Source organism: Paenibacillus sp. FSL R10-2736 (assembly GCF_038000245.1).
Classification (GTDB): Bacteria; Bacillota; Bacilli; order Paenibacillales; family Paenibacillaceae; genus Paenibacillus_AQ; species Paenibacillus_AQ phytohabitans.
This window is the reverse complement of record NZ_JBBOBN010000002.1, coordinates 173,014-288,356: the sequence shown is the minus strand read 5'-3', so window position 1 is coordinate 288,356 and position 115,343 is coordinate 173,014. Positions and strand designations below refer to the sequence as shown.

The window sequence follows — 115,343 nt, the reverse complement described above, 5'->3', positions numbered from 1 at the left end:
GCGGGGCTGAAGCAGGTGAACGTATAATGCCGGCAGCGGGATTAACAAGGAACCCTTATCTTTAGAGATAGTCAGTAAATGAGCCTCTTCCGGTAAGGGAGAGGCTCATTTACTGGGAATATAAGATGGGTATGCTTGTCGCAACCCTCAAGGCAACTGCACATAGAACGTTGTTGACTCTCCTATCGCACTCTTCGCGTAAATCTTCCCTCTATGCTGATCCACAATCGACCTCGCGATAGCAAGACCCAGGCCATAGCCGCCCTGCTTGCGCGCTCTGGAAGTGTCCGTACGGTAAAAGCGGTCAAAGATCCGCGTCAGATGCTCGGCAGCGATGCCTTCCCCGGTATTCGAGACGGAGAGAAGGACATCGTTATTTTGCTTTTTGAGTAAGATGGTTACAGCGCCCTTAGGATTCGTATATTTCACTGCGTTGTCCAGCAGAATCATCACCACTTGCTTAATCTGTTCGCTGTTCCCCAGTACGGTAAGCTCCGGTTCGATGTTGTAGTCGAAGGAGATGTTCTTCTCGAAGATAACAGCCTCCATGGTCAGAATAATATTCTCTACCGCATCGCTCATATTGAACTTGCTGTGGATCATTCCTGTCCGGGAATCGTCCATCTCTGTTAGGTACAGCAGGTCGTTGGTCAGCCGGGTCATGCGCTCCGTCTCTGACTTAATATACTGCAGCCACTTCGCCTGATTGCGGATCGTATCGTCACTGTTGGAGAGCAGCACATCCGCGTTGGTGTTGATGATCGTCAGCGGCGTCTTCAGCTCATGCGAGGCATCGGCGATGAACTGCTTCTGCTTGTCGAAGGCCTCCCGGACCGGCGCGATCGAGCGGTTCGCGAAGAACCGGCTGGTGAAATAGAGAATGATCAGCATCAGCAGGCCGACAGCTGTGAAGGTGTAGATCAGATTGGTCAGGATCTTCTGCTGGGAAGAGATGTCCATGAAGACGATCTGCTCCTTATCCCCCGTATGCTTAACCATGAAGATCCAGCGGCTGCCGTCCAGCGTGAAGCGGCCGATGTCCTTGCCTGAGCTAAGGGCTTCCTTAAGTGCAGCGGTATAGAAGTCATCATCCATCGTGAATTTGGAGTCCTTGCTGATCAGCGTGCCGCTTGCATCGGTCTGTATGGTGAACGAGACGGAACGGTCAGGCTGGTAAGCATCAATTGGCCCTTTATCCATGGGCATGCCGCCGTCTGCTGCACCGCGGGGCCCTCCTTGTGCGCCGCCGGGTCCCTTCTGCTCATTGTCCGCAATCCGGTGCAGCGCCATATTAATATCGCTCTGCACATTGACGTACATGATGATATAGATCGTGGCGAAGGCGAGCAGCATCATGATGGAGATGGTAGCGAGATTGACAATCAGGAACCGGTTTCTGAGTTTCTTGAACATTAAGCACTCACCTCTAATACATAACCCACGCCTCTAATCGTGCTGATGCGTACCTCTGAATTCAGGAAGGTAAGCTTTTTGCGCAAAAAAGAGATGTAGACCTCCACGTTATTATGCTCCGCTTCGGAATCGAAGCCCCACAGCTTCTCAATGATCTGCTCCTTCGAGGTTACGGCCTGCTTCCTTAAGATCAGCAGCTCCAGCAGCTCGGTTTCCTTAAGGTTGAGCTTGATTTCCTTGCCCTTCACGGTCAGCTTCGGATTCGCAGTGTTCAGTTCAATATCTCCGAACTTCAGGCCATCCTCAGGAATCACTTCCCCTTTGCGCCGCAGGGCGGCCCGGATTCTGGCTAGCAGCTCCTCCGAGGAGAACGGCTTGGCGATATAATCGTCCGCTCCGTGATCGAGTCCCGTCACCATATCGGTAATCTCGCCTTTGGCGGTCAGCATGATCACCGGTGTGGAGATTCCGTCCTTCCGCAGCTCCTTCAGCACGCTGATTCCATCCATCTCCGGCATCATAATGTCGAGCAGCAGCAGGTCATAGATCCCGCTCTGCGCATAATCGAGACCTGATCTGCCGTCATGGACGGCGTCCACCGAATAATTGTGCTTCTTCAATATTTGGGTCAGGGCTTCCGCCAGATGAATCTCGTCTTCTACAATTAATATTCTCATGGGATGGCTCATCCTCTTCATAAGTAATGTACTTGCTGCTGAAGCCATTATAGCAAGATTACCTTTAATCAACCTTAACTGTACTGCTGAACAGGTGCTGCCGGAGATATTCAGACGAGCGAAATCATCGGATGAAATTCCAAGCGTTCCAGGGCATTTATATAGAAGATAAATTCAGAAGTGTTATCCCTGTGTTAAAAAGTCAGCGCAGTGTAAAACCATTTAAGATTCATTAAAGGTTCGGGGGCTAAGATACATTCATAAGCAAGCGAGGCACATACGAAACAACAGATAAAGGCAGTCTCCATTACACAACCCGAAAGGATCTGAACCCATATGGCGATCGAAGTGTTCAACCGTTACGAGAACAAATACCTGTTTGACACCGAATCCTACATGAAGCTCTATAACGAACTGCTCGAATATATGGAGCCCGATGAGTACAACAAGCAGCATGAGTATTACTCCATCACCAACCTGTATTATGACACACCGCATGATTCCCTGATCCGCAGCAGCCTGGCCAAGCCGAAATACAAGGAGAAGCTTCGCATCCGGGCCTACGGCATTCCTACCGGCGACACCAAGGTCTATCTGGAAATTAAGAAAAAGGTGTTCGGCCTGGTGAACAAGAGAAGAACCCCGCTCAAGCTGAATGAAGCCTATGATTTCGTTGCCAGCGGGATCGAGCCTGAATTCAAGAGCTACATGAACAAGCAGGTGATTGAAGAAATCAAGTACATGCTGACCAGATATGATCTGCAGCCGAAGCTGTACCTGTCCTATGACCGCAAAGCGATGTTCTGCAAAAATAACCGCGACCTGCGCATCACCTTCGATACGAATATCCGCTGCCGGCGGTACGATCTGAAGATGGAGCACGGCGTATACGGCGAAGAGCTGCTGGAGCCGGGCCAATGGCTGATGGAAGTGAAGGCCGAGAAGACGATTCCGGTCTGGCTGGCCAAAATGCTCTCGGAGCACCAGATGTACCGCACCAGCTTCTCCAAATACGGCAACGAATATAAAAAAATGCTGAAGAACAGCAAAGCAGAAAGAGAGAGTGTCCTATATGCTTGATTCGATTTTTAGCGCAGCCCTGACCACTACGGAGCTAACCTTCACGAATGCAATTCTAACCATATTGATCTCGATTGTACTTGGCGGACTCATCAGCTTCACCTACATGAAGACGAACCCTGCCGGATATTCGCAGAGCTTCACGCTTACGATGGTCCTGCTGCCGGTCATTGTGGCCATCATTATCCTGCTCATCGGCAGCAACGTTGCCCGGGCCTTCAGCCTTGCCGGCGCCTTCTCCATCATCCGGTTCAGAAGTGCCCCCGGCGATCCCAAGGATATCACCTTCGTCCTGTTCACTATGGCCTCCGGCCTGGCTTGCGGGGTTGGATCATTCGGATATGCGGTACTCTTCACCATTATTCTCTGTATCCTGATGGTCGTGCTGAACCGCACAGGCTTTGGCCTCAGAAAGTCGATGCAAAAGACACTGAAAGTGACCATTCCCGAGAATCTGGGGTATGAGGAAGCTTTCGCGGAAGTTTTCAATAAATTCAATGTGGCTTACGAGCTTAAGAAAATCAGAACCACCGAACTAGGCAGCCTGTATGAACTGGTCTATGCCGTAACGATTGATGAGCACACGAGCCAGAAGGAACTGCTAGATGCTATCCGCACACGCAACGGTAACCTTGACCTATCACTGACCATGGCTCCAGTCATGAATGATTATTAATGCTAAACCAGAAGGGAAAGGTGACAGATGAAGAACTTAATCTTAGGCAGTAAAATAGGACTGGTACTGTTATGCGCCGCAGTCATGTCGGCTTGCAGCGCAAACGCCGCTACGCAAAATACTGCAAGTAACAACGCAGCTACAGCAGTGACGGCAGAGCAGAGCAGTACTTCTGCCGCAGTACAGCTGGCAAGTGTGAAGCTGGCGGATCTGGTAGCTTTTGATGAAGACGATGCTGGGACGGCCTGGACGGAGGCGGATTCGACCGCGATTACCCTAACCGGAACGGGCGCTACTGTCAACGGCGCCGGTGCCGCAGCTGCGGGCGGAACAGTAACGATTACGGAAGCAGGGACTTATGTACTCAGCGGCACGCTCAGTGACGGGCAGATTATTGTAGACGAGCAGGCGAAGGGAACCGTACGGCTGGTAATGAACGGTGCACAGCTGACGGACAGCGACAGTGCACCTATCTACATTAAGGAAGCGGGTAAAGTAGTGATTACCCTGCAGGAAGGCACAGAGAATAGCGTGACTGACGGAGCGGCTTATGTGTTCGCAGATGCGGCTACCGATGAACCGAGCGCCGCCATTTTCAGCAAAGCCGATCTGACCATTAACGGCACCGGCAAGCTGACGGTAACCGGCAACTACAAGGATGGTATTTCAAGCAAAGACGATCTGAAGATCATGTCCGGCACAATTGAAGTCAAGGCAGCAGATGATGGTATCGTCGGCAAAGACCTGATCGCCGTACAAGACGGTACGATTACGATCAACGCAGAGGGCGATGGCATTAAATCGACCAACGACGAAGAAGCGGACAAAGGCTTCATCGCGATTGCAGCAGGAACCTTTGATATTACCGCAGGCAATGACGGCATTCAGGCCGAGACGGCGGCTGTAATTGACGGCGGAACCTACACCCTGGTAACCGGCGGCGGCAGTGTAAATGCGGAAGTGAAGGCTGGCGAAGGCGGAATGGGCATGGGCGGCGGCTTCGGCGGCCAACGTCCGGGAGCAGAGACTGCCGGGGATCAGGCAGCAGCAGGAGGAACTCCGCCTGCGATGGATGCAGCGGCAACAACAGACCAGGCTGCAGCTGCCAGCACAGATGCCGCTACCACCACGGAGACTGAATCGACCAGCGCCAAGGGGCTGAAAGCAGGCGGAGATCTCACCGTGAACGGAGGAAGCTTCAAGATTGATTCCGCAGATGATGCGGTGCACAGCAACAGCAATGTCTCCATCACGGACGGACAATTCGAAATTGCCGCAGGCGACGACGGAATCCATGCGGATTCCCTGACCTCCCTGTCCGGCGGAACGATCAACATTACGAAGAGCTATGAAGGGATTGAAGGAGGAAACATTACCATATCCGGCGGTGAGATTCATGTAGTCGCGACGGATGACGGCGTGAATGTGGCCGGCGGCAACGATGATAATGCGGCTGCTGGGGGAACCAAGGCACAAGATCAATTCACTGCCGGCACCGGAAGCAACCTGCTGACCATCAGCGGCGGAACCCTGACCGTGGATGCAGCAGGCGACGGTCTGGATTCGAACGGATCCATCACGATGACAGGCGGAACCGCAATTGTGAATGGCCCTGAGAACTCGGGCAACGGCGCACTGGATTATGACGGAACCTTCAACATGACGGGCGGATATCTGGTAGCAGCAGGTGCTTCCGGTATGGCACAGGCTCCTGGTGAAGACTCCAGCCAGTATTCGGTGGGCATGACCTTCTCGGAAACCCAGCAAGCTGGTACAATGGTTCACCTGGAAGACGCTGACGGCAATACAATCCTGACCTTTACTCCATCGAAGAGCTTCCAGACGGTAGTTGTGAGCTCCCCTGAGCTGAAAGAAGGCTCATACACTGTCTATACCGGAGGCAGCTCTACCGGAGCAGCCGTAGACGGATTGTATACGGATGGCGAGTACAGCGGAGGCACCGAATTCGTGACCTTTGATCTTACCGGCAGTGTAACCTGGGTCAATGAATCCGGTATAACCACTGCCCCAAGCGGCATGGGCGGCCCTGGCGGCGGAGGCGGATTCGGTGGTGGAGGCGGCAGAGGCAACGGTCAAGGCGGCCAAGGCGGCACACCGCCAGCTGACGCCGGCACCACCAAGCCAGCAGACGCAGGGACAACGAAACCAGCGGATGCAGGCACTACAGCTCCTGCGGATGCAGGCACCACGAAGCCAGCGGATGCAGCAGCAAGCACTGAATAAGCAGGCTGAGCATTTGTAGCCTGACAGCACAACAGAGACTATCCATTAGCGGATAGTCTCTGTTTTTGTGTTTAAGGGCGGCTACATGAAGTCGAAGAAGTACCGGATGACATGGAAGAACACGGGTGCTGTATAGGTCAGGCTGTCGATGCGGCTGAGGTAGCTTTTCTTCAGCGCAGCGAATTTATCATCATCGCCGATCAGCAGATCGCGCTTGAGCACAGATACGGTCAGGCTGCCGAAGAAGCCGCTGAGGCTGATCAGCATGCCGGAGAGATACCCGAAGGCCGGATTCAGCGGTGTGAGGTGCGGATAGATCAGATAGGAGACCGCTGTAGTCACAACGAACGCGCAGGCGAATCCTTCCCAGGTCAGGTAGGGGTTGGAGGTAGGAACGATTTTGTGTTTGCCGAAATAGATCGAGGCCAGATAGTGAACGGCATCATTAAGCTGGGTCAGCACGACCAGAAACAGGACAAGACCAGCCCCATATTCCGGCGACGCAAACTGGAAGTAGGCCAGGTGGCTTAGCCCGAAGACCATCAGCATTAGCCCCCACTGGGTGGCGCTGACACTGCGCAGGAAGCCCAGCGTTCCTTTGTTAATTAGCCTGGGCAACGGCAGCAGCAGGAATACATAGACCGGAATGAAGACAATGAACATCCCGTACCACTCGATATAGACCCAGTAGAACTGCAGTGGAATGGACAGGTACGCCCAGAGGAACAGCCTGCGGTCCGCCTTTCTTGTCCGGATCATGGAGAAATATTCTTTGAGCGCGAAGAAGGCCAGTACCATCAGGGACAGCAGGGAAACGACGGAATTGGACAGGGTAGCCAGGCAGAAGATGAACAGCATGCCCCACCAGGTTTTGATCCGGAAGCCGATTCCGGTATAGTCCTTGTCCTTCTGCAGTCTGCTGACAGCAAGATACAATAAGTGTATAACCGATAAAGCTGCGAAAATAAGTACGAGCGTAAATAACGAGCGGTTCATCAGCAATCACCAACTTATCTATGGGTGGAATTTCAATAAAGGAATTTTATGTTAGAATAAACAGAGTGTCCAGCTTATTTTGAAGCTTACACTTGATCTGATTCGTTTCCGGCAGTCTGTAGCCTTCCCGCTAAGCCGCTTGGAAGAGGCGAAATGCTGCCTTTTGTACAACAATTTTGAATTTGAGCCGATTTAATGAGGGAAATGTTGTATTATGTGCAGGATTCTGGCGAGTTACCGGATCACTGCCACATAAGGCCTATATACCAGACTATAAGGGGAAAATTGTAATGTCAGCTGATTCTTCGGTCTATATTCTGCTCACCAATACAGGTACGCTTTTTACGAAGCTGATCCAGGGCTACACCAAGGCTCCGTATAATCATGCCTCCATCTCGTTTAACCGGGAGCTGTCAGAGCTGTACAGCTTCGGGCGGAAGCATCCGGCCAATCCGCTGAACGGCGGGTTCGTGAAGGAGGATATCCGTACAGGTACATACAGCAAGTATCCGGGTACAACATGCGTCATCTACAGGCTTCAGGTTACAGACCGTGAGGTGGAAAAAATGAAGCGGGTTCTGCATGTCTTCATCCGCAGCCGCCAGAAGTATCTCTATAATATTCTCGGCGTCATCGGCATAGCGCTGAAGGAGCCGGTTGAATTCAGCAACTCCTACTTCTGCTCGCAGTTTGTTGCCGAGATTCTGGAGCGCTCAGGGATTAAGCTGTGGAATAAGCTGCCTGCACTCGTGACCCCGGATGATTTCCGGCAGAGCGACCGGCTGGAGCTGGTTTATTACGGTAAGTTAAGCGATTATCATCCTTCTGGGATGTAGAGAAAGTCCTCGTTCCCGTTAAGGGAAGAGGACTTTAATTATAGTTGAACCCTGCCTGGCTTAGGATGTCCGGTTTGTGGTATTTTCAGTAAGAAAAGGAGAGTGGAAGTATGGTTCATGCCAAGGATGTGCTTGCCAATCAATTATTGGCGAATGCCAATGACCCCAGCTGGCATCTTCCGTTCATTCAGGCGGTAGAGGCGGTTACAGAGGAAGAAGCTTTCTGGAAGCCCGGAGCGGGCTTGAACAGTATTGCTGAGCTTACCCGGCATTTGCTGTACTGGAATGAGACCTGGCAGAGCAGGTACCGGGCGGGGCGGGTGGATGCTGTCCCTCCGGTTGGTGATAACAACCGCAGCTTTGTGGTCCCGGAGGGCACTGCATTCAGCGAGCTGCGGGGAAGCCTGCTGCAGGTCTTGCTGCAATGGCAGACCCTGTTGTCCGAAGAGGGACTGGAGGAACAGGTGGAAGGATTCCCTGAACCGGTTGCCTGGTGGGAAATCATCAGCAATGCGGCTACGCATAATGCCTACCATATCGGCCAAATGGTTGTGTTACACAAGCTATACGTCACGCTTCGGAAGTAACCTATCTACGTAAATACTGCCGGAACGATAAGAAGCATCCCGAACAGACCCCTAAAGTTACTTGCGGGTCTGTTTATGCTGCAAATATAAGAATGTATATGTTGCACACAATTTCCCTGAAGCTTGATACCTGAAGTTGACCGCCGGGCTGCTTGTGCAGAAAGCCTTAATCTGTAATAAACTGGAGCATGTGATATTCTTGGATTATTGTCTACTGAAGGAAAAAGAGAGGGATTTCATATCATGAATGCTAATATCATCAGAGCGCTGGAAATAAGATATGCCTGCCGGTTGGAGCGGCTTACAGGAGGGTATACAAATTTCGCCTATCTGATGGCGGGGGCGGAGCCTCCGCTTGTAGCCAAAGTAACGAATCTGTCCAACGAAGACACGCTCAATGAGATCCAGGCTATGAAGCTGGTGCAGGGAAGCTGTGATACACCCGCCATACATGAGGTGTCAGAGATGGACGGGATGCGGATACTCGTGATGGACTGCATGCCGGGCGTAAGTGCACAATCCGTCCTTGATGCAGGAGACTGGGCAAGAGCGGAACAAATATACAGCAGAATGGGCCAGCTGCTGGCTTCCCAGATTCATTCGCAGCCGTATCAACTGCTAGAGCAAGGTCTGCGCCTCAGCAACAGATCCGCACTTAGTCAGATGATTAAGAGGTTAGAATTCGTACCGGGTCCCCTGAGCAGGGATTCGCTCCAGCTCCTGTCGGCTGCCGATGCCCAGGACCAGCCTTGGGTTCTGACGCATGGGGATTACGGGGTACATAATATACTTTGTGAACCGGAAGGTACACTTCATGTGCTGGACTGGGAATGGGCAGAATGGGGCGGTCCGCTTAATGACGTGGCCTGGGTCTGCTGGTTCACGAAGCTGCATTACCCCGGGCAAGCCCAGAAGCTGAATGCAGCCTTCATCCGGGGCTACCTGTCCGGGAATCCGCTGTCGTTCACGCCGCAGCAGTTGAAGGCATCCAGCCTATATAAAGTATGGAATGTGCTGCACCGGCTGCGGATTGCTCCCAAAGAGGTGCAGCGTGAGTGGGTTCGGCGTCTGGAGTGGACGCTGAATGAGGATTTCAGCGATCTGCACGGGAGTAGCCATTCATAACCGGCTGGACAGTCACTGCTCCGGAACAATAACCCGGATGTGACGCGGAATCGTGCTTAGCCGGATTGGGAGCGGCGGGCCTTCTTCACCATCGACATTGGTCTTCACCGGCTCTGGAGAGTGCAACGCGACTTCTCTGGCCGTGAAGTAGATAACATCTTTATGATTTCTCAGGTTGCCGAGCAGCAAAGAGATGCTGACTGTAACGGTGTTCAGCAGATTAAGATCCTTGACGATGAAGCAGTGAAGCAGCCCGTCATCTACTGCAGCACCGGGCGCAAGCTTCTCGAAGCCGCCTACTGAATTCGTAAGCGCCGCGATAAACAGCGGCGAAGAGCCTTCCCAGATCTCCCCGTCATGCGTAATGGTCAGGGTGTGTGCGCTGTTGCTGGCCAGCTCCTTAATGCCTTCTTTCAGATAAGCCAGGAAACCCAGCCGGGTCTTGTCTTCGGTGGTGACAGAAGAGAGTGAGCCGGCCAGTGAGCCCGCAGCAACCACATTTACGAACAGCCGGTCGTTCAGCCGGCCCATATCGACTCTTTGCGTGCGGGTGGAAGAGAGCGTCCGGATGGCATCCATAGGACTTAGCGGAATCTGCAGGGCACGGGCGAAGTCATTCACCGTTCCCATGGGTACGATCCCCAGCGTAGGGCGGTGCTCTTGATCGGCAAGCCCGTTCATGGTCTCGTGAAGGGTGCCGTCTCCGCCGATGGCCACCACCAGATCATAGCCCCCGCTGCATGCCTGCACGCAGAACGCAGTTGCATCCCCCTCCCCGGAGGTTTCATGGATGGTAACCTGATACCCTGCGCTTTGCAGAATCTCTTCCGCACTGCGGATATAGTCCCGCGCGTCTGCTTTGCCGGACGCGGGGTTAATGATAATCATAGCCTGCTGCATACTGCACTCCTCTCTGTGTGTCTGGATTATTATCCATTACCCAACCAGGCCTAGCGATTGAATCAAAAGCGCCAAAGGGCAGCAAAAAGTCCCTTTGGCGCTTAATTTGTATCCGGACAGCCTTCACCGCAGCTCCGGCCGGGATTATCTTCCTTCACTCCGTCTATGATGAGAATCGGCATAGGCTGCACTGCGGAAGTTAAGAATCGGATCGTCCGACAGCTGTATCCCGGACGTGATTGCGGTGGGGTCCATTACAAGCCCCTCCGGTTCCGGAATGATCTCCGAGATATGCAGCCGGCCGAGATCGATTCTCCGGCGGTCCTCAGGCCAGGCACGGGTAGGGTCATTCGTCGGGTCCCCTTCTTCACCGAGAACAGCCACAAGCTGGAAGATAGCCGACTCATCTTTGAAGCGAAGCTCAAGTTCATCCTCCAGATAATGCTCCGGCTGCTGAGCCGCATCCTCAGCCGATAAGGTACGCACTCCCGTCTCGGGAATCCACTCGAACCGCACGGGCTGCTGCCTTCCCGCTGAATTCACCATATAATAAGCATGAATGCAGTGATAATGACTCTCCGCATAGCTGGCAGGCGGCTTCAGCCGTTTCACGGCCAGCAGACTCGTCTTGCTCTCACTGAAGTGGACCGTGATCTCCTTGATCAGCTCCAGGGTCCCGAGTGTGCCGGCCTGTGCGCGGTGGGCCGTACGGACAATATCTATGAATGACTCAGGGGTACGGGCAAAAAAGACAGGTATCGTCACTCCGACCAGATTGGTAATCCCTCCATCCGGCAGGCTGAACTGGACTGCCATACCCTTGGCGGGCGAGAGAAGGTCCGCCAGCGCCGGATCGGTGGAGCTGCCCGAGAAACGGACCACTGCGTCCACCTGCTGCTCCTGAAGATGTGCTGCGGTAGTGAATTCCATGCCCAGGCCGCTTGGCCGGAAGAAAGCGCGGCAGCAGATTCCCTTGGCATGCGCGCGGCGGTATCCGGGATGCACCCCGGACAGCTCCTCGATCGCGTCTACGGCCTCAGCGGCCAGGCTGGAATATTCCTCCCCGCTTGCGGGAAGATGGCTGATCCGATCAGATGTATCCATGCCATACTCACTCCTCGTAAGATTATTTGTACCGGGACAAGCTGCATCAGTTGGATCATAGTTATTACCACACCGGCTTTTTACTTAAACTGCTTCTCGTAGACATCCACTTCATTATTGTGGTTATCCATGGCACTTCTGATCCGGACATAGCCGTTTGCAGTCCAGAATGCTTCCCCGGCCTTATTCTCCAGCTGAACCGCCAGCCTGGCCGCATGTAAGCCCTGCTGCTTAAATATCTGCTCCAGCTCAAGGACCGCAGTCTTCCCGATACCCTGCCGGCTATACTGCTGGTGAACAACCAGAAGCCCGATCCATGGATGATGATCCTGTCCGTAATCGGGAAGGTAGGTAATTAGCCCGGCGTACCCGCTATGGGCCTTGATGTACAGCATCTTTTCTCCCATTTCGAGGTTCTTCCTGTTGTCTTCGCGGATCTCCAGCGGATCGAGGTAAGCTTTATGCTCCACCATGAGGTTGAAGGCAGGTTGTGAGTTAAGGATTGAGGCTTGAATCTGAAGGCTCTCCGGAGACAAGGGGTCGGAAACTTCTTCTAATTGGATGATGATAACCACCAGCTTTCTATTAGATAAATATCTAATTAGATGATAATATAATTGTCGCTGGCTAGCAAGCTATATGCTAAAATTAAGCAGAATTATCCCCAAAAAAAGTGCTTAAGCAGAAATGGAGAAAAGAAATAATGAATGAATTACCAAACTGCCCGCAGTGCAGTTCCGTGTACACCTATGAGGACGGAGCGCTTCTGGTATGCCCGGAATGCGGACATGAGTGGTCTTTGAACACAGAGAATGCAAGCAACGTGGACCAGAAGGTGGTTAAGGATTCGAACGGCAATGTTCTGGCTGACGGGGACACCGTAACGGTGATTAAGGACCTCAAGGTAAAAGGCAGCTCATCCGTTCTGAAGATAGGCACTAAGGTGAAGAACATCCGGCTGGTGGAAGGCGACCATGATATCGACTGCAAAATCGACGGATTTGGTGCGATGAAGCTGAAGTCGGAGTTTGTCCGCAAAGCATAAAACAGAAGGACCGGTATCTGAACCCCAGCGGCCAGCAGATTCCGGTCCTTCTATTTCTTGCTGCTAAAGAATCATCGCCCCGTATTTCTTCCGTTTCCATTGCTGTTTCCGCTCCGGGCAGCCCTGCGGCGGCTGGAATAGAGGGCATATCCGAATAAAACAGTCATGAGCAGGAAGAACAGCAGGTGATAATTCAGGCTTTTCTCAGGCTTACCGATATAATTCAGCACATTGGCGGCGATGAAGCAGAGGATAAGAAATACAGTATTAAGCTTGTAGCTCTTGCTGTTGCGCCGGGAGATCTTATCGGTAAAGGAGCGGTATTCGCCGTCTTCCCCGGTCCTCTCCCAGTCGGAGCGGGCGGTATTTTTTTCACTGTGTTTGAAGAGAAGGGAATGCAGCAGCGAGTTATTATCATAGATTGAAGGGATAACCTTCTGGGACTGTTCAGGGGTATAGAGCACAAAGGTGTTATTCATAATTTCCACATAAATCCGGCTAAGGTCGATTTCCTTCACCTTGCGGTAATCCCGGTAGCGCATATGGTCCTTGGTCAGTTCAATAAAGGTGCCTTTGATTGTGAATAAGTACCATAGACTGCCTGCCAGCATCAAAAGGCCGAAGCCTGCAAAGATCCACACGGCAGCCCGGGCCTCCCAAGTGAAATAAAAACCGGCAGCAATAAACAGGCTGGATATAACTGCCCCGGCACCTGCCAGTACATAATGCCATGCGGGCAGCCGGAACATGAGCGGGTACGGCTGCTGGTCCAGGTCAACGGGAACAATCACAGGCTTTTTTGCATAACTTGGCATCCTAATCCCTCCCAAATTATTAATAATAATGGTTATTTACCCACGTTCAGCATATAACCAGCAGTTCGGGATTCATTCCTCTATTGAAAGGGGAAGGATGTAGTACAGACGTCCGGAGCAGGCGGGCCCCCATTGTCCAAAAGCTGATGCGCACAAACTTTGTAGGAGGGAACTTGCCCAATGAAAAGGTACATCGGATGCGCTGCCTTTATGGCAGCTATGTTATGGCTTACCGCCTGCAGCGGGACACCGGAGGGAGCAGCAGCGCCTTCGCAGGAGCCGCAGCACACACAGGAAGCACCGCAGTCCACTCCCGGTACAGCCCCCGTAGACCCACCGCAGCAGACTCCGCTACAGACACCCAATCCAACAACGGTCCAATCGCCAGCATCATCAACCCCATCAGCCCCATCAACCGAAGAAGGACAGCCGCCCGATATTCTGGAGGCAGCAGCAGCCGTAATTACCGCACTTAAAGAGAAGGATATGGATCAGCTTGCCGCCTGGGTGCATCCTGAGCGGGGAATCCGTTTTTCACCCTTCGCCTATGTCGATACTGACAATGATCTCGTATTCACCAAAGATGAGGTGGACACATTGTTGGAGGATCCTGCAAAACGCGTGTGGCGGTTGTTCGAAGGTACGGGTGAGGTAATTGAGCTGAATTTTGCGGATTATTATAAGTGGTATATCTATGATGCTGACTTTGAGCAGGATGCCGGGATTGCAGTGAATAAGGAACTGCGTAAGGAGCAGACCTCCGGAAATCTCAATGAAGTCTATCCGGAAGCGAACCATGATTTCGTCGAATATTACATCGGCGGGCTGGATTTGGCTGAGGAAGGGATGGACTGGCGCAGCCTCTATCTTGTTTTTGAGACAAACGGTGATGATCATGCGCTGGTTGGTATTATTCACGATCAATGGACACCATGAGACGCGCAGACACATGCAGACACATAATGATTGCTTGATCTTTGCATAGGTGCGCCCCAGAATGGAGGGAACGTGATGAATAAAGGGAGCAAGTGAGCATGAGCAGTGTTATGGCACGCAACAAGGTAAGAGTTATTGGAGAAGGGGAGCAGACCCTCGTTTTTGCCCATGGATTTGGCTGTGACCAGAGTATGTGGCAATTTATTACGCCTGCCTTTGAGAAGAAGTACCGGATGGTGCTTTTTGATTATGTCGGCTCAGGCAATTCGGATCATTCAGCCTACAGCGGAGAGAAGTACAGCAGCTTCGGCGGCTATGTGCAGGACGTGCTTGATGTTATAGATTCGCTGCAGCTGACCGGTGTTATATTTGTCGGCCACTCTGTCAGCTCGATGATCGGAATGCTTGCTGCCATTGAGCGGCCGGAATATTTCCGCAAAATGATTATGATCGGCCCGTCCCCGTGTTATCTGAACGATGGTGAAGGCTACATCGGCGGATTTGAGCGGAGTGATATCGCTGAGCTGCTGGAAATGATGGAGATGAATTTCTCCGGCTGGGCCGGATTTATGGCGCCGCTGGCGATGAAGAATCCAGAACTTCCTGAGCTCACGAAGGAGCTGGAGCGGACCTTCATTTCCGGGGACCCGGTCATTGCCAGAGAATTCGCCGAGGTTACCTTCCTGTCTGATCACCGGGCGGAGCGGGCCAAGTCAACCGTTCCCACACTGATTCTACAGTGCTCCGATGACAGTATCGTGCCGATAGAGGCCGGGGAATATCTGCATAGACACTTAAGCAACAGTACCTTCCGGCTGCTGGAAGCCAAAGGGCATTATCCGCATATCAGCCACCCGGAAGAGACGATTATGCTGATTAACGAATATCTGCAATGCGATTGAAGCCATTAAGAGGTATGGAGAGGGTACAGGAACATGGATAAACGGCTGGAATATGCCCCTTGCGGGTATATTTCCATTACACACGAAGGTATGATCACGGAGATGAACCAGACCTTCCTCGATATGACGGGCTATAAGCGGGAAGGGCTGGAGCACAAGCATTTGGAATCGATTATGTCAAAAGCGAACCAGCTTGTTTTCCATTCGTACTTTTATCCTAATATCAATTTGCACGGGCAGGTGGATGAGCTGTTCATCAGCTTGAAGGACAGCGGCGGCCAGTCCATTCCGTACATCCTGAACGGCAGGCGGTACGAGCATGAGGGCGTAGAGGTTATTGATTGTGCCTTGGTTCAGATGAGCAAGCGCATGGATTATGAGCGGGAGCTGCGGTCTGCCAAGAAGCAGATAGAGGAAGCTTACTGGGAGAAGGAGCAGACGCTCGCCGAGCTGAAGCAGCTCCATGCCGAGATTGAGCAGAAGCAGGCAGAGCTGCTGGAGCTGAATGCTATTCTGGTTGAACGCTCCACTACGGACAAGCTTACAGGACTGAAGAATAGACGGTATTTTCAGGAAGCACTGGAGGAGCATATCGCACGGTATAGGGAGCAGGGACGTTTATTCTCGCTGCTGATCCTTGATATAGACCACTTCAAACAAGTAAATGATACGCTGGGGCATCAGGCAGGTGACTATGTGCTGGAGCAGATGGGGAGCATCCTCCGCTATCATTGCCGGGAGCAGGATATGGCGGCCAGATATGGCGGCGAAGAGTTCGTGCTTATTCTTCCGGACATCAATGCCCAGGAGTCGATACTAATTGCCGATAACCTGCGTCATGAAATTGCCCGGGCGGCATGGGGATCAAGTATCCCCGGCGGCATTACAGCGAGCGCGGGTATTGCTACATTTGCAGGCACGGGTAATGAGACAACCCTGCTGCGGCAAGCGGATCAGGCGCTCTACACCTCCAAAGAGCAGGGCCGGAACCGTGTCACGCATTGCATGGATTCCAGCGCCCTGCCTTGGTAGAGGAGTAAGAATGTACTTGATGTTATAAAATTCTGCGTGCGGTAACGAAACGTTTCTTCCACTGGCTGCCGAAAGCCTCGATATGTACACCGAGCTCTTTGGAATAGGTATGCAGCATTTGATTATTTCCGGCATAGATAGCGACATGTCCAATATCCAGCCCCCGGGCGCTGAAGAAGAGCAGATCTCCCGTGCGCAGCTCGTCCACTCCAACCTCAGTGCCTTCCAGCGCCTGGTCATAAGACACCCGGGGAAGCTCAACCGACAGCGTGTCCGCAAATACCCGTTTCACAAAAGACGAGCAGTCGAACGTATCGGTCTGATCGGGCGAAGCCCCGAATACATAAGGTGCATTCAGATATTTCTTCCCGTAGGCAATCAGTGCGTCCCCTTGCTTCTGCAGCAGAGAGGCACTTCTGTAATCCGTATATTTCGGCTTGGAGGACAGATATCCGGTCACATGATCTTCCGTCCGCACCTCCAGCCAGAGGGCATTCACTTCGCGGATGACCTTGATTTTGCTGCCTGCGGGTAGCAGGGCAAGCGTGTTGGCTTCGCTGTCCGAGTCCGGGGAGCTGCGCAGATTAACCCCCCATGTAACCGAGGTGTTATAGGCTGCGGCTGAGGAGATTAAGACGGAACCTGTGGATGCTTGCCAGGTGACGGTGCTGCCCAGGGCTTCACTGACGAAGCGCAGGGGGATCATGCTGTAGCCCTGCGACAGCTGCCCCGGTACGCTCAGGGCGAGCGGTTGCCCGTTCAGCCGGGCAGTGGCTGAGCCAATGGTGTAGGTCAGCGTTGTGCCGCCTTTGGTGGCCGTCACAGTCTTGCTCGTATTATTCCAGGAGAGCCCGGCACCCTGGGCTTCAAACAGGTTACGCATGGGTACGAGCACAGTACCGCTGATATTCAGCGGCCGGGCTTCGGGCTGAAGCTGCTGCCCGTCCAGATAGATGGAGATAGGCTTAATCGTAGTGGCTGCTTCTGCATGGACAGAGGCTGGAGCTAACAGGGTCAGCCCGAGCAGGGAGAGCAGCGCAGTTCTTCTTGCTGTCATGGATTCATCACCTTATGGATAGATTTAACTCTATACATTGGACGTTGCCGGGAAGAAATGGTTCTGTGCCAATTGTTGGAAGGGGAGGCCGACCCAAGAGGAATGGGCCAGGCCCGATTGAGCTGCACTTGACTTCTGCAGGAATTCATCATAAAATCTAACCAGTTAGTTATAAACGGAGGTGGCAAGTATATCATCCGCAGAAAGTAAACGAAGCCCCAAAATTTACGATGCTGCCCGAACCAGAGGGATTATTCTTGATGCAGCCGAGAAGATCTTTGCAGAGCTTGGCTATTCAGCGGCACGGATTGATGTCATTGCGAAGGCGTCCGGGTACAATAAAAGCCTGATTTATCAGTATTTTGGCGACAAACTGGGTCTATATACAGAAGTGGTCAAGCGCGCAGACCAGATTGGCGAACAGATTACGGGCGCGTTCATTAAAGGATTACTGAAGAATGAAAAGCTTGTATCGGACCCTGAGGCGTTCAGGAGCTTCCTGGAATCTATGACCCGGGAGACGGTGTCCTTCCTCCTGGAGCACCGGAGTTACCTGAGAATTCTATTCTGGGAGGCCGCTGAAGACTGGAAGACCTGGAATCAGATCACCTATCGTCCGGACGATGCTACACAAATGCATGAATTGGCCTTAGCTGCACAGAAGAACGGAATACTCCGCCAGGATCTGGACCCGGCATTGTTTCCGATTATGATTATGAATGTGACTACAGCTACCCTGCAGTCGTCTTCACGGTTTGAACATTTGCTGGGCACACTGGATTCCCCGCAGATGAGAGAAGAGACCACCCGGCAGATCGTCCAGTTTATTATTCATGGCGTTATGGAGCCGTCTTTGCTGTAAGAGACGGCTGTTCTTTTGGACAAAATATAAACAACTAGTTAGTTTTAAACGAAAGGCAGGAGTGATGTTATGACCGCAATGATTCAGACGGAACGATTAACGAAGCATTTTGGCAGCAATCATGCTGTGAACGGATTGTCGCTGGAGGTGAACCAGGGCGAAATCTACGGCTTCCTGGGACTGAACGGTGCCGGTAAAACAACAACCATCCGCATGCTGCTGGGCATGATCCGCCCCGACTCCGGGTCCTCCTATGTATTCGGACAGCGTGTGGATGCGGGCAGCCATAAGCTGTGGGCGAATGTAGGGTACATGGTCGAGACGCCCTACTCCTATCCTGAGCTGACCGTCCGTGAGAATCTGGAGATTATCCGCAGGCTGCGGAGTATTTCTGACCGCAAGGCCATTGACCGCATCATTGATAAGCTTCAGCTTAAAGCTTACCGGGACCGCAAGGCAGGGACGCTCTCCCTCGGCAACGGGCAGCGGCTGGGACTCGCCAAGGCCATGCTGCATCATCCGCAGGTGCTGATACTGGATGAGCCGACGAACGGGCTTGATCCGGCCGGGATTGTAGAGGTGCGGGAGCTGCTCCGGGAGCTTGCCCTTCAGCACGGCGTAACGATTTTTATCTCCAGCCATATTCTTGGTGAGGTCTCCAGGCTGACGACGCGGATTGGCATCGTGCATCAGGGCCGGCTGCTGCAGGAGGCGGATGTGAAGGAGCTGCAGCATCTGCTCCGCAAGCGCCTGCTTGTGCAGACCCGGGACACGGCCAGTGCCCGGAAGAGGCTGATTCAGGCCGGGTATGCTGTGCAGGAAGCCGGAGAGGGAACGCTGCGGCTTGCGGATGAACGTGCTATCGCGAACCCGGACCACATCTCCAAGCTGCTTGTGTATGCGGATATGCCGCCCACGCTGATTCAGGTGGAGGAAGAGGATTTGGAGGCTTATTTTCTAAGAATGATTGAGGCTGAAGGAGGAAAGAAAGGATGAGTCAATGGATATCGGCCTTGGGGGTAGAGGTGCTGAAGCTTCGCCGTTCCAGGCTGTTCTGGATCTCGCTTGCAGCCAGTATGATGGTGCCGGTCATGATCGGGCTGGTCTTCTCGGGAACGATCGGCTCCCAGAGCAGCTTCGAGGGTGAGATCAATATGGAGGGGCTCCTGAAGGAGCTTGGTATTGTGATCTCTATGGGGGGCCTCATCGGATTCGGGTTTGTGTTCAGCTGGATCTTCGGCCGGGAATATTCCGACCGTACGCTCAAGGATCTGCTGGCCCTGCCGCTGTCCAGATACGGGGTGGCCGCCGCCAAGCTGCTCGTTGCCGCTGTCCTCAGCATGGGGCTGGCGCTGCTGGTGTTCATCGTCGGCTGCTTAACAGCGGGGCTTGTCGGCCTGGACGGATGGAGCCTGGAGATCATTCTTCATGGCTTCGGCCGTTACGCGGAGGTCAGTCTAATGGTGATCTGCCTGAGCATACCTGTGGCATGGATGGCTTGTATCGGCCGTGGTTATATGACTCCGCTCGGCGTGGTTCTGCTGACCATAGTAGTTGCCCAGTTCGGCGGGGCGCTCGGTATTGTGGAATATATTCCATGGGCCGTTCCCGGATTGTTCAGCGGCGCTTCGGGGGAGGAGAGCTCCCATCTGGAGGCGATTAGCCGTATGCTTCCGTATCTCACCGGCGGCATTGGCGTAATAGGTACTCTTGCCTGGTGGCGTTATGCTGACCAGAAATAGATCAGGCGGACTTTTAGAAGGTTATCAATACGTATCAATGGAGGGGAATTAATATGGAGAAAATACCAAAGGGAACCGTGCTAATCATGGCTATTCTAATTATCGGGACTATGCTCGGGCTGCTGAATCAATCTTCACTGAATACAGCACTGCCGAACATTATGGGCGATTTCCAGGTGTCCACGAGTACTGCCCAATGGCTGACAACGGCTTTTGCACTGGTTACAGGCATTGTGGTTCCAATTACGGCTTTTCTGATTCAGAGGTTTACAACCAAGCAGGTCTTCGTCTTTGCCATGGGTATGCTGACTGCGGGAACGCTCCTGTGTGCGGTCTCGCCGAATTTCGGACTGCTGCTCACCGGAAGAATCGTGCAGGCCGTCGGAGTGGGCATCATGCTGCCCCTGGTGCAGACGTTAACGTTCATCCTGATCCCGGTTGCCAAGCGGGGGTTCACGATGGGGATGATCGGGCTTGCAGTTAATTTCGCCCCGGCCATCGGACCTGTATTGAACGGCTGGCTGGTAGAGGATCATTCCTGGCGTTTGCTGTTCTATATTCTGGCTCCATACTCGCTGCTGATCACCGTCATTGGAGTCTTTCTCGTTAAGAATGTTACCCCGCAGGTGAAAAGCAAGGTGGATGCGTTATCCATGACGTTATCCTCGCTTGGCTTCGGCGGCGTATTATACGGATTCAGCGTCTCCGGCAGCAGAGGGTGGGGAAGCACGGAGGTGCTGATCTCCCTGGCGGCCGGGTTCATTGCGCTGGGCCTGTTCGTCTGGCGGCAATTGACCATGGAGAATCCTCTGCTGGAGCTGCGGGTATTCACCAGTCCTGCTTTTACTATGGCTACAGTGATCAGTATGATTCTGATGATTATCATGCTGAGTGCCCAGCTACTGCTGCCTATTTACATGCAGACCATGCTTGGTTATACCGCGCTCAAGTCAGGTCTCATGCTGCTTCCCGGTGCGATTCTCATCTGTATAATGTCGCCCATAGCGGGCAGGCTATTCGATAAAATTGGTGCCCGGACGATGGTTATCACCGGACTCGGCTTGACGGTCCTCTCTGCCTTGCTGTTCTCGAATCTGACAGAGCATACGACCTATACGTTCCTGATGGTCGGCTACTCTCTGCGGATGGTCGGCGTCAGCCTGACCTTGCTGCCGGTCATCACCAGCGGGATGAATTCCCTGCCGCCTGCCCTGATCCGGCATGGGATTCCCGTGAACACCACGCTGCGGACCGTCGCCGGTTCCATCGGAACAGCGCTGCTGGTCACCATAATGACTCATAGCGGCGGCGGCCAGAAACCAACGGGAGATGTCCACAGCTTAATTCACGGGATGAATGTGGCTTCAATGGTAACGACAGGAGCCGCAGTAGCTGCGCTGATCCTGGCTTTCTTCATCAAACGCAAGGAAGCCCCTGCTGAGATTCCGGCGAAGGGCGTTGCTGTGAAATAACCAATGGTGAAATGGAGATAGGCTTTGTAACGGCTTAATAAAATACTTTGTGCTGCAAGAGATCGAGCGCCTGCTCGATCTCTTTGCGTTCTGCAGCCGTTATACCCGCAATACGCTGCTCGAACCGGACGGCGATCTGCTGAAAGGCTTCGTTCATCAGCGCTTCGCCTGCGGCAGAGAGCGTAATACCCTGCTTGCGGCGGTCATCCGGGTCGGTGATCCGGGTACAGACGCCCTTTTCGCTGAGCTTTTTCACTTCACGGCTCGTATTGGGCATCGACATCTGCATACAGTCACTGACCTCGCTGAGTGTTACCGGCTGGCTGACGGCGATGTATTCGAGAATTTTATATTGCAGCGGCGTTAAGGCCTCTGATTTCACATCTTTGGTTATATCGTTTGTTATTTGATGGACGGCAGCACTGAAGGCTACGAATTTCTGGAACAGCTGGTTGTTGTCCATAAGATCACCTCAGAGGAAAACATACCAAATTAATTATCAAAAAACAATTATCATTTGACAACTAAATTAAAGCTATGCTATGTTTTTGTTATCAAATGATAACTAAAGGGGAATACACTGATGAACACACTCGTTATTTATACACATCCGAACCACCGCAGTCTCAGCTATGCCTTTCTGCAGGAAGTGCTGCGCGGCAGCAAGGAGAATACGAAGATTAACGAAGTCAAAGTGCTTGATTTGTATGAGGCCGGATTTGATCCGGTGCTGGTGTTTAATGAGAATAAGCGCAGACGCGATATGTACCGTGATCCGGAGCTTGAGGAATACAGGGAACAGCTGCTGTGGGCCGATCAGATTGTGCTGGTCTATCCGATCTGGTGGGGAAGACCGCCGGCGATGCTGATGGGGTACATTGACCGCATGTTCGCTTCAGGCTTCGCGTACCGCGATAAGGGAGGACTATTGCCGGAAGGGCTGCTCAAGGGGAAGCGCGTTATCTGCATCTCCAGCATGAAGGGGCCGGCCCACTATCCGCTGCTGTGGCTGAATAACTCCCACAAGGCGCTGATGCGCAAAGCCTTGTTCAATTTCGTAGGAATCCGCAAGGTGAAGTTCTTCGAGTTCGGCAGCATGGAGAGTCCGAAGGGCAAGCAGAGCCGTAAGCTGGAGCAGATTTACCGCTATTTCAAGACGGTAGGCTGAATGGGGTCCTGTCTATAATTCCTTGTCCGCAGCTGCGCCTGACTCAGATTGCTGCTCTACGACCCAGTCGATGATTTTGCGGGCGATGCTGACCGGCGGCGGAATAACGGGTAATTGATCTGTAGGGAACCATGCGGCATGATCAAGCTCTTCGCCGTCGACCGTTATTTCTCCGCTCTCATACTCTGCAAGGAAGCCGACCATCAGGGAATTGGGAAAAGGCCACTGCTGGCTGCCGAAATAGGTTATATTCTTGACCTTCAGGCCGACCTCTTCCATAGTCTCACGCCGCACACAATCCTCCAGGGTCTCACCCGGCTCGACAAAGCCGGCAATCAGCCCGTACATCCCGTTCTGGAAATGCGGAGCATGGGCGAGCAGAAGCTGATTATCTTTCAGAATTGCTGTAATGACGGCAGGCGCAAGCTGCGGGTAACTAACCAGCCCGCACTGCGGGCAGATCCGGGACCGTTCCGTCAGAGAGTGGGCGGTCTCGGTTCCGCAACGTCCGCAGAACCGGTGATTGCCGTCCCAGACCAGCAGCTGCAGCGCTTTGCCGGCAAGATGGAACAGGTCTTCCTCCAGCACCTCATATAAGGAGCGCAGCGGACGGAAAGCGAGGCCCGGCGGCTCGGGAGCTTCCGCGCTTACTTCTGAGGCATAGCAGGGGAGACCCGCGAAGGTGCCTAGGTAGAGTATGCGCAGCGGTGTAACCGCCAGCTGTTCAAGGGAGCGGGCCATGGGGATGCCGGGAGGGGAGGAAGCCTCCGTAACAAGCAGCTTGCCGGATTGGAAGATGAGCTGGCAGGCCTCGCCGGTGAATTCAGATTCCGGAGTCAATCCCGGAACATAGCGTGTATAGATGCTTTCTCTCTGTTTCTCCATTATGCAGAACCTTTCTGAAAGGGAATTTGTCTATTAAGAATAGCATGATAAGGGAATGCTAACCATTCAGCGTTATGCACATTCCATACCTGTCATCAGCTGATGAAACATTCCATTTGACATTCCGTCAACATGTAACTACAATGGTTACAGGAGAGCGAATCACCTATGTTTACGGGAAATAACAACTGCTATTCAAATAAAAGATACTCATAATGGAGGAATTGAAATGAAAATCGCATTAACAGGAGCAACGGGTCAATTTGGTTCCATCGCAGCAGAGACATTACTCAAGACCGTACCGGCTGAGAATATTGTAGCCAGTGTCAGAAACCCGGAGAAGGCAGCCGAGCTGCAAGCACGCGGAGTCGATGTCCGTCATGGCGATTTTGATCAGCCGGAGACGCTGGATGCAGCCTTTGCCGGAGTAGAGCGTCTGCTGATTGTCTCGGCAGACGGTGACAATGATACACGTATCCGCCAGCATAAGGCCGCTGTGGATGCCGCTGTCCGTGCGGGTGTAGGCTTCATTGTCTATACCAGCGTAGGCGATGCCGATAACAGCTCCCTGTTCCTGGCACCGGTACACCGTGCTACCGAAGAGTTCATCCGTGAATCCGGCATTCCTTATGCCTTCCTGCGCAATAACTGGTATCTGGAGAATGAAGCCGGCTCCATTCAGGCCGTGCAAGCCGGCGCACCTTGGCTGACCTCCGCGGAAGACGGCAAGGTGGGCTGGGCCACACGCAGCGATTATGCCCAGGCGGCTGCTGCGGTTCTGGCCGGTGAAGGCCGTGAGAATGTCATTTACGAATTGTCCGGCAAGCCGCTCACCCAGGCAGAGCTGGCAGCCGTGGTTGGTGAGGTGCTCGGGCAAGAGGTTAACGTACAGCAAGTAGATGACGCTACTTATGCGAAGATCATGGCCGGTGCAGGTGTACCGGAAGCTGCACTGCCGATTGTAGTTGCCATCCAAGGCGCGATCCGCGACGGTGCACTGAATATCGAGAGCGGTGACCTGGAGAAGCTGCTGAACCGTCCCCTTACACCGCTTAGTGAAGGTGTACGCGGGCTGCTGGCGTAACAGACAGAGACCCATCAGCGACTCTATTATGAACGACAATAGGCTGTCCATTATCGGATAATTGATAATGGACAGCCTATTTGCTTGTTTGTGTGGTGGGGATTATTATATTGCCAAATTTGTTATATTTAGAATGTTAAAATGACCACTAAATAAAATTTTACTTAGAATGAAAAACCTCATTGGAAAACCAGAATGCTTCAGATATAATATTCCCAAATATAAACAAATATCGACTTTATATGGAGGGGTTTTCTATATGAGAATAATACATTTATCAGATTTTCATATTGCAAGTAATAGCATTAAAGATACTTTTAATTTCATTGTTGAAGCCCTCGTTAAAGATTTAGCTCAATATAATAATGACAAGAAAATAGATCTTATTATTTTTTCTGGAGATCTTATTGACAAAGGAGGACAGAGATTTGAAAGTATTGAGCATGCATTTTCTGAATTCGAAACATATGTTGCGAGCCCACTTCTAGAAGCGCTTAACCTTTCAAAAGAACATTTTATTTTTGTTCCAGGAAATCATGATATTGATAGAAATGCCGATAGCCACAATACTGAAATTGGACTTAGATCCACACTATGTAACGAAACTGCCGTCTCTCAATTTATAGAAGATAACAAAAAGAATCCTGACGAGATAAAAAGGATTATTCCTTTTAAAAATTTTGAAAGAAAATATCATTTACACACACCTAACAGTGAAATAACTAATTTTCACTCAACATATCATTATAAATATAATAATAAAGAAGTTGGGATCTCCGCATTTAATACTGCTTGGCGTTGCTATGATAGCGACCATGATAACAATAATATTTTGCTTGGAATTAAGCAGGCAAAAGAAGCTAAAAAACAAATAGAGAAAACTGATTTTAAAATAGCGGTGATTCATCATCAATTAGATTTATTAAAAGATTTTGATATGGAGATAGTTCAACCTTTTATGCAAAGAGAATATGATTTGGTACTTTGTGGGCATGTCCATAAAGGAAGTAGTCATAAAGAAACATCAACTTACGGAGACTTATTAGTATCGATAGCTCCGTCAAACACTTTTAATGGAGTATTTGCTCATGATCAGAGGTTCTTCAATGGATACTCCATTATAGATTTTTCTTTTGAGAATAATAACTTTCTCGTTCATCATAGAATGTATTCACAAAACCATGATAGATATATAGCAAATATAGAGCTAGGGCCAGACGATAATGGTAAAGTGACTTATAATAAGGAGACTGGAAATAAATCCAGTAATATTCAAAAAAAAAGAATGAAATAGAAATAATAGAAGTAGACAACACAAATTTATCTTCGGACGATAAAAGAAACAATACAAGCTATACTCCAGATTATTTGGCAGAGAATATTTTTCTTAATAATGATTCAACCTACTATTACTTTTATAAACATATGCGGTTTATCAAAAGGTTTGTTGAAAATATAATAGATAAAAATAATATTATGCTCGCATTTTTGGATATTACAGTTGTAACAATGGATCGAATAATCTGTAATTTTAATGAAGAGGATAAAGATGGAATAATTAATGAATTACAAAGATTAGGGAGAGTTTTTGATGATTCAAATTATTTTGAGAATCAAGATATCATTGACCTCTCTTGCTTAGTGAAAAAATGGATACTATGTTTACAAACGACATTTAATACTACAAGTGAAACTCTTGACGTTTTCGAATATTACTCATTTCTTATAACCCAGGGTTCAGAAGATGAAAATATAAAGTTGCTACTCCAATCTGCCAAAGAGACTCTTGAGAATATAGAAAAATGCAGATATGAGAGGCTTCACTTGAAAAGTAAATATGGATTAGTTGGTGAAGTTCTTTTTAGCCTTATGTTCTCCGTATATATTAATTTGGACTTTTATAAATCAGCAACTTCAGGAATTATAATTAAAAAGTATTTTTCTAATGACATAACAAATCTAATAGAGTCTATAAGTAATGAATATTTGCTTCTTTCTAGTAATTCTAGAGGTAGAAAAATGGAAATTGATGATCTGGAAGCCAGTCTATTGGAACATAGATTAACTTTAATACAGGGATTAAGGAATGTTGGGAAATCAACAATAATTTCAAAATTTGTTAGTTTAAATAAGAACAGTTCTAGCAGAAATGTATTATTGATATTTTCTTTCAAGTACTCTAGTAGTATTGTTGACTTTTTCAAATCCGTCATTGAACAAATTAACTCTTATATTATCAATGGAATTGATGTTTCAATTTTTAATGATTATGGCGTGGAAGATACAGAGCAAAGAGAAAGAACTGTTGATCTTTATTTTAATCAAAGAAATATTCAAAAAATTAATTACTACTTTAGAGAAGCGATTAAAAGGTTAATTCAGGAATGTGGACGATTTATTCTGATTATTGATTCATTTGAGGTTATTTCTTCAATGGGAAAAGAGATGGCAGAATTAATTACAAACCTGCCCGAGGAATGCCGGATACTCGTAGCCACAAATAATCTTGAAGACAGTTCATTTTTCCCGACCGAAGGAACAAAATTAATTTCAATTAAGAACTTTAATGAATCGGACATGAAATACTTTACAGGCCTGGATGTAGACAATGAACAAAGCGCTGTAATTAATTTAGCACTTTTTAAAAAAACAAATGGTGAGGCTGCTAGATTAAATAAATTATTACAATTAGTTGATGAGAACCATGTTTCAATTACCAGTGAATTAATTGATAGTTTAGATAACTCTGAAGTGATTCATTTTGAAACAGAACTACAACAGTACAATGGCGATGAAGTTTTTGAAGAAATCTTATTATTACTAGCTGTTTTTGAGCCTATTCAATCTATTTCTTTAGAGTATATTCAACAATTTCTTCATTACAGGAAAATAAATTGTAGATTGCCTAGAGTTCGAAATGAATTGAAAAAAATTAAAAGTAGAATTAATGATACTAGATTTACTCGTATAAAATTAATTGATAGTGATTTTGCTATCTTTTTAAAAAATAAATATTTTAGCACAAAGGATATTAGGGAATCTATTCGTTATATTCTAGATTGGCTATCAAAGGATGCATCTCTTAAGTTGGATTTTATTATTGAATCCTTAAAAGCAATAGAAAAAGAGAATATTTGGCTTTCTCGAATGATTGATATTAATTTATTTTTAGAAAACATGTCTGAAAATAGAGATGGAAGAAGGATTTTTAAAATTGGATATTCATTTTTTAATGACCCTAACATTGATATTGATATAGCCATGAAGTTTCTAGAGAAGTCCTATGAACTAGGAGATAAAGATTCTTATTCATTTTTGGGATATATTCATATAAAAGGAAAGAGAGTGGAGGTGAACAAAGGGAAAGCGGAACTTATTTTAAGAGCTGGAGCAAAAAGTGATGATGCAACATCCAAAGGGATTTTAGGTGGTCTACTTCTTGATGGAAAGATTCCTACCGGAGATAGTACAGAAGGGTATCAACTATTAAAAGAATCTGCTGCTGAAGGAAATAAAACAGCTAAGCTAGATTTAGCAGTCAGATTATTAATTGGAAAAGGAATAGAATCAGATATTACAGCTTGCAACACGATATTAGAAGAATTAATGGAAAATGAAAAACATGTTGATGCGTTTCGTATTATGGGATTTCGATATCTTTATGGACATAGCATCATTAGAAATGAAGAAAAAGGAATTAACTTAATAAATATAGCTATAGAAAAAGGAGATGAACTAGCAAAGTATCAGTTAGCCAAATATTTTATAAATGTCTCTAGAAACAATCAAGAGTTGGCAATAAAATATCTTGAAGATTTAACTAAGTCCGGATTTTTAGAAGCAAAAAGATATTACTCTAGTTTACTGATATCTGGATTTGGCTTGTCGCAAAATGTTGAACAAGGTCTTTCTTTTATGAAGGAATTATTAGATGTTGAAGATGAAGAAGCTATATTAGATTATTCGCAACTATTATTCGAAGGGGAATTTATTGAAAAGGATATAAAATTCGCTAAAGAGTTATTAGATAAATTAGTTGAGAAGGAATATCCCGAAGGGTTAGCTTACTTTGGAGAACTTCTTATGGAGGGCCTCTTTTATGAGCAGGATTTAAAAAAGGGATTGGAGTGTCTAGAAAAAGCAATATCTTTAGGGAAATCATATGCACTCCGTAATTTAGCATTTAGGTACTGGAATGGTCGCGGAGTAGATAGAAATTATAGTAAAAGTCGTCAGCTATACCTAGAGGCTATAAAAGGTGGCGATACAACTGCAAAGTATCAATATGCTAAATGCATTATTAATAGTCCTGAAACAAACGAGAAAGAATATGCCATAAACTTACTGATAGAAGCTGAAGCTGCTGGGAACATATTGGCAAGAAATTACTTAGCTGATTTATTTATAGATGAAGAATTAGTAAAGGGGAAGGTTAAAGAAGGTATTGATTATTTGAGAAAGTCAGTTGAACTTTCTGATACAAAGGCAATGCGTAAATTAGGCTATAGAATGTTATACGGAAAAGGTTTGCAGAAGAATATTTACGAAGGTGAGCGGCTACTCTTGGCTTCAATTAATTTAGGAGACACTCTAGCAAAAACGATTTTAGGGCAAGCCATAGTTACTGGGGTATCAACTGTATTTGATTTTACTTCAGGGTTAAGCTTGATGGAAGAAGCGTGTTCTGCGGAAGAAAGTAATGCACTTCGAATTTTAGGTGATTCATACATTAGGGGAGCATATGTTGCAGAAAATAAAGAAAAGGGCGAGAAGTTGTTACGACTCGCCATGAATGCTGGCGACAATAAAGCTGCACTACATCTATCAAGAATTTTATTGGATGGGTCATTTTTAGAAAAGAATCTGGTCGAGGGTATTAGCATTCTTACTAGATTAGAAAGTGAGAATGACGAAGATGGTATATTGGAATTGTCTGAAAGACTAATAAAGGGAGATTCTATAGAGAAAAATGTTGATCTTGGATTAGAAAAAATACAAGAGCTTTCCCAGTATAGTTTAGAGGCTAAAGTAATGTACGGTTTTTATTTGACCACTGGGAGTGAGGGAGTATGTACAAATATAAAAAAAGGGGAAGAATTATTAAGAGAAGGTGAACGGCAAGGACATGACTATGCAAGAAGGTTATTGGCTGATTTTATAATTAAAGGCTTAATTAGTCCAAGAGTTGAAGGTGAAGCAATTTTATTTTTGGAAAAATCTGTTGAAAATAATGACCATTTAGCAATGGCTATTTTAGGTGATATATATCTTGAGGGCGTTTCAACAAAAGGTGATCGTGATAAAGCAATTCAACTATTCGAAAAAACTGTCGATGGAGAAAGTACTGAGGCGAAAGTCAGATATGCATGCCATTTAGTAGATGGAACATGTATTCCTCAAGATATAAAAAAGGCCGTTGATTTATTGCGAGAGGCTTCAAATAGTGGAGATCTTTTAGGGAAATATTATTTAGCAAAATTATATATTGAAAGTGAAAATTCTTATAAGAATGTATTAGAAGGGTTGAATTTACTTAAACAGCTTATTGCAAATAGATACCATAGGGCGAAAGAGTATTTGGCTTTACTAAAGATTTATGGATTCAACATGGATAAAGATATCGCGTTAGGCACTCTTTATTTTGAAGAATTAGTTGATGATAATCAAGAAGCAGCCATATTACAATACGCAGAATTAATAATTGAAGGCATTTACCTAAAAAAAGACATTAAAAAAGGGGAAAAACTCCTAAAATATCTTATTCAGAAAGGGAATAGTGAAGCAAACTATAGGCTAGCACAAGAATATATTGAGGGTAATAACTTAAAAAAACATGTAAACTCTGGAATCCATAGACTAAGAAAAGCGACAGAGTTACAGTCTAAAGCAGCTATATTAGAGTATGGGGTAAGATTAAAGAAAGGAATGAAAATTGGTAGAGATGAGGTTAAGGGGAAGAAGTATATAAATAATGCTCTAGAAGACGCTACACCACAGGAATTGTTTAATATGGGGATAAATTCATATAGTTTGAAGGACTATGAACTAGCTACAGACTTATTAATGAAAGCGAGAGCTGGTGGATTTCAAAAAGCAGGTACATCTTTAGCATATATGTTAAGAAGAAAAGAATTAAAAACGACTGAAAATGTATTTAGTACATTTGCTCTATTAGAAAATGAGTTGTTCAATAACGATATAACGGCTAATTTGAATTTAGTGTTATCTATTGTTAGGGAACAAACCTTAGATACTGAATGGTTGAAAGCTGACTCAATAATAAAGAGTTTGGGCGATTGCTCGTTATCTATTGGTTGGTGGTTAAATATTGCGTTTTCTGACGATCCCGAAGGACATCTTATAATAGGTTGGCTCTCCAAGCATGATAAAATTAAAGATCCATTAGGCTACACATATAAAACTAGATTTGCAAAGGTAAAGGGGCGCGATTATACAATTCCTAGCTGGTTAATAGAAGAAGACCATGGAATAAAAAACCTTAATAAAGAAGTAGTATTACTCTGAGATGTTTAATTAGGTAAGAGCTCTTTTGAGGAATTGCTGTAATAATTTCAAAAAGTATGATTTTTTCATAACAGATGGTACTAAGCTAATAGTAGTTACTCCTGAAAGCGGGACTAGCTATTATTAGCTTTTTGATTGTGTTTTAGTTTTGCTCGAAACAAAAAATAGAGAGGTATAGATTTAATGAGTCAAATATGTTGTAGTAGCTCTAAATTAGTCTGGGCATTGCCAACAATATAGAGATTATCAAGGATAGCATAATAATACGATTTCAATATTTCTAATTTGTAAGACTCTCAACGTGTATGATTTCAACAGAGTTAAATGGGCTTTAGAGTTATAGATAAATTCGATGAATTCTGTATTCATAATCAAAAAAACTAATAACTTCTTGCAAGGAATCGATGTTTCTTCATGTATAAATTCTATTTTTGCATTGACAATACGACTGTCTGAATATATATTAATCCGATAATGATTATCATTATCGGATTAAGGGGGATCACCGCATCTTATCCGATGAGGGGTCACTCTGCCGTTTAGTCAGCAGCAGAACAAAAAAAATACATTATAAGATAAGGAAGGGTCCACGCATGAACACAACAAGAAAGTTTTCTTTGAAAACATTATTAATTCCATTTGCACTTACTATAGCGCTGGTTGGATGCTCAAATCAGGAGTCTAATTCAGCTGCTTCACCATCTCCGGCTGCAACTGCTGCGGCATCTGCTGAAGCGGCTGCTACAGAAGCACCAGCCTCCCAGGATGCTACGCAGTATCCGATTACCATCAAGCACGCGCTTGGTGAAGCTGTACTTGAGAGCAAGCCTGAACGCGTAGTGACCATTCAATGGGCGAACCATGATGTGGCTCTCGCGCTTGGCGTTGTACCTGTAGGCTTCTCGGCAGCGAACTTCGGCGTTCAGGATGACAGCGGACTGTTGCCCTGGACAGCAGATAAGCTGAAGGAGCTTAATGTAACTGATCCGAATGTGTTCCAGGATACCGACGGTCTTGATTTCGAGGCCATCTCGGATGCAGACCCGGATGTCATTCTGGCCGCATACTCCGGAATTACCCAGGAAGACTATGATACGCTTAGCCAGATCGCTCCGGTAGTCGCTTATCCGACGGCTCCTTGGGCAACCACCTGGCGCGAGCAGGTCCTGTTAAATGCAGAAGGGATGGGCATGAAGGCAGAAGGGGAGCAGCTGATCAAGGACACCGAAGCCCTGGTTAACGAAAAGGCGGGCAAATATCCGCAGATTAACGGTAAAAAAGTGGTTTGGGTTAACTTCTCCGCTGAGGACCTGTCCAAACTGCATATTTATACGCCTGTGGATTCCCGTGTCTCATTCCTGTATGAGCTGGGAATGGTTTATCCGGAAAGCATTACCTCCCAGATTACGGACCCTACCAGCTACTCTTTGAGCTTAAGCGCAGAGAATGTGGAAGCCCTGTACGATGCTGATCTTATCGTCGGATATGGGAATGACGAATTGCTTAAGACACTTCAGGCAGATTCGCTGCTGGGCAAAATCCCTGCCATTGAAAGAGGTTCGGTTGCCTTCATCGACAGTGATACACCGCTGGTAGCTGCCGGAACGCCTAACCCGCTGTCCATTGCATACACGATTGATGAATACCTTGCCTTAATTGGAGGAGCTATTGATAAAATAAATGAATAGTTCACCGCTTTCGGACGATAAACAGCTAAAATTGCATATCCCGAAGAACTTTACCCCGGTCCTGATGAGTTGCCTGGTATTGCTTGTCTTGTGCGTGATAGCCTCCCTTGTACTGGGAGCGCGTCACGTGGGGTGGAATGAACTGATCGATGGTTTATTTCATCCGGAGGTGGACAGCTATGGGGCAAACGTAGTCCGCAAGCGGATTTCCCGGACGGTATTCAGTTTAATGTGCGGCGGGGCACTCGGAGTATCGGGAGCGCTGATGCAGGCGGTTACCCGCAATCCGATTGCCGACCCGAGCATACTGGGAGTGAACACGGGGGCATCCTTGTTTGTGGTTTGCGGAATTGCATTCTTGAACATAAGCTCCGCGAACCAATATATATGGTTAGCTCTGGCCGGAGCTGCGATTACTGCTGTATTCGTATTCGGAATCGGCTCAATGGGACGTGGCGGAGCCACGCCCATTAAGCTCGTTCTGGCGGGTGCTGCCATAAGCGCTGCCTTATCTTCTCTGGTCACAGCCATCATGATTCCGCGCTCTTATGTTATGGACCAGTTCCGGTTCTGGCAGGTGGGGAGCGTCGGCTCGGGAACCTGGAGCAGCATTACGACATTTATCCCGTTCCTGCTCGCCGGTATGCTGATCGCGTTCATTACGGCTCCGGCCCTGAATGCGCTGGCACTGGGCGATGATGTGGCGACGGGTCTGGGTGTGCGGACAGGCACACTGCGGCTCATTGCGGCGCTTGCAGGTGTACTGTTATGCGGTGCCGTTACGGCCCTGGCCGGGCCGATCGGCTTCATCGGCTTGTTATCAACTCACGTCATACGTCTTATCCTTGGATCAGACCTGCGTTTCGTTATCCCTATGTCAGCGGTTACCGGAGCCATTATTCTGACGATATCGGATGTAGGCGGCAGGCTTATTGGAAGTCCCGGGGAGCTTGAAGTCGGTGTAGTTACAGCGTTTGTAGGGGCGCCGATCCTAATTCTATTAGCGATGAAATCGAAAGTGCGGTCATTATGACAAATCAGGCGATTGAATATATTATTGCAGGCAGACGCCGCAGACACCGCCGGGGCATACTGGTGACCAGCCTCCTCGCAGTACTTGCACTTATTCTGTGCTGCGCGATGCTTCTGCTCGGGAACACGATCTATCCGGTGACAGATGTCATCCGGGCGCTCTCCGGAGAGGAGCTCAAGGGAGTCTCTTTCGCGGTGAAAATTATCCGGCTGCCGCGGATGCTGGCGGGACTGTTCGCCGGATTTGCCTTTGGCATTGCCGGGTACACCTTCCAGACCATGCTGCGTAACCCGCTTGCGAACCCGAATGTGATTGGGATTACGTCCGGCTCAAGCGCGGCGGCGGTGTACTGCATCGTCATACTTCAGGCAAGCGGAGCGGTTATATCCCTTGCTTCGGTAATTGCGGGTCTGGCCACAGTGCTGCTGATTTATGTACTGTCCAGAGGGAAGACCTTCTCCATCGGGCGGTTAATCCTGATCGGGATCGGCTTGCAGGCTATGCTGGATGCTGTAATCTCCTATCTGCTGCTGATCAGCTCCGAGAAAGACGTTCCCTCAGCCATCAGATGGCTGACCGGCAGTCTCAACGGCTCACAAATGCGCGAGCTTCCGCCGCTGATGATCATCGTAATCATCTGTACGCCAATCATCATCCTGCTGGGCAAGCATCTGAGTATACTGGAGCTTGGAGAACAATCGGCCACTTCGCTCGGCGTAAGCACAGATAAGACAAGAATTGCGCTGATTGTCAGTTCTGTCTGTATGGTTGCGATTGCTACGGCTACTACAGGACCGATTGCCTTTGTCTCCTTCCTGTCGGGGCCGATCGCGAAGAGACTGGTTGGAACAGGCTCCTCGAATATCCTTCCGGCGGGTCTTGTCGGAGTTAATTTGGTTCTGGCGTCCGATCTGATCGGACAATTTGCTTTTGAGTACAGATTCCCTGTAGGCATCATTACCGGATTACTCGGAGCGCCATATCTGATCTTCCTGTTAATCCGGATGAATCGAAAGGGAGAGTTATAATGAACAAGACACATCATTTCGGGGCCGAACAGCTCATAGCGGGCTATGAGAATAAGACGGTTATCCACGGTGTAGACCTGGTGATTCCTGATCATAAAATCAGTGTAATTATCGGCTCGAACGGCTGCGGCAAGTCCACGCTGCTCAAAACAATGGCCAGACTTATCAAGCCAACCTCGGGTAGGGTTACCCTCGACGGCAAGCCGATCTCCAAAATGCCCGCCAAACCATTAGCCCGTGTAATTGGGCTCCTGCCGCAGTCTCCGATTGTTCCGGAAGGAATCTCTGTCGCCGACTTGGTGGGACGTGGCAGATTTCCGCATCAGTCCCTGCTTGGCGGATGGTCCAGGAAGGATTATGAGGCCGTTGCCGAAGCGATGGAGATTATGAATATCACCGAGTTCGCCAATCATAATATCGATGAGCTCTCGGGCGGCCAGCAGCAGCGTGTCTGGATCGCCATGGCGCTGGCCCAGCAGACGGACATTCTGTTTCTCGATGAACCGACGACCTTCCTGGATATTACCTATCAGGTTGAGATTCTCGATCTGCTCACCGATCTGAACCGCAAGCACGGAACCACGATTGTAATGGTGCTGCATGATATCAACCTGTCTGCGCGGTATGCCGACCATATTTTTGCGCTTCACACGGGTAAGCTTGTCGCTGCCGGTACGCCTGCAGAGGTGATTACAGGCACGCGGGTCAAAGAGATCTTCGGGCTGGATTGCACGGTAATCGCAGACCCTGTCTCGGGCTCTCCGCTGGTCGTACCCAGAGGACGGTATCATGATAAGCAGGCGAATGCTCTAAAGTAAGGGACTGGCAGGCATCACCTCCCTGGCAGGTCCCCGTTTCATACCAAGCTGTCCGACCGGTCAAACCGGAGGACAGCTTTTTGTGTATCCTTCCCCTTGTAGCTGTCACACCGTTCCCTTATCATGAGAATGAAACAGGCAGCGGAAATTGAATCTGAACTATTGTAGGTGATCCTATCAAAATTTCCATCGAGCAAATCAGCAGGGAGCAAGAAGAGGAGATCCGCATCCGGTGCCATGAAGTCGATGAAGAGATTTCTGAAATCGTAAATAAGCTGAAGACAGAAACCCTGATCATCCTGGGATATCAGGAGGACCGGCTCAGCCGTATCAAGCTCAGTGATATCTATTATTTTGAAGCCGTGGACGGCAAAGTATTTGTCTACAGCGAGAACCAGGTCCATGAAGTGAAGCAGAAGCTGTATGAACTGGAGGAGCTATGCAGAGACAAGAACTGCTTCCGCGCCTCCAAATCTACGATTCTAAACATCGCCAAGCTTGCCAGTGTGCGTCCGTCCCTCAGCGGCCGGTTCACAGCTTTGCTTGATAACGGGGAACGTGTAGTGATATCAAGACAGTATGTGCCGGCACTCAAACAAAGACTTGGATTATAGGGGGAGGGATCACAGCATGAAGTTATCTGATTTTGTCAAAGACATCATCCGCGATTTTCTGATCATCTTCGCATCCATCATGATTATCATTACAGTGCTGCGGCAGATTTATATCCCGGAGCTCGCATTTGACCTGATATCGATCTATACGATTATGGGCTTTTCCCTGCTTGGGGCATTAACGGGAATCATCTGGTACACTCCACATGAGATAAGCGAGCGGGCCATGCGTGTTAGAATCGTTGTTCATTTTCTCACCCTGGAGATTCTGTTGATCTCCCTTGCAAGCCTGATCGGAGTTGTGACTGGTGTGCCCGGCGCACTCCTTCTTGCACTCCAAATTGCCGTGGTATATGCCGTAGTCCGCGTGCTGTCCTATGGGAAGGATAAGAAGGAAGCAGAGCAAATTAACGAGAGACTTAAGGTTGTTAAGCAAGAAATTCATGATTAATCCCGAAGCCAGTGCCCCATTTTGTGAGGTTATTCTGCATCTTATTGCCCTACAGCTACAGCTTACCGTAAATCTATATACACCCTTTTCGCAGTTTTTTATGATGAGGTCATAACTTAACTGGAAGAGGAGAATCCCCCTATGCACAGCCTTGGCAAGCTCAAAAGCTGGATTAGAATTACCCTGTTTATCGTATTCGTTATTCTGACACTGTCCCCTGTTATTGATTGGAGCTTCAGCTGGGTACTGCTGGCAGCACTGCTGTTCATTTTTGCGCTGAAGGGTTCAATTGATCTTATCGGAAGGAAGGCGAAGCCCCGTACGTCCAAACGTTCATTCAGGGTATTGAAAATCATCATAACCGCTGTGGCACTGCTAATCGCACTTATACCGCCCATTCTATTCCCGCAGTACCGGGCACCTGAAGTGACCGGGGAATATGAGGTCAGAACGGCTGTTTACACGTATAAGGACCCTAACCGGATTGAAGAATTTACGGATACCGGGGAGAACCGGTTTATGAATGTGGAATTCTGGTATCCGGGCAATGCGGAGGGAAACTATCCGCTGGTGGTCTTTTCTCATGGGGCATACGGGGTCAGGGAAAGCAACACTTCAACCTTTACGGAGCTGGCCAGCCACGGCTATGTAGTAGTTTCTATCGATCATCCTTACCATTCCTTTTATACACAGAGCGTGGACGGGAAGATCACTATGGTTAATGCAGATTATCTGCGGGAGCATAACGATTCCAACAAAGATGGGATTTACACCATGGAAGAGCTGTACGGCCTTACGCAAAAATGGATGAAGCAGCGGACCGGGGATATGAATTTCGTGATCGATACGATCCTGGAGAAGGCAGTAAGTGACCAGGACCCTGTGTACCAACGGATCGACACTGAGCACATTGGCGTATTCGGCCACTCCATGGGTGGTGCGGCAAGCGTGGCGCTCGGCCGGGAGCGCAGCGATGTGGATGCTGTGGTGAATCTCGATGCCCCATTCTTCAGCGAGCTTCTGTATGACCCTGAGATTAATGAGTTGGCGGCAAAAAAAGAACCTTATCACGTACCGCTGCTGAACATTTATACAGACGATGTGTGGAGACAGCTCGGGAAAAACTCGGCATACGCGGCGAACAAGACCGATAATCCAAACTTTAAGGATGCGTACACCGTTCATTTTCAAGGGGCCAAGCATTTAAGCCTGACCGATCTTCCGCTGTTCTCGCCGATCCTTGCGAATAAGCTGCAACGCGGGCAAGCAGATATTGATAAGTATTACTGCATTGAGACGATGAATGCGCTGATTCTGCAGTTTTTTGATTATACGTTAAAAGATACCGGCCGCTTTGAGCCGCAGGCGGTGTATTGATGGTAATGCAGCGGCGGCTATAAGGTGAACCCCGGGAACATTGTCCGTTGCTCCACCTCGGTGAATCCCAAGGATATATATAGCCCGGCTGCGCGGGTATTTAATTCCATAGTTTGCGGAAACCTGGAGGTTCATCCGGGAAAAGAATTCGTATTCTTTCAATGCAGAAGCGGCTTCGCGATGGCGATCAGTGCTTCTTGGCTTAAGAATTGTCCGCTCATCTCGTCAATCTGGTACTGATAGGTGTCCCTACTTCCCGGAACCGCGGCTGACCACGTTAGGCTATTGCCGCCTTTATACTTGGTGTAGATCATTTCAGTGCCGTTGACAACGGCTTTTTCTGCGGTGAAATCTACTTGTTCATCTACATAAGCCGTGAATTCGCCTTCGCTTCTTGTTGTTGTCACCGTAATTTCCTGTTTTCCCTGCCTATAGACCGCAGTTAAATTGAGGATTTGGTCCGACAGCTCTACCGGCATTATCCCGTAGTTTCTGCCCGCTGCCTCGGCCTGCTTGCGCAGCTGATCAGCGATAGCCTTTTCTTCGTCCGGGGTAGGCGGGTGGAGCAGGGTGACCGGTTTGAAGTAAGCAGTGGCTGTCTGGAATTCATAACCTCCCGGAAGCTTGTCGGCTACGGTCAAAGATTGAGCCGATAACTTATTGCGGAGCGAAGACAGGTCGGTATAGACTAACGGTTTGTACTCCGTATCCAGCTTCCCGTCCGGGTTATGGTCCAAGACGTAGAAGATAGCAGCGGTACCCTTCTCAAGCAAAGCTTCGCCTAATTCATGGCTGAGTTTCAAGCGCTGCAGCTCCTCCTCCTCATAGGCAGGGAACGCCTTCGCGGGCTTGACCTGATATACAACCTCACCCTGCTTGTTCTTCAGCGACTGATATTGAACGGCTGCAAATCCGGTGGAAGCTGTGAGCAGCATGCCCGCAACCACCAATAGGCTAATTTTATGTTTCATCCAGAAGACCCCCTTCACTTGATGTCCTGTCTCTAACCTCTTCATCACTTCCCCGGATATATCCGGATGGGAAAAGCGCGGATTATGAAGAAGTTCCTTCAGCTCCTGATCCTTGTCCGTATCCATAATGCTTCACTCCTTTCGCCTGAGCGTAATACTTCCTGAATTTCCTGGCGGAACGTTCATACCGTTTGCGCAGCCGCGCGGTATTCTGGTGAAGCATCCGGCTGATTTCCTGATAGCTCAGCTCCTCCACGGTGCGCAGCAGCAGTAAGTTACGCTCCTCGGCCGTTAACATAGCCATCGTCTGCTGCACCGCAGCATCCGGGTAATTAGCCTCCATATGCTGATCGACCGGCCGGTTCTCCTGGTCATCACGGTAGAACAGACTCAAGTATTTCGTCAGCTTGCGCTTGCGGATCACATCAATACACTGGTTATAGGCAATGGTGTACAGCCAGGCGCCGAAGGGGAGATTAGGATCATATTGTCCCAAAGAGCGGTATGCCTTCAGGAATACTTCCTGTCCGCAGTCCTCAGCCTCGTTATATTGGCCCAGCATATGATAGCAATAGAAGAAAATCGGCCGCTGATAAGCCTGCATAATGGCCTCGAATTTCTGGATATCCCCTGCCAGCACGGCTGCAATCCGTTCCTGCAGATCGGCGTTCTCCAAGCTTCTCACCCCCTTTATGCTCTGTACAACGAACCATCTGTTCATATTGTGACATTGCCGGCTAAATTTTTGAAAAAGATACGACAAAATAACGCCCTAGCCTTGCGGCTGGAATAAACGTCCCGGTTAGAGGATTCTATAGAAGCAATATCGAACATGATATTTCGGTGCATGGATTGCAAGGTTTCCTGTCTCATCCTCCCCTATAATCAGACTTGAAAGGAGGGACCGGTATGGATTGGCTGGACCGCATGAATAACGCAATGGAATATGTAGAAAAACATCTGGCGGATGTGATTGATTTCAATCAGGCGGCCAGGATTGCCTGCTGCTCAACGTACCATTTTCAGCGGATGTTCTCGTTCATAACTGATGTGCCGCTCTCGGAGTATATCAGGCGCAGAAGGATGACCCTTGCAGCCTTTGAGCTGCAGCAAGGCGGAACCCGGATTATCGACATCGCTTTGAAGTATGGTTACGAATCGCCCGAAGCCTTCTCCAGAGCGTTCAAAAAAATGCATGGTGTAATGCCAATGTCAGCGCGCGACAAGGGCGTCTCACTTAAGGCTTATCCCCGGTTATCCTTTCAACTTTCAATTCGGGGAGATGTAGAAGTGAACTATAAAATCGAAGAAAAACAAGCTGTTGAAATGTTTGGCGTATCTACTGTAATTAATGCCGATGGCGAGAATCCGTTTATTGAAATCCCTGCCTTTTGGACCCGGTGTATTGCTGGCGGAGACGTGGACCGGATTCGGGCTGCCGCAGGACTGGGAGAGAACGGCCAAATTCATGCGGTAATGTATAACAAGCAAGGCGATAAGTCTTCGTACATGATCGGATACTTTGTACCCGAAAGCGGCTTGCCGGAAGGCTTTGAACAGCTGCAGATCCCTCCGCAAACCTACGCAATTTTCACGACCGGCGTTTATCCTGATGGAGAAAGCGATATTCATGATTTATGGAAGCGTATTTGGGGGGAATGGTTCCCGGGCTCGAATTATGAAGCCACAGAGGGTCCTGAGTTTGAAATGACGTATGACCGGGGCAATAACATGTATGAAATGGAAGTCTGGATTCCTGTTGTTAAAAAGTCCGCTTAATGATAGTTGTATTTTGTACAATTAAAAACAGCGAAAAGGGTTGCTTGCCTCTTATAACTGCAGTCTGTACAACTAAATCTGCCCTAAAGGGGAGAATCAAGGTTAAAATGGCAGTTTAATTGTACGAAATACAACTAAACAGATAATCGGTTAAAAATCAGACGATTTAGTTGTACAAAGTGCAATTAAGCCTACCGCATATACCGTAATAGGGTTACTCAAGCCCTCATATTTCTTAACCAATCTGCTGAAATAATGTGTATCTGAAGAACCGGCGCCAGATAGCTCGTCTTCTCGTAACGGCTGTCCTGCAGAATCTCTGATTCTTGCTTCCAAAACTCATAATGAATTCAGCGGCTTCTGTCCTGCGGCAGTTCGCCTATTCATCCGCGTGAACACTTAAGGTATTGCGCAGATGCTTAACATCGTGCATGGGAGGACGCCCGAACATGCGGACATACTCCCGGCTAAACTGGGAAGGGCTCTCATAGCCCACGCGAAAGCCCGCGTCAGCGGCTTCTAATCCCTCTGACAGCAGCAAACGGCGTGCGTTCTGCAGCCGGATGGCCTTCTGATACTGCAGGGGGCTGATTGCTGTGACCTTTTTGAAATGCTTATGCAAGGAGGAAGGGCTCATATTGGCTTCCTTCGCCAATTCTTCAATCACAAGGGGCTTGGAGTAATCGCGGTTAATCAGATGGATCGCTTTGGAAATGTTATACGAATAGCTGCCGGCAATGGAGAATTGGCTGATGATTGCCCCCTGATCCCCTTTCATCACACGGTACAGAATCTCGCGGATCATCATCGGTGCGAGGAACTCAATATCCTCAGGGGTATCCAGAAGACGGACCAGGCGGACCAGCCCCTCCAGCAGCGGTGTATCGGATTGGCCCAGCAGGATCCCGCGTTCCGTCTTTGCTTCCCGCTGCGGACCGCTGCTGTGGATGATGTCCAGTATGACCTCCGGACGAATAGATAACTGCAGGCTCAGATAGGGAAGCTCCGGCGTGGCTTCCGTAATCATCCCGACTACAGGCAGATGCACCGGGCTGACCATGTAGCTGCCCGGACTGCATATGTAAGTATCTCCCGCCAGCGAAGCTGTCTTGGAGCCTTGTACAATCACGTATAACGAAGGCGTATTGACCGAATGTCTCGGCTCGGACACCTGGCTTGCACGTCTGAAGCAGAGCTCCGGCACGGATGAAGCATGTGTTCCTTCTGAAGGTGCATGACGCTGAATAAGCAGAATCAGTTCTTGTAAATGGGCAGAGAGGGTAGAGAGGGAGGAGATGTCGTTCATGCTTCACTGCTCCTTTCCGCGAAGGTCTAATGGCTAATTATATCCGCACGGGAGAGGATTAGGCAAGAATCGGAGGCGATCTGTCTACCTGATTGGGCTGCTGTTTACTTACAATGAACAGGCAAGGCCATTAGATCTTAGAGAGAAGGATGCAGTATGAGCATTGAGAATAAAGTTGTCGTCATTACGGGTGCGAGCAGCGGGATTGGGGAAGCGGCAGCGCTGCTCCTTGCGGAGCGCGGGGCAAAGGTAGTGCTTGGAGCGCGCGGAGCGGACCGCCTGGAGGCGCTGGCGGCACGCATTGTGAACAATGGCGGCGAAGCCGTTTATGCAAGCACGGACGTGAGACAGCGGGAGGATCTAAGCAGACTCGTTGCGCTTGCCTGTGAGCGGTACGGGAAGATAGATGTGCTCGTCAGCAATGCCGGAGTGATGCCTATTTCCCCGCTCGACGACCTGCGCGTCGAAGATTGGGAGGACATGATTGACGTTAATATCAAAGGTGTTCTGTATGGTATTGCCGCAGCGCTGCCGGTCTTCCGTGAGCAGGGCTTCGGACATTTCGTGAACACTGCGTCTACAGCAGGACACAAGACGGTTCCTAACCAGTCCGTCTACTCCGGAACGAAATTCGCCGTGCGCGCCATCTCGGAGGGGCTGCGCCAGGAGGCGGGCGACAAGCTGCGCGTCACTATCATTTCACCCGGTATCGTCAAGACCGGCTTCACGGAGAGTGTGACAGACCCGGCAGTGAGAGATCAGCTTGCCGCCGTCCGCGATAGGCTGGCGATGACACCGGATGCAGTAGCGCGTGCCATTGCCTACGCGATTGAACAGCCGGATGATATCGATGTGAACGAGATCGTGATCCGTCCTACTGCGCAAGTGTAACCTATTAGTCAGGACTGCCTGTGGCCCTCAAGCAGAGGAAGGCTGCAGCCGTATGTTCATCTATATTAGAAACCAGGACCGCTGCTTGTGTGCAGAGGTCCCGGGTTATTGTTGCAGAGATTTATTGTTGCAGCGAGTAGGTTAACGGTCTATTCCTGTATCACCTGGAGAGCCGGTATCAGCGCTGGTTATAATGCGCTCCCGATCAGCCCGTTAATCCCTTCCTCCAGCCCGGCGGTATCCTTATCCTCCAGCCATTCCTGCGGGACCAGAAGGTAATTGCCGGAGCTGCTCTTAAGATAGCTGTAGATGATCTGGGCCTCATCGATCTTATGGCGGCTCATTTCTTCTGTAGCCGCAATCAGGCTGCTGCTGCGGAAATGCTCCAATGCGGCAGAGGTAATCATCTTAGTAAGCTGTCCGCTGTCCAGCGCTTCAGTCGCCAGCCGGGTACGGTAGAGAATCACGCTGCCCTTGATGAGAATCAGCTTGTGAAACTGCTCGTCCACCGGCTCCAGCACGATAATATTCTTGTTCTCTCCGGTGAAGCCGATCACCTGCTCCTTGTGCAGCAGCGAGTGGACCGCCCCGAGGTAATCCCGGTACTTGGCAGCTGCTTCGAAGTCAAACCGCAGCGCAGCCTCCTCCATCCGGACTTCCAGTCCGCTTACGATTGAATTGCCGCTCCCGTTCAGCAGTGCAATGATCTGCCCGATAATCTCCTCATACCGCTTCAGAGCCTCACCGCCTCCGCACATCCCGATGCATAAGCCCAGCGAATGGTTCAGACAACGGTGGTTACGGGAATGGGGGCTGCTGCAGAGAATCCGCTGTGATTCCTTAATGCCCTGTACAGCCCGCTCCACAGTGCTGCGGCTGGTGTAAGGACCATAGGAGAGACTATTTTCCAGGGTACTGGGCTCATAGCCGATCTCGATCTGCCGGTACGGCGCAGTGTCCACGATGGAAATATAGCTGTAGGCAAGCGGATTTTTCATTTTGCGGTTGTACATCGGCTTGATCTCTTTGATCAGCTGGCATTCCAGCATGAAGGCTTCGAATTCCGTATCGGTCAGCCTGTATTCGATATCGCGGATATGCTTGACGAGCTGCTTCACCTTGGGCGAGTGTCCTTTGTTATTGTAGAAATAGGACTGGACCCGCTTCTTCAGCTGCTTCGCTTTGCCGACATAGATGATATGTCCCAGACTGTCCTTCATCAGATACACGCCAGGCGATAAAGGGAGGTCTGCTACCTTTTCTGTTAGATTCGCGGGCATGGCGGCCGCCTCCGTTCGTCACATTCTTCAGTACCTTTAAGTATAAACCATGCCGCCCTCACCGGCGACTGGAAAAGCCCCATTCCCTGCACTACAATGGGAATAAAAATGGCTAAGCGCCTATCCAGGAGGTAATAAATATGAAATTCCGGACAACCGTTATACTGGGCGGCAAGACGGCCACGGGGATCCCTGTTCCTGCGGAGGCGGTAGCAGAGCTCGGGACAAGCAAGAAGCCGGCGGTGAAGGTAACGATCGGGGAATATAGCTATTCCAGCACGGTAGCGACGATGGGCGGACAGTTCATGATTCCGCTCAGCGCGGAGCACCGCAAGGGCGCCGGTGTCAGTGCCGGTGATGAGATCGAAGTAGAGCTTGCGCTGGATACCCGGCCGCGTGAAGTGGAGGTACCGGCTGATCTGGCTGCGGAGCTGGAGCAGCATGCCGGAGCGAAGCAGTTCTGGGACGGATTATCCTACACGAATAAACGGCGGTTTGTCCTCTCGATTGAGGATGCCAAGACGGCAGAAACGCGGCAGCGGCGGCTCAATAAGACGATGGCAAGCCTGAGCGAAGGCAAGGCGCAGTAGCACCCGTGTGACATAATCCACAAAGTCTCCCGGCTAAACCCTCTATCATTGAACTGATGAAAGAATGGGATCAAGTAAGCTGGGGGGCTGCTGATGAAATATTCTATCGGTGAATTCGCGTCAATTCTAGGGGTGACGGCAGATACACTGCGCTTATATGAGAAACATGATATTGTCCGGCCGATGAAGGATCAGCATAACAATTACCGGTATTTCAATGATCTGGACGCGCGCAATTTACTGTCGAGCAGATGGTACCGGAGCATGCAGATTCCGCTTCAGGATGTGGCCGGACTGATTAAAGACGCACCTTCCGAGCAAGTGGTAGAGTCGATAGCGGCTGCCGGAATGCAGCTGGAAGAAGAGATACGCCGCAGCACGCTGCTGCTGAATAAGATTCAGGAGATTCATGCCGAGCTTGGGGGGATCAGCGAATCCTTTTATACCTGCAGAATCAAGCAAGTGCCGGGTATGTACCGGATTCAGCAGACGAACAAGAACCATTTGCTGCAGAAGGATGGTCTCAAAAGAACCGTCCAGGCCTGGATGGAGCTGCTGCCGTTCACCTTCTATTCCTTCCGTATTGAGAATACAGAATGCATCTATGGAGCCGAAGAGCTGGATTACAGCTGGGGGCTTGCCCTGCTGGAAGAGGATCAACAGAAGCTTGAGGTCTGCCTGAATGACAGTGTGGAGTATCTGGAGCCGGCAACCTGCATCTCTGCAGTGATTGTCAGCACCTATGAGGAATACCTCGAACGGGAGTCCTTCGGATTCATGCTGGATTATGCGAAGGCGCAGAAGTATACGGTCAGCGGGGATATCAGCGGTAAAATCCTGTTTACAGAGCGCACGAACAGCTGCAACAAAACCTATCTGGAGATCAATATTCCGGCGAAACAAGCAGAAACGGAACCGCCCGCCTTTATACTTTGAGAAATATTTCACATATATTTCATTGACCTTGGTGTTGTACCAAGGTTTACACTCTGTGCGTAGTCAGCAGTTCTTATAGAGAGAGAAGCTTGGCTGCACTAACCACACAGGGGGAGAAATAATGCATAAGCAAGCAGTACGGCCGTTGTTAAAAGTAAGCGTATGTCTGATCCTGGTTCTGTCGCTCATCAGCGGCTGCAGCGGCAATAATTCAGCCGGACCGGCAGCATCGGAGCAGCCTTCAGCATCACCGGAGGCTACGCAGCCGGCGGATACAAGTGCGGTACCGGAAGCTTTTAAAGCGGGAACCTATAAAGCGGAAGCTGACGGCAAAGACGGCAAGATTCAGGTTGAGGTTACACTCGACGCCGAATCCGTAATCACGGATATCCAGGTGGTCAGCCAGAACGAAACGGCCGGCATCGGCGTGGAGGCCATTAATAAGATTAAGGAAGAGATTATTGCCGGCCAGACCCTGGCCATAGATGCAGTCAGCGGTGCTTCGGAGTCGAGCACGGCGATCCTGACAGCCGTTGAAGATGCGGTGAAGCAGGCGGGCGGCAACGTGGAGGCTTTTAAATCGAGAGCTGTAGTGAAATCGGGAGAAGGCAAGACGGAGCAGCTGTCTGCGGATGTCGTTGTTGTGGGTGCAGGCGCATCCGGAGTCTCTGCAGCCGATAAAGGCGCAAAGGTCATTCTTATTGAGAAAACAGCTACGATTGGCGGAGCAAGCAATCTGTCCTGGGCAGGTAAGTTCTACAACTCTTCAGCCGCTGTCAGCAGCGGACTTAAAGTGGAAGTAGAGAAGGAGATTGGCGACTGGATCGTTAATAATCACTGGAGAGTAGACGCAGCGGCAATCCGCCAGTACGTGACCAAGTCGGGTGAAACCTATGACTGGCTGACAGGCAAGGGCTACACCACTACCTTCCTTAACTTTGGCGGAGAACAGCTGCATATGTTACCGGCCTATGACACCCGCCAGGATCTGCTGAAGGCGATGCTTGCAGAATCCGTGGAAAAGGGCGGCGGACAGGTAATCACCGAAACAACAGCCCAGAAGCTGATTACAGGCAGCAATGGTGAGGTTACCGGAGTGGTTGCCGGGAAGGCGGATGGAACTGTGCTTGAGATCACCGGCAAAAGCATTGTCATGGCTACCGGCGGTTATGCCGGCAACAAAGAGATGGTCAAGGAAGCCTTCGGCTTCGAAGGCGTCAATGGCGGACTAGGACAGAATATCGGCGAAGGGCTGCAAATGTCCTGGGATATTGGGGCGAAGGTTCCCGATAACTTCGGGGGACAAATGCTTCACCAGACCCTGGCCAGAGCAACGGACAAGCTGAAGGCGGAGTATGAGCCGTTCGAAGCCAGCTATCCGCTGATGCTCTCCTACCTGCCAACGCTGATGAATGTCGGCCCTTCCGGGGCGAGATTCCGAGATGAAGCGGCAACACTAACCGCAGTAGCAGCGGCGAACACGAGTGCTTTTAACGGAGCCTATCATCTGGTCATTCTCTCGCAGGCGCAGATTGATGCCCTCAAGACCAAGGGGATGAATGGCTTGAAAGCACCCGGACTGCCGGGAATGCCGCCGGAATTCTATGCTTCTTTTGCCGATAAATTCACGCTGGACCAGCCTTGGAAGGATGCGGATAAAGTCTTCGAGTCCATGGTTGCCAACGGTGACGGCTTCAAGGGTAATACCATTGAGGAATTGGCAAAAAATGCGGGAATGGATGCTGCAGTATTCGCTGCCGACTTTAAGCTGTATCAGGAAGCGGCGAAGACCGGCATCGATACCGAGTTCGGCAAAGCGAAGGAATATCTGCTTCCGATGGGTGAGAGCGGCCCGTATTATGCAATTATTTCCGAGATCAATAATCTCTGCTCGGTGGGCGGCCTGCTTGTAAATACCAAGTTCCAGGTGCTGAATGACAAGCGTGTGCCCATCAAGGGACTATATGCCGTGGGCGTGGAGTCCGAAGGCGTACTCTTTAACGATACTTATGTAGGAAATGGCGTCGGACTGGGGTATTCCTTCACCTCCGGGCGGCTTGGCGGCGAGGATGCAGCGGCCGGGGCACTGGGCACAGAATAGAACGGTTTAAGCAATCTTCTTCTTTTCACCGATAAAGAGTTGTCCTGAACTTTTATCGAGAAGAGGAATGTTCGATGTATATTCCCATTTCCCGGATTCAAGCCGCTTCACTGACCCGTTCACCGCATCAGGAGGCCCATGATCCGGCAGAGTCGTCTGTGCTTAGTTTCTCGGAGACTTTGGCAGCTGTTGCTGCGGCCATTGAAGATCAGGCACGCAGAATCAGGAAGAAATACGGCCTGCCTGTCCGGATCACAGCGGTGTCCAAGGACGGGAGCAAGGGTGCGGACAGTGCCGGCAAGGGAGCCAGGGATGATGTGCGGGAGATTGTGATTGCCCCGAATATCCTGCAGCAGATGAGCAAAGATCCTGTGACCTTAAGAAAAATATACGGCTACATCGATGAGTATGTCGCCAAAGATCACCTCTCTGCTGATCATAGCCTGATCATCTACAGGGATGGTACTTGTACCCTGTCCCTTTCTGCCCCTTCACCGGAAGAAGCAGGGAAGAGCAGCGGGGGCCCTACCGGGCAACTTGGTCTATGGAGCGGAAGCTCTACCCAGGACCGGCTGCAGCAGCTGGCCTTCATCCGGGCGCGGAGGGCTAACCGGCAGCCTTAATAGGGAAACACCTATATATTGATCTCGGAATCCGTGGTTTGCGTGGATTCCGGGGTCTTTTTTTTTATAAGGATGGTGCAGCCGTGCCCGGTTGTACGAACACCAGCCTATGCCCCTGCATAGCATATAGCACCTACTTGCTATAAGTAAGTGGAAAGGGGGCGCAGGATAATGGGTATCCAGCTTACGGCGATTCATTGGGTCTATTTAGTGTTCATTGTGTTCATTCTGGCGCTGTTGATCCGGCGGCGTGATACGACAATGATCTGCGTGACCGGGATTTTGGCGCTGGGGCTGTTGGCAACGGCCACACTCAGCGGATCGGTGTCGGGAATCTTCAACTCCTTCGTATATGCTACCAAAGAGCTGCTCGGCACCATTATGATTATCTCCATTATTGTGGCGATGAGCCGGATTCTGATTATTACAGGCATCAACGAGACGATGGTATCCCCGCTCACCCGGTTTCTGCGCACACCTGCAATGGCCTATTGGGGGATCGGGCTGATCATGATGGTGACCTCTTTCTTCTTCTGGCCTTCCCCTGCGGTGGCACTGGTCGGGGCAGTTCTGCTGCCTGTGGCTGTCCGGGTGGGACTGCCCGCACTTGGTGCGGCGATGGCAATGAATCTGTTCGGGCACGGGATCGCCCTCTCCGGCGATTATATTATCCAGGGAGCGCCGAAGCTGACTGCGGATGCTGCGGGTCTTCCGGTATCCAGCGTCATGCAGGCAAGTATTCCGCTGGTTATTGTTATGGGGGTTGTAACTACTGTCACTGCCTTCTGGATGATGCGCAGAGACCAGAAGAACGGAACGTGGAGAGACGGCCTGGTCACTGACCAAGGCACAGCAGGACCTTTGTCTGCAGCCGGGACGGGCGATGACGGGCAGGTACACATGAGCGCCGGGCTTCGAAAAGCGCTGGCCATCGCCATCCCGCTGCTCTTCCTCCTGGATGTGATAGCCATGTTCATGCTGCACCTGCAGGGCGGTGATGCTACAGCTCTGGTCGGCGGAACCGCCGTGCTGATCCTGATTGTCATCACCCTGCTGGCCCACCGCAGCCAGGGACAGGGGCTGGAGAAAATCACGGCTTATCTCATTGAAGGATTCATATTCGGCTTCAAGGTCTTTGGACCGGTTATCCCGATCGCCGCCTTCTTCTATCTTGGCGACTCGGCCTTCACCGAGCTGTTCGGCCAGGTGCTGCCGGACGGCTCGCACGGCATCGTGAACGACCTGGGCGTTGCCCTGGCGGATCACGTGCCGCTTAACGGTGCCGTGGGAGCCGTAACGCTGACGGTGATCGGCGCGATCACCGGTCTCGACGGCTCCGGATTCTCCGGCATCTCGCTGGCCGGCTCGATTGCCGGGCTGTTCGCCGCCGCGATCCATTCCGGCGCGGCAACCCTGACCGCCCTTGGGCAGGTGGCCGCCATCTGGGTCGGCGGCGGCACCCTGATCCCGTGGGCGCTCATTCCCGCCGCGGCGATCTGCGGCGTCAGCCCCTTCGAGCTGGCCCGGCGCAATCTGAAGCCGGTCCTGCTGGGTCTGGCGGCGATGACTCTCACCGCCATGTTGCTGGTGTAGCCGCCGCTCAAGGTTCGCGGCGGCTGCACGCCAAGCCCCGGATAATGCCGCCTGCCCGGGACTCAAGCTCTCGCTGCCAATTTATGTTATAAGCCTCATATCACAGTCCGCCGCCGTATACGCTTATGGACACCAGGGACATTATTTAGGTAATCTCATATGTTCTGGCGGTGTTGTGGACACTAGCGCCGTTATTGTGTGCATCTGGAGTTGCTTAGCCCTCCTTATGCAGGAATAAGATCCCTCCAGTCCGCATGGAGGGAAAAGTCAGCGTTATGAGGGCAATAACGTCTCTAAGGTCCGTAAGGAAATGAATTGAGCTATAAGGGAATAATGAACGCTACCTGGTTAATCACGATAAGTTGCCGTTACTGTTCAGCACAACCCTGCAAATATCAGCCCTAAGCTGACCGGCTGTCAGGATTACTGCATAAGATTCCCGCCTCCAATCCATCCTAGAGAAGAACAGAAACCGTGATTGAGGGGGAAGTATACTTATGAAGCATTACGAATCCAGTCTGCGGACGAACAGCACGGTGGATCAGGCGCAGGATTCTGTGACCAAGCTGCATAACGCTGTAACTCAGGCGTTAAGCCATCCGGCGGAACAGATGATTGACCAGGCGGAGAATAGCCTGGAGCATGCGGAGGAAGCTGTTCGCCATGCTCCCGAAGGATCAGTCGGCGGACACGGTGTAGACTTGACTGAAGACAGGCTGGCCGAAGAGAAACGCAGACTCGCTTTACTGGACGAACCTGGCGGCAAGGCCCGTAGCTAAGGCCCGCAGCTAAAGCCAGAGTTAAAGCCTGAGCAATAGCCAGCGTGATCTGCTCCGAGTCTGAAGCCGGCCTGAATTCGGCAGGCTATTAAGCACCTGCGTTACTGCTGCAACAGGCATTTCCGGATTTACTCCGGGAATGCCTGTTTGCTATTTATCTAATTAGGGGCCAGCTTATACAAACTTGTGCAATCATTCGGAGTGAATAAGGTTATAAGGTATCAGGCACATCTATAATATACGTGAACCGGATCAGGGGAAGGCTACGTAGTAATACCACTAAGACGCAGACGCAACAAACATGACAAGACCATCATTCAAGGGAGGCATAAATATGCCGGAAGCTAATGATTCACGGGTACCGCTTGAGACACCCGAGACACTGCATGCGGAACTTGCCCGGATTGCCAAGTGGGAGAAAGAGCAGAATAAGCTGATGATCTGGGACCGGATTACCCGCCTGCCGTTCAAGCTGCTTGATAAAATCACACCGAAGATTATTCATGAGAAGGTAGGCAAGCTGCTGGATGAGCTGGGCAGCTACATCCAGAATGGCGGCAACTATCTGGTTGCCGGGCGCAAGGTAGGCACGCTGATCGGGGAGGCAAGCGTGGCAGCCGGGGGGACGGGCAACGGGCCGTATCCGCTGGCTGTAATGGATGCGGCAGCGCTCCGGCTCTCAGAGAGGAGCCGGAATACGGCAACTGCCCAAGGGGCTACTACCGGCTTCGGCGGAATCTTCACCCTTGCTGCCGATATTCCGGCTGTTCTCGGACTTTCATTGAAGGCCATCCAGGAGATTGGCCTATGCTATGGCTACGATCCGACAGATAAGGCGGAACGGATATTCACTGTGAAGGTGATGCAATTCGCATCCTCCGATATTGTCGGCAAGCGGACGATTCTGCGGGAGCTGAATTTGCAGGCCGGCGGGGACGGCAACATCATTGCCGGAACGAACGCGGCAGTCTCGAAGATTCAGGGCTGGAAAGAGGTTGTTATGGTATACCGTGACAATTGGGGCTGGAAAAAGCTGCTCCAGACTGTTCCGGTTGCAGGCATGTTCTTTGGCGCGTATCTCAACCGGAAGACGCTGGAGGATGTGACGGAGGCTGCCCGTATGCTATACCGCAAAAGACGGATTATCGCCAGGCTGGCTGAGCTGGAGCTGAAATAAGTGCTCTGATTGAAGCGGAACTGCGCAAGGATGGCAGCGGGGCTGCCGGCAAGGCGGGCATCATGAGATAGAGGCAAGGATTACTGCCCTAGGGCTGCATTCCTTGCCTCTATTTCAGGGAAGGTATAAGGGTTCAGCCGCCTATGGGGCAGTTGAGCCGAACGCCAGCCCTTTTCCGCCTACAGGTATTAGCTTGACCGGCTCGACTCCGGCAATCAGCGGCATGGCCCGCTGGATCGTGGCACGGGTGGCCTCCAGGGCAAGGGAAGCAGCATGGGCTTCCGCACTGCTCCATACTTCTGTGACCCAGAGGATATCCGCCTCGGATTCCGAGAGGTTCACGATATACAGCTCGCATTCTTGGACAGGCTCAGCCGCCGCTGCGGCTTCCAGCAGAATGGCAGCCAATGCCTCCCGTTCACCCGGTTTAGCGGTGAATTTCGCGTACATTCCGAATTTGCTCAACCTCATCACCCCAGCATGTAGTTATCCGCTCCAATAGCGGAGTTGATCAACATTATTTTATCAGAAACAAGGAGTGAAAGAATGAATCGAATAGATCAGCAGCCTAACATTGATGAATTAATCGGGCAGGCGGAATCCTTCATCACTGCATGTTACCAGGAGCTGGACAAGTCAGAGAGTGAGCGGGAGCGGCGTCTTGCAGATATACATGAAGAGGTAATTCTTACGGGCACCTATATACATACGGAGGAAGAACTAACCCATGGGGCGAGGATGGCCTGGCGTCATAACAGCCGCTGTATCGGAAGGCTGTTCTGGCATTCGCTTACAGTGCTTGACGCGCGCGGGACAGAGACTGCGGAGGAGGTGGCCGAGGCGCTATTCCGGCATGTGGAGCATGCGAATAACGGCGGCAGGATCCGGCCGGTCATTACCGTATTCCGCAGCGGAGAGCAGCCGGATAGAGCTATCCGGATCTGGAATCATCAGCTGATCCGTTATGCCGGCTATCCCGGGGACGGGGAGCAGCCGCGTGCTGGTGATCCTGCGTCGGATGAGTTCACTGCGGTCTGCCGGAAGCTGGGCTGGCAGGGGACAGGCGGGGATTTCGATATTCTGCCGCTTGTCATCAGCATCGGCGGGGAGGAACCCCGCTGGTTCCCCGTCCCGCCGGGACTTGTGCAGGAGATTCCGCTCACTCATCCGGAGATCGGACGGTTCCCAGAGCTGGGCCTGCGCTGGTATCCCGTTCCGGTTGTCTCGGATATGTGCCTGGAGATCGGCGGCATCCGTTACCCGGCGGCGCCATTCAACGGCTGGTATATGGAAACGGAGATCGGCTCCCGGAATCTGGGGGATACAGAACGGTATAACCGCCTGCCAGCAGTGGCTGATCTGCTGGGCCTGGACCGTTCGACTAATACCTCGCTGTGGAAGGACCGCGCGCTGCTGGAGCTGAACCGCGCTGTACTGCATTCCTTCAAGCAGGCCGGGGTCAGTATTGTCGATCACCATACAGCGGCAGATCAGTTCGTCCGCTTCCAGGAACAGGAGAAGCGGCAGGGGCGCGAAGTATCAGGCAAATGGGGCTGGCTGATTCCCCCGATGTCGCCTTCGTCCACGCCGATCTGGAACGATAACACCTTGAGGGATTTGCATCTAAGTCCGCGTTTCATGTACCAGAAGAAGGCGTACGCGGACGGGTTAGATGCAGCAGCCGGTCCATCCAGTGAAGCTGGCGGCTCTGCCTCGTTGCATGCGGGGACGGATGATCCGGCAGCAGAGTCTGAGCAACAGGGCGCTGCCGAAGCGATGACATGTCCTTTCCATCACCCCCACTAACTCCGGTCCAGCGTCCGGTCCGGCAAAGTAAATAATTATAGGGGGAATAATTGGCTTAGCGCCGCGTGCAATCTCTCTGCACGCGGTTGAAAGGGGAGCTGGTGCGGCGATGCGCGATTTGATTCAGGCGGCACGGCTGTCTAGGCGAAAGGGCTTGGCAGTATGGCGGCCGGAAATAGTTGCTTTTTCTCCACTTGCTCATGAACGGAGGAGCCCCTGCGAGGAAACAGTTGGAAAATCAGCACTTAATATGCTGCAATAGATCAGAACGGAGGAAATACATGGAATTAAATTGCATTTATCCAACTAATTCCCTCGAATACTCCGAAACATCCGAATTAAGATACGTTTATCCAATTAATTAGGGAGCGGAGGTCTATCACCTCCATTTTCCATTTTTGCAGTTGCTAATCCAAAGTGAAATTTAGCCGGAATGGTGAGTGAGGTCTAAATTAACCTTAGGGAGGTGCTGATTGGTGCTGATTCGTGCTGATTCGCCTTCCGGGAGATTTTGTTCAGTAATTATTATTTTTCAGGCTGTGGTTGATTATTTAAAGATTGAAGTATATACTGCTAAACAAGAGAGTGATTGATCAATAACCAAAAGACAGCCAAACGATCACCTAACATTCCGGCAGAAAGGGAGAACTATATGAACAAGCAATCGGGCACTATCCGTTCCAAAGGAGAGGAGACCGTTCCGGTAAACCGCAGGGAGCAGATTCTGGAGTCGGCTGTAGTTGTGTTTGCAGAACATGGCTATTACCGGGCTACAACCGCGCAGGTGGCCGAGAAGGTGGGGATATCCCAGCCGTATATCTTCAAGCTGTTTAAGAATAAGGAGGAGCTGTTCATTGCTGCGCTGGAGCGGGCTTTTGAACGGATTCTCCGCACCTTCTCAGGGCTTCAGGCTCCCGCAGACCATCTCCTTGCAGAGGCCATTCAGCTATACGAGCAACTGATGGAGACCCATCCGAATGAGATTATTCTGCAGGTGCAGGCCATCGGCATCCGGGATGAAGCTATCCGCCAGTCGATGCAGGCTGGAATTCTGGAGGTAACCCGTCTGATGGAGAGCAAGTTCTCGGCAGCAGGGTTTGCGCACCCGGAGGTGGAGGTGAGCACCTTCATGGCTAACGGTATGCTCTGCAATATCGCCCTCACGCTGGGAATGCCGGAGCTGAAGCCGAAGCATTTGTAAGCATCGCGGAGCGGGCTGGGGGATGATCGGAGTAACGGTGCAACAAGCGCTGGAGGAGGATTAAGCAAAATTCAGAGCCACAGGCAAGAGTCAGCTGCTACATAATTCCCATCCAGCCGGATCATCATTTTTTCAGGCTCAAGTAGTGACTGATCAATAACTTAATAATGTAATGGATAACTAGCAAAGAATTAGCAAAGAACAAGCAAAGCTTGAACGAAACGAAATAGTGGTACGTGTCCATCATTTCATTCTGAGCGCAGGTAAGCGGTCATGAATAGATAATGTTGTACGTATTACAACTTGGGCTCATGGATACGGATGGCTTCGTAATTATTGTTGTACGAAATACATGAATTGTTCCACTTAGCCGCCTGAATCAGATGGAATGCTGCCTTTTGTGCAACAATGTTCAATTTAGCCCGATTTCCTGGGTAGAATGTTGTATTTCGTGCAGGATTTCAGTTAACAGCTTAAATTAAGTTCAGCTATCTACCATTTATTTTTATTATTTAGTTAGTGATCAATCACTAACAAAAATTAATAATAAATAACAATCTATTATACCAGGAGGAATTTCAAATGATAAATAAAGCGATGGTACTGGGAGCAACCGGAGGGACAGGAACGGTGATTATTGCCGAGCTGCTTCGAAGAGGGATCAAGACTGTAGCCTTTGGGCGCTCCATGCCGAAGCTGGAACAGCTCGCGGCCAAGCTCGGGAATCCAGCAGGGCTGAGCCTGCAGACCGGAGATGTGTTCCGTGCGGATGATGTATTTAAGGCCGCGCGCGGGGCTGATGTTATTTTTCACAGTGCATCGGTGCCTTATCACGAAATGGCCGCGAAGCTGCTGCCGATGGGTGAAGCTGTGATGGAGGCCGCGAACCGCCTGGGGGCGAAGGTAGTGGCTGTAGACGGGATTTATCCGTATGGCAGAAGAGTGAATGAGCAGCCGATTGACGAGAACTATCCGAAGAATCCGCATACCCGCAAGGGGAAAATAAAGCTGGAATTCGAGCGGATGTTCTTCAGCCCGCGCTGGAGCGGCACGAAGGGAATGATTGTCCGCCTGCCGGATTATTACGGCCCCACGGCCAATGAAGCCTCTTACCTCGGATCGACGCTGGAAGCCATAGCTGCCGGTAGACTCGCGATGTTCATCGGCAATATGAACGTTCCGCGCGAATACGTCTATCTGCCGGATGCGGCAGTGATGATGGTGGAGCTCGCCCTCCGCGAGGAGGCCTATGGGCAGAACTGGAACATTCCTGGAGCAGGCGTGATCTCCGGCAAAGAGATCGTCCGGATTGCCCGCGAAGCCGCCGGAAGCTCGAAAGTGGTTATCCCCTTAGGCGCAGCAGGTTTGTCACTGCTCGGCCTGTTTGTACCGGTAATGAAAGAGATTGTCGAGATGCTGTATCTGACGAAGGAGCCGTTGCGGCTCAGCGGTGCGAAGTACGAGCGGGTAGCCGGACCGGTTCCGGCCACGCCTTTTGAACAGGGGATAACAGCGACGATCCATTCCCTCCAGAACCGTGCAGATGAAAATGTACAAATCCCCTTATAAAACAGGAGTAATCTGCAGAAGATAGAAATAGTCAGGTTTCCCAATCTGTGATACTATTTATTTCTATATACAATGAGGAAGTGAAGCTTAATGATCAGCATTACCATTCCGGCACCGGAAGTTACTATTTTTAAGCAGGAGAACCCTGTGCTCAGCCATATTTACGGATTTTCGGATTTTCACCTGATTACCCGCGAAGCCGGCGGCATCTTCATGTTCTACAATGACAAGGATGAGCTGCTGTTTGTAGGCAAGGCACGCAAGCTGAGACCGCGGATCAAGAAGCACTTCGAAGATAACGTATCGGTCATGAAGCCTCACCGCGACGAGGTTACCAAGATTGAAGTCTGCCTCGTGGAAGACCCGGTCGACAGAGAAATTTATGAGACTTACATTGTGAACAAGCTTAAGGCGAAATACAATGTGGAGAAGGTACTGTATAAATAATGGTTTGGATGAAAAGCGTGGTCCCTGCTTCCTGCGGACTGCGTTTTTTTGTTGTTCAGGAAATTATGCTGTTTGACCTTTTGCAGGCGGGGTTCCCGATGTAACTTGGATAATGATGCATGCAGGTGCCGTCCGGTCAGGATGGTGCCTGTTTGCTGTACAGTTAAGCGTTAAATCCCGGATTTGAACCGGGAGATGTATTACTCTGGCCTTAGGATGCTATGACAACACGCCGGAATAATCCGGGATTTTCGGGCGCGGTGTGGTCCTTGTTTTTCGGGAACGTCCAGTACAAATGGCATAGGTGATTTATCCTGAAATAAGCCTGTCAGCGGCTTGTATGGCGCAACTTAGGCCTTTGGATACATTTAGTAAAGTTAGATACTAAGGCTCACTAACGCATCCGCTAAATCAACTATAATAAACTCGTATATGCTCGACATATTTTGACATTTATAATGAGGTGATTATATAGATGGCGGCTCCGTTTTTTAAGAAGAAAGAAGCTGTGGACAAACCGGCCAAACCGGGTATGGTTCAAAAGGTTCAACTGGCCGAACCTCCGCCCGAAGATAGCGATAATTATGAGAAGGCTGAAAGTTCTCCCGGCCTCGTGTCCGTCGGCAAAGCGCAGCTGGATAAAAAGTCGCTGGATCTTGTCTTCGCAGTAGAGCAGATGATTCAGGCCCGAGCGCATGCTGAAACGAATAACCATGAGCTGCAGGACCGGCTGAATCATTCCAGCAGTCATGTGGAGAGGCTGGGACGGGATCTCAAGAACCTGAACAAGGTAATTGAAGAGCGGGAGAAGAGCATCCTGGAGCTAGAGCATAAGCTGGTGGAGAAGAATCTGAAGGTGGACCAGGTACTGGAGGATTACCGTGAGCTGCACACGACCCTGTCAGGAGAAATGGATGAGCTCAAGAGCACCATTGATCTGGAGCAGCAGAAATATGCCAATCTTGTACAAAAACATAATGATGCCATCTCCGAGAAGCTGAAGCGGATGAATGAGCTCGAAGAGAAGATCGGGCGCCTGGAGACAGAGAACAGTCACCTGAAACAGAAATACGATACGGTCCGGCAGGAGAAAACCTACCTCTCCAGCATGATCAGCGATTTCACCAACCGCATGACCGTACCCTTTGGCGGAAGCACTCCGCCGGCAGAGCGTAACGACAGCAACGGAGATACATAGGACTTATGCCAGTACACCCGGCGAACGCTGCTCGGATGGTAGAGCTGCTGTCCCTTGAGCAGAGGCAGGGCGTCTATCAGATGGAGGTAGGTTTAACCCACAGCAGCGGTTCCGCCCGCCAAATACTAATCATCGATGAATATACATATGTGCAATTGAGTATGCTTGGCCCCTTCGCGGGTCAGCGTGTGCGTCTGTCTCTCTATCCCAAATGGGACCCCTTCCGCCGCAGCTTTTTCAGCTCCCTGATCAAAATGAACCAGACGTTTAGCGAAACGCTGTATTATGCCTGCTCCGAGGAGTATGCCTCGCAGCTTGTGAAGGCGCGGCAGGAGGAAGAACGTCCAGCCGGGCCCGAACCTGCTGCTCAGGTACCGTCACTTGAATTGCCGCAGCATAGACCTGGACAACTGAAACGCAGCCGCAGCCTGCGGCCTGCCCGGGCCATACTGCTGCGCGGTATTCTGTTCAGCTGCCTCATCGCATTGTTCCTGCTGCGCATGGACGGCAAGCTGTTCAGCAACAGCGCAGAAGCCCATGAGGACCCGTTGCAGGCAGCCGTAGCTGCGGACGTCAGCAGCAGTCCCCTTATTAATGTTATACCGGTGATCCAGACGGCGGCCTACCAGAGCAGCGAAGTCCCGGCAGTCCCGGAAGAGGCTCCGGAAGATACCCTGGAAGATACCCCGGAAGATACCTCTGCAGCGGCTCCGGAGACTGCGGTTGAAGAGATTGAACTGGACGGGAACAGCTATGAATACAGCCTGCCTCAGGGGTATGTGGCCTTATCCTTCGACGATGGGCCCTCGCAGTACACAAGGCAGATTGTAGATATTCTGGACGAGTATGGTGTGGCGGCGAACTTCCTGTTTATTGGACAGAACGCCAGCAGCCGCCCGGCAGAGGTCAGCTATGCTAGTGAGCATGGCATGCCAGTCGGCAGCCACTCCTGGGATCACAGTGATATGACACGGAACAGTCCTGAGGAGAACCGCCAGAATCTGGAGCGGGCCAGCCGGCAATTGGAGTCGAACATGAACTCTGCGGTAACTATCTTCCGTCCGCCTTATGGTGCAGTTAATGATGAGCTGGCCGCTGAGGCGAAGCGGCAGCATATGAAGCTGCTGCTCTGGAACCGGGACCCAGAGGATTGGAAAGCCGATAATGCCCCGCAGGTCCTCCGTTATTTCCATACAACGGACCCGTCAGGCGGCATCTACCTGCTGCACGAAAAAGCAGTTACGGTCCAGGCACTTCCTGAGATTATTGAGTATCTTCAGGCACAGGGACTGAAGTTCGCCGTCTTCAAATAAAAAGCAGGAAGCGTATCCCGGATCGCGGGGTGCGCTTTTCTGCGTATGTGCACGGAAATGACCCGGAATCGGCAGCGTTTCCCCTTGTTTTAATAAACAAAATTTGAGACAATAAGTTATTGTTGTTGCTAATGTCCCCCGCAAGGTAGAATAGATTGATTGAACTTTAAAGTTTTGAAAAGAGGATATGAAATGAATAAAGAATCCATTTATGGATTGACTTTGGAACAACTGACCGCCTGGCTGCTGGAGCATGGGCACAAGAAATCCCGTGCATCCGCTGTCTGGGAATGGCTATACCGCAAGCGGGTTACCAGCTTTGCAGAGATGACGGGGATGAACCCGGACTGTGTACAGCTGCTGGAAGAGCATTATGTCTTTCAGACGATGGAAGAGCATGTGAAGCAGGAATCGGCTGACGGCACTGTCAAATTCCTGTTCCGCTTACAAGACGGCAACCTGATTGAAACGGTGCTTATGCGGCAAAAGTACGGTCTGTCCGTCTGCGTCACCACTCAGGTCGGCTGCAATATCGGCTGCAGCTTCTGCGCAAGCGGGCTGCTGGCGAAGAGCCGAGATCTCACCAGCGGCGAGATTGTCGAGCAGATTATGAAGGTCCAGCTTGATCTGGATCAGGCCGGTCTTGGGCAAAAGGTCAGCCATGTAGTCGTAATGGGCATCGGTGAGCCGTTCGATAATTTCCGGCATCTGCTGAATTTCCTGATTACGATCAAGGATCACAAGGGTCTGGCCATTGCCGGCAAAGGCATTACCGTATCCACCAGCGGTCTGGCTGACAAAATCAGAGAATTCGCCGACGCCAATATGCAGGTCAATCTGGCGATCTCCCTGCATGCGCCGAATAATGAGCTGCGGACACAGATCATGAAGATCAACCGTGCCATTCCTATAGAGAAGTTAATGCCGGCGATTGATTACTATCTGGAGAAGACCAACCGGAGAATTACCCTGGAGTATATCCTGCTGAAGGATATCAATGACCGTGAGGAGCATGCCCTGGAGCTGGCCGAGTTAATCGGAGACCGGCGCCAGCTGGCGAATGTGAATCTGATCCCGTATAATCCGGTAGATGAGCATAGCCAGTACCAGCGGAGCGAGCGGGAATCCGTGCGTGCGTTCTTCGATACGCTGAAGAAACAGGGCGTCAGCGTCAGCACCCGGCTGGAGCACGGAGTCGATATTGATGCGGCCTGCGGACAGCTGCGCAGCAAGCAGATCAAGAAGACCAAAGGCAAGGCAGAGGTGCCGGCAGCGCAGTTTCCCGGATAAATTAGGCAGCAGTTTGTCATCATAAGTACGATGCTGTCTAAAAGGACAGCAAAGGCGTTTCTACTTGTGTTACAATAATCTGGCAGTGATTTGAGAAATGAGGAATGCGACGTGTTGACATTTACAAGCTACACCGTGGAGAACGTAAGAGATCCTTTTGGAATACTAAGCGGCAAGCGATATGAGTTCGTCATTAACCTGGATGTGCCGGAAGATGATGAGCTATACGTAGAGAACGGTGTTTCGGCCCGAGTAATTGTGAAAGTGGAAGAAGAGCAGACAAGCATTGTCAGCTACGATCTGCAGGAAACATCGTCAGGCAAGGTTCTCGATTTCGATATGGAAGAAGACGAGGAAGCAGCACTGGTTCTGTTCTGTTCAGAGCATTTGCCTGAATAAGACTTGGCTGTAAGTGCTGGAAGGAAACTGCTGAACCTGGCGGTTTCCTTTTTTTGTTGCCTTGAACCGGGTGAGCGCATGCCAAAAATGGGACTGCCGCAGTCATCTGCAATGATGACTGGACAGTCCCGTTCTTTTTTCTATACACGTGCTACAAGCAGCCTTCCACATAATAATGAATCTGCTTGTTCCACCACGGCCAGTCATGACCGGCATCATGCCCCCAGTAGTCGATCCGTGCGGGAATGCCTTTGCGTCCGAGCACATCCTGAAGCAGCCGGGTCTCATGCAGCATTTCATCCTCATACGCGCCTTGTCCGACGCAGACGATGATGTTGCTGCTGCGGTACTGGTTCAGATAATAATCATCCGTCAGTCCCGGCAGATAATGCAGCGGTGAATTCAGGTAGATCTGCTCACTCATATAGTCGCCGAAGAAATAATAGGTGGAATAGACGCCGCTCAGGGCGATTAAGGTATCGAAATATTGCGGATAACGGAAAAAGAAGCTGGCACTGTAATAAGCGCCCATAGAGCAGCCTGAGATCAGAATGCGCTGATCGGTCCCGCCGTTGTTCTGCTTGCTCTGGTGGAGGATGCCGGGAATCAGCTCATACGCGATATATTTATCATACTGCTCATGGCGGTGCACCCGGTCCTCGTTATTCCAGTGAGTGGAGAAGAAGGTCTCTTCATCAATACTGTCGCAGGCCCATATCTGCAGCTTGCCCGCTTCAATGAAGGAGGAGAGCGTGTCAATCATACCCGAATCCTCATATTGATAAAAGCGTCCAAGCGACGTGGGGAAGACGAGCATCGGTTTGCCGGCGTGGCCGTATATTTTATATTCCATGTCTCTGCCCAGGTTGTGGCTGTACTCCTTATGGTAGCTTATCCTCATCCGTTAACACATCCTATCCCTCTTCTTGGTGAATATAACCTCTGATGTCCCTAACCTCCGAAAGCTCGGGAGAACGGAACTGATAAGCGCTGTTGCCCATCGCTCTGCTGAATACCTCTTCGATCTCGGCATAGTTCACAATCCGCCCGCCGAATGTGCGGTAGATGTCCTCGTGGCTGTGAGCGTAATGCTTATGATTCTTGCGGCTGGCATAGCCAACGTAATATTTGCCTTCGTAAGGACCGCCGACCTCATTGTGTACGATCATGCTGGCCCATTCTTTATAGACATCCACATCGTATGCGAAGTTAATGGCATCGGTCATCCAGGCGCCCGGGGGACGCATATTCACTTCCAGGGCAATGATCCGGCCATCCTTGTGTGATTTGAACAGCTCGATATGGAAGAACCGTTCCCGGATGTCAAAAGCCTTCAGAATATTCTTCCCGGCCTCTTCTACCTCGGGGCTGATATCTCTCAGACAGAAATAGTAGAGGTGGTTATCCGTGTTGACGACCTCCATGACACTATTCTCGAACAGGTGGCTGACCGCGAACCGCACATTGCCGTCAATATCCACCAGCCCGTCATAGGTGAGGATAACTCCATCGATGAATTCCTCAATAATAAAGGCTACATCCTCCGGCTTGGTGTCAAAAAAGTGCTGCAGCTCCTCTTCGTTATTAATCTTGTACGTATTGCTGGCACCGGAGCCGAGATCGGGCTTAACCACCAGCGGGAAGCCGGCGCTTTGGATGAAGCTCTCCACGCTTTCACGCGTAGTCCCGGTGGAGAACTGAACGGTGCTTACACCGCTTTTATGGAAGAATTCTTTCATCTTGGACTTCTGCTTCAGGTTGGAGACGAAATCGGACTTGGTGCCGTAAATGTTGAAATCCGTGCGGATAGCGGCATCCTGCTCCAGCCAGTATTCGTTCAGCGACTCGAAGCGGTCAATCTTACCGTATTTATAGGTGAAAAAAGCAACGGCCCGCAGGATCTCCTCGTAGCTCTCCAGATTGCTTACTTTATAATACTCCGTCAGTGCCGACTTCAGCTTGTCCTCCAGCTGGTCATATTCGGCATCGCCAATCCCGAGCACCGTCGCCCCCTGCTGCTGCAGCTGGGTACAGAAATCAGCGCTGTTCTTGGGGAAATGCGGGGAAAAGAAGATAAAATTCATGCAGAACCAGCCCCTTTGGCTAAAATATAATTCCGAGTTAAATTGTATGATTAATTCAATCTACCAGTTTCGTCATTATTCGTCAATCCTTAGTCTGGCTTTTGCTGCAGTTTCCGGTTGAGCCTGGCCAGCAGCCCGCTGAAGGTCTGGCAGTCCACGGGAGACCAGTCTTCAAAAATCTGCTCATAGCGCTGCAGCCGGATGTCCCGGGCCTCGGCAAACGTCTGCGCACCCAGCGCGGTAATCTGAAAATAGCTTGATCTTCCATCCTGCGGATCAGGCACCTTTACCACATAATCCTTCGCCTCAAGGACGCTCGTCTGCCTGCTGATGGTAGAGGTATCGAGGCCGAATTCTTCGGCGAGCGCTTTAACGCCTACCTTATCGTGGTTCGACAGATGGTGGAGCAGGGTGTAGGAGGAGCGGTCCAGTCCGCCATGTTTTTTATCCAGCGAGCCGAGGCGGATTAGCGTAATGAGCTCATGGTTCAGGGTTTCGAGGTTTTTATCAGTCTGTTCATCAGCCATAGTTAGTATCCGTCCTTTATGATTGAGTAATTCTTAAGGTCCAGCCTTATATGTCTCCATATTATAAGTGATAATACAGCCCTAAGCGAAAGCTGCCGGTTATTTATGAAAGCATAATGAAACTCTAATGAAATAAGTCATATTGACTTCCAGGATGATAGTTGTATAATACACGTATATTGAAATGATTGTATCATACACCTATATTAGTGTGAAGCTAATGTTTATAGTGGTGGCAGTGCAGAGGAGAGAGCATACTTGGGTAATCAGACGGCAAAAAATTCATCATTCTGGCTTATTATTCTGGCCATCTTTTTCGGTAATTTCATGGCCATTCTCAGTACAACAACGATTAACGTTGCGTTCCCGGTGTTTCTGAAAGACTTCCATGCAGAGATCAGCACGGTGCAATGGATGATTACGGGTTATCTGCTGGCTACCGGCGTAATTGCTCCGGTCGTAGGATATTTCGGCGACAAGTGGAGCTATAAATATCTCTATGTGTTTGCCCTGTCGGGCTTCACCTTGTTCTCCGGGCTGTGTACCGTGGCCTGGAGTATTCATTCCCTGATTATTTTCCGGATTGTGCAGGGAATATTCGGCGGGCTGATTATCCCGACGACGATGACGATGATTTATCAGTTTATCGAGAAAGAGAAGCAGGCTTTCGCCATGAGCCTCTGGAGCCTGTCCTCCATGCTGGCTCCTGCCTTCGGGCCAACGCTCGGCGGCTGGCTTACCGGCTACTTCGGCTGGAAATCGCTGTTCATGATCAATCTGCCGATCGGCATCATCGCGATTGTGGTAGCGCTGAAATGCCTGCCGTTCCAGCGTCAAACCGCCAGCAGCAGAAGCTTCGATCTGCCTGGATTCGTAACCGTGATTCTGAGCAGCGCCTTTATTATTCTCGCTTTCAATAAGGGGAATGCCTGGGGCTGGACCTCATGGAAGACCTTATCCCTGCTGCTGATTGGTGCAGCAGCCTTAACCTACTTCATCCGCCGGGAGCTGTCTCTGCAGGAGCCGCTGCTGAACCTTAAGGTGTTCAAGCAGAACCGGTTCACCTACAGTCTGATCATTAACTGTATTATTACCGTTGCGTTATACTCGGGGACCTTCTTAATTCCGGTCTTCCTGCAGGACATCCAGCAGTCCACTCCGCTGAAGACGGCACTTGTACTGCTGCCCGGCTCGATCGTAATGGCGGTCATGTCACCGGTCGTCGGCAAGCTATATTCCCGGATCGGCCCGTTCTGGCTCATTCTCAGCGGTATTCTGCTGCTGAGCGCTTCAACCTGGGAGCTTAGCCATATTACGCTGGCCGTTACACATACCCGTGTGGCGATGCTGATGGCCCTGCGCAATGTTGGCATTGCCCTGGCCTTCATGCCGGTGACGAATGCCGGGATGTCAGCCGTACCCAAGCAGATTACGGGGCATGCTTCTTCCGTGACGAACTGGGTCCGCCAAGCTACAGGCGCGTTGTCCATTGCCGTGTTCAGCTCCTTGCTCGCCTCCAGATCACTCGCCCATCAGCAGGAACTCAGCGGCGGAGCTTCTGCGGCAGGTGCGCTGATCAAGGCGCAGGGAATGACCCTGGGCGTACAGGATATTTTCCTGATCGCTACATTGGTTGGCCTGCTGGCGATTCCGCTGACCTTTCTGCTGAGAAGCGGAATCGGCAAGGCTGCGGCAGCTCCTGTGCTGCAGGCCGGGGCCGGGAAGCAGAGGGCGAACAGGTAAGCTGATGGTTAGTATATCCATTTCTTTTTACAACTCCGCCTGAAATGGGGTAGAATACAGTAAAGCAGGCACAAATAGGAGTTGTATACATGTCCAACAATGACGAAGTGTTTTTGACGAAAGAAGGTTTGGCCAAGCTCGAGGATGAGCTGAGAGAACTTAAGGGAGCAGGGCGCAAAGAGCTTGCAGCCCGGCTTAAGCTGGCGATCAGCTACGGTGATTTGAAGGAGAACAGCGAATACCACTCCGCGAAGGAGGATCAATCCTTCATGGAGACACGGATCATGATTCTGGAGAAGATGCTGATCAAGGCGCAGATTGTGGATTCCAGCAATATGGATCTGAGCACAGTCAGCGTAGGCTGCATCGTCATTCTGAATGATGTGGAATACTCCGAAAAGATTGAATATAGAGTGGTAGGTCCCGCAGAGGCTGATGTGCTGGACAACAAAATTTCTTACGAAAGTCCGCTCGGCAAAGAGCTGATCGGCAAAAAAGTGGGCGACATTATCAGCGTCAATGCCCCGATGGGCGTCATCAAATATGAGCTGCTTGAAATTAAAATGCTGTAAATCTTAAATCCTGTAATTCTTAAATCCTGTACCCTGCTTTAATAAGGGTACAGGATTTTTTGTCTAAAGATAAGAATTTATACGCTACGCCTGATAACCGGTGGTGGAGGTAGAGCCAGTGGATCGAAATAGATGGAATTTCTCCACTTGCTTATGAGCGGAAGATTACCTGCCGGACAATAGTTGTAAAATCAGCACTTAATAGGCTGCATATAAATCAGAATAGAGAAAAGGCAGGAAATTAAATGACGTTAATCCACTTAATTGCGGCAAAGGATCATAAAAAGCCGAATTAAGATACGTTTTTCCAACTATTATCTCAGAGTGGGATGCCTATGCCGTCAATTCCAGGTGATTGTCATGCACCTTGGCAGAGCAGGGTAGTGAGGTCTAATCTATCCCTTGGTAAGGTGCCGATTCTGCCCTTCGGGCGGAAATTGTTGCAAAGACTGCAAGCGGCGGGCTGCCATAGGCAGTTTCTATTAAGGATATTGATTCCGGGTCTTAGACGCTCCTTGCCCCAAAGGGTATAGTAGGGAGTAACTAAAGAACAGAGGGGTCCTGGCTTGTGATTCAGACTGTACTATCGACACTTGTAGAGGTTATTGTGCCGCTATCCATTCCGGTGGCCGCCGGGGCGCTGCTCGGACGTTATAAGAATCTTGACACGAAGCCCCTGCTGACGCTGTACCTGTATTTTCTCAGTCCGGCGATTATCCTGGATACGCTTGCTACGGCGGAAATCTCCTTCGATGATGTCTATAAGACGCTCGCATTCTCGCTGCTGAATCTGTTTCTCTTATGGGGGCTGGCTACCCTGATCGGCAAAATCCTGAAGCTGGCTCCGCCGGAAGCCGCCGGCCTGACGCTCATCTCCACTTTCACGAACAGCGTCAATTACGGTCTGCCGCTGGTGCTGCTGGCCTTCGGCCAGCTGGGCCTGGACAAGGCATCGGTCTATGTCATCGCCCAGATGGTGATTGTGAATACGATCGGCGTGTATTTTGCCGCCAGATCACAGTTCTCGGTGCGCAGCGCCGTGAAGTCAGTCTTCTCGCTGCCGGCCATCTATGCGGCCATTCTGGCCCTGCTGCTGCGGGCGCTCGGTCTGCATATGCCGCATGAGCTGGCTTCGGGCGTATCGATGGCTGCAGGAGCCTACTCGCCGGTAGTGCTGGCGATTCTCGGCGCGCAGATGGTGAAGGTCCGGGCTGCGCATACGGAGCGCAACGTGCAGCTTGCATTCTGGACGGGGCTGACCGTCCGGCTGCTGCTGGCTCCGCTGCTGGCCGCACTGGTGCTGCTCGCGCTGAACATTACGGGCACCTTATTCTCGGTGCTGCTGATTCTGGCCTCGATGCCGGTAGCGGTCAATTCCGTGGTGCTGGCCGAACGCTTCGGCAGCTCGCCATCGCTGGTCTCGCGCTGTATTGTCTGGACTACGCTGGCATCCTTCCTGGCTCTACCTGTGCTTATTGCTATGGTGGGCGGTTAGAGCTGCAGAGACGGCAACGAAAGGGAAAACGGGGCAAGGAGTGAGAGTAAGGAGTAAGAGTAAGGAGTAAGAGTAAAGAGTGAGAGTAAGGAGTGAGAGTAAGGAGTAAGAGTAAGAGTAAGAGTAAGAGTAAGAGTAAAGAGTAAAGAGTGAGAGTAAAGAGTAAAGAGTAAAGAGTAAAGAGTAAAGAGTAAAGAGTAAAGAGTAAAGAGTAAAGAGTAAAGAGTAAAGAGTAAAGAGTAAAGAGTAAGAGTAAGAGTAAGAGTAAAGAGTAAGAGTAAGAGTAAGAGTAAAGAGTAAGAGTAAAGAGTGAGAGTAAAGAGTAAGAGTAAAGAGTAAGAGTAAGGAGTAAGAGTAAGGAGTGGGAGTAAAGAGTAGGAGTAAAGAGCAAAAGAAGCTCCCGTCTTCAAACTGTGAAGGCGGGAGCTTCTTCTATTAGCAGATATACAGCATGCTGCACATCAGGCTGGACACCAGACGGAACGTCAACCGCTTAGAAATCGAAATTGTCTGGATCGGGACCGGTCCGCTGATCACGATTGAGGCTGTCAATGCGGTCCATTTCGGCGTCACTCAACTCGAAATCGAATAGGGAGGCATTCTCGATGATCCGCTGCTCTCTGGTTGATTTCGGAATGGTGACGATCCCATGCTGCAGATCCCAGCGCAGGATGATCTGGGCAACGGACTTGCCGTGGCTGGCGGCGATTTCCGTTAGCACCGGCTGATCCAGCAACTGGCCCTGCATCAGCGGAGCCCATGCTTCGATCTGGATGCCATGCGTCTTAGCGAAGCTCCGCAGCGGCTGCTGGGATAGATAAGGATGCAGCTCAACCTGATTGACCATCGGCTTGATCTCCGCATCCTGCAGGATATCCTCCAGATGATGAATCTGGAAATTGCTGACGCCGATGGCTTTGACGCGGCCTGCTTTATAGAGGGCTTCGAGCGCTCTCCAGGACTCCTTGTATTTGCCCTTCACCGGCCAGTGAATGAGATACAGATCCAAATATTCTAAACCCAGCTTCTCAAGACTGGCCTCGTAAGCAGCAAGGGTCTCTTCATAACCAAGGTCTGCATTCCAGACCTTGGAGGTTATGAACAGCTCTTCGCGGGTCAGCTTGTTCCCGGCCATAGCTTCCTTGACCGCTTGCCCGACCCCGTGTTCGTTGGCATAGACTGCGGCTGTATCAATACTGCGGTAGCCGTGGGCAATTGCGGACTTCACCGCCTGCACCAGCCCGTCGCCGTCCTCTACCTGAAAAACTCCGAGTCCAACCCACGGCATACTCACGCCGCCCTGAAGTATTGTTCTATCTTGTAAATGCTGTGCCATATCGAATGACCTCCTGAAGGAATAGTGTAGTTAAAGTTAAGATAATAATTAGACAAGCGGAACATTCAATCCGCAGATTGATTCGCTGATGACAGAATGAAGACTTTAATTTCACACTGTACGGGCAAAATGTTGTACGTAGTGCAGCTTTGATTCCTTGATATCCGGATTTACTAAAGGATTGTTGTATTAAATACAATAATTTCTTCGATAAGCCGCTTAGAAGACAAGAAATGCTGCATTTCATACAACAATCTTAAAATTTGCCCGGAATAAAGAGGGAAATGTTGTATTATGGGCAGGAATTTAAGAAGCAAGATGCTCTCCCCGTCACAGCCAGCGAGCGAGGTATTACGAGAAAGGGATTGCGGCAGCTATAGCCTATAATCAGACCATGCATACCGCTTGACTGCGCACATTTCCATTTGCGGCGTACACAGCACTTAAGCTTAAGCAGCTTCCGCCCGCTGCATACGTTCGTCCCTGTTCTCCAGCGCCCGGCTCCAGGCCGTGAGCAGAACGGCCCCGAACACCATGACAGCGCCTATCCAGGCGGTGTGGATCAGTCCCATATGATCGGTGACCAGGCCGCCGAGGTAGGCTCCGATGGCAATGCCTGCGTTGAACGCGGCAATGTTGACAGCAGAGGCGACATCTCTGGCGCCGGGCGCGAACCGGTCAGCCAGCATTACTACATAGACCTGCAGCCCGGGGACGTTCATGAAGGCGAGCAGCCCCATGAAGAAGATGGTGATCAGGGAAGCGGTCTTGAATGGAGCCGTGAAGGTGAAGATCAGCAGCACGGCGGCCTGCAGGGCGAACATATAGAATAAGGCGTTCATCGGCTTGCGGTTCGCTGCTCTGCCGCCGATCACATTGCCGATGGCAATGGCGATGCCATAGACGAGCAGGATCACAGCGACCGTCTTCTCCTGGAAGCCGCTGATCTCATGCAGCAGCGGGGAGAGATAGGTGAAGACGACGAACGTTCCGCCGTAGCCCAGGGCTGTAATGGCAAAAGACAGCAGCAGCCGGCCGTTCGTCACCAGCTTGACCTGCTCGCGTAGCGGTGTGCGGGTCCCCTTGCGGAGTCCGGCGGGCACCAGAATCAGATTAGCGATCAGCGCGAGGATGCCGATCACGACAATGGCGGTGAAGGCGGCCCGCCAGCCCAGCTGCTGTCCGAGGAAGGTGCCAAGCGGCACGCCGGTGACCGTGGCTACGGTAAGGCCGGTGAACATAATGGAGATGGCGCTGGCCCTGCGGTTCTCGGGCACCAGGTCGGCGGCGATGGTGGAGGCGATCGACATGAACAGGCCATGCGAGAGGGCGGATATTACCCGGGCGGCCAGCAGGGTGCCGATTCCGCCAGCAGCGGCCGCAAGACTGTTACCGGCGATGAATACGAGCATCAGCAGGAGCAGCAGTGTTTTGCGGGAGACTCTTGTGGTCAGCGAGGTTAGCACAGGCGCACCGAAGGTTACGCCGAGCGCATACAGAGTTACGGTTAATCCGGCGGTGGTCACGGATATATTCAGGTCATCAGCTATGAGCGGCAGCAGCCCGACACTGATAAACTCGGTTGTTCCTATCGCAAAGGCGCTGATCGCCAGAGCCAGCAGCGCGAGGGTACTTCTTTTTGTGTCCAGAGACATGTTCTTCACTCCTACTATGGTAATCACCGGCCGGTAAGTGCTATTATGGAGTACAGATGCGAAAATGGATAGTACGTACTTTAAAGTACTATAGGTACCAAAAAGTACCCATAAACTACCCATAAACTACCCATAAACTACCCGCTAAGAGACACATACAGGGATGTAAAGTGAGCATACAGGAGGCATTATAATGGCTAAAAAATATAATATTTCAGTCGAGGCTACGCTAGAGGTCATCGGGGGGAAGTGGAAATGCGTTATTCTCTGCCACCTGACGCATGGCAAGCTGCGGACAAGCGACCTGAAGCGGCATATGCCGAATATTACGCAGAAAATGCTGACCCAGCAGCTCCGCGAGCTGGAGCAGGACGGCATTGTCAACCGGATCAGCTATAATCAGGTTCCGCCCAAAGTGGAATATGAGCTGAGTGAATACGGACAGACACTCGGCTCCATTCTGGACTCCCTGTGCGCTTGGGGAGAGCAGCATATTATTAAAGAGTATGGCGATAAATTCGCCGTGCTTGAGGACAATGTGCTGAATAACAAGAAGGTGGAGCTGCTGCCCGGAGGCGTGGAATAAGGCGCAGCAGACCTATGACCGTACACAAAGAACCGCAAGCCCCGGAGGCTTGCGGTTCTTTGATATGCCTGGTGTCCGGCCAGCTGCCGAGATAAACAGCTGGACAAGGCGCTAATCCGGTTGTCCTTCACTGACCTGAATCGTGAAGATAAAGACGGCCCCTTGCTCAACATCCGGCTTAGCGTAGATTGTTCCGCCCATCAGATCGACCAGCATTTTGCAGATGGACAGCCCGAGTCCGGTACCCCCGAACTTACGGTTGATCGTAGCGCCGATCTGGGTGAACGGCTGGAACAGGTATTTCATTTTGTCCGCAGGAATGCCAATGCCGGTATCTTCAATAATGAACTCAAGCTCCATTACCCTATCCATCGCTTGCCGGAGATGAACCCCTACCTTAACGCCGCCCGAGTAGGTGAATTTGATTGCATTGCCGATCAGGTTGTTCAGTACCTGGCGCAGACGGTTGGGATCGCCTATGAGCAGTGCGGGAATGGCTGGATCAATGAAGGTCTCCAGGACCAGATTGCGTTCCTTGGCGAGTGCCCGGAAGAGATCAACGGTTTCCTTGATGCAGGAGTGGAGGTTGAAGAGCTCATAGTCCAGCTCCATTTTGCCGGATTCGATCTTGGTGAAGTCCAGGATATGATTAATGACAGACACCAGCGCGTGGCCGCTTGTATGAATGATTTCGGCCATTTCCAGGTCATCCGCCGCCAGCTCAGAGGTCCGCAGCACATCCGACATGGCAATAATTCCGTTCAGCGGTGTGCGGATTTCATGGCTCATCATGGCGAGGAAGCCGCTTTTGATCCTTAGAGCGACTTCGGCAGTGTCCTTCAGCTCGGTCAGAACGCTATTCGCCGCCTCCAGCTCCTGGGATTTAAGCTGCAGCTCTTTGCGGGTCCGATAGAGGCGTACGAAGCCGTCAATTTTGCTCTTAAGCACGATCGGATGGAAAGGCTTGGTCAGGAAATCTATAGCTCCGGCTGAATAGGCCATCATATAGTTCTCCAGCTCTGAAGTCAGCGCGGTGAGGAATATAATCGGGATGTCACGTGACTTTTGACGCGCTTTGATCCGCTTCGCCGTTTCGAATCCATCCATGTCCGGCATGAGCACATCCATAATAATCAGGGCGAACTCCTGCTCCAGCAGACATTTCAGGGCCTCCATGCCGGAGGTTGCACCAATCAGCTGATAAGGTGTGTCGGCCAGCAAAGCCTGCATAGACAGGAGCTCATCCGGCCGGTCATCGACAAGTAAAATATTAATAGGGTAATCCATAATTCCTCCTACTGAATCAACCATAATTTCAGCACACTCACCAGCTGTGTCGTATTGATCGGTTTGGATATATAATCGTTCGCTCCGGCCTGCAGGCATTTGACCCGGTCTTCCTCCAGGGCGCGGGCGGTCAGCGCGATAATCACCAGCTGGTCATACTCCGGTCTGAGCCGGATATGCTTCATGGTCTCGTAACCATCCATCTCAGGCATCATAATATCCATGAATACGAGCTCAACGCCCGGGTGTGTCTCCAGATGCTCCAGGGCTTCTTTACCGTTCTGGGCAAAGCTGATCTCCATATTATAACCTTCGAGCACACTGGATAACGCAAAAATATTACGCATATCATCATCCACAAGCAGAATGCTTTTTCCGGCAAAGGCCGACTCCGGATTGTGCAGATTCTCGATCAGCTGCTGCTTATCCAGCGGCAGGTCAGCATGCTTGCGGTGGAGGTATAAGGCTGTGTCATCGTAGAGCCGTTCCATAGACCGTACATTCTTGATAACAATGCTCTCGGCGTAGTGCTTGAGGCGCTGCTCATCGGTCTTGCTGAGATCCTTGCCTGTATAGATAATGACCGGCAGGGTTTGCAGCTTACGGTTGGTTTTGACCTGCTCCAGCAGATCGAAGCCGGAAATATCCGACAGGCCTAAGTCCAGCACCATGCAGTCAAAATGATGACTGGCCAGATGCTCCATCGCTTCCCTGCCTGTGCCGACCGCAATAATGTTCACATCGGGATGCGCGATGAATTCGACAAGGCTGCTGCGCAGCATCTTGTTGTCTTCAACAATCAGCAGGCTCTTCACCGGACGGCGGATATACGTCTCAATCTGCAGGAAGGCTGCCTCCAGTTCGGCATAATCACTTGGCTTCTTCCAGAAGGACAAGGCGCCCATCGCCAGGCTCTGCTGATTCTCCTCGGCTGTGGAGATGACATGCACCGGAATATGGCGCAGCTCCGGCCGGCTCTTCAGCCGGCTGATAATCGACCAGCCGTCCAGAACGGGAAGATGCAGATCCAGCAGGATGGCATCGGGCTTGTAGGCATGTGCCAGCGCCAGACCCTGATCGCCCTGGAAGGCAACGATCGCCTTGAAGCCCCGGCTGCGCGCCAGTTCAAGCAGCATAGTGGCGAATTCCGCATCCTCCTCTATGATCAGCAGGAGAGTGTCGCCGGGGAGCAGATTGCCGCGGTCATCCTCCATCTCGGCATATTGCAGCAGCTTCGGATTGGTGATGGAAATATCGGGAACGAACGATTCCCGGAAAGCAGGATTCTCCCGGCTGCCGGTCTCGGAACCCGGCATATCCGCAGTGGCTGCGGCTGCAAAGGTAGCGGCAGCCAGCGCCTGTGCGTCCTCTCCCGGCTCAACTGCAGGAATGATCAGCGAGAAGGTACTGCCTTTGCCTTCAACGGAATCCACTTCAATTCTTCCGCCCAGCAGGGTAGCCAGCTCGCGGCAGATCGTAAGTCCAAGACCGGTGCCGCCGTATTTGCGGCTGGTGGTGCCGTCCGCCTGCTGGAACGCTTCGAAGATGCTTCCCAGTTTGGAGGCGGCAATGCCGATGCCGGTATCGCTGACAGCGAGGACTACTTCTTCGCCGCTGGTGCGGATGGACAGGGAAACGGAGCCTTGCTCCGGGGTGAACTTAATAGCATTGGACAACAGATTATTCATAATCTGCTGCAGTCTGTGGCCGTCGGTCATTAGATGGTCAGGCAGCCTGTTGTCTGAATGGACATCGAACCGGAGATTCTTTTTCTTGGCCTGCTGTTCAAAATGGCGGAAAATATGGTTGCTGAGGTCCTGTAAAGAGACCGGTTCAAGAACAGGAGTCATTTTGCCGACCTCCAGCTTGGCCAGATCGAGAATCTCATCGATCAGCTGCAGCAGATCCTTGCCTGCTGAGAAGATGGTATGCACATATTCCAGCTGTTTCTTCTCAAGATTGCCTTCCTTGTTCTCGGCGAGGATCTGCGAGAGAATCAGCAGGCTGTTCAGCGGTGTGCGCAATTCATGCGACACGTTGGCGAGGAATTCCGATTTATACTGGGCAGCCATGAAGATTTCCTGGGCCTGTGCCTGAATTTCTTCCTTCTGCTGCTCGGTAAGCCGGACTTGGAGCAGCAGCTGATCATTGGAGGCTGCAAGCTCTTCTTTCTGGGTCAGAAGCTCATCGGCCTGAGCCTGGAGCTCGTCCGTCTGGGCCTGAAGTTCTTCCGTTTGAGCTTGAAGCTCCTCAGTCTGTGCCTGGAGTTCTTCCTTCTGATCCAGAAGTTCATTCGTCTGGGCCTGAAGCTCTTCAGCCTGATCGGCAATCTCGGCCTTTTGGCGTTCTGTAAGCTGGAGCTGCTTCTGCATATCGCGGTTCGCGGCCGATAATTCATCGGCTTGTGCCTTGATCTCTGTCGATTGCCGGCTGGTAATCTCCATTTGCTGCTGGAGCTCCAGATTGGAGGCGTACAGTTCTTCCGTCTGCTGCCTCAGCTCATCGGCCTGGGCTTCAATCTCGGCTTTTTGTTCCTCTGTCAGCTCCATTTGCGCCTGAAGCTCTTCATTGGAGGACAGCAGGCTCTCGGCCTGCATCTTCAGCTCTTCTCCCTGATCCTGCAGCTGATCCGTCTGCAGCCGCAGCTCCTCGGTTTGGGCCATAAGCTCTTCGGTCTGTGCCTCCAGCTCTTGGGTCTGTGCCGTCAGTTCCTCGGTCTGCGCTTCGAGCTCGTCCTTCTGCAGCCGGGTTTCGCTCAGCAGCTCTTCAATTCTGGCCACGCCGGCCAAAGTATTGATCAGCACCCCCATGTTCTGGCCGGCCCGCTCGATCAGCTGATGCTCCTTATAACCGAACGGGTGCAACGCTGCCAGCTCCATTACGGCGACCACTTCCAGCTCATGCATGATCGGGACTACGATAAGCGATGAAGGGGAAGCTTCGCCCAGCGCGGAATGGACTTTGATATAGTGCTCCGGAAGATCCTCCAGCACGATGGTCTGCTGATCCACCGCACATTGTCCGACCAGTCCGCTGCCCAGCTGAATGGGTTCGCCGCGGCCAGCCGATTCGTCAAAGGCATAGCCTGCCGCGAAGTTCAGCTGACCTCCGTGCTTCACATATACGGCTCCATAGCTTCCGCCGACAGCGGCGGCCAGCCTGCTGATAAATACACGCGCTGCCGTCTGCAGATGCACCGACCCTTGAAGCTGCAGCGCCATCTCTGACACTTGCGTGTTAATCCAGGCCTGCTCCTCCGCCTTCAGCCGCAGTTCGCGTTCTTCGGCGGTTCTGTGATGAAGATCGGCCGCGAGTTTATAATAAGAAGCTGCGAGCAGTCCGAATTCATCCTTGCGTACGGTTGCTGCGGCTGCAGGATTAAGCGTCCCGTCGGCGATATCCCGGGAGATGTTCGTAATCCGGTCCAGCCCGTGGTCAATATTCCGGTGAATGCTGAAGATAAGGCCTATTCCAATCAGAATCCCGCCCCCGCCTAATCCATTAATGAAGAGACGCGGAATGCCTTCCAAATAGAGTGAAGATATAATAATCATACTGCCCAGAAGCAGTATAGAAACCGATGTTGCTAACCAAACCTGTTGTTTAATCCTCATAGTTCGCCGCCTTTGTTCAGTTAGTACTACTAAATATATATAAGTATACTTTTAATAGACGCCGGGCGATATAGAGGACACAGAGAAAACACCGAAAAACCTGATTTTTACAAGGTTTCCGGTGTTATTTTCCAGTATAAAAGGATTGAATTTCCCGGCAGGCGGCGTCAGCGCCGCCGGCTGCCGCCCTGACGCCGACGGGCAGCAGCACGGTTCGAAGCATGGCCGCCTGCACCGCCGCCGACCGCCTGCTGCTGCTTGGATCCGGGACTCTCGATGGCGGCATTGGTCCCGCCCGAGCTGTAGGTTCCGCTGCCGCTGCCGACCTGTGTGGCGGAGGAGCTACTGCTGCCCCTCGGGAGCTTCACGGTCTGGTTGTTCACGACGATGACAATCTCCTTCTCTCCGGCGCGCGGATGAAGCAGCGGCGCGTGACGGCGGGTGCCCCGGTATCCCCTGCTGCCTGTGTTCGCCGCAGTTCCCCCGGCTCCGACGCTCTCCTGCTGGCGGGTATAGGGTGAAGCAATGGCTGCATTGCTGCCTGCTGCGCTGCTCCGGCCGGCGCCGCTGGCAATCTGTGTGGTATTGGCTGCGTTGGTATATTGGTTATTGATAACAAACACCAGCCGGCTGATGCCGGCCAGCGGGGTGCGGGTAACAATCCGCTGCTTCCCTTTTTGAATAATGACAGTTATCCGGTCCTTTTGCTTAGCCATCCGTATCATGCCTCCCTGCGTAGGTTTTCCTTATCATTAATGCGCGGAGGAAGGAAGGGTGAGGAATACGGGCGCTGCCACCCCATAAACAAACGGTTGCCTAGTGAGCAGGGAGAATCGGTGATGAAATACGCGTGTATTTCATGAAACACTTTGAAATCCACAGCAAATATACTTAAAATTTTGCTTGTAAGGATCATACAGAGCGTGTAAGATATACGAAGGTTTTTAAAAACAGACTTATCATAATACCTCATATAATCTTGGGAATATGGCCCATAAGTTTCTACCGGATGACCACTGTAATTATCCGACTATGAGTGAAATAGCGCATCTAGGGTTCCGTTTCTTGTGCTGCGGCAGGGGAAGGACTGGTCCAAGCGATGCGGACACGCTTATGTGTTACACCACTAAGGGACAAAAACCCAGAAGGACAGATTCACTTGAGAGAAACACTCAAGGGGATCTGTCTTTTTTATTTTAAAGGAGGAAGAATCGCTGTAATGAAAGTACTGGAGGAACGCATTAGACAAGAAGGCTTAATTCTATCGGAGACTGTGCTGAAGGTAGACTCGTTTCTGAACCATCAGGTGGACACGGAGCTTGCGCTGCAAATCGGGCAGGAATTCAAAGCTATCTTCGGAGACCAGCCCATCACCAAGGTGCTGACTGTAGAGGCCAGCGGCATCCAGTTCGCCATGGCTGCAGGCATTGCGCTGGGTGTGCCGTTTATTTATGCCAAGAAAAAGAAGGCTGTTACCCTCTCCGAGGCGGTCTATTCCGCACCGGTGCATTCCTTCACCCGTCAGGAAGACTACCTGATCAGCATCTCGCAGAAGTACCTCGGACCTGGCGACAACGTGCTGATTGTCGATGACTTTCTGGCTACCGGTGCAGCGCTTGTAGGCCTATGCGATATCGTGGAGGAGTCCGGGGCGCAGCTGATGGGAGTCGGCTGTGTCATTGAGAAGAGCTTCCAGGAAGGACGCAGCCTGCTGGAGCAGCGCGGAATCCCGGTACATGCCCTGGCACGGATTGCTTCGATGTCTCCGGGGGAAGTTCACTTTATAGATAATCCCGGCACCGGCAGTGCCCGTGCGGAAGAACTAATTAAGGAGAGTGCAGGATGCTAAGCAAACAGAAGATATTCGCCCTCGGGCTTCAGCATGTGCTGGCCATGTATGCCGGAGCTGTGATTGTGCCGCTGGTGGTCGGCGGGGCACTGAATTTGAACGGAACGCAGATGGCGTATCTGATCGCAGCGGATCTGTTCACCTGCGGGCTGGCAACGCTGCTGCAGATTATGGGCAGCAAGTATTTCGGAAGCGGACTTCCCGTTGTACTCGGCTGTACCTTTACCGCAGTCAGCCCGATTATCGCTATCGCTTCAGGCTCCAACCTCCCGACAGCGTACGGGGCTATTATTATCTCCGGTCTGTTCGTTGTACTGGCAGCCCCGATATACGGGAAGCTGCTGAAATTCTTCCCTACAGTAGTAACCGGCTCCGTAGTAACTATCATCGGGCTCTCGCTGATCCCGGTAGCGATGAATAATGTGGCCGGCGGACAGGGCAGCGCTGATTTCGGCCAGCCCCGCAATCTGCTGCTGGCGCTGATTACACTGCTCGTAATTCTGGCGGTGAACCGTCTGACTACAGGCTTCCTGCGTTCCGTATCTGTACTGGTAGGCCTGGTTGTCGGAACCGTAATCGGCTATGCTATGGGCATCGTACATTTCTCTACAGTGACTACGGCCTCTTGGGTGAGTGTGGCCCAGCCCTTCTACTTCGGCTGGCCGCAGTTCAGCATTACGGCGATCTTCACGATGATTATCGTTAATATTGTGTCCATGGTGGAATCGACAGGTGTGTACTTTGCCGTGGGCAAGGCTACGGACCAGCAGGTGGAACAGAAGCAGATCGTGAACGGCCTGCGTTCTGAAGGGCTTGCCATCATGCTCGGCGGATTGTTTAATGCTTTCCCTTATACGGCGTTCTCCCAGAATGTCGGCTTGCTGTCGCTGACCCGGGTGAAGACGCGCAATGTTATTTTTGCCGCCGGCGGAATTATGATCGTGCTCGGGCTGCTGCCGAAGCTGGCAGCGCTGACTACAGTCGTGCCGAATGCGGTGCTTGGCGGGGCGATGATTGTCATGTTCGGATCGGTTGCCGCATCCGGCATGTCGATTCTCTCGGATGTTGACCTGCATAAGGACGGCAATCTGCTGATTGCCGCCTGCAGTATTGCTGTCGGTCTCGGCTCTGCTGTGCTGCCGTCCATGTTCGACCAGCTGCCGGAGTTCGCCAGAATGCTGCTGCAGAACGGGATCGTATCCGGGTCTCTGACAGCAATTATTCTTAATATCTTTCTGTCCAAAACCCAGGAGAGCACAGCTTCCGCAGTCGCAGCTCCGGAAGTAAAGTAAAATATTCCTAAAATTTTAATCTAATAAGATAAGCAGCCGATTCCGAAATAAATGGGAATCGGCTTTTTTTATTGCACTTAAATAAACGGAATTTAATGTATAATTTATACAATGACAGCTAGAAGGGAATGGCATGGGGCATGAAAAAATATTGGCTGAGTATTGTAGGCAGTCTGGTGCTGGTGTTGATCCTTCCATTGCTCTCTGTCCTCCAGACTCTCCATATAAACCGCGGAATGCCGCAAGCCCGGCAAGGGATGATTGATCTGCGCAGCTGGGACTTCCGCAAAGACGGGGTTGTGAAGCTGAACGGGGAATGGGAGCTGTACCGCGGTGCGCTGCTGATGCCTGAGGTGTTCTCCCCGGAGCGGAAGGACCCGGGCATGCCTGCCGTGTCCGGAATGGTTCAGGTTCCCGGGAAATGGAATCCTTATATATCCGTCACCGGTGAACCCTCAGCCAAAGGGTACGGCACTTACCGTCTGCAGGCCAGGATTGCCTATGGGGAAGCCGTGATATACGGTCTGCGCACCAGCAACATCCGTACGGCAAGCCGGGTCTTCGTGAACGGGCAGGAGATTGGCAGCAGCGGCAGCCCTGCTCCCATCGCTTCTGAGGGGAGGCAGAATAATATACCCTATACGGGGTTTGCTTCGGTGACCGGAGATACCATGGAGATTATTGTACAGGTGGCGAATTACAGCTACTCCTCCGGCGGTATCGTTCTGCCGATTGTCATCGGTGATCAGGCCTCTATTCTGAAGCACCGCGAATTTGCGCTGTTTGTAGACGGCGGGGCGCTGTTTGGATTTATTATTCTTTCTTTATTCCTGCTGATGTTCTCCAAGGTAAGAGAGAGCCGGGGGGTCACCCTCTATCTGGGTCTATTCTGCATGGCGGCCTTTGTCTACATTCTGACCCACGGCGAGAAGCTGATCGCGGCAGGGCTTCCCGGGCTTCCGTATGAAATTGTGCTCAAGCTGCAGCTGGCTTCTTCCACGCTGGTCTACTATTATCTGCTGCGCTATGTCGCCAATTCGGTGAATTACCCGATGTCTATTGCGGTCATTAAGGCCTCTAAAATGATTACGAGCGTGCTGCTGCTGATCTCTATATTCATGCCGGCCTATCTGTTCAGCTATCTGGAGGGCCTGCTGCTGACCTGGGGTTCGGTAAGTATCGGCTTTGTGCTCTACTCTATGGTTCAGGGGACAAGACGGAACCCGAAAAATATGTTCCTGATGATGGTCAGCATTGAGAGTCTCAGCGTCGTTATTATCTGCTATCTGGTCAGTTTTATGAACCTGTCATTCAGCTATTTTATAATCTCTTACGAGATTGTCCTGTTCGGATTCGTTCAGGCGATTATTATGACCCGGCAATATGCGTCGTCTTTCCTTGAGGTGGGGCAGCTGTCACGCAGGCTGCAGACACTCGATGGCTTGAAGGACGATTTCATCTCTGACACTTCCCATGAGCTCCGCAAGCCGCTGCAGGGAATGGTCAACATGGCCCAGACACTGGCGCAGGGTGCGGCAGGTTCCGTGAGCAGTGCCCAGAGTGAGCAGTTGCTCATGATTGTCTCGACGGGCAAGCGGCTGTCTGCCTTAATCAATGATATGTCTGACTTCGCGAAGCTGAATCACGGCTCGCTCTTTCTGCGCCGGCAGGCGGTGGATCTCCGCACCGCGGCTGTCTCCATTATGGAGGTGACGCGCCAGGTATACGGAAAGGACAATCTTGAATTCCGCCTGGACCTGCCCGGCAATCTTCCCCTGCTGGAGACGGATGAACAGCGCCTTGCTCAAATTCTGCATAATTTATTGGCAAATGCCGTCAATTATACGCCTCAGGGCGTGATAACGCTGTCTGCAGAGGTTAAAGAAGAGTATGTTGCCATTCTTATCACGGATACGGGGCAGGGGATTGCTCCTGAGCGTTTGCATTCCATCTTTGATGCCTATGATCCAAGCGGACCCGCAGCCCAGAAGGCCTACCGGGAAAACGGCCTCGGTCTCAGCATTACCCAGAGGCTGGTTGAGCTGGCCGGGGGAGAGATAGAGGTGCATTCGGAGCTGGGGCAAGGCTCTGTCTTCCGCTTCACGCAACCTATCCTGCGGAGAAGCAAAGCTCTGCTGGAGCAGGAGTATCTGGAAATTACCGGATGGGAGACGGCAGCGGCAGTCCAGCTGCCGGGAGAAGAGCCGGTCCTTCCGCCGCCTGCGGAATGCTGCTTCATTCTGGTTGTGGATGATGATCCTGTCAATCTTCAGGTGCTGGTTAATGTGCTGCAGCTGGAGAATCATTCGGTGATTACGGCCAGCAGCGGGACCGAAGCTATAAGTAAAATACAGCAGTACCCTGAACTCGATCTTGTCATTGCAGACTGGGTGATGCCGGAAATACCCGGATTGTTATTATGCAAAACGATCCGTGAACGGTTTGTTCTGTCGGAGCTGCCGATCCTGGTGCTGATGGCGAGCAGCCGCCCCGAGGATATCCAGGCTGCGTTCGAGGCCGGAGCCAATGATTATCTGAGCAAGCCGGTGGAGCTGCGCGAGTTCAAGGCGCGTGTGCAGACACTGCTCGATATGCGCAAGTCTGTCCGGATATCCGTTCAGGCGGAGATTGCCTTCCTGCAGGCCCAGATCAAACCGCATTTCTTGTATAATGCGCTCAATGCGATTATCTCCGTATGTCCGGTAGACCCGGATAAGGCCACTGATCTGCTGCTGGATCTCAGCCAGTACCTGCGGAGCAGCTTTGACTTCCAGAACCGGGGACAGACTGTTCCTATTGAGAAGGAGCTGGGGCTGGTTCAGTCCTATCTTGCCCTCGAGCAGGCGCGGTTTGACGAGCGGCTGAATATCGAGTTCGATGTCCCGGACGATATTATGGGACTGGTTCCGCCGCTCAGCATTCAGCCGATTGTAGAGAATGCCGTCAACCACGGGCTGATGCAGAAGGAGGCTGGAGGGACAGTGCAGCTGTCGATTCAGCTGCTGCCCGGCCAGCTGGTGGTTGCCGTCAAAGATGATGGTGTCGGGATGTCTCCGCAGCGGATTGCGGAGGTTCTGTCAGAAGAGCGGACAGAGGGCGGCATCGGACTGCGGAATATTCAGCGACGGCTGCTCAAAATGTACGGAACAGGCCTGAGTATTCATAGTGTGCCCGGTCAGGGGACGGCGATATCTTATACAATTCCCAGGTAAGCGACAACTCGAGAACGATGACATGAGGTGAGTCCTTTCAATGAAAGCGATACTAATCGATGATGAAAAGCCTGCATTGCAGCATCTGGAGCGCCTGCTCCTGAAAGACGGACGTCTGGAGATTACCGGCAAGTATACGTCGGCAAGACGGGGATTGGAGCATCTGGAGCGGGAGAAGGCGGATATCGTCTTCCTGGATATAGGCATGCCGGAGATGAACGGGCTGGAAGCCGGTGAGTATATTGCCGGTCTGGACCGTAGCACGCGGATTGTTTATATCACAGCATACAGTGAGTATGCTATTGAGGCTTTTGAACTGAACGCCGCCGACTATCTGCTGAAGCCGGTAACCTCCCAGCGCCTGAGCAAGACGCTCGAACGCCTGGAGATCCGCATAGAGCAGAATGAAGCGCGTGTGGAGACGCCCACGGAGCCTGCAGCTGCCGTCAAGCAGCTCTCGATTCTCTGCTTCAAACGTCTCGAGTTCATGGACAGTACGGAGCCCGGGCGCAAGATGCAGTGGAGAACCAGCAAAGCGCAGGAGGTGTTCGCCCTGCTGCTCCATAACCGCGGCCAATGGATTCTTAAGGATACCATTGTGGATTGGGTCTGGCCGGACTTCCAACCGGAGAAGGCAGTAACCAACCTGCATACAACGGTGTACCATATCCGTAAACTGCTTAAGGCCTGGAATATGGACGTGCAGGTTGAGTTCTCGCAGGAGCGGTACAGGCTGACCAAGGAGAATGTGCTGCTTGATCTGGAAGAATTCGAGCAGGGATACTGCAGTACCTCTGTGGAATCGGAAGAGGAATGGGCGCGCAGAGAAGTGGTGCTGAGTCTGTACCGCGGAGATTATCTGGAAGAACATCATTATGACTGGGCAGAAACGCGGCGCAAGGAATTGCAGGTCCGCTTCATCCGCATGTCGCTGCATTCGGCCGAATATGAATTATCCTCCGTACGTCCCCGGCAGGCACTGGACAGGCTGCTGGTTCTGCAGGCACTGGACCCGTATTCCGATCAAATCTGCCGGCTGGTGCTGAGAAGTTACGCCGACCTGGGAGATTTCATCGGGTTTAGGAAACACTATGATAAATATAAGGAACTGCTGCAGCGCGATTTAGGCATCCGGCCGGATCATGTCATAGACAGCTGGGTCCAGAAGGTGCTATAAATCAGCCGGGGGCATTCATCCTAAGGACATTGCCATTATTATTTGTTAGGCATAGAATTTAGTTGAGCCTGAACAGATAATATAGATAGGGATGGAGTAATGAACGACAAAGTTGTAATGCCCCTGTGGACCTTTTGCCTGTTCATCGTTGTTATGAACACCACTATGTTTAATGTATCGCTGCCTACGATTATTCAGGATCTGCACATATCAGCGGACCTGGGCTCGTGGATCATATCGAGCTATTCCATCGGTTATGCCCTGTCGACTGTGATCTACAGCAGGCTGCCCTGACCTGGTGCCGATCCGCAGACTGCTGACCATCGGTCTGACTACGCTGGGTCTGGCCTCCGTCTGCGGATTATTCGCGCACAGCTTCAGCATCCTGCTGTTGACCCGTATCCTGCAGTCTGCAGGAGCCGGAGTTATGGCAGGCCTCGGACTTGTGCTGGCCAGCCGCTATGTTCCTGTCGGGAGACGCGGCGCAGCTATCGCCATGATCTCCGCAGGCAGCGCGATGGCATTCGGGCTCGGGCCGATTATCGGCGGTCTGATCAGCCAGTATTTCGGCTGGAATGGCCTGTTCGGCATCACCTGCCTCGTGCTGATCGTTCTGCCTGTGCTGCTTCATCTGCTGCCGAAGGAACAGCCCCAGCCTGCCGCTTTTGACGTGACGGGGGCGGCCCTGACGGTTCTTAACGCAGGCAGCCTGCTGCTGGCGGTCACCAGCCAGTCCTACCTGTGGCTTGCGGCCAGTGTAGTGTCGCTGCTTATTCATGCCCGCCATCTGGCCCAAGCGGAGAACTCCTTCATTAACCCTCAGCTGCTGCGCATGCCCAGGTATCTGAAGCTGACTGCCATCGGGTTCTGCATTCTGGTGCTGAACCTCGGCAATCTGTTCCTCATGCCGCTTGCCCTGGCGGGCCTGTTCCATGAATCGGCGCTGAGCATCGGCTTGTTCATCGCGCCCGGAGCGATTCTGTCCGCGATTCTGACCCGCTACGTCGGCCACTGGATAGACCGCTACGGCAACCTCCGGTTCCTGATTATCGGCCACGGGGTGCTTGCCGCTGTCCTGGCCGTCTTTGCCATGAAGCTGTCCGTATCCCCGTTCATTCTGCTCGCGGGTTATCTGTGCTTCTCGCCGTCATTCTCGGCGACCATGGCTTCCCTGAACAATGAGGCGTCGGGCATTCTTCCCCGCAGCTGGATCGGCTCCGGCATGGGGCTGCTGCAGCTGATCCAGTTCTTCGGCGGCTCCGTTTCTGTTGCCGCCCTTGGCTTGCTGCTGCATGCTAAGCGGAACCTGGCGCCTGCCGCCGCCTACAAGCATGTTTACATTCTGCTGTTTGTGGTGAGTTTATGTTCATTAAGCCTGGTGCTGTGGTACAGATATTCCAGGCTGCGCGAGTTGAAACGAAATAATAGCGGCAGCGTATCAGAAGCATAAGATCGTTCAGAAGGGATTGGTATGGAGTGGATAATGGAATGAATGTCATCCTGTTTGAGAAGATGCCCGAAGGCGAGCTGCAGATTATTGAGGAGCGAGTCTGGAGCATGAACATGATTACGGCCCTGGAGCATGTGAATTATATAGTCGTAGGCGGCCGTGAGTTCGAGGCGGTAGAGGGCCGGCTGAATGTGGACGAAGGGAAGCTTGAGCTTCTGCTGGTTCCGATGCGTACCGAAGGTTAAAGAACATTATCAGGAAAGGAGGGCCCAAGTTGGCAAAAGACGAAAATGTTAAAGAACCTGCTGTAAGCAGGCTGTTCACCCCTGACGGCAAGCCGATCCGCGTATTGTCGACCTCGCTCGGCATTGCCCTGCTGGCCAATGCGTTATTTATTCCCGGAGGCGCTGGTGCCAGCGGGAGTACCGGCGGTACAGGGGATGAACCGAAGCTGGTGTCCTGGTCTACCGAGGAAGTTAAGAATTATTTCGACAAAAATGTTGACTGGAATATTCCCTATCCGGATGAGAATCAGGAAGAGACTGTTCAGGAAGGACAGGGAGCGGTAACATCAGGCGGGACAACGGTTATCAACAACTATGGCGGTTATAACTCAGGATTCGGCTGGGATGATGTGCTTCTGTACCACATGCTGTTCAACAGCGGCTCGTTCTACTCTTCAAGAGGCTGGTACAATGACCGGCCGACTTATTACGGAGGCACACGCACTGCCTATAAGCCGCCAACCTACAGCAGCGGCAGCTTCCAGAACAAGCCTGTAGCCGGATCAGTGGTGAAACCGAAGACCTCGACTTCATCGACCGGCTCCATCACCAGAAGGAAAACCTCTTCGAAATCAGGCGGAATCGGCGGCACCTCCAGCGGGCTGGGCTCGGGCAAATCAAGCTCATCCACGTCCAAATCCAGCTCCAGTAAAAGCTCCGGCAAAAGCTCAAGCAAGAGCGGCTTCGGCGGATGATCCCGGCAGAGAGCGTCTTCGAATATCTGGACCAGTCCGCTCTGGAGCGGGCACCCCGGGTACAGCAGCTGCATGAGCTGGGCTTCACCTGGGCTGACCTGGAGGAAGAGGAATATTGGCTGGATGCAATAGCTGTGATGCGCGGTGAGACCTACCGGGAACTGAAGGATGCCTCATCAGGACTGTGGATGATTCTGGATAAGGCGGTCCGCTACGTCCATCTTAAGCATGACCTGTATGATCTGCTGGGAATTCCCCCGGTGCTATGGCAGATGCTTGACGATTGTCCTGTGCCGGAGCCGGGGCTGATCAGCCGGTATGCCAGATTTGACTTTGCTGTAGCCGGCGACGGAACCATTAAGCTGCTGGAGCTGAATGCGGATACACCGACCGGCTATGTGGAGGCCTCTATCGCCACGCCGTGGATCTGCGCAGAGGCGGGTATCGGGAATCCGAATGCCGCAATGAAGCAGCAGCTTGCCGCAGCCTGGGGCGCTGAACGTCCGGATACGGCAGCCTGTGTTGCCTATGGCAGCCATCAGGAGGATACCGGAACGATAGATGCCCTGGCAGCGCATAGCGGACTGGATATCCGCTGCGTCGATTGTCTGGACCTGTGGATTGATGAAGGTGTAGTGAAGGACGCAGAGGACCGGATCATTGAGCGGATGTTCGCGCTCTATCCCAAGGAGTGGATGGCTGTGGATGAAGGCGGCGACGCCCTGGCATACGCCATCGAGACCGGGAAGCTGCAGCTGTTCAACGGGCCGCATAGTATTATCCTGCAATCCAAGGGGCTGATTGCTGCGGTATGGGGGATGTATGAACTGGGTCTGCTGTTCAGCGAAGAGGAACGCCAGGTCATCTCCCGTTACATACTGCCTACGTACAATAAGGCGGTATTCTCCGAAAGCTTTGTGTCCAAGTCTGTCTTCGGCCGGGAAGGCGGGTCTGTGCGGATTTTTGATGATAGCGGAACGCTTGAAATAGAGGATGAGGAAGGGTATGACAGCAGCCAGCTGTTCCCGGTGGTCTATCAAAAAAGAGCCGAAATGGCCCGGATTCAGACCAGCGAAGGGGAGCTTCACCTGCTGACCGGCATGTTCGTGATTAACGGGAAGCCCTGCGGGCTGCTCGGCCGGGCTGGCGGACCGATTACAGGCAATGCCAGTCATTTTATCGCGCTAGGAGTGAGGGGACTTGAAGATGAACAAGGGTAGAGAGGGACGTGCCGCCGGACGCAGATTCCGGGCCGGGGTGCTGACCGCAATGCTGCTTCTGGCAGTCATGCTGCTAAGCGCATGCTCGGGAAACAGTAACAGTGTGTTCCACACCGATACCGAAACAACGGACAGCGTGTCGCGGGTGCCGTGGGATTACCGGGTAGTCGAAGGCAAGGTGGGTGATCTGATCGGCAGCGACATGACCGTACTGCCGGATAACGAGCTGCTGCCGAACGACGGCAATTATGCTACAGGCGACACCGTATGGACACTGCAGTTCATGGATGCGGAGCTGGTGACAGATGCTGATCAGAAGAATGAGATCCGGCTGTCCTCCTGGACCACGCTGAAATCATACGGTGACCAGAAGACGGCAACGGAGGATCTGGCGAATCTGAAGGTGTCCATCACGACGGATGTGGATCTTGTCGGGGTGTACAAAACCCAGTATCAGGACAAAACCAGAAACTTTGCCGTACTCGAGCTGCCTTCCGGCAACCGGATTAAGCAGCCGATTGATGACAAGCGCTATACCGCGTTGGAGAAACAAAAAACAGCCTCAGTGGTGCTGGAGGAAGTACATGATTTCGCCGACTATGATTCGGCCTATGCGAAATTCCGGGGGTGGGCTAATTGACGATCTTTATTAATCTGGTGGTTAGTATTCTGACCATTGTTCTGCTTCAGGTGCTGGGTATGGTTATATTCACCCTGATGACTCCTTTTAAGGATATGGAAGAGCTGAAGAAGGGGAATGTCGCTGTATCGCTGGCCTTTGGCGGCAAGTTCCTGGCCACGGCGATCATTCTCGGCGTAGCGGCATATACCAATACCTCCATCTGGTTCATGATGCTCTGGTTTGCGGTAGGCTATGTCTGTCTGGTTGCCTCTTACTGGATCTTTGAGCTGTTCACTCCGGGCTTCCGGATTTCGGAACAGCTGCAGAAGGGGAATGTTGCAGTAGGCGTAACACTCTGCATGGTATTCATCGGAACAGCGTTTGCGGTCAGCAGCCTGATTATTTAAAAGGACCGGCCAGACAGCAGGGCAGCTGCCGTGCCTCGGATGTTCTGGCAGCAGCTGCCCGGCCGGTTTAAGCTAACTACCCGAAAGCAGGGATGAGCGTTGCACTTTCTAATCCGAATTTCCGGTAAGCTGCTTCATCTAAAAAAGAAGTCTATAGGTCTGATCATCCTGGCCTTTGTCATTCTGAGTGCATCCACTGCCTTCCTGCTGGAGCCGGACACTTTTCATAGCTGGTTCAACGCCTTTTATTGGGTGATGACCACCATGGCTACCGTAGGCTACGGTGATTATTTCGCTACAACAGTCACCGGCAAGGTATTTACGATATTCTTATATATCTTTGGCATCGGTCTGCTCAGTTTGGTTATCGGTAAGATTATCGATGCCATGGGAGAGATGCAGCGCAGGAGAGGAGCCGGAACCTTGAGCTTTCACGGGCATAATCATGTCGTACTGATTAACTGGAACCGCAAAACACAGGCGGCTGTGGATGAAATTCTGTGTTATGACGCGAACTGCAAGATCGTAATTATCGATGAGAACGGCCGTCATCCGCTGGAACAGCTGGAGCAGGTCCACTTTATTAACGGTGATGCCTCCAGTGATGATATCCTGCTGAAGGCGAACATCGGGAGCGCCAGAGCGGCAATTGTATTCGGCGATACCCGTATAGACGAGGCCTCACTGAGCGACGGCAAGACGCTGCTGATCGCCTCCAGTATTGAGCGGATCGCCCCGCAAGTACATACCACCGTAGAAATCATGCAGGAGAAGAACATTCAGAACTTCAAGCATGTTCAGGTGAACGAGTTCGTGCTCTCCCATGATGCCATCTCCAGACTCGCGGTAAGATCTGCCCTGCAGGAAGGCAATTCTGAAGTGATTACCCAGCTGCTCAGCCGCCAGCATGGTGATGATATCTATGAGATTCCGCGCAGCCGTGCGTGGAATACCTATGGAGATGCCTTTCAGGATCTGCTGCGGCAGGGGGCTACCCTGCTGTCCGACCGCGGTGACCTTGGCATTAACCGTAAGCTGGGGCAGCCGATCCCGGATGATGCCAGGCTTTATATAGTCGCCGATGAGGAGACTTACCGCAGGATCACAAGAGGCTGAACTATATACCATAAGCAGAGCTGCCCGGATCATTCCGATCCTGGCAGCTCTGCTTTTTTTGAAGAAATGGCATAATTTATAAATTAGACACATAATGTTCGCAGAAACAGTAAACAATGTGACATAAATTACCGTTATATTATTATGGCCAATATAAAGACTTGTCTTTTAAGGATGTGATGAATTGGGGAGTACACTCAGCAAGGCGGCTGCACTGGGTATATCGCTGCTTCTAATCACCTCATGCAGCAATAATCAGGCCCGGCCCGTACCTTCCGCGGCTACTTCTTCTCCGGCAGTTACTCCTGCGGGAACGAACGTGCCGGAAGAGCCGCTGCTCGACACAGCGGACGAAGAACAGCAATTACTGAAATTCATAGATACGCAGCTCACGGGACCCTACGGGGTATATACGAATTTGCAGGAAACCGGTGAAGCGGCGGAGATGGCTACAGGCCATGAGGTTCTGAGCGAATCAGCCTCTCTTCTGATGAGAGCAGCCGTGCTTAACGGCGATCAGGAGAGGTTTGATCAGCAGTGGACGCTGGCCCGCGATACCTTCGATATGGAGAGCGGCTTCAGCTACAGGTTCAGTCCTAAGCAGCAGAAGCAATACACCGTCAATGCAGCGGTAGACGACCTGCGGCTGATCGGTGCGCTGTATGAAGCAGGACAGGCATTTCATCAGCCGGAGTACACGGAAGCAGCCGATAAATATAGCCGGAGATTCTATGATAATAATGTAAAAGATGGATACATGTATGATTTTTATGACAATATTTTCAAAACTACCAACGGGTTCGTAACTTTGTGTTATATTGATCTGAGTGTGTTGCGAAAATTGTCGATATCTAGCGAATTAAGCGGGATATTGTTGAATAATATGGGCGGGATTCTGGAAGACGGATATTTGTCTGACTCCTTCCCGTTCTATGAGACAAGGTTCGATTACAAGACTGGCCTGTACAGCTCCGAACACATCAACACCGTAGAGTCGCTGCTTACCATTCTTCATTTGGCCGAGAGCAACCGGCAGAAGCCGGCGAGCATCCGTTATATCAAAGAGCAGGTTGCGGCAGGCACACTGTACGGGCAGTATACGCGTGAGGGCCAGCGGACGAATGATATCCGTTCTACGGCGATTTATGCGCTCACGGCCATGATTGGCGCTGTGCTGGGCGATCAGTCCCTCTATGCGGCCAGTATTGAACGGATGAATGAATTCAGAGCTGTAAATGCTGCAAGTCCGCTGTATGGCGGATTCGGTGATGAGGCTGCCGGGCAGGCATATTCTTTTGACAATCTGATGGCGCTCCTCGCTTATTCCTATTCCAACCAACAACAATAGTAACGAAGGTGAATCGGTATGATAGACAACCCAGTGAAAACATCAACCCGGCCCGGCATAACCCTTGCCAGCCTTCGGATTACCCCGGCGTTTGCCGCGGCTTTTGGCGTATTGCTCGTAACAGTCATCGCTCTCTTTACCGCTCCCTATGTGGGAATGGCAGATAACGGTGACTTTTTCCGGATTATATATAGCAATGGACTGTACTTCAACCTCCCGGATTATGACAGCCAGTATTTCGGGTATTTCGTCAAGCAGTTTGGAATCTACCAATACTATAACGAGAACAGCTCAATGCTGGTCTCCTCCCAGTCCCTGTTTATCAAGCTGGCGCTGTTCGTCAATAAGCTGGTATTCAGCAGGGAAGTATTCGATATCCGGTTTCAGGCCGCGATCTATACGCTCCTGTATGTGGCTGCTGTCTACCTGCTCATTGAAGCCGTTACGTTCAAGATGTCCCGGAAGCGGGGGATGATTGTTGCGGCTCTGGCAGTTTTTATCTTCGGGGACACGGGGTATACCGCCTACTTCAATTCGTTCTTCGGCGAAAGCCTGGTAATGGTCACGATGATTCTGGTGTTCGCCTCATGGCTGCTGCTGTACCGCAAACGATACAACGATTACGCCATGCTGGCGGTACTTCTGGTCAGCACGCTGATCCTAACGACCTCCAAGCAGCAAAATGCTCCTGTGGGCATGGTAATTTCCCTGCTCTCTATCTCACTTGTCTGGATCCGCCGGGATAAATTGTTCCGCTGGGTCACGCTCCTGTCCGCTGCCCTGATGATGTTCGCAGGTATTGCCACCTATCTTAATATCTCCAAAGAGTTCGTGAATATTAACCAGTATCATGCCATGACCCGCGGAGTGCTGATGGAATCAGAGAATCCGGAGACCGCGCTTCAATCCTTCGGGATTAATGAACAGTACGCAATCCTCAAAGAGAATACCTATTATGACCAATACGGGACCGTGGATGTGAAATCGGATCTGCTGGAAAAGGATTTCTACAGCCAATACGGTTTCGTCTCAATTCTGAAATATTATGTTACGCATCCGGACCAGCTGGGCTCGATTCTCGATACGGCTGCCGAAAGCGCCTATACGATCAAGCCCGCGGCGATGGGGAATTATGAGAAATCTGCTGGCAAGGAGTTCCGGGCGCAGAGTCATTTCTTCAACGTGTACAGTACGCTGAAGGAGAAGCTGGCTCCCCGCACCTTTGCCTTCATCCTCCTCTGGATGGCAGTGATTACAGGTATCTATATGCCTTCCTTCGTGAGCGCGGTCCGGGCGCGGGACTACCGGGGAATGCAGCGGCTGTTCGTGATTCTGGCTACAATGCTTGTCGGATTGTCCGGCATTGTAGTCTCCATTATCGGAGCAGGCGATGCCGATATTGCGAAGCATGAATTCTTGTTTACCTTAGCCTTTGACCTGATCACTTTCCAGGTCATATCGAGCGTCATTGGCCGCGGAATCTCCTCCCGGAAATCCATGCCGGCTGCACCCCCTTCCGTGCCGGCCCCAGAATATGCTGCCCTGAATAATGGGGTGAGCATTTGAAACGCGGAGGGATCATCGTTCTGCTGCTGCTCCTGGCTGGGAATCTCCTGCTGCCCGCCCCGGCTGCTTCCGCCGCCGCGTCACCTGCCGCTGCGCAGCATATTCTGCTGCTCTATGACAGCCTGGCGAAAGGCACGGGAAAGGAAGGGAATGTGGCAGAGCTGCAGCGGCTGCTTGCCGCCTACAGTGCACAGGTTACGCTTAAGAATATATCCGATTATGAGCAAGGCAGCCTGTCTGCCTACTCCGGAATGATCACCGTCATTAACAGTGCGGAGCTGAAGATTACGAATAGGGCTTACTTGCAGGACGCAGCGGGTTATAAAGGGTCTGTGATGTATGTCGGATACCAGCTGCCGGACCGCGTGCAGCAGGCCTTGCAGCTGAAGACAGACGTGTGGTATGGAGCCAGCACAAGCCTCTCCATCGGCGGATTCACCGGCATTCCGCTGGAAGTGGAAGAAATGCCTTATATCACTGCTTCACAGGGCGGCCGTACGTACGGCGGGTGGTCTTTTGAAGATGGCGGGGTGCAAATGCCCTACGCGGTAAGCCGCGGCGAATTTACTTATATGCCTTATCTGAAGCAGGGGGATTTAAGCAGCATGGCCGCCGCTTATGTATTGAAGGATTGGCTGAAATCCTCCGCCCGGCCCCGTACGTATCTGGTGCTTAAGGAGATTTATCCCTTCTCCGATCTCGAGCTGCTTGAGCAAACGGCAGACCGGCTGTATCAGAGCGGAATTCCATTCATCGCCAGTGTCCGGCCGGTATTCGGCAATACCGATTTTCCGGCGATGAAGCGGTATCTGGAAGCCCTGAGAACGGTGCAGTCCCGCAACGGCAGCATTGTAGTCAATGCTCCGGCGGTCAGACCGCCGATTAGCCTTAGTGACCGGTCGCTGCATGACAAGATGAACAGCTTCATCAATGTGCTGGCAGAGGGCGGTGTAGCTCCGCTGGGTATGGCTGCAGAAGGCTACTGGACGTATGACAAGGAGTATTCTACGGCGGGTATGGGCTTCTTCGATTCGGCGGTACTCTATGCAGATGAAGAAGCCAGATATATGGAACAGACAGACACCTCTGTGACCTTCCCGTCCACCCTGTACAGTCTGCCGCTGGAATTCCTGCAAGGGATCAGCAGGACTGGCAAGGCGATGCCGGAGCTTCCGCTGAATGCGGCAGTTACTGTCGACTTGCCTGAAGATGAGGCTGCACTGGACAGTCTGATGCAGAATCTGGGGGAAGAGTGGTATACGTTCGCCGACTATAAACGAGAGGCCCATAACGTTGTTACAGACATCAATACCATCGAATCAGCGGATGGGGTAATTTACATTAACGGCAACAATCTGAATGTTGACTATACCCCGCAGACAGTCGCAGCCGATTACCAGTACCAGGAGAAGCAGGCTACAAGCTTCAACAGGCTGTTCAGCGTGCAGAACCGGTTTTTTATTATTGTGATCCTGATTGCACTGCTCTTGTTCGGAGGGCTGCTTACGATCGGCTACAGGCTCTACCGGAGGAAATATTTGAAATAAGGAACCCGGAAAAATCAAACAACATTAGGAGAATAATATGACGGTCTCAGACGTGCTGATGGTCATTGCGGTGATCTGCATCTGGTCACTGCTGCTGGTGAATGTAGCGCTGATTATAGCGGGCTACCTGTACTATATTGAAACTGAAAATAAGGCAGTGCCGGAGATCAGAGGTGAGTATCCGATGGTGACGATTATGGTCCCTGCGCATAACGAGGGCGTGGTCATCAGCAAAACGGTGGAATCCCTGCTGGCGCTGGATTACCCGCATGACCGGTATGAGATCATCGTCATCAACGATAATTCCTCGGATAACAGCGCGGAGCTGCTGGGCGATATCCAGCGGAGGAACCCGCAGCGTAATCTGATCATCATTAATACGGATGCTATTACCGGCGGCAAAGGCAAATCCAATGCGCTGAACATCGGCTTCACCCGCAGCACGGGGGAGCTCATTGCGATCTATGATGCAGACAATACACCGGAACGCACCGCTTTGCGCTATCTTGTGGCTGAGATCATGAATGACTCCACCCTGGGAGCAGTGATCGGCAAGTTCAGAACCCGCAACCGCGATGCAAGCCTGCTGACCCGGTTTATTAATATTGAGACCCTGTCGTTTCAATGGATGGCGCAGGCCGGCCGCTGGAAGCTGTTTAAGCTCTGTACGATTCCGGGAACGAATTTCATTATGCGCAGGTCTATTGTAGAGAGTATCGGCGGCTGGGATGTCAAGGCAATTGCCGAGGACACGGAGATTAGCTTCCGCATTTATATGATGGGATACCGGATCAAGTTCCAGCCGAAATCGGTCACCTGGGAGCAGGAGCCGCAGACGGTGAAGGTCTGGTTCAAGCAGCGGACACGCTGGGCGAAGGGGAATATCTATGTCATTGTGAAGAACCTTCCGCTCCTCTTCGACCGGAAGGCGGCGAAGATCCGCTTTGATATCCTGTATTATGTCTCGATCTATTTCCTGCTCCTGATCTCGCTGGTCACCTCTGATGTTCTGCTCGTCCTCCATGCGATGGGGTATGTCCATACGACCATTGCCGGACTCAGCAGCTTCCTGTGGCTGCTCGCCATTGTTCTGTTCGTGGTCGGAATCTTCGTTACGCTGACTACGGAGAAAGGCGAGATGAGCCTGTCGAATCTGTGGATCATTCTGCTGATGTATGTTTCGTACTGCCAGCTGTGGATGGTGGTTGCCGCTTACGGACTGTATAACTATCTCAAAGACGTCATTTTCAAACGGGAAGCCAAATGGTACAAAACCGAGCGCTACTGAAGCGCCGGAGGAGAAGAAATAAGCGATACAGGAGATACGGAACATGATGAAAAAACAGATAATGATAGGGCTGATTTGCCTCTCCCTTTTCCTGGTTCAAATTCCTGCGGCACTGGCAGCGGCAGTGCTTCCCGGTGACGCCACGATGACTTACGAGACTTCATTTACGGGCAGCGAGATCTCTCTAACGGGCACAAGCTCCCAGCAGCAGTATTTCACAGTCATGGATTACTGGAACGTCGATGCGGTGAACATCAGGCTGGATTTTCAGGTGTCACAGATTAATGCGGAACAGCAGTCAAGTGTGACACTGTCGCTTAACGGCATTCCGTTCTACTCCTTCAGACCGTCCGCTGAGAATAACGGGGAGCAGAGCCTGAGCGTTCCGGCGCCCAAGGGCTTCCTTAAGGAAGGCAGCAACACGCTGAGTATCCAGGGGAATCTGAAGACCGATACGGAGGGTTATCAGCTCTGCAGTGTAGACAATACGCAGGACAGCTGGCTGCATCTGTTCAATACCTCCAATATATCCGTGAAGTACGCGCCTAAGGCGATTACGGGCGGGATTGCGGATTTCAGTGCCAGATTCTCGGGAATGGATACGGTGAAAAGAGGACAAAGCCTGCTGGCCGTGCCGGAGAATGCCACCGGCTCTGAACTGGAGAGCGCGACTTACGCCCTGTCGGGCTTCGCCAAAGGCAATACGCTGAACGATAAGACGATTCCGCTGCTGCCCTACCGTGAGGATACCCTGAAGGACAAGCGTGCAGTGGTGCTTGTAGCGATGTATGACCAACTTCCGGCCACCTTGAAGAATCTGGTGAGCACTACAGCTGATCTCAGCACCCATGCCGTGATCCAGCTGGTGAACAAGGATTCCTCACCGGTGCTGGTGGTTACCTCCAGGGATGAGAGCCTGCTGATCAAGGCCGGACGCTTCATGGCCAGCGGAGAGCTGCTGAGCCAGATCCGCGAAGACCTGAAGCTTGTGGATGATGCTACTGATGTAGCAGACCCGGCGCCGCCCATCAGCTCCAATGTTACGTTCACGGAGACCGGGGATAAGCTGACCGGACCGAATCATCAGGAGCAGACTTATTTCGTTTCGCTGCCGTCCAACCGCTCGATTGCGGATGACGGCAAAATCAGCCTCGATTTCCGCTATGCGGGGAATCTGGATTTTGAGCGTTCACTGGTGACGGTGAGCATCAATAATACGCCGGTCGGCAGCAAGAAGCTGACGAAGGAGCTGGCTAACGGTGATGTGCTGACTCTGGATGTGCCGCAGAGCCTGAACATCTCCGGCAATTTCTCGGTCACGGTGGCGTTTGATCTGGAGATGGCGAATGCCATCTGTACCCCTAATACGGAGCAGATGCCCTGGGCCTATGTGAGCAAGGAATCGATGATGCGCCTGAACACAAAGGACCGCACAGAGCTGCTGCTGAGCAACTATCCGTACCCGTTCCTGCGCGACGGCATCTTCAACCGTGTGGCGGTCGTTCTGCCGCAGGAGATGGATGACTATGCCTATCAGAGTCTGGGCAACATCTTCAACATGCTTGGCCAATACGCCGGAGGCAACACCGGGGATGTCCATTATTACAGCGATGATGTAGCTGCGGATAATCTGAAGGACAACAATATCATTGCCATCGGTACTTATAAGAACAACAAGGTGATCCGCGACAACAACGACAAGCTTTTCTTCAAATACAACAAAGACGGCTCGACCCTGCTGTCCAATGAGAAAATAGCGATTGAGGAGCAGTACGGAGCCGGCATCGGTACGCTGCAGCTGCTGGACTCACCCTACGAGAGCGGACGGGGCCTGCTTGCGGTTACAGCGGTCAGCTCCGAGAGCTACTACCTGGTCTCGAAGCTGATTGCCAGCGAGAAAGACCGCTGGAAGGTCTACGGGGATGGTGTGGTTGCAGACAAAGACGGCCAGGTTAACGCGTACCGCTTCAAAACCCTCTCAGGCGCGGCCAAAGAATCAACAGTGGCGCAGATTATTGAACGTTCAGATGTGCTGGGCTTTGTGGTTGCGGCTGTCCTTATGATCACGCTGGTCATTGTATCGCTGCTGCTCCTGCTCCGCAAACATATGAAGAAACGTGGTGATAAGCGTGAGACGTAACCGCAGCAGCCTAATCTCCGATCTCGGGTTTCTGGCCTTCCTGGTCCTGATGTTTGCCTGCACCGTATTCATTGCCGGCTCTCCGGATCACTATATACAGAACATCATTATTCTGAATGTGGCCTTCCTGCTGGCGCTGGTCACGTATTTCACCACGGTAACTGCGGGACTGACGCTGAATCTGGCGTTTATCTTCGGCTACGGCTTCTTCGTGGTCTATCAAACGGTGTCCGAAGGGGCATCGATTGGCGTAAATACGTACTTCTGGCTGATTATGACTCCGCTGATTACAGTCGTCCTCTGGGTGTTCACGTCCAGCAGCCGTGAGCTGCAGGCCGAGAATGAGCGCCTGCAGAAGCGGACGGCCAATCTCGCCACGGTGGATGAGAATACGGATCTGCGCAACAGTATCTCTTTTCAGAAGGATGCCAGCCTGTTCACCGGGATATCGACAAGGTATCACATTCCGCTTACACTGCTTGTCGTCAAGGTGAAATACTGGAATGAGATCCGCCGTCTGATTCCGGAAGAGCAGCTGTCCGAAGCGATCTATGATGTCTCCCAGCTCAGCCAGTCCAGTATCCGCACCAATGACGCGCTGTATCTGCTGGACAAGGAGGACGCCACCTGGGGGCTCCTGCTCTTCACAGACCGTGAAGGGGCCAAGATTGTCATTGAGCGGATCAAGCTCCGCCTGCAGGAATTGAATGATACCGAATTCTCCGGCAAGTATAAAGTGAACCTGGGGCTGAAGATTGGGGCAGTGGAGTATGAGGCGGACAAAATTGAGAATCCGCTGGATTTCATTGTTCAAGCCAAAAATCAGCTTGAATACGATGTATAATGCAGATTAGGGTTCTTGCTTCAATCCAATCTGACAGGAGGATATCATTATGGATTTGGGTCTTGGAGGAAAGTCAGTGCTCGTAGCCGCCGCCAGCAAAGGGCTGGGGCTGGCAACCGCACTGGAATATGCGCGTGAAGGCGCGCGCGTGACGATCGCGAGCCGGAGCCTGCCGCAGCTGGAAGCGGCGCGGCAGGCGATTCTGGAGGCCACGGGGCAAGAGGTTGCCGTGGCGGAGATGGATGTGACCCGCCCGGAGGATATTGAACGGGCGGTCCGGACGGCCGCCGAATATGGAGGCGGCCTCGATGTGCTTGTCACGAACGCCGGCGGGCCTCCGGGCGGCGGCTTCGGGGATATGGCCGACGCGGACTGGAGCGGCGGCTTCGAGCTTACGCTGATGAGCACGGTCCGCCTGATCCGCGAAGCGCTGCCGCATATGCGCAGCGCTGGCGGAGGGCGGATTGTCAGCATCAGCTCGGTCTCGATCAAGCAGCCGATCCAGGGGCTGATTCTCTCGAATGTGTTCCGCGCAGGGGTGAACGCGCTGAACAAGAGCCTGGCCACGGAGCTTGCGCCCGAAGGTATTCTAATCAACAGTCTGGCACCCGGACGCATCGGTACAGACCGGATTCTCCAGCTTGACGGCAAACGGGCGGAAGCGGTGGGGACTTCGCTTGAGCAGGTCCAGGCGGAGGCGCTGAAGGGGATTCCGCTGGGCAGAACGGGAACGCCGGAGGAGTTCGGTAAAGCTGCAGTATTTCTCGGTTCTTTTGCCAATACTTATATTACCGGCCAATCCCTGCTTATCGACGGCGGAATGGTGAAATCGCTCTAACGTTCATCCCTAAGCCGGTTGCAGGACAACCCGGTCCGCGGTGCCTGATTGCAGGGTGACAAACCCCCTTTTTTCCGGCTCAAAAGGTTGACTCCAGGCCCGCTTTCACGTATGATAGTATGGCGTGTAAAAATCGGAAGATTTACGCATCTCCCTTCGTCTAACCGGAATTATTAAATAGACCAAGAGATGGCTTCATAATACCATAGAAGTTGTATTAGTACGGAAAGGAGGTTATTACAATGAAAGAAGGCATACACCCTAAGTTCAACCAGGTTATCTTCTTCGATGCAAGCGTAGGCTACAAATTCCTGAGCTCGTCCACCAAGTCTTCCGGTGAAACGATGGAATGGGAAGACGGCAACACTTATCCAGTGATCCGTGTAGACTCCAGCTCCGCATCCCACCCGTTCTACACAGGTAAACAAAGAGATACCGAAACTGGCGGCCGTGTTGACAAGTTCAAACAACGGTTGGCACAGAAGAAATAATGGTATTCCTACTATAGAGGATATTCCCGCATCCATGCAGATGGTGAAGGAGTATCCTCTTTGTTTTGTTTATGCACGCCTGTTTAAGCGGCCTGCGTAGGGGGTATTAATGCTTAGGTGGGAAGTGGAAGGTATCAATTAGACGTTTGGAAGGGCATGCCTGCGTGTTTTCCGAAAGGTAGTTGATTAACCCATGTACTACTTGAAAAGACGGAGAAGATCGAGATTACGCCGATTCTACTCCGGTTTAGCACCCTAGCAACTGGAATCCTGCATAACTATAAATTCGCTTCTCACCTTTTGAAGACTCTACGGGCTGCCCGTAGGGTCTTCGTGTATGTTCAGGCATCTCCATGGAACGGCGGGCGGACGCCTATACCTTGGGTACAGATAGTATTTTTTGGAAGAAAGATTCATTTGTACGAAAGAGTAGGATATAATAAGGCAAAGTTATCTCAAAAATAGGAGAAATATGACATGCCGTGGATGCAGGGTTATCCTTATTATTTAGTAATGGGCAGCGTTCTAAGTCTCTACATGGGCATCGGTTCTTTCAAGCACCGCAACACACCGGGAAGATGCTATTTATGGATATTGATGCTGCTGGTCAGCCTGATATTCGCGGCTACGACCGGAGAGATTCTGTCGGATTCCTTTGAGGCCAAGCTATGGTGGAAGAACTTGCAGCAGGGCCCGCTTTTTTTGAGTGCTATCTTTACCTATGCCGTTATTAAAGAGTATGTTTCCCGTTCCTCTGAGGGTTTGGCCAAGAGGCTTATTTTCTTTTGTATTCCGGTCGTGCTCGATGTTGTGCTGATCTTCACCGATTCCTATCATCATCTGATGCGCAGCGAGGTTGGGCTCGCAACAGTGGCAGGTGTTACCGGAATTGCAGTGAAGCCTACAGTGTTAAGCATGATCCTTATTGCGTATGACCAGCTGTTCGGGTTATATGCAGTCTATTTACTGGCGATCTCCCTCCTGAATGCTCCGGCATATTATTTCCGCCGTAATCTGATGCTGCTGCTCGGGCTGGTAATTCCGGTACTGACGGTCTTTCTGCTTCCGCTGCTCAAAATTACGATTACCGGGTTCACTGCATTTACCTATCTTCCGCCCATCATCGTGGCGTACCTCTCCTTGTTCCGTGATCCGCGGCTCTCCTTATATCCGCTTGCCAAGAATAAAATCTTCGAGAATATGAAAGACGGCATTGTACTGACGGACCGCTATGACCATATCATTGATGTCAATGAAGCTGCGGATGCGATGCTCTCCGGGCTGCTGGAAGAGAAGGCGGACACCTGGAGGGGCCGAAGCATACATCTGCTGCTGAAGCAGTACGGGCAAATTTCGGACCATTATGCCAAGCGGTTGGAAGGCCAGTTCGAGATCGAGCCTTCCGGCAAGGACGGTGCCTGTTTCGGCGTCGCACTTATTGCCACGGAGCGGACCCGCACAGAGAACACAGGCATGCTGATGGTCTTCAGTGATCTCAGTGAGAAGAAGAGGTATGAACGCGAGCTGCTGCATCAGGCTACCGTTGATGATCTGACCGGCCTGTACAACCGCAGGCATTTCATGCGGCTGGTGCAGAATTATTCTGTGCAGCACGGGGCGGGAATGGCGCTGCTGCTGTTCGATATCGATGATTTCAAGTTGATTAATGATACATATGGACATCTGGCCGGTGATCAGGCGCTGGTAGATTTGTCCCGGAAGATTATGAAGGTGTACCAACATAACGGGATTTCCGGCCGGGTGGGGGGCGAGGAGTTCGCGGTCTGCTTCTTTGCCGGCAGCGAGGCTGAGGCCTTGAGAGAAGCGGAGAGTTTCCGCGCTTCCCTGGGCGAGCACATCGTCCTGCTGGACGGGGGGCACAGCATCCAGCTGACCGTCAGCATTGGCATCGCCTTCACTGAGCGCAGCGATGTGACCTTCGAGGATTTATACCGAGAGGCGGACGAGGCCCTGTATCAGTCCAAGGCTAAGGGCAAGAACAGAGTAACCCTCGGCCGGCAGCCCGCCGTGCGGCAAGCGGTCAAGGGTTAGTCCGGGATAAATACAAACAGAGCATCTCTCCGTAGGCTGGAGGGATGCTCTGTTGTTGTGATTAGTCACTGCGATGGATCGCACTCCCGAGAGGCCTGTTCCTCTGCCATACAGTTAAGCAGCAGATGGATAAATGACATCTATTTCATGTGAAATGTCTGATTTGGGTGGTTTAGTTGGAAAAAGAACATTTAATTCTGCCCTAATCAGCTTAAGGTGGACATTTGGGGTGAATTAGGTGCCATAAATCCACTTGTTATCCAAAAAGATGCTGCGGCGAGAGCAATAGATGTCATAAATCCACTTAGTTTTACAGGTGCGGTGGCTGAGTTAAGGCTGAACGGTCTCCACAACAACTTTGAGCGCGGTTCCGATTGGCGGCAGACTCCGGGTCATTACAGGGGAGTAGAAGCCCATAACCGTAGCGCCCTGCACCAGAGCAGACTGTTCTACAGCTTCTCCGCTCGCGTTCACCAGTAGAGTATCCTCCGTCAGGCGAAGCACAATCTCGCTTTGCGACAGATCGCTGAGGGCGCTGCCCTTGATGCGGAGGCTGAGTGAGCCGTCTTCGGCCTTGATGATCTCTTCGAGAGTGCCTTCCGTACCCAGCATATCAGCCTGAGCCTTGGTATCCTGAACAGTTATCCGGTAAGCGGGCGTCTGCGGAGGCAGGCTGCGGGTGGAGAACACTGCGTGCTCGGCCTCTACCGTCATACCGATCTGAAGATCGGCTAAGGCCAGCTTGGTGCCATCAGTCTTCTCGTATACCGTATCTCCGCTGACATTCAGTACGAGCCCTGCGGTTCCGGTACCCTTGATCTGAATGGAGGAAGTATCGCCGGAATTCCGGATGGCGGTGATGACGCCGGTCTCAAGGACATGCTCTGCGGCTGAAGTGATCACGATATTCTTCCCCTCCACACTAACGGTCTGATGCAGTACCTCACTTACGAAGGATGCGGGGACATACATTTTGTCTGCCTTAGTCAGCGGAGCGGTTCCGAGTGAAGTGTACATTTTATTGATCACATAGCGGTCTTCGCCGCTCTTCACAGTTGTATATATATTTCCTTTATTCAAGTCGACAGCTTTGGTTGCCGTGTTCCAGGTAATCTTGAAGCCCAGTGACTCAGCGACGGTACGCAGCGGAATCAGCGGCTCCTTGGTGCCGGAAGGCTGAAAGCCGGTCTCGGTGATGGCTGTACCGTTAATGGCAATGGCATACGCGCTTAGTGAGGCGCCGGCTTTGTTCTGGGCAGCCTTGGTCTGGTTTGGGCTGGTTGCTGCAGGGGCAGCGGAGACCACTCCGGTAGTGAGGGCCAGCGACAGCGTCAGGAGCGCTGCGCTTGTTCTGAGAGAAGTTTTCATGGGACAGCTCCTTTGGTTATGTTAGTAGGTAAGTATGTGTTATTTCTCTAACGCCGGTTGGACCCATTATGTTGCACTGGAATACCTGGGCAGATATAGTAAAATGAAAATATTAACAATTGCTGATAGCAGGCACTGGGGGGCGCTATGGAGGATTTCAGAGATCGGCTGAGGGCTGTACAGCAGCAGCAGGACGGGCTTTTGAAAGAATACCAGGCTTTGATTGAGGAATATGAGAGCAGCGATCTGGTTCATGAGAATGAAGCGCTGAAGAAGGAGAATGAAGAGAACAAGCTGATCCTCAGGGAACTGAAAATTCAGGCTTCAATATTGCGGCAGGATAACTCCGAGCTGCGGACGGCACTGACGGAGCAGATTCTGGATGAGAAGCTGGGCATTCTGCGGGTATCGCGGCAGAAGCTGCAGACCTACTTTGGCTCGCAGAATAATGCCTACCTCGACAGGCTGACTTCCTTCGAGCTGGAGACCAGGCAGCGTATTGATGTCACGTTCAGACGTGCCAAAGCTGAGCTGGGGCAAGACCAGGCGCAGATAGCCGCCATGCTGGGAGAAGTGCAAGGGAGGCTGAATGAGAGTATTCTCCTGCGCAGAAAACGGCAGCGTGAGGTGGAGCAGTCACTGACAGGGGCGCTTGACAGCCGTATGGATGTCTTTGCCGCTGAAGGGGTCAGTGAGGAGACGCTGCTGCGCCGCCGTAAGCAGAACCGGATTGAAATGAAGATCGGGCTGAACTGGATCAACCGCCTGGGGATTCTGCTGCTGATTCTGGCAGTGGGGGCCGGGTTCAGATACAGTTATTCCACCTGGTTCAATGACTATATGAAGGGCAGCGCCTTCTTTCTGCTTGGCGCTATCATGCTGGGCGGCGGCGAGTGGCTGTTCCGCAAAGGCAGAGGAGCCTTTGCCTTGGGTCTGATCGGAGGCGGGGTATCCGTACTCTACGGCTCAATCTTTTACAGCTATTTTTTATTGGAGATTATCGGTTTATGGGCCGGGATCGGTCTATCCGTACTGGTCACTCTATCCGCTGTGCTGTTATCGCTGCGCTATGAGTCGCGGACGATCTGTTCCATGGGGCTTGTCGGCGGTTATCTGCCACTGTTCTCTTATATAGGGGCGTTCGGGCTGGAAGGCAGCGCAGTGTACGCGGCTATGGGCTATCTGTTCGTGCTGAACCTGCTCATTCTGCTGGTCTCCCTGCGCAAGCGCTGGGTCATTGTCAATTACATCAGCTTCCTGTTTAATATACCCTCCATGCTGCTGCTGATTAATCTGTCGGACAGCAGTGCAGCGGGCATGCTCTGCGCTATATTGACCTTTGTCATGTACCTGGGCATCACACTCTGGTACCCGTTCAAATACAAGTCGAAGCTCGCCTGGCTGGATTTCTGCCTGCTGGGCTGCAATACGGCCATCAGCTGCGCAACCTTGTATATTCTTTTCCTGGATGCAGGTCTGGGCGAGTTCAAAGGCGCGCTTGCCTTGTTCTTCTGTCTGATGTACCTGGGGCTTGGCGTTCTGCTGGAGAAGCGGATGCCGCAGGAACGGGAGAGCAGACTGCTCTTCTACGCCACCTCTCTGACCTTTGCCGTACTGATGATCCCGTTCCAGTTAGGAGCGGCCTGGTGGTCCATCGGCTGGCTGATTGAGGGAGTGCTTCTGACGGTCTACGGCCAGCTGTACCGCTTCAAGGCGGTGGAACGCTCGGGCTGGGGGATTCTCCTGCTCTGCCTGGGGACGTTCTTCGGCATCGACGGGCTGCTGCGCGTGTCCGAGCTTAATCCTGTGGTCAACTACAGTAATCCGTATTTCGAGCTGAAATATACCTTTATTACTGCGGGGATGGTTACGGTAGCCTTGTTCTATGCGGTCCGCCATTCCCGGGAGGAGATTCTGCTCCGCAGCTCACCTGCCGAGGTGCAGGGTGTAGTCTGGTTCAAATATGCGGCGATCCTGAATTTCTATGTATATCTGGTATATGAAGCCCTGCGTCTGTACGACCGTGCAGTTCCGGAGGATATGGCACACAGTACATTCTACAAGCTGCTGCTGGCAGCCTTGCTCACGGCCGGCCTTGCCTATGTGCTGCCGAAGGTTAAGGTGCTCTATGATGCGGTGGTCGGCTACATGGTCATGCTGATGTACGGGATCACTTATGCTATCTGCATCGGCATCACGCTGGGGATGCCCAGCCTGCAAGGCGGATTGTCCGGAAGCTCCGGGGCAGATCTTCTGGTGCTGGGTCTGCTTATCCTCTTCAATCTGTTCGTGTGGTTCAGCGGCGGAAGACTGCTGCGGACAACGCTCCTGCGCGATTACAAGAATATGGAGCTGGTCCCGGTGGCTATGGGCATCTATCTGCTGGTGATGATTACTGCATTCCTGGGTGTGCAGATCCGGCTGCATGATGGCGGACTGGCTTTCAGTCTGGTCTACCTCCTGCTCTCGGTGCTGTTCATTATGTACGGCTTCCGCAAGCGGTACCTGTACATCCGCCGTTTCGGGCTGGGCTTGTCACTGCTGGCAACCGGCAAGCTGCTGCTCTATGATCTGACCCTGCTGAACACCGGCAGCAAGATCATCGCTTATTTCAGCTTCGGACTCTGCCTGCTGGGGATTTCGTATCTCTATCAGCGGATATCGGCCAGAATGGAGGAAGCCTATGCGCTCGCAGAGAAAGACCAGCCGGAGAGCTAGGGCGGCCCTGCTGCTCGCGGGGCTGGGAGGCTTGCTGCTGTTCACCTCCGCTTATCCGGCGGAGGGCACGGCAGCGGCAGCAGGTGGCTTGGCGGAGAAGGCTGACAGCGGGGAGTGGAAGTTCTCGCGGGCCATCGCAATTCCGGAGCCGGCCCCTTATTATGAGGTATATCTGGATGAAGGCGTGTATGGCTCGGCAGCAGAGGATTTGCGCGATCTGCGTATTACCGGCAGCGCCGGCAAGCCGGTTCCTTATTATCTGGAGAGCGGAGAGGGAACGGTGGAGGAGCGCAGCACCGCCTATTCATCGATTCTGATCCGCCGGGCGGCTCAAGGGCCGGACACCCTGCTGGATTACCGGATTACACCGCTTGCCGAGCATGTGGATATTCAGGGAAACAAGCTGGTGTTTGAGCTTCCGGATGAGTCTTTCCTGAAGCATGTGGAGGTGTGGGGAGGTTATGACGGGAATGCCTGGGAGCTGCTGGCCAAGGGGGATTTGTACGCTACAAACGGGTTGAGTGCCGACAGCATTGAGCTGGAAGACAGCTACAAGTTCAGCTTTTACCGGCTCGTGGTAAAGAGTAATCCGGAGGGGCTGGATTTCCCCGGGCTGACCCTGGTGGACAGCAGCCGGGAGGTGAAGATGGCCGGATTCATGCGGCAGAAGACGCCGCAGTATGAGATCGGCCAGGTGGAGAACCGCACCGAGATCGTCATCAGCAACAAGGACCGGCTGAAGATTGCCAGGCTGACACTCGGCAGCACCGGGAATTTCTCGCGGCGGTATGAGCTGTATGACAGTGACGGTATAAGGCTGCCGGTGGCGGGCAGCGGGGGGCTGTACCGGCTCGATTTCAAGGATACCCGGATTTCACGGACGGACATCCAGCCGCTTCACGCATCCTCCTCCGCTGCCCTGAGGATTATAATCTATAATCTGGATGATGCCCCGATTTCAATTACCGGCCTGAAAATGGAATATATGGTGGACCGCCTTGTCTTTGCGGGAGGAGAGCAGGAGCCGGGACCGTATTCGCTGATCTACGGCAATGCCCTGGCACTTGCTCCGCAGTATGATATTATTAATTTCAAAGACCAGATTGCCGGGGACAAGCGGGTCACAGCTACGCTTGGTGCAGAGAATATAATACCCGAAGCACCGTCAGAGTCTCCGGCACAAGACGGATGGCTTCAGAGTGAATGGGGATTCAACCTTATTATTATCGCGGTCTCCCTGCTGCTTATTCTCATCGTGGCCCGTAAGCTGGGCCGGACTAAATAGGAAGGGATGCCGGATCTATGTACCAGACTTATATTTTTGACCTATATGGAACCTTAATTGATATTGAGACAGATGAAGAGCATCCGGAGGTATGGGAGCGGCTGGCGCTTCATTTCAGCTATCACGGGCTGCGCACGGCAGGGGCGGATCTGCAGTCCCGTTTCCTTGCGGAGCGTGACCGTCAGCTTCAAGCCGCTGCACAGAAATGCCAGTTTCCCGATTTCGTCATGGAAGAGGTCTTCCGTGCCGTGGCCCGCGACTTAGGGGGGAATCCCGGGCAGGCCTGGCTGCATGAGACTGTCCGCTGGCTGCGGACCTTATCCATGAACCATATCGCGCTCTATGACGGAGTCCCGGAGATTCTCCGGACCTTGCGGTCGCGCGGCAAGAAGGTCTATCTGCTCTCGAATGGCCAGAAGACCTTCATTGAGGCAGAATTAACCATGCTGAACATTCTGCATTTATTCCATGGGATAGCCATTTCCTCCGAAGCCGGCGTAAGCAAGCCGGACCCGCTATTTTACCGGTATTTAGCAGATAACTATGGTGCCGAGCTAAGTTCGGCAATTATGATCGGTAACGATCCGCGTACGGATATTGCCGGAGCGGACACGATCGGCATTGATTCGTGTTATATTCATACAGCTTCCTCTCCGGATAACGTTCCGGTGAAGAGCACGGTGCAGATCTGGGATGGGGATCTGCGCAAAATTCCGGGCTGGAGCCTGTAGAAATGAACTGGCAGAAAGAAGGCTTACCGCATGACTCTGATTATTATTGATATTGCAGCTTCACTGGTGATACTTGTTGCAGCGGCGTATCTGCTTATGACCCTCTATCCGGCGTTTGGACGGAGGGCGGGGAAGCAGGAAAAGGCGCTGAACAGCCGCTCGCTTAATTATAGCAAGGGCAAATTCGCTTATCCGCAGACGGCTGAACTCATCGGCGAGAGAGCTGGCGGTAGCGGTCTGTCCATTCTGAAGGATTTCATTAAAGGCAATCCCCGGTCCAGACCGGCCGAGCCCCTGCAGCCGCTGCCGCTGCCGCCTGCGTCCATCGGGCAAGGCCCGGGCACCCGTGTTACCTGGTTCGGCCACTCTGCGGTATTGCTGGAGATGGACGGGGTTACACTGTTCCTGGACCCTATGCTGGGGAATGCCCCGTCCCCGTTTCCGTTCATCGGCGGCCGCCGTTACAGCAAGCAGCTGCCGCTGGAGATTTCCCAGCTTCCGCAGATTGATGCGGTTGTACTCTCCCATGATCATTATGATCATCTGGACTACGGCACCATCCGCAAGCTGAAGGATAAGGTAGGCCTGTTCATTGTGCCGCTCGGTGTCGGCGCCCATCTGCGCCGCTGGGGGGTAAGCGGAGAGAAGATCCGCGAGCATGACTGGGGAGATGAGCTTGCGTATGCCGGCCTGACGTTTACCAGCGCGCCGGCCCGGCATTTCTCCGGCCGGAGTCTGCTGGACCGCAACACCACACTATGGTGCAGCTGGGTGATCCAAGGGGCGGATACGAAGGTCTTCTACAGCGGGGACAGCGGTTACGGGCCGCATTTTGCCGAGATTGGACGCAAGTATGGCCCATTCGATCTCACGCTGATGGAATGCGGCCAATACGATCCGCGCTGGGCCGATATCCATATGCTGCCGGAACAGACGGTTGAAGCACATCTGGATGTGCGGGGAGGTCTGCTCATTCCGGTTCATTGGGGAGCCTTCACCCTGTCGATGCATGACTGGACCGATCCGGTCGAGCGTGTCGCAGCTGCGGCTGCAGCTAAAGGGGTACGGCTGGCTACACCAAGAATAGGGGAGACTGTAGTAGCCGGGTCCGCGGAGTATCCTGCTCTTCCCTGGTGGAGATGAGGCTGCGCGACCGGAAGGGACTTGTGGTACAATCATTGTGCATAAATGCCAAGGAGCTGACTAACGAATATGAGTAATGAAGTGAATGAGCAGGAACTGGTGGAAGTATTGTCTGCACAGACGAAGGTAGATCCGGCCGTGATCCGGCTGGTGCTGAAGCATGAGCAGGCCTTCATCAACAAAGCCAAGGCCAATGCCAAGGGCGAGATTGATATTGATAATGATGATCTGGTCGATTATGTTACTGCGCAGCGCGATGTTAAGCTGGACGAGCTGACTGTAGAGACTATTCTCGATGCGGAGATGGACTATCTGATGGACAAGGGACTGGCCGGATATATCGACTAAACCCTATAGCTGCCGGGTGCGCGGTGCGGTCGTTCATGGAGTACCGTGCGCCGGGTACGATATAATTCCACTTATTTTTAAGTATTTTTAAGTAATCCTTTGCTTTTAGAGAATTAGTGTGCTACAATGAAGTCAATCATAAATTTAACCCTTAATTCACATATTGTAAAAGGTTATCATTTGTGCGTATGAATCCTTTTCCAATGTGTGAATTTTTATTTGTTCGTACAATACGTAGGAATAAAAGGACATGTGTTAAATAAAACTTGGAGGTAATATCATGCAAACAGGTACAGTAAAATGGTTCAACGCAGACAAAGGTTTCGGTTTTATCGAGGTTGAAGGCGGAAGCGACGTATTCGTACACTTCTCCGCAATCACTGGCGACGGCTTCAAATCTTTGGACGAAGGCCAACGCGTTGAGTTCAACGTAACTCAAGGCGCTCGTGGACCACAAGCCGAAAACGTTGTAAAACTGTAATATTAAAAATAGACTGCCCTTAACACAAGTTGAGGGCAGCTTTTTTTTTGAACAGGCCAGAACAAGCTACCATCCTGCCATAACAGTCCGGTTGGGCTGGAAATATGTCTTTATTCGAAGGGTATGCTTCCGAAGCGGGCTTTGTACGAACCGATTCGGGAAGTATATGCTAACAAAGCTATTAGGAGGGGTACTTATGTATTTTCGTAAAAAAGCGCTGGAGGATCTTCCGCAAGAAGACACAGCCATTTGGTCCTGCACTAAGGAAGATTGCTCCGGGTGGATGCGCGACAACTTCGCCTTCCAATATGTCCCTACCTGCTGGCAATGCAACTCGCCGATGACCAGAAGCATGAAGATACTGCCTATGCTTGTGAATACGAATTTTGACATGAAGGCGATCAAGAAGGGTATTACCATCCGGTAATCTGCCAATTCCTGAACGCTCTGTACAGAATCAGATTATAGCAGTAACACCATAGCAGTCAGTTCCCTGTGGGGAACGGGCTATTTTTTTTGTCTTGGCAGCGGATGGGTGTCTGGGGTTGACAATAGCGGGGAATCAAGGGATATTAGAGATGAGGATGAAGAATACATAATTGGAAAATGGTCTCAACGGCAAGGAGGTCATGATGTGGCTATGAACAAATATCTTAGGCTTCTGGCTCTGGTCATGGTTATCTTGAATGCAGTGAATATTAAATATCGCAATCCAGTCCTGCTTGTTGCCGTACCTGTTATAGGAATTATAGTCATTATTCTGGATATTTACCTGGAGCCCACCCGCCGGAAGGTACTAATGTACAGCATCTGCGCCGTCCTGCTGGCCTTACTGTGGATAGCCCTAGACCGGGAGTGGATCACTCCGCTAATGTTCATCTAGTCCCTTCTGCCGCAGCCCTTAAACAGCTCCTGGAACAAGGAGCACTGCTTAAGGGCTTTTTGCTGCCCTGTGCCGGGCAACTAATTTCTCTTGACAAACCCCGGGACTTTTGGAGAATAGAGTTGGAAACGCTGCCAAGGAAAGAAGGAATTCCGATGTTCCAGAGATTCAAAGAACTCAACACGCTGCGCAATCAAATATTCATCGGCTTTGTGCTGGTTATGCTAATCATTCTTCTGGTTTCAGGGGCGTTTGTATATGACCGGGTATCTATTCTGCTCAAAAATAATGCCGAGCGGCATATCCAGCAGACGGCGGTTCAGGCGAACGGACGGCTGAATGCGCTGATTGGCCAGATTGACAGCCTGATGGGGCAGGTGGCTAATCATCCTACAGTGCAGCAGCTGCTGCTGGAGGAGCTGAACGGCAATGAAGTGTCATTCAATCAGCGGCAGTCGCTGCTGCAGATTATCTCCAGCTATCAGGCGTACATGCCGAGCGTAGGATCTCTTGAGCTGTATACCGCCGATTACCGGCTGCTCTTCCCGATTAAGGACGGCAGTCTGGGGACGAGAATCAACGAGCCATATATCAGCGAGGCTAATATCCAGAAAGGGCGGCTGGTCTGGATCGGCGTCGATCCGCATGACAGCCAGAGCCTGCTGGCCATCCGCCAGGTTAGCCTCATGGACCGCTGGTTCTCGCGGGGAGGGTATCTGATGGCGCGAATCCAGCGCAGCTACTTCCAGCTGGATGATCCGATCTCCGGCAGTGACGGAGGCGAGTCTGTGCTGCTGGTGAATGATGAAGGCCGGCTCCTGGGCAGCAGTGAAGCACCGGAGGCGGACCTCCTGCCGCTGCTGGAAAGTGTGGACCAGACGGTCAGCTTTCACGGCAAGGAGTATGTACAGGTTAAGCTGCGCTCGGACAAGACCAGCTGGACACTGCTTGTGCTGACCCCTGTCAGCTATGTCACCAAAGGGTTATCTGTGCTGCGGACGGTTCTGCTGCTGTCAGGGGGGCTGGGAGCCCTGCTTTTCCTGATCATGTCGTTTCTATTGTCAACGATGATCACGAGGCCGATTATTCATCTGATCCGGGCCATGCGCAAATCGCGCTTAGGCGTGCTGACGCCCAACTCGCAGAAGGTATCTACGATGGAGCTGCGGGAGCTGAATTATACCTATAACGGCATGGTGGCCAATATGAATGATTTGATCCGGGTCGTCTACGAGAAGGAAGTATTACAGAGCCGGACCGAGCTCAAGGCGTTGCAGGCGCAGATCAACCCTCATTTTCTGTTCAACACCCTGGAAGCCTTTAACTGGTCGCTTGAGGAGAAGGGGGAGGAGGAATTGGCTGGATTGGTCGTAGTAATGTCCAGGCTGTTCCGCTATATTATTGGCCGTCCCAATAATAAAGACGAGTGGGTTGCGCTTAGTGAAGAGGTTGAACAGATCAGGCGTTATCTGAAGATCATGGAGATGCGGATGGGCGAGCGCCTGTCCTGGGATATTGTGCTGGACCCGCGCGAGGCGGCTGTTCCGGTACCCAAGCTGCTGATTCAGCCGATCGTGGAGAATGCCATTCTTCATGGAGTGGAGAGCCGTGTCGGCAGCGGCAGTGTGGAGGTTACGATCACCCCATCGCCACGCGACGGCTGGACCTCGGTGAAGGTATCCGACAATGGTCCAGGCATGGATGAGGATACTCTGCGGGCGCTGCGCAGTACACTGGAGGGCGGCCCGCCGATCTCCGCCAAAGGCAACGGGGTCGGCCTGGTGAATGTGCAGCGGCGGCTCAAGCTGTATTACGGGGAAGAGGGCATCAAGTCGGAGGGTCTGATAATCGAGAGCAGATTATCCGAAGGGACCGTTATTACTTTTGAAATTCCAAGCAATGGAGGATATACCTATGAGCCTGAGCAATAGGACGATTCTGATCGTGGATGATGAACCGAGAACACGGCAGGGCATCAAGCAGACGCTGGAAGTATGGGCAGCCGGCCGGTATGCCGTGGAGACCTGTGACAACGGGGTTGAGGCGCGCGAGCGGCTGCGGCAGGAGCGGGTCCATCTGCTGATTACAGATGTGCGCATGCCCGAAGTAAGCGGACTGGATCTGATCCGTTCCCTGCAGGAGTCAGCCTGGAAGCCCGTTATTATTGTCATATCCGGCTATGCCGAATTTGATTATGTGCAGCAGGCTATGCGGCTGGGGGCGGTTAACTACCTGCTTAAGCCGCTGGACAAGTCCGAGCTGCTGTCCGTGGTTGAGGATGCGCTGAAGCGGGAGGAAGAGCAGCAGCGCCACGTGAAGCTGGAGAAGCTGGTGGATCATAAGCTGATGGAGATTGACCCGGATCAGGCGCGAATGGGGCAGCCGGTCAAAGAAGCGATCGCCTATGTGGAGCAGCACCTGCATGAACAGCTGACAATGGCTGAGGTTGCGGGCCTCATCCATCTGAATGCCAGCTACTTCAGCGTATTGTTCAAAGAGCAGGCCGGAGTATCCTTCAGCGAATATTTGGCACGTCTGCGAATTCAGCGGGCTAAGGAATTACTGCTGCAGACCACACTGTCTATAGGGGAGATCGGGGAGCGTGTAGGCTATCGGACGGATAAGTACTTCATTAAGGTGTTTAAGTCGCTGGAACAGTTAAGCCCAAGCCGCTATAGGCATAAGATGAAGGGCGGATCGCAGGAAATCCATTAAATGTGGAATTTTAGCCAATAAGTGTAGTCTTATATCCCTCCGGGTACGATGCTAGAATTTGATTGGTAGCGATTACATCAGGCCGCGTAATGTGAAAATGGAGGCTATAGCAATGCTGAGGAATAACATAACCAAGGGACTGTTCCTGACATTTACATTGGCCCTTGTTCTGACAGGCTGCAGCTTCACACGGGAAAATAATAGTGCGGCGGCAGCCACCAATGCTTCGGCCCCAAAAATAACAATTCATATGATGCACTTATGGCCGGCCGGCCTCTCCGCCCAGCAGAATAAGCTGGTTAGCCAGATCATCGGGGAATACGAGAAAGAGAATCCTAATATTATAATCCAGCAGGGCGTGCTGGAGAATGAACAGTACAAGAATAAGCTGAAGGTGCTCTCTGCCTCGAATGACCTGCCGGATGTAGGAATCACCTGGGCTGCGGGCTTCATGGAGCCTTATGTAAAAGGCGGATTATTCGCTCCGCTGGATGACATCCTGAATGGTACGCGGTTAAAGGGTAAATTCGTAACAGGCACTACCGAAGCCTATGTGGTCGATAATAAGACCTACGCACTGCCGATTGAGCTGAACATTTCACCGGTATACTATAATAAGGATATTTTTGCAAAATATAATCTCCAGGTGCCTGCTACATACGAAGAGTTCAAGCAAGTGGTAAGAACGTTATCCCATCATGGCGTGGCTCCGGTTGCCCTTGGCAACAAGGACCGCTGGACCGGCTCGCTATGGTATATGTACCTTGCTGACCGTATCGCCGGCAGTGATACACTGAAGCGCGCAACGAAGGGGACAAGCTATTTCGATGATCCGGGCCTGGTCCGGGCAGCGGCTGAAGTGCAGACGCTGGTGGACATGAACACCTTCAACAGCGGTTTCAACGGGCTATCCAATGATGAGGGCAAATCGGAATTCTTGAATGAGAAGGCGGCAATGTATCTGACGGGTACCTGGGAGCTTCCCAACTTCACGACGAATCCGGAGATCCCGCAAGACTTCAAAGATAAGGTAGGGTTCTTCAAATTCCCGACTGTGGAAGGCGGAAAGGGCAATATCAACAGCTGGGTTGGCGGTCCCGGTGTCGGACTGTTCGTAGCCGAAGCTTCCAAGGTTAAGGAAGAAGCGAAAGCATTTGTCGAATATTTCGTATACAAATGGGGAGAGGCCTCTGTAACCAGTGCAGGTGTAATTCCGGCGACCAAAGTGGATACCACGAATGAAGAGCTGCCGCAGCTGTATGTCGAACTGCTGAATGAATTAAACCATGCGAGCAGCATCACCCTGTTTGCTGATATCCAGATGAAGCCGAACGCCGCCCAGGTCCATCTGGATATGATTCAGGCGCTGTTCGGCAAAGCGATTACACCTGAGCAGTTCGCGGCCAAGCATAAAGAAGCTGTAGCCAAAGGAACCTGATAAGCTTACAACCTTATCACAAAGGGATGCCAATTAGCCGGATTACACGGCCGGGGCATCCCTTATTTGCGGAGTCGGATAATTAAGGCAGTCAGACGTATTGTCATAGTCTTCCTCATCCTTCCTGCCAAATCCGCCCCAATCGCAGAGATCAGGGTGAACCGCCTGTTGGTTGTTGCAGATTAATGCGCCGGCGCAGCGCTCAGCGGTTCTGCAGGTTCATGCTGAATCAGGCCGTGCTTCTCCCAGGCTCTGCTCTTCCAGCGGAAGTACATAATGACCGCCCGCACCCATTCATCGAATGCAGTGGCCAGCCAGACTCCGGCCAGACCGAGATCAAGCGTGAATACCAGGAAATAGCCCAGCGGCAGGCTCATGCATACCATGGAGATCAGGCCCATGTAGACCGGAAACTTGGCATCGCCGGAAGCGCGCAGCGAGTTGATAATGACCAGGTTGCAGGTGCGTCCGGTCT

105 protein-coding genes and 1 riboswitch (2 of these 106 only partly in view) are annotated in these 115,343 nt (G+C 51.7%); of the genes, 79 read left to right on the top strand and 26 right to left on the bottom strand.

Annotated elements, in window-relative coordinates; genetic code table 11:
* A protein-coding gene (locus tag NSQ73_RS29255; RefSeq protein ID WP_340989706.1) for a hypothetical protein crosses the window boundary here: on the top strand, positions 1-65 show its 3' portion. Its footprint begins 157 nt before the window's first position; the window shows 65 of its 222 coding nt (coding positions 158-222); its start codon lies off the left edge, out of view; it ends in the stop codon at positions 63-65.
* An 82-nt stretch (positions 66-147) separates the two neighbouring features.
* Here the strand turns inward: NSQ73_RS29255 and NSQ73_RS29250 are convergent, their stop codons facing one another.
* Positions 148-1,413 (bottom strand): sensor histidine kinase, encoded by a 1,266-nt coding sequence (locus tag NSQ73_RS29250; RefSeq protein ID WP_340989705.1) that lies wholly within the window; start codon positions 1,411-1,413, stop codon positions 148-150.
* Complete coding sequence (locus tag NSQ73_RS29245) at positions 1,413-2,090, bottom strand: response regulator transcription factor (RefSeq protein WP_171719211.1); 678 nt, start codon at positions 2,088-2,090, stop codon at positions 1,413-1,415. Before NSQ73_RS29245 ends, NSQ73_RS29250 begins: the two co-directional genes overlap by 1 nt.
* Positions 2,091-2,426: 336 nt before the next feature.
* Between NSQ73_RS29245 and NSQ73_RS29240 the strand changes: the two genes are divergently transcribed.
* Genes NSQ73_RS29240 through NSQ73_RS29230 form a run of 3 tightly spaced genes read left to right on the top strand, consistent with a single transcriptional unit; the run spans position 2,427 to position 6,090 of the window.
* Positions 2,427-3,170: a polyphosphate polymerase domain-containing protein gene (locus tag NSQ73_RS29240; protein WP_340989704.1), complete on the top strand. Its 744-nt coding sequence runs from the start codon at positions 2,427-2,429 to the stop codon at positions 3,168-3,170.
* Positions 3,163-3,846: a DUF4956 domain-containing protein gene (locus NSQ73_RS29235; protein ID WP_340990707.1), complete on the top strand. Its 684-nt coding sequence runs from the start codon at positions 3,163-3,165 to the stop codon at positions 3,844-3,846. Before NSQ73_RS29240 ends, NSQ73_RS29235 begins: the two co-directional genes overlap by 8 nt.
* A 27-nt stretch (positions 3,847-3,873) precedes the next feature.
* On the top strand, positions 3,874-6,090 hold the full coding sequence (locus NSQ73_RS29230; protein WP_340989703.1) for a carbohydrate-binding domain-containing protein: 2,217 nt from the start codon (positions 3,874-3,876) through the stop codon (positions 6,088-6,090).
* A gap of 81 nt (positions 6,091-6,171) precedes the next feature.
* Here the strand turns inward: NSQ73_RS29230 and NSQ73_RS29225 are convergent, their stop codons facing one another.
* Positions 6,172-7,086 (bottom strand): phosphatidate cytidylyltransferase, encoded by a 915-nt coding sequence (locus NSQ73_RS29225; RefSeq protein WP_042140464.1) that lies wholly within the window; start codon positions 7,084-7,086, stop codon positions 6,172-6,174.
* Positions 7,087-7,376: 290 nt separating this feature from the next.
* On the opposite strand from NSQ73_RS29225, the gene NSQ73_RS29220 reads away from it, so the two are divergent.
* The 3 genes from NSQ73_RS29220 (at position 7,377) to NSQ73_RS29210 (ending at position 9,634) form a co-directional block, all read left to right on the top strand.
* A complete protein-coding gene (locus NSQ73_RS29220; protein WP_039295040.1) occupies positions 7,377-7,922 on the top strand; it encodes a hypothetical protein in 546 nt (181 codons plus the stop codon).
* Positions 7,923-8,032: 110 nt separating this feature from the next.
* Entirely contained in the window at positions 8,033-8,509 is a 477-nt protein-coding gene (locus NSQ73_RS29215) for a DinB family protein (protein ID WP_340989701.1), read from the top strand.
* Positions 8,510-8,752: 243 nt separating this feature from the next.
* Positions 8,753-9,634 carry a phosphotransferase family protein gene (locus NSQ73_RS29210; protein WP_340989699.1) on the top strand — a complete coding sequence of 294 codons (882 nt, stop codon included), beginning with the start codon at positions 8,753-8,755 and terminating at the stop codon, positions 9,632-9,634.
* Between the two features lie 12 nt (positions 9,635-9,646).
* On the opposite strand, the gene NSQ73_RS29205 is transcribed toward NSQ73_RS29210, so the two are convergent.
* The 3 genes from NSQ73_RS29205 to NSQ73_RS29195 form a co-directional block, all read right to left on the bottom strand.
* Positions 9,647-10,534, bottom strand: coding sequence for a diacylglycerol/lipid kinase family protein (locus NSQ73_RS29205; RefSeq protein WP_340989697.1), 888 nt, complete (start codon positions 10,532-10,534; stop codon positions 9,647-9,649).
* A gap of 144 nt (positions 10,535-10,678) precedes the next feature.
* Complete coding sequence (locus tag NSQ73_RS29200; protein ID WP_340989696.1) at positions 10,679-11,638, bottom strand: catalase family peroxidase; 960 nt, start codon at positions 11,636-11,638, stop codon at positions 10,679-10,681.
* 80 nt (positions 11,639-11,718) lie between these two features.
* Positions 11,719-12,045 carry a GNAT family N-acetyltransferase gene (locus NSQ73_RS29195; RefSeq protein WP_340989695.1) on the bottom strand — a complete coding sequence of 109 codons (327 nt, stop codon included), beginning with the start codon at positions 12,043-12,045 and terminating at the stop codon, positions 11,719-11,721.
* 296 nt (positions 12,046-12,341) lie between these two features.
* On the opposite strand from NSQ73_RS29195, the gene NSQ73_RS29190 reads away from it, so the two are divergent.
* Positions 12,342-12,683 carry a zinc ribbon domain-containing protein YjdM gene (locus NSQ73_RS29190; RefSeq protein WP_042140457.1) on the top strand — a complete coding sequence of 114 codons (342 nt, stop codon included), beginning with the start codon at positions 12,342-12,344 and terminating at the stop codon, positions 12,681-12,683.
* Between the two features lie 71 nt (positions 12,684-12,754).
* Here the strand turns inward: NSQ73_RS29190 and NSQ73_RS29185 are convergent, their stop codons facing one another.
* The gene (locus tag NSQ73_RS29185) at positions 12,755-13,498 is read right to left on the bottom strand and encodes a hypothetical protein (RefSeq protein WP_340989694.1); all 744 of its coding nucleotides are present in this window, start codon (positions 13,496-13,498) and stop codon (positions 12,755-12,757) included.
* A gap of 180 nt (positions 13,499-13,678) precedes the next feature.
* On the opposite strand from NSQ73_RS29185, the gene NSQ73_RS29180 reads away from it, so the two are divergent.
* From NSQ73_RS29180 to NSQ73_RS29170, 3 genes are all read left to right on the top strand, one after another.
* Positions 13,679-14,434, top strand: coding sequence for a hypothetical protein (locus NSQ73_RS29180; RefSeq protein ID WP_340989692.1), 756 nt, complete (start codon positions 13,679-13,681; stop codon positions 14,432-14,434).
* Positions 14,435-14,532: 98 nt separating this feature from the next.
* On the top strand, positions 14,533-15,336 hold the full coding sequence (locus NSQ73_RS29175; protein WP_340989690.1) for an alpha/beta fold hydrolase: 804 nt from the start codon (positions 14,533-14,535) through the stop codon (positions 15,334-15,336).
* 33 nt (positions 15,337-15,369) lie between these two features.
* Positions 15,370-16,368, top strand: a complete 999-nt coding sequence (locus tag NSQ73_RS29170) for a diguanylate cyclase (RefSeq protein WP_340989689.1) — start codon at positions 15,370-15,372, stop codon at positions 16,366-16,368.
* A 22-nt stretch (positions 16,369-16,390) separates the two neighbouring features.
* On the opposite strand, the gene NSQ73_RS29165 is transcribed toward NSQ73_RS29170, so the two are convergent.
* Entirely contained in the window at positions 16,391-17,425 is a 1,035-nt protein-coding gene (locus NSQ73_RS29165) for a C40 family peptidase (protein ID WP_340989688.1), read from the bottom strand.
* A gap of 181 nt (positions 17,426-17,606) precedes the next feature.
* On the opposite strand from NSQ73_RS29165, the gene NSQ73_RS29160 reads away from it, so the two are divergent.
* From NSQ73_RS29160 to NSQ73_RS29145, 4 genes are all read left to right on the top strand, one after another.
* The gene (locus NSQ73_RS29160; protein WP_340989687.1) at positions 17,607-18,287 is read left to right on the top strand and encodes a TetR/AcrR family transcriptional regulator; all 681 of its coding nucleotides are present in this window, start codon (positions 17,607-17,609) and stop codon (positions 18,285-18,287) included.
* Between the two features lie 69 nt (positions 18,288-18,356).
* A complete protein-coding gene (locus tag NSQ73_RS29155) occupies positions 18,357-19,283 on the top strand; it encodes an ABC transporter ATP-binding protein (protein ID WP_340989685.1) in 927 nt (308 codons plus the stop codon).
* Positions 19,280-20,029, top strand: coding sequence for an ABC transporter permease (locus tag NSQ73_RS29150; RefSeq protein ID WP_340989683.1), 750 nt, complete (start codon positions 19,280-19,282; stop codon positions 20,027-20,029). Before NSQ73_RS29155 ends, NSQ73_RS29150 begins: the two co-directional genes overlap by 4 nt.
* A gap of 53 nt (positions 20,030-20,082) precedes the next feature.
* Positions 20,083-21,501, top strand: a complete 1,419-nt coding sequence (locus NSQ73_RS29145) for a DHA2 family efflux MFS transporter permease subunit (RefSeq protein ID WP_340989681.1) — start codon at positions 20,083-20,085, stop codon at positions 21,499-21,501.
* A gap of 34 nt (positions 21,502-21,535) precedes the next feature.
* Here NSQ73_RS29145 and NSQ73_RS29140 read toward each other — a convergent pair whose 3' ends face one another.
* On the bottom strand, positions 21,536-21,964 hold the full coding sequence (locus NSQ73_RS29140; RefSeq protein WP_039295016.1) for a MarR family winged helix-turn-helix transcriptional regulator: 429 nt from the start codon (positions 21,962-21,964) through the stop codon (positions 21,536-21,538).
* A 120-nt stretch (positions 21,965-22,084) separates the two neighbouring features.
* Here NSQ73_RS29140 and NSQ73_RS29135 point away from each other — a divergent pair, with 120 nt between their 5' ends.
* On the top strand, positions 22,085-22,669 hold the full coding sequence (locus tag NSQ73_RS29135) for an NAD(P)H-dependent oxidoreductase (RefSeq protein WP_076243645.1): 585 nt from the start codon (positions 22,085-22,087) through the stop codon (positions 22,667-22,669).
* A 12-nt stretch (positions 22,670-22,681) separates the two neighbouring features.
* On the opposite strand, the gene nudC is transcribed toward NSQ73_RS29135, so the two are convergent.
* The gene (gene nudC / locus NSQ73_RS29130; protein WP_340989680.1) at positions 22,682-23,554 is read right to left on the bottom strand and encodes an NAD(+) diphosphatase; all 873 of its coding nucleotides are present in this window, start codon (positions 23,552-23,554) and stop codon (positions 22,682-22,684) included.
* Positions 23,555-23,783: 229 nt separating this feature from the next.
* On the opposite strand from nudC, the gene NSQ73_RS29125 reads away from it, so the two are divergent.
* From NSQ73_RS29125 to NSQ73_RS29095, 7 genes are all read left to right on the top strand, one after another.
* Complete coding sequence (locus tag NSQ73_RS29125) at positions 23,784-24,638, top strand: SDR family oxidoreductase (RefSeq protein WP_340989679.1); 855 nt, start codon at positions 23,784-23,786, stop codon at positions 24,636-24,638.
* Positions 24,639-24,897: 259 nt separating this feature from the next.
* Entirely contained in the window at positions 24,898-25,932 is a 1,035-nt protein-coding gene (locus tag NSQ73_RS29120; protein WP_340989677.1) for a metallophosphoesterase family protein, read from the top strand.
* Between the two features lie 74 nt (positions 25,933-26,006).
* Positions 26,007-31,163, top strand: coding sequence for a hypothetical protein (locus tag NSQ73_RS29115; RefSeq protein WP_340989675.1), 5,157 nt, complete (start codon positions 26,007-26,009; stop codon positions 31,161-31,163).
* 593 nt (positions 31,164-31,756) lie between these two features.
* Positions 31,757-32,851 (top strand): iron-siderophore ABC transporter substrate-binding protein, encoded by a 1,095-nt coding sequence (locus NSQ73_RS29110; RefSeq protein WP_076243642.1) that lies wholly within the window; start codon positions 31,757-31,759, stop codon positions 32,849-32,851.
* On the top strand, positions 32,844-33,884 hold the full coding sequence (locus tag NSQ73_RS29105) for a FecCD family ABC transporter permease (protein WP_042140445.1): 1,041 nt from the start codon (positions 32,844-32,846) through the stop codon (positions 33,882-33,884). The genes NSQ73_RS29110 and NSQ73_RS29105 overlap by 8 nt, the downstream gene beginning before the upstream one ends.
* Entirely contained in the window at positions 33,881-34,912 is a 1,032-nt protein-coding gene (locus NSQ73_RS29100) for a FecCD family ABC transporter permease (RefSeq protein ID WP_340989673.1), read from the top strand. The genes NSQ73_RS29105 and NSQ73_RS29100 overlap by 4 nt, the downstream gene beginning before the upstream one ends.
* Positions 34,912-35,730 carry an ABC transporter ATP-binding protein gene (locus tag NSQ73_RS29095; RefSeq protein WP_340989671.1) on the top strand — a complete coding sequence of 273 codons (819 nt, stop codon included), beginning with the start codon at positions 34,912-34,914 and terminating at the stop codon, positions 35,728-35,730. The genes NSQ73_RS29100 and NSQ73_RS29095 overlap by 1 nt, the downstream gene beginning before the upstream one ends.
* 38 nt (positions 35,731-35,768) lie before the next feature.
* Here the strand turns inward: NSQ73_RS29095 and NSQ73_RS29090 are convergent, their stop codons facing one another.
* On the bottom strand, positions 35,769-36,134 hold the full coding sequence (locus NSQ73_RS29090) for a hypothetical protein (protein WP_340990734.1): 366 nt from the start codon (positions 36,132-36,134) through the stop codon (positions 35,769-35,771).
* On the opposite strand from NSQ73_RS29090, the gene NSQ73_RS29085 reads away from it, so the two are divergent.
* The 3 genes from NSQ73_RS29085 (at position 36,093) to NSQ73_RS29075 (ending at position 38,172) form a co-directional block, all read left to right on the top strand.
* Complete coding sequence (locus NSQ73_RS29085) at positions 36,093-36,344, top strand: LytTR family DNA-binding domain-containing protein (RefSeq protein WP_340989670.1); 252 nt, start codon at positions 36,093-36,095, stop codon at positions 36,342-36,344. The two genes, NSQ73_RS29090 and NSQ73_RS29085, sit on opposite strands and share 42 nt — an antisense overlap.
* Positions 36,345-36,360: 16 nt before the next feature.
* Entirely contained in the window at positions 36,361-36,795 is a 435-nt protein-coding gene (locus tag NSQ73_RS29080) for a DUF3021 family protein (protein ID WP_340989669.1), read from the top strand.
* Between the two features lie 141 nt (positions 36,796-36,936).
* Positions 36,937-38,172 (top strand): alpha/beta hydrolase, encoded by a 1,236-nt coding sequence (locus NSQ73_RS29075; RefSeq protein ID WP_340989667.1) that lies wholly within the window; start codon positions 36,937-36,939, stop codon positions 38,170-38,172.
* A gap of 158 nt (positions 38,173-38,330) precedes the next feature.
* On the opposite strand, the gene NSQ73_RS29070 is transcribed toward NSQ73_RS29075, so the two are convergent.
* A complete protein-coding gene (locus tag NSQ73_RS29070) occupies positions 38,331-39,269 on the bottom strand; it encodes a hypothetical protein (RefSeq protein WP_340989665.1) in 939 nt (312 codons plus the stop codon).
* The gene (locus tag NSQ73_RS29065; RefSeq protein WP_340989663.1) at positions 39,226-39,828 is read right to left on the bottom strand and encodes an RNA polymerase sigma factor; all 603 of its coding nucleotides are present in this window, start codon (positions 39,826-39,828) and stop codon (positions 39,226-39,228) included. The genes NSQ73_RS29070 and NSQ73_RS29065 overlap by 44 nt, the downstream gene beginning before the upstream one ends.
* A gap of 224 nt (positions 39,829-40,052) precedes the next feature.
* On the opposite strand from NSQ73_RS29065, the gene NSQ73_RS29060 reads away from it, so the two are divergent.
* Positions 40,053-40,922, top strand: a complete 870-nt coding sequence (locus tag NSQ73_RS29060; RefSeq protein ID WP_340989661.1) for an AraC family transcriptional regulator — start codon at positions 40,053-40,055, stop codon at positions 40,920-40,922.
* 379 nt (positions 40,923-41,301) lie between these two features.
* On the opposite strand, the gene NSQ73_RS29055 is transcribed toward NSQ73_RS29060, so the two are convergent.
* On the bottom strand, positions 41,302-42,228 hold the full coding sequence (locus NSQ73_RS29055; protein WP_340989659.1) for an AraC family transcriptional regulator: 927 nt from the start codon (positions 42,226-42,228) through the stop codon (positions 41,302-41,304).
* Between the two features lie 156 nt (positions 42,229-42,384).
* On the opposite strand from NSQ73_RS29055, the gene NSQ73_RS29050 reads away from it, so the two are divergent.
* Positions 42,385-43,119: an SDR family oxidoreductase gene (locus tag NSQ73_RS29050; protein WP_340989657.1), complete on the top strand. Its 735-nt coding sequence runs from the start codon at positions 42,385-42,387 to the stop codon at positions 43,117-43,119.
* Positions 43,120-43,307: 188 nt separating this feature from the next.
* Here NSQ73_RS29050 and NSQ73_RS29045 read toward each other — a convergent pair whose 3' ends face one another.
* Positions 43,308-44,399, bottom strand: coding sequence for a GIY-YIG nuclease family protein (locus tag NSQ73_RS29045; RefSeq protein ID WP_340989656.1), 1,092 nt, complete (start codon positions 44,397-44,399; stop codon positions 43,308-43,310).
* Between the two features lie 140 nt (positions 44,400-44,539).
* Here NSQ73_RS29045 and NSQ73_RS29040 point away from each other — a divergent pair, with 140 nt between their 5' ends.
* From NSQ73_RS29040 to NSQ73_RS29010, 7 genes are all read left to right on the top strand, one after another.
* Positions 44,540-44,989 (top strand): YdeI/OmpD-associated family protein, encoded by a 450-nt coding sequence (locus tag NSQ73_RS29040; RefSeq protein WP_042140433.1) that lies wholly within the window; start codon positions 44,540-44,542, stop codon positions 44,987-44,989.
* Positions 44,990-45,082: 93 nt separating this feature from the next.
* Positions 45,083-45,925, top strand: a complete 843-nt coding sequence (locus tag NSQ73_RS29035; protein WP_340989655.1) for a MerR family transcriptional regulator — start codon at positions 45,083-45,085, stop codon at positions 45,923-45,925.
* Between the two features lie 121 nt (positions 45,926-46,046).
* Positions 46,047-48,026 carry an FAD-binding protein gene (locus tag NSQ73_RS29030; protein ID WP_340989654.1) on the top strand — a complete coding sequence of 660 codons (1,980 nt, stop codon included), beginning with the start codon at positions 46,047-46,049 and terminating at the stop codon, positions 48,024-48,026.
* Between the two features lie 74 nt (positions 48,027-48,100).
* The gene (locus NSQ73_RS29025) at positions 48,101-48,649 is read left to right on the top strand and encodes a hypothetical protein (RefSeq protein WP_340948648.1); all 549 of its coding nucleotides are present in this window, start codon (positions 48,101-48,103) and stop codon (positions 48,647-48,649) included.
* A 171-nt stretch (positions 48,650-48,820) separates the two neighbouring features.
* Positions 48,821-50,242: a hypothetical protein gene (locus NSQ73_RS29020; protein WP_340989652.1), complete on the top strand. Its 1,422-nt coding sequence runs from the start codon at positions 48,821-48,823 to the stop codon at positions 50,240-50,242.
* 497 nt (positions 50,243-50,739) lie between these two features.
* On the top strand, positions 50,740-51,021 hold the full coding sequence (locus tag NSQ73_RS29015) for a hypothetical protein (protein ID WP_340989651.1): 282 nt from the start codon (positions 50,740-50,742) through the stop codon (positions 51,019-51,021).
* Positions 51,022-51,355: 334 nt separating this feature from the next.
* Positions 51,356-52,198: an EcsC family protein gene (locus NSQ73_RS29010; protein WP_340989649.1), complete on the top strand. Its 843-nt coding sequence runs from the start codon at positions 51,356-51,358 to the stop codon at positions 52,196-52,198.
* A 141-nt stretch (positions 52,199-52,339) separates the two neighbouring features.
* Here the strand turns inward: NSQ73_RS29010 and NSQ73_RS29005 are convergent, their stop codons facing one another.
* Positions 52,340-52,663: a putative quinol monooxygenase gene (locus tag NSQ73_RS29005; protein ID WP_039294950.1), complete on the bottom strand. Its 324-nt coding sequence runs from the start codon at positions 52,661-52,663 to the stop codon at positions 52,340-52,342.
* Positions 52,664-52,744: 81 nt separating this feature from the next.
* On the opposite strand from NSQ73_RS29005, the gene NSQ73_RS29000 reads away from it, so the two are divergent.
* From NSQ73_RS29000 to NSQ73_RS28965, 8 genes are all read left to right on the top strand, one after another.
* Entirely contained in the window at positions 52,745-54,004 is a 1,260-nt protein-coding gene (locus tag NSQ73_RS29000) for a nitric oxide synthase oxygenase (RefSeq protein WP_340989648.1), read from the top strand.
* 652 nt (positions 54,005-54,656) lie between these two features.
* The gene (locus NSQ73_RS28995; RefSeq protein ID WP_340989647.1) at positions 54,657-55,205 is read left to right on the top strand and encodes a TetR/AcrR family transcriptional regulator; all 549 of its coding nucleotides are present in this window, start codon (positions 54,657-54,659) and stop codon (positions 55,203-55,205) included.
* 582 nt (positions 55,206-55,787) lie between these two features.
* Positions 55,788-56,774 carry an NAD-dependent epimerase/dehydratase family protein gene (locus NSQ73_RS28990; RefSeq protein WP_340989646.1) on the top strand — a complete coding sequence of 329 codons (987 nt, stop codon included), beginning with the start codon at positions 55,788-55,790 and terminating at the stop codon, positions 56,772-56,774.
* 90 nt (positions 56,775-56,864) lie between these two features.
* Positions 56,865-57,221 (top strand): nucleotide excision repair endonuclease, encoded by a 357-nt coding sequence (locus NSQ73_RS28985; protein WP_340989645.1) that lies wholly within the window; start codon positions 56,865-56,867, stop codon positions 57,219-57,221.
* A gap of 475 nt (positions 57,222-57,696) precedes the next feature.
* A complete protein-coding gene (locus tag NSQ73_RS28980) occupies positions 57,697-58,419 on the top strand; it encodes a hypothetical protein (RefSeq protein WP_340989643.1) in 723 nt (240 codons plus the stop codon).
* A gap of 5 nt (positions 58,420-58,424) precedes the next feature.
* Complete coding sequence (locus NSQ73_RS28975) at positions 58,425-59,732, top strand: polysaccharide deacetylase family protein (protein WP_340989642.1); 1,308 nt, start codon at positions 58,425-58,427, stop codon at positions 59,730-59,732.
* Positions 59,733-59,924: 192 nt separating this feature from the next.
* Entirely contained in the window at positions 59,925-61,022 is a 1,098-nt protein-coding gene (rlmN, locus tag NSQ73_RS28970) for a 23S rRNA (adenine(2503)-C(2))-methyltransferase RlmN (RefSeq protein WP_039294932.1), read from the top strand.
* A gap of 111 nt (positions 61,023-61,133) precedes the next feature.
* Positions 61,134-61,421 carry a DUF6509 family protein gene (locus NSQ73_RS28965; protein WP_039294928.1) on the top strand — a complete coding sequence of 96 codons (288 nt, stop codon included), beginning with the start codon at positions 61,134-61,136 and terminating at the stop codon, positions 61,419-61,421.
* Between the two features lie 151 nt (positions 61,422-61,572).
* Here NSQ73_RS28965 and NSQ73_RS28960 read toward each other — a convergent pair whose 3' ends face one another.
* The 3 genes from NSQ73_RS28960 to NSQ73_RS28950 form a co-directional block, all read right to left on the bottom strand.
* Positions 61,573-62,322, bottom strand: coding sequence for an esterase family protein (locus tag NSQ73_RS28960; RefSeq protein ID WP_039294924.1), 750 nt, complete (start codon positions 62,320-62,322; stop codon positions 61,573-61,575).
* A 13-nt stretch (positions 62,323-62,335) separates the two neighbouring features.
* Positions 62,336-63,505 (bottom strand): ATP-grasp domain-containing protein, encoded by a 1,170-nt coding sequence (locus tag NSQ73_RS28955; protein ID WP_340989638.1) that lies wholly within the window; start codon positions 63,503-63,505, stop codon positions 62,336-62,338.
* An 89-nt stretch (positions 63,506-63,594) separates the two neighbouring features.
* Positions 63,595-64,032, bottom strand: coding sequence for a MarR family winged helix-turn-helix transcriptional regulator (locus NSQ73_RS28950; protein WP_340989637.1), 438 nt, complete (start codon positions 64,030-64,032; stop codon positions 63,595-63,597).
* Between the two features lie 258 nt (positions 64,033-64,290).
* Between NSQ73_RS28950 and NSQ73_RS28945 the strand changes: the two genes are divergently transcribed.
* From NSQ73_RS28945 to NSQ73_RS28935, 3 genes are all read left to right on the top strand, one after another.
* A complete protein-coding gene (locus NSQ73_RS28945; RefSeq protein WP_340989636.1) occupies positions 64,291-65,775 on the top strand; it encodes a DHA2 family efflux MFS transporter permease subunit in 1,485 nt (494 codons plus the stop codon).
* An 89-nt stretch (positions 65,776-65,864) separates the two neighbouring features.
* Complete coding sequence (gene greA / locus NSQ73_RS28940; RefSeq protein WP_042140416.1) at positions 65,865-66,347, top strand: transcription elongation factor GreA; 483 nt, start codon at positions 65,865-65,867, stop codon at positions 66,345-66,347.
* Positions 66,348-66,915: 568 nt separating this feature from the next.
* Positions 66,916-67,842 (top strand): AEC family transporter, encoded by a 927-nt coding sequence (locus NSQ73_RS28935; RefSeq protein ID WP_039294905.1) that lies wholly within the window; start codon positions 66,916-66,918, stop codon positions 67,840-67,842.
* A gap of 493 nt (positions 67,843-68,335) precedes the next feature.
* Here the strand turns inward: NSQ73_RS28935 and NSQ73_RS28930 are convergent, their stop codons facing one another.
* A complete protein-coding gene (locus NSQ73_RS28930) occupies positions 68,336-69,178 on the bottom strand; it encodes an aldo/keto reductase (RefSeq protein ID WP_336102716.1) in 843 nt (280 codons plus the stop codon).
* A gap of 449 nt (positions 69,179-69,627) precedes the next feature.
* Positions 69,628-70,833: an MFS transporter gene (locus NSQ73_RS28925; protein WP_340989633.1), complete on the bottom strand. Its 1,206-nt coding sequence runs from the start codon at positions 70,831-70,833 to the stop codon at positions 69,628-69,630.
* A gap of 193 nt (positions 70,834-71,026) precedes the next feature.
* Here NSQ73_RS28925 and NSQ73_RS28920 point away from each other — a divergent pair, with 193 nt between their 5' ends.
* Positions 71,027-71,419, top strand: a complete 393-nt coding sequence (locus tag NSQ73_RS28920; RefSeq protein WP_042140412.1) for a winged helix-turn-helix transcriptional regulator — start codon at positions 71,027-71,029, stop codon at positions 71,417-71,419.
* Between the two features lie 111 nt (positions 71,420-71,530).
* Here the strand turns inward: NSQ73_RS28920 and NSQ73_RS28915 are convergent, their stop codons facing one another.
* From NSQ73_RS28915 to NSQ73_RS28905, 3 genes are all read right to left on the bottom strand, one after another.
* The gene (locus tag NSQ73_RS28915; RefSeq protein WP_340989631.1) at positions 71,531-72,706 is read right to left on the bottom strand and encodes an ATP-binding response regulator; all 1,176 of its coding nucleotides are present in this window, start codon (positions 72,704-72,706) and stop codon (positions 71,531-71,533) included.
* 8 nt (positions 72,707-72,714) lie between these two features.
* On the bottom strand, positions 72,715-76,320 hold the full coding sequence (locus NSQ73_RS28910; protein ID WP_340989629.1) for a response regulator: 3,606 nt from the start codon (positions 76,318-76,320) through the stop codon (positions 72,715-72,717).
* A 167-nt stretch (positions 76,321-76,487) separates the two neighbouring features.
* Positions 76,488-77,036, bottom strand: a complete 549-nt coding sequence (locus NSQ73_RS28905) for a hypothetical protein (RefSeq protein ID WP_340989627.1) — start codon at positions 77,034-77,036, stop codon at positions 76,488-76,490.
* A 233-nt stretch (positions 77,037-77,269) separates the two neighbouring features.
* Positions 77,270-77,373: riboswitch (purine riboswitch) on the top strand.
* 166 nt (positions 77,374-77,539) lie between these two features.
* Between NSQ73_RS28905 and NSQ73_RS28900 the strand changes: the two genes are divergently transcribed.
* The 21 genes from NSQ73_RS28900 to NSQ73_RS28800 all read left to right on the top strand — a co-directional run bounded on the left by NSQ73_RS28900 (position 77,540) and on the right by NSQ73_RS28800 (position 101,758).
* Entirely contained in the window at positions 77,540-78,169 is a 630-nt protein-coding gene (locus tag NSQ73_RS28900) for a xanthine phosphoribosyltransferase (RefSeq protein WP_171719155.1), read from the top strand.
* Entirely contained in the window at positions 78,163-79,461 is a 1,299-nt protein-coding gene (locus tag NSQ73_RS28895) for a nucleobase:cation symporter-2 family protein (RefSeq protein WP_340989626.1), read from the top strand. The genes NSQ73_RS28900 and NSQ73_RS28895 overlap by 7 nt, the downstream gene beginning before the upstream one ends.
* Positions 79,462-79,601: 140 nt before the next feature.
* Positions 79,602-82,673 (top strand): ATP-binding protein, encoded by a 3,072-nt coding sequence (locus NSQ73_RS28890; RefSeq protein WP_340989624.1) that lies wholly within the window; start codon positions 79,602-79,604, stop codon positions 82,671-82,673.
* Positions 82,674-82,713: 40 nt separating this feature from the next.
* The gene (locus NSQ73_RS28885; RefSeq protein WP_340989622.1) at positions 82,714-83,850 is read left to right on the top strand and encodes a response regulator; all 1,137 of its coding nucleotides are present in this window, start codon (positions 82,714-82,716) and stop codon (positions 83,848-83,850) included.
* Positions 83,851-83,949: 99 nt separating this feature from the next.
* The gene (locus NSQ73_RS28880; protein WP_246354467.1) at positions 83,950-84,144 is read left to right on the top strand and encodes an MFS transporter; all 195 of its coding nucleotides are present in this window, start codon (positions 83,950-83,952) and stop codon (positions 84,142-84,144) included.
* A 4-nt stretch (positions 84,145-84,148) separates the two neighbouring features.
* The gene (locus tag NSQ73_RS28875; RefSeq protein WP_340989621.1) at positions 84,149-85,300 is read left to right on the top strand and encodes an MFS transporter; all 1,152 of its coding nucleotides are present in this window, start codon (positions 84,149-84,151) and stop codon (positions 85,298-85,300) included.
* A gap of 26 nt (positions 85,301-85,326) precedes the next feature.
* Positions 85,327-85,545, top strand: coding sequence for a hypothetical protein (locus tag NSQ73_RS28870; protein ID WP_167549589.1), 219 nt, complete (start codon positions 85,327-85,329; stop codon positions 85,543-85,545).
* A gap of 29 nt (positions 85,546-85,574) precedes the next feature.
* Complete coding sequence (locus tag NSQ73_RS28865) at positions 85,575-86,279, top strand: hypothetical protein (protein WP_042140405.1); 705 nt, start codon at positions 85,575-85,577, stop codon at positions 86,277-86,279.
* Positions 86,276-87,499, top strand: coding sequence for a glutathionylspermidine synthase family protein (locus NSQ73_RS28860; RefSeq protein ID WP_042140404.1), 1,224 nt, complete (start codon positions 86,276-86,278; stop codon positions 87,497-87,499). Before NSQ73_RS28865 ends, NSQ73_RS28860 begins: the two co-directional genes overlap by 4 nt.
* Complete coding sequence (locus NSQ73_RS28855; protein ID WP_340989619.1) at positions 87,486-88,139, top strand: signal peptide protein; 654 nt, start codon at positions 87,486-87,488, stop codon at positions 88,137-88,139. Before NSQ73_RS28860 ends, NSQ73_RS28855 begins: the two co-directional genes overlap by 14 nt.
* Positions 88,136-88,528, top strand: coding sequence for a DUF350 domain-containing protein (locus NSQ73_RS28850; RefSeq protein WP_340989617.1), 393 nt, complete (start codon positions 88,136-88,138; stop codon positions 88,526-88,528). The genes NSQ73_RS28855 and NSQ73_RS28850 overlap by 4 nt, the downstream gene beginning before the upstream one ends.
* 99 nt (positions 88,529-88,627) lie before the next feature.
* The gene (locus tag NSQ73_RS28845; RefSeq protein ID WP_340989614.1) at positions 88,628-89,644 is read left to right on the top strand and encodes a potassium channel protein; all 1,017 of its coding nucleotides are present in this window, start codon (positions 88,628-88,630) and stop codon (positions 89,642-89,644) included.
* Positions 89,645-89,828: 184 nt separating this feature from the next.
* Positions 89,829-90,992 (top strand): hypothetical protein, encoded by a 1,164-nt coding sequence (locus NSQ73_RS28840; RefSeq protein ID WP_340989612.1) that lies wholly within the window; start codon positions 89,829-89,831, stop codon positions 90,990-90,992.
* Between the two features lie 18 nt (positions 90,993-91,010).
* Entirely contained in the window at positions 91,011-92,558 is a 1,548-nt protein-coding gene (wsfD, locus tag NSQ73_RS28835) for a glycan biosynthesis hexose transferase WsfD (RefSeq protein ID WP_340989610.1), read from the top strand.
* Positions 92,555-94,105: a hypothetical protein gene (locus tag NSQ73_RS28830; RefSeq protein WP_340989608.1), complete on the top strand. Its 1,551-nt coding sequence runs from the start codon at positions 92,555-92,557 to the stop codon at positions 94,103-94,105. Before wsfD ends, NSQ73_RS28830 begins: the two co-directional genes overlap by 4 nt.
* A 37-nt stretch (positions 94,106-94,142) precedes the next feature.
* Positions 94,143-95,393 carry a glycosyltransferase family 2 protein gene (locus tag NSQ73_RS28825; protein WP_340989607.1) on the top strand — a complete coding sequence of 417 codons (1,251 nt, stop codon included), beginning with the start codon at positions 94,143-94,145 and terminating at the stop codon, positions 95,391-95,393.
* Positions 95,394-95,436: 43 nt separating this feature from the next.
* Complete coding sequence (locus NSQ73_RS28820; RefSeq protein WP_340989606.1) at positions 95,437-97,533, top strand: cellulose biosynthesis cyclic di-GMP-binding regulatory protein BcsB; 2,097 nt, start codon at positions 95,437-95,439, stop codon at positions 97,531-97,533.
* Positions 97,523-98,377, top strand: a complete 855-nt coding sequence (locus NSQ73_RS28815; protein WP_042140397.1) for a diguanylate cyclase domain-containing protein — start codon at positions 97,523-97,525, stop codon at positions 98,375-98,377. The genes NSQ73_RS28820 and NSQ73_RS28815 overlap by 11 nt, the downstream gene beginning before the upstream one ends.
* A gap of 49 nt (positions 98,378-98,426) precedes the next feature.
* Entirely contained in the window at positions 98,427-99,215 is a 789-nt protein-coding gene (locus tag NSQ73_RS28810) for an SDR family oxidoreductase (protein ID WP_340989605.1), read from the top strand.
* Between the two features lie 242 nt (positions 99,216-99,457).
* Entirely contained in the window at positions 99,458-99,706 is a 249-nt protein-coding gene (locus tag NSQ73_RS28805; protein ID WP_039304788.1) for a type B 50S ribosomal protein L31, read from the top strand.
* 477 nt (positions 99,707-100,183) lie between these two features.
* Positions 100,184-101,758: a sensor domain-containing diguanylate cyclase gene (locus NSQ73_RS28800; RefSeq protein WP_340989604.1), complete on the top strand. Its 1,575-nt coding sequence runs from the start codon at positions 100,184-100,186 to the stop codon at positions 101,756-101,758.
* Positions 101,759-102,088: 330 nt separating this feature from the next.
* Here NSQ73_RS28800 and NSQ73_RS28795 read toward each other — a convergent pair whose 3' ends face one another.
* On the bottom strand, positions 102,089-103,126 hold the full coding sequence (locus NSQ73_RS28795) for a copper amine oxidase N-terminal domain-containing protein (protein WP_340989603.1): 1,038 nt from the start codon (positions 103,124-103,126) through the stop codon (positions 102,089-102,091).
* Positions 103,127-103,273: 147 nt separating this feature from the next.
* Between NSQ73_RS28795 and NSQ73_RS28790 the strand changes: the two genes are divergently transcribed.
* From NSQ73_RS28790 to NSQ73_RS28740, 11 genes are all read left to right on the top strand, one after another.
* Positions 103,274-105,844, top strand: a complete 2,571-nt coding sequence (locus NSQ73_RS28790) for a DUF2339 domain-containing protein (protein ID WP_340989601.1) — start codon at positions 103,274-103,276, stop codon at positions 105,842-105,844.
* Entirely contained in the window at positions 105,810-107,129 is a 1,320-nt protein-coding gene (locus tag NSQ73_RS28785; RefSeq protein ID WP_340989599.1) for a hypothetical protein, read from the top strand. Before NSQ73_RS28790 ends, NSQ73_RS28785 begins: the two co-directional genes overlap by 35 nt.
* A 17-nt stretch (positions 107,130-107,146) precedes the next feature.
* On the top strand, positions 107,147-107,860 hold the full coding sequence (locus tag NSQ73_RS28780; protein WP_340989597.1) for an HAD family hydrolase: 714 nt from the start codon (positions 107,147-107,149) through the stop codon (positions 107,858-107,860).
* A gap of 30 nt (positions 107,861-107,890) precedes the next feature.
* A complete protein-coding gene (locus NSQ73_RS28775) occupies positions 107,891-109,003 on the top strand; it encodes an MBL fold metallo-hydrolase (RefSeq protein WP_340989596.1) in 1,113 nt (370 codons plus the stop codon).
* Positions 109,004-109,072: 69 nt separating this feature from the next.
* Positions 109,073-109,351: a hypothetical protein gene (locus tag NSQ73_RS28770; protein ID WP_340781691.1), complete on the top strand. Its 279-nt coding sequence runs from the start codon at positions 109,073-109,075 to the stop codon at positions 109,349-109,351.
* A gap of 280 nt (positions 109,352-109,631) precedes the next feature.
* A complete protein-coding gene (locus NSQ73_RS28765; protein ID WP_019914790.1) occupies positions 109,632-109,832 on the top strand; it encodes a cold-shock protein in 201 nt (66 codons plus the stop codon).
* Positions 109,833-110,028: 196 nt separating this feature from the next.
* Complete coding sequence (locus NSQ73_RS28760) at positions 110,029-110,259, top strand: cold-shock protein (protein ID WP_039304815.1); 231 nt, start codon at positions 110,029-110,031, stop codon at positions 110,257-110,259.
* Positions 110,260-110,466: 207 nt separating this feature from the next.
* The gene (locus tag NSQ73_RS28755; protein WP_340989595.1) at positions 110,467-110,715 is read left to right on the top strand and encodes a hypothetical protein; all 249 of its coding nucleotides are present in this window, start codon (positions 110,467-110,469) and stop codon (positions 110,713-110,715) included.
* Positions 110,716-110,870: 155 nt separating this feature from the next.
* Positions 110,871-112,646 carry a cache domain-containing sensor histidine kinase gene (locus tag NSQ73_RS28750; RefSeq protein ID WP_340989594.1) on the top strand — a complete coding sequence of 592 codons (1,776 nt, stop codon included), beginning with the start codon at positions 110,871-110,873 and terminating at the stop codon, positions 112,644-112,646.
* The gene (locus tag NSQ73_RS28745; RefSeq protein WP_042140387.1) at positions 112,630-113,430 is read left to right on the top strand and encodes a response regulator transcription factor; all 801 of its coding nucleotides are present in this window, start codon (positions 112,630-112,632) and stop codon (positions 113,428-113,430) included. The genes NSQ73_RS28750 and NSQ73_RS28745 overlap by 17 nt, the downstream gene beginning before the upstream one ends.
* A 112-nt stretch (positions 113,431-113,542) precedes the next feature.
* Positions 113,543-114,868 carry an extracellular solute-binding protein gene (locus NSQ73_RS28740; RefSeq protein ID WP_340989592.1) on the top strand — a complete coding sequence of 442 codons (1,326 nt, stop codon included), beginning with the start codon at positions 113,543-113,545 and terminating at the stop codon, positions 114,866-114,868.
* A 182-nt stretch (positions 114,869-115,050) separates the two neighbouring features.
* Here NSQ73_RS28740 and NSQ73_RS28735 read toward each other — a convergent pair whose 3' ends face one another.
* A protein-coding gene (locus tag NSQ73_RS28735) for an MATE family efflux transporter (RefSeq protein ID WP_340989590.1) crosses the window boundary here: on the bottom strand, positions 115,051-115,343 show its final stretch. The gene runs 1,087 nt beyond the window's last position; the window shows 293 of its 1,380 coding nt (coding positions 1,088-1,380); the start codon falls outside the window, past its right edge; the stop codon is at positions 115,051-115,053.

Excerpts from the sequence above, each read along its gene's own strand:
- NSQ73_RS29250 (WP_340989705.1), bottom strand. The coding sequence starts at position 1,413 with ATGTTCAAGAAACTCAGAAACCGGTTCCTGATTGTCAATCTCGCTACC.
- NSQ73_RS29245 (WP_171719211.1), bottom strand. The coding sequence starts at position 2,090 with ATGAGAATATTAATTGTAGAAGACGAGATTCATCTGGCGGAAGCCCTG.
- NSQ73_RS29240 (WP_340989704.1), top strand. The coding sequence starts at position 2,427 with ATGGCGATCGAAGTGTTCAACCGTTACGAGAACAAATACCTGTTTGAC.
- NSQ73_RS29235 (WP_340990707.1), top strand. The coding sequence starts at position 3,163 with ATGCTTGATTCGATTTTTAGCGCAGCCCTGACCACTACGGAGCTAACC.
- NSQ73_RS29230 (WP_340989703.1), top strand. The coding sequence starts at position 3,874 with ATGAAGAACTTAATCTTAGGCAGTAAAATAGGACTGGTACTGTTATGC.
- NSQ73_RS29225 (WP_042140464.1), bottom strand. The coding sequence starts at position 7,086 with ATGAACCGCTCGTTATTTACGCTCGTACTTATTTTCGCAGCTTTATCG.
- NSQ73_RS29220 (WP_039295040.1), top strand. The coding sequence starts at position 7,377 with ATGTCAGCTGATTCTTCGGTCTATATTCTGCTCACCAATACAGGTACG.
- NSQ73_RS29215 (WP_340989701.1), top strand. The coding sequence starts at position 8,033 with ATGGTTCATGCCAAGGATGTGCTTGCCAATCAATTATTGGCGAATGCC.
- NSQ73_RS29210 (WP_340989699.1), top strand. The coding sequence starts at position 8,753 with ATGAATGCTAATATCATCAGAGCGCTGGAAATAAGATATGCCTGCCGG.
- NSQ73_RS29205 (WP_340989697.1), bottom strand. The coding sequence starts at position 10,534 with ATGCAGCAGGCTATGATTATCATTAACCCCGCGTCCGGCAAAGCAGAC.
- NSQ73_RS29200 (WP_340989696.1), bottom strand. The coding sequence starts at position 11,638 with ATGGATACATCTGATCGGATCAGCCATCTTCCCGCAAGCGGGGAGGAA.
- NSQ73_RS29195 (WP_340989695.1), bottom strand. The coding sequence starts at position 12,045 with ATGGGAGAAAAGATGCTGTACATCAAGGCCCATAGCGGGTACGCCGGG.
- NSQ73_RS29190 (WP_042140457.1), top strand. The coding sequence starts at position 12,342 with ATGAATGAATTACCAAACTGCCCGCAGTGCAGTTCCGTGTACACCTAT.
- NSQ73_RS29185 (WP_340989694.1), bottom strand. The coding sequence starts at position 13,498 with ATGCCAAGTTATGCAAAAAAGCCTGTGATTGTTCCCGTTGACCTGGAC.
- NSQ73_RS29180 (WP_340989692.1), top strand. The coding sequence starts at position 13,679 with ATGAAAAGGTACATCGGATGCGCTGCCTTTATGGCAGCTATGTTATGG.
- NSQ73_RS29175 (WP_340989690.1), top strand. The coding sequence starts at position 14,533 with ATGAGCAGTGTTATGGCACGCAACAAGGTAAGAGTTATTGGAGAAGGG.
- NSQ73_RS29170 (WP_340989689.1), top strand. The coding sequence starts at position 15,370 with ATGGATAAACGGCTGGAATATGCCCCTTGCGGGTATATTTCCATTACA.
- NSQ73_RS29165 (WP_340989688.1), bottom strand. The coding sequence starts at position 17,425 with ATGACAGCAAGAAGAACTGCGCTGCTCTCCCTGCTCGGGCTGACCCTG.
- NSQ73_RS29155 (WP_340989685.1), top strand. The coding sequence starts at position 18,357 with ATGACCGCAATGATTCAGACGGAACGATTAACGAAGCATTTTGGCAGC.
- NSQ73_RS29150 (WP_340989683.1), top strand. The coding sequence starts at position 19,280 with ATGAGTCAATGGATATCGGCCTTGGGGGTAGAGGTGCTGAAGCTTCGC.
- NSQ73_RS29145 (WP_340989681.1), top strand. The coding sequence starts at position 20,083 with ATGGAGAAAATACCAAAGGGAACCGTGCTAATCATGGCTATTCTAATT.
- NSQ73_RS29140 (WP_039295016.1), bottom strand. The coding sequence starts at position 21,964 with ATGGACAACAACCAGCTGTTCCAGAAATTCGTAGCCTTCAGTGCTGCC.
- NSQ73_RS29135 (WP_076243645.1), top strand. The coding sequence starts at position 22,085 with ATGAACACACTCGTTATTTATACACATCCGAACCACCGCAGTCTCAGC.
- nudC (WP_340989680.1), bottom strand. The coding sequence starts at position 23,554 with ATGGAGAAACAGAGAGAAAGCATCTATACACGCTATGTTCCGGGATTG.
- NSQ73_RS29125 (WP_340989679.1), top strand. The coding sequence starts at position 23,784 with ATGAAAATCGCATTAACAGGAGCAACGGGTCAATTTGGTTCCATCGCA.
- NSQ73_RS29120 (WP_340989677.1), top strand. The coding sequence starts at position 24,898 with ATGAGAATAATACATTTATCAGATTTTCATATTGCAAGTAATAGCATT.
- NSQ73_RS29110 (WP_076243642.1), top strand. The coding sequence starts at position 31,757 with ATGAACACAACAAGAAAGTTTTCTTTGAAAACATTATTAATTCCATTT.
- NSQ73_RS29105 (WP_042140445.1), top strand. The coding sequence starts at position 32,844 with ATGAATAGTTCACCGCTTTCGGACGATAAACAGCTAAAATTGCATATC.
- NSQ73_RS29100 (WP_340989673.1), top strand. The coding sequence starts at position 33,881 with ATGACAAATCAGGCGATTGAATATATTATTGCAGGCAGACGCCGCAGA.
- NSQ73_RS29095 (WP_340989671.1), top strand. The coding sequence starts at position 34,912 with ATGAACAAGACACATCATTTCGGGGCCGAACAGCTCATAGCGGGCTAT.
- NSQ73_RS29090 (WP_340990734.1), bottom strand. The coding sequence starts at position 36,134 with ATGGACCTGGTTCTCGCTGTAGACAAATACTTTGCCGTCCACGGCTTC.
- NSQ73_RS29080 (WP_340989669.1), top strand. The coding sequence starts at position 36,361 with ATGAAGTTATCTGATTTTGTCAAAGACATCATCCGCGATTTTCTGATC.
- NSQ73_RS29075 (WP_340989667.1), top strand. The coding sequence starts at position 36,937 with ATGCACAGCCTTGGCAAGCTCAAAAGCTGGATTAGAATTACCCTGTTT.
- NSQ73_RS29070 (WP_340989665.1), bottom strand. The coding sequence starts at position 39,269 with ATGGATACGGACAAGGATCAGGAGCTGAAGGAACTTCTTCATAATCCG.
- NSQ73_RS29060 (WP_340989661.1), top strand. The coding sequence starts at position 40,053 with ATGGATTGGCTGGACCGCATGAATAACGCAATGGAATATGTAGAAAAA.
- NSQ73_RS29055 (WP_340989659.1), bottom strand. The coding sequence starts at position 42,228 with ATGAACGACATCTCCTCCCTCTCTACCCTCTCTGCCCATTTACAAGAA.
- NSQ73_RS29050 (WP_340989657.1), top strand. The coding sequence starts at position 42,385 with ATGAGCATTGAGAATAAAGTTGTCGTCATTACGGGTGCGAGCAGCGGG.
- NSQ73_RS29045 (WP_340989656.1), bottom strand. The coding sequence starts at position 44,399 with ATGCCCGCGAATCTAACAGAAAAGGTAGCAGACCTCCCTTTATCGCCT.
- NSQ73_RS29040 (WP_042140433.1), top strand. The coding sequence starts at position 44,540 with ATGAAATTCCGGACAACCGTTATACTGGGCGGCAAGACGGCCACGGGG.
- NSQ73_RS29035 (WP_340989655.1), top strand. The coding sequence starts at position 45,083 with ATGAAATATTCTATCGGTGAATTCGCGTCAATTCTAGGGGTGACGGCA.
- NSQ73_RS29030 (WP_340989654.1), top strand. The coding sequence starts at position 46,047 with ATGCATAAGCAAGCAGTACGGCCGTTGTTAAAAGTAAGCGTATGTCTG.
- NSQ73_RS29025 (WP_340948648.1), top strand. The coding sequence starts at position 48,101 with ATGTATATTCCCATTTCCCGGATTCAAGCCGCTTCACTGACCCGTTCA.
- NSQ73_RS29020 (WP_340989652.1), top strand. The coding sequence starts at position 48,821 with ATGGGTATCCAGCTTACGGCGATTCATTGGGTCTATTTAGTGTTCATT.
- NSQ73_RS29015 (WP_340989651.1), top strand. The coding sequence starts at position 50,740 with ATGAAGCATTACGAATCCAGTCTGCGGACGAACAGCACGGTGGATCAG.
- NSQ73_RS29010 (WP_340989649.1), top strand. The coding sequence starts at position 51,356 with ATGCCGGAAGCTAATGATTCACGGGTACCGCTTGAGACACCCGAGACA.
- NSQ73_RS29000 (WP_340989648.1), top strand. The coding sequence starts at position 52,745 with ATGAATCGAATAGATCAGCAGCCTAACATTGATGAATTAATCGGGCAG.
- NSQ73_RS28995 (WP_340989647.1), top strand. The coding sequence starts at position 54,657 with ATGAACAAGCAATCGGGCACTATCCGTTCCAAAGGAGAGGAGACCGTT.
- NSQ73_RS28990 (WP_340989646.1), top strand. The coding sequence starts at position 55,788 with ATGATAAATAAAGCGATGGTACTGGGAGCAACCGGAGGGACAGGAACG.
- NSQ73_RS28985 (WP_340989645.1), top strand. The coding sequence starts at position 56,865 with ATGATCAGCATTACCATTCCGGCACCGGAAGTTACTATTTTTAAGCAG.
- NSQ73_RS28980 (WP_340989643.1), top strand. The coding sequence starts at position 57,697 with ATGGCGGCTCCGTTTTTTAAGAAGAAAGAAGCTGTGGACAAACCGGCC.
- NSQ73_RS28975 (WP_340989642.1), top strand. The coding sequence starts at position 58,425 with ATGCCAGTACACCCGGCGAACGCTGCTCGGATGGTAGAGCTGCTGTCC.
- rlmN (WP_039294932.1), top strand. The coding sequence starts at position 59,925 with ATGAATAAAGAATCCATTTATGGATTGACTTTGGAACAACTGACCGCC.
- NSQ73_RS28960 (WP_039294924.1), bottom strand. The coding sequence starts at position 62,322 with ATGAGGATAAGCTACCATAAGGAGTACAGCCACAACCTGGGCAGAGAC.
- NSQ73_RS28955 (WP_340989638.1), bottom strand. The coding sequence starts at position 63,505 with ATGAATTTTATCTTCTTTTCCCCGCATTTCCCCAAGAACAGCGCTGAT.
- NSQ73_RS28950 (WP_340989637.1), bottom strand. The coding sequence starts at position 64,032 with ATGGCTGATGAACAGACTGATAAAAACCTCGAAACCCTGAACCATGAG.
- greA (WP_042140416.1), top strand. The coding sequence starts at position 65,865 with ATGTCCAACAATGACGAAGTGTTTTTGACGAAAGAAGGTTTGGCCAAG.
- NSQ73_RS28930 (WP_336102716.1), bottom strand. The coding sequence starts at position 69,178 with ATGGCACAGCATTTACAAGATAGAACAATACTTCAGGGCGGCGTGAGT.
- NSQ73_RS28925 (WP_340989633.1), bottom strand. The coding sequence starts at position 70,833 with ATGTCTCTGGACACAAAAAGAAGTACCCTCGCGCTGCTGGCTCTGGCG.
- NSQ73_RS28920 (WP_042140412.1), top strand. The coding sequence starts at position 71,027 with ATGGCTAAAAAATATAATATTTCAGTCGAGGCTACGCTAGAGGTCATC.
- NSQ73_RS28915 (WP_340989631.1), bottom strand. The coding sequence starts at position 72,706 with ATGGATTACCCTATTAATATTTTACTTGTCGATGACCGGCCGGATGAG.
- NSQ73_RS28910 (WP_340989629.1), bottom strand. The coding sequence starts at position 76,320 with ATGAGGATTAAACAACAGGTTTGGTTAGCAACATCGGTTTCTATACTG.
- NSQ73_RS28905 (WP_340989627.1), bottom strand. The coding sequence starts at position 77,036 with ATGGCTAAGCAAAAGGACCGGATAACTGTCATTATTCAAAAAGGGAAG.
- NSQ73_RS28900 (WP_171719155.1), top strand. The coding sequence starts at position 77,540 with ATGAAAGTACTGGAGGAACGCATTAGACAAGAAGGCTTAATTCTATCG.
- NSQ73_RS28895 (WP_340989626.1), top strand. The coding sequence starts at position 78,163 with ATGCTAAGCAAACAGAAGATATTCGCCCTCGGGCTTCAGCATGTGCTG.
- NSQ73_RS28890 (WP_340989624.1), top strand. The coding sequence starts at position 79,602 with ATGAAAAAATATTGGCTGAGTATTGTAGGCAGTCTGGTGCTGGTGTTG.
- NSQ73_RS28885 (WP_340989622.1), top strand. The coding sequence starts at position 82,714 with ATGAAAGCGATACTAATCGATGATGAAAAGCCTGCATTGCAGCATCTG.
- NSQ73_RS28880 (WP_246354467.1), top strand. The coding sequence starts at position 83,950 with ATGAACGACAAAGTTGTAATGCCCCTGTGGACCTTTTGCCTGTTCATC.
- NSQ73_RS28860 (WP_042140404.1), top strand. The coding sequence starts at position 86,276 with ATGATCCCGGCAGAGAGCGTCTTCGAATATCTGGACCAGTCCGCTCTG.
- NSQ73_RS28855 (WP_340989619.1), top strand. The coding sequence starts at position 87,486 with ATGAACAAGGGTAGAGAGGGACGTGCCGCCGGACGCAGATTCCGGGCC.
- wsfD (WP_340989610.1), top strand. The coding sequence starts at position 91,011 with ATGATAGACAACCCAGTGAAAACATCAACCCGGCCCGGCATAACCCTT.
- NSQ73_RS28825 (WP_340989607.1), top strand. The coding sequence starts at position 94,143 with ATGACGGTCTCAGACGTGCTGATGGTCATTGCGGTGATCTGCATCTGG.
- NSQ73_RS28820 (WP_340989606.1), top strand. The coding sequence starts at position 95,437 with ATGATGAAAAAACAGATAATGATAGGGCTGATTTGCCTCTCCCTTTTC.
- NSQ73_RS28810 (WP_340989605.1), top strand. The coding sequence starts at position 98,427 with ATGGATTTGGGTCTTGGAGGAAAGTCAGTGCTCGTAGCCGCCGCCAGC.
- NSQ73_RS28805 (WP_039304788.1), top strand. The coding sequence starts at position 99,458 with ATGAAAGAAGGCATACACCCTAAGTTCAACCAGGTTATCTTCTTCGAT.
- NSQ73_RS28800 (WP_340989604.1), top strand. The coding sequence starts at position 100,184 with ATGCCGTGGATGCAGGGTTATCCTTATTATTTAGTAATGGGCAGCGTT.
- NSQ73_RS28795 (WP_340989603.1), bottom strand. The coding sequence starts at position 103,126 with ATGAAAACTTCTCTCAGAACAAGCGCAGCGCTCCTGACGCTGTCGCTG.
- NSQ73_RS28790 (WP_340989601.1), top strand. The coding sequence starts at position 103,274 with ATGGAGGATTTCAGAGATCGGCTGAGGGCTGTACAGCAGCAGCAGGAC.
- NSQ73_RS28785 (WP_340989599.1), top strand. The coding sequence starts at position 105,810 with ATGCGCTCGCAGAGAAAGACCAGCCGGAGAGCTAGGGCGGCCCTGCTG.
- NSQ73_RS28780 (WP_340989597.1), top strand. The coding sequence starts at position 107,147 with ATGTACCAGACTTATATTTTTGACCTATATGGAACCTTAATTGATATT.
- NSQ73_RS28775 (WP_340989596.1), top strand. The coding sequence starts at position 107,891 with ATGACTCTGATTATTATTGATATTGCAGCTTCACTGGTGATACTTGTT.
- NSQ73_RS28770 (WP_340781691.1), top strand. The coding sequence starts at position 109,073 with ATGAGTAATGAAGTGAATGAGCAGGAACTGGTGGAAGTATTGTCTGCA.
- NSQ73_RS28765 (WP_019914790.1), top strand. The coding sequence starts at position 109,632 with ATGCAAACAGGTACAGTAAAATGGTTCAACGCAGACAAAGGTTTCGGT.
- NSQ73_RS28760 (WP_039304815.1), top strand. The coding sequence starts at position 110,029 with ATGTATTTTCGTAAAAAAGCGCTGGAGGATCTTCCGCAAGAAGACACA.
- NSQ73_RS28750 (WP_340989594.1), top strand. The coding sequence starts at position 110,871 with ATGTTCCAGAGATTCAAAGAACTCAACACGCTGCGCAATCAAATATTC.
- NSQ73_RS28745 (WP_042140387.1), top strand. The coding sequence starts at position 112,630 with ATGAGCCTGAGCAATAGGACGATTCTGATCGTGGATGATGAACCGAGA.
- NSQ73_RS28740 (WP_340989592.1), top strand. The coding sequence starts at position 113,543 with ATGCTGAGGAATAACATAACCAAGGGACTGTTCCTGACATTTACATTG.